We start from the raw sequence: 83,299 nt of genomic DNA, 5'->3' as shown, positions 1-83,299 counted from the left end.
TAACCTTAACTCCTTCTATAACCCTTAATCTTCTATACTCCTGCGCTCCCGTATTGGGACTGCAAAGATACAAATCTTTTTTACTTCCGCAACTTTTATTTCTAAAAATTTCTGAAGCCTTTTTTAGACTTATTTTCTTTTCGAGTATACGTTTTATGCTTATCTAAAAGCTCTTCTGCGCTTACTGATCTTCTTTCGTTTTTCAGTGCGGCAAAGGTAAGCCAACTTACCTATACCAAACAAGTTTATGTAACAATAAATTCATATTCCGTTCATTTTTTATCTTAACACGCTGGGAGGTAAGGGTAAAAGTTTTAAACAAATGTTTGAGGAGTTATGAGTGAGGAGTTATGAGTTATGAGTTATGAGTTGTGAGTGATAGGTGATAGGTGATAGGTGATAGGTGATGGAAGTTATTCCATATATATGGTATTGTTCTTTTACTATATATTACTTTTATATGATCGGGTTGTCTTATCTGAAGGTACTGGATTTGGTTTTGGCTAAAGCCAATGGATGGGGTTTGTTTTATGTGGGCGGGCTAAAATATGTTTCCTATTGAACAGGTGTTCCGGAAAGAATGGGTTTATTATTGGCGGATGGCTACTGGCGGATGGCTATTGATCATTGATCATTCACTATTGGCTATTGACCATTGACCGTTCACTTACTACTTTTTTATCAGGCTTCTTTTGTAATGTATCACTCCTACCCTAGCCCCGATAGTAACGGGTACCCCGCAGCATAGCTTGGAAAATGGAGGGATACAGCGCAGGGAGCCATGCGCGAGGAGTATGAGTGGATAGCGGGAAAAAGCTCCTCATGAGTTGGAGAGTTCGAGGGTTTGAGAGTTCGAGAGTTGGAGGGTTGGAGAGTCTGAGAGTTTGGGAGTGAACAAAAAAAAACATTCCGTGAAAATCTTAGCTGTTAAAGATTCTCACGGAATGATTATAAAGTAAAGTTATATGGTTTAATTCAGGACATAAGATGTTCCGTCTCGCCCGTCTTTTAATTCGATACCTTCAGCCAGTAGCTTGTCTCTGATCTGATCTGAAAGGTCAAAGTTCTTGGATTTTCTTGCCTGATTTCTAAGTTCAATTAAAACTTTCAATGTCTGATCAAGTTTTTCATTGTTATTTTCCTCTACAGCCTGTAATCCCAATACATCAAAGATAAAAGCATTCAAAGTTGCCTTTAAATCTTTAAGGTCTTGTGTAGAGATGGTTTCTTTGGCATCATTTAAAGCAAAGATGTATTTTACAGCTTCAAATAAATGAGCAATCAGAATTGGAGAATTGAAATCATCGGTTAATGCTTCATAACATTTGTTTTTCCATTCTTTAAGGCTGAAAGCAGAATGTTTATTATCGTCAGGAGTGATTGAGTTTAATACTTTCACAGCCTCCATCAATCTGATAAATCCTTTTTCGCTGGCTATCATCGCATCATTGGAAATATCCAAAACACTTCTGTAATGTGCCTGCAGGAAGCAGAAACGAACAATTGACGGATGGAAAGGCTTTTCAAAGAAGTCGTTATCTCCTGTAACCAGTTGCATAGGAAGAATATAGTTTCCTGTAGATTTACTCATACGCTGGGAATTCATCGTCAACATATTGGCATGCATCCAGTAATTTACCGGAGCAGCGTCGTTGCATGCTTTCCCTTGGGCGATTTCACATTCGTGGTGTGGGAATTTCAAGTCCATGCCTCCTCCGTGAATATCGAAAGTTTCTCCAAGATATTTTGTGCTCATCGCTGTACATTCAAGGTGCCATCCCGGGAATCCTTCTCCCCAGGGAGAGTTCCATCTCATAATATGAGCGGGAGAGGCTTTTTTCCAAAGGGCAAAATCCTGTGGGTTCTTTTTCTCACCTTGTCCGTCAAGATCACGGGTATTGGCAAAAAGCTCTTCTATATTACGTTTTGAAAGTTCACCATAATTAAGTCCTCTTTTATTGTATTCCAATACATCGAAGTATACTGAACCGTTGCTTTCGTAGGCGAAACCTCTTTCAATCAGTTTTTGTGTCAGTTCGATCTGTTCCACAATATGACCGGTAGCTGTGGGTTCGATATTGGGAGGAAGCAGGTTGAACATCTCTAACACTTTATGAAAATCTACGGTATATTTCTGTACGATTTCCATAGGCTCCAGCTTTTCAAGTCTGGTCTGTTTTACAAATCTGTCATTATCTACGTTTCCGTCATCGGTAAGGTGTCCGGCATCGGTAATGTTTCTTACATATCTCACTTTATACCCTAAATGCATTAGGGTACGGTAGATAAAATCGAAAGAAAGGAAAGTTCTTACATTTCCCAGGTGTACATTACTATAAACGGTAGGCCCACAGACATACATTCCGATATTACCTTCTAAAATAGGTTTGAATATTTCTTTTTCTGCTGTAAGCGAGTTATATATTTTTAGTTGCATTTATTTTTTATTAAAGATTCAATAGTTTAAGATTTAAAAATTAGTTAAAATAATATTCTGTCACAACAAATAATTGTTGTGATATAAATTTTATCTGAAACTTTTTTAAATTTTATCATAATCAAATCGCTTTTAAATGATGTTGCAAATGTTCTACATAATCATTGATAATAAATTCCAATGTAAAAACCTGGAGTTCTGTTTTGGTGGTATCACAAGTTCTCTGTAGTGCTTCATCAGGAATATTTTCAACAACACGAACAATCTGGTAGTTCAACGTCTTCCAAAGGCTGATAACCTCATCAGTAGGAACATTCTGATAGTTCTGGATTTTCACCCATTCATTCTGATCGTATACAATATTCTCATTCTCCTTATATTGAGTGACTACAAATCTACGGATATTTGTAAAAGCACTGTCACAAAGATGTCCTATAATTTCTTTTTTAGACCATTTTTCTGGTGTAGCTTTATAATTCCATTCTTCTTCGGAAATTGTTTGAAAGCTCTGAAGTCCGGCATCTACCATATGCTTAAGAACCTGATAATTCATTACTAATAATCTAGTTTTGCATGGCTTCCTACATAATGTAAGAATTCCTGTCTTGTAATAGGGTTTGTTCTGAAAATACCACTTAATTCAGCTGTTATGGTGGAGCTTGATGTATCTTTAATTCCTCTGCAGTTTACACAAAGGTGTTTGGCATCAATGATGCAGGCTACGTTTTTTGTTCCTAAAGCTTCTTTCAGGGCGTCTACAATCTGCATAGTCAATCTTTCCTGAACCTGTGGTCTTTTTGCATAATAATCAACAATTCTGTTAATTTTTGAAAGACCTATTACTTCTCCGTTTGAGATATAGGCTACGTGTGCTCTTCCAATAATCGGAAGGAAATGATGTTCGCAGAAAGAATATACGGTAATATCTTTTTCCACTAACATCTGACGGTACTTATATTTATTGGAAAAGGTAGAAATACCCGGCTTATTTTCCGGCAGTAATCCGCCGAAAATCTCATTCACATACATTTTGGCTACACGCTTCGGAGAATCTTTTAAAGAGTCGTCTGTCATGTCTAACCCAAGGGTTTCCATAATTTCACCAAACAGCTCAGTAATTTTTTCAATTTTTTCCTGTGGCGATTTATCAAAAGCATTTTCCCTTATAGGCGTATGTTCTTTTCCTGTGAAAATATCATCGTCGTTATCAGTAAAATCAACCATTTTTATTTAATTTGCAGCAAAAATACGGATAATATTAATTCATTTATTTTAAAATAGACCGAAAAATATTATCTTTTATAACCAGTCTTATTAAAAAACCTATGATTATTGTCGAAGAAGTACAAAATGAAAAACATAAAAAGGAATTTCTGGAATTCCCTGCACAACTTTATCTCCACGACAACCATTATATACGCCCTTTAGATAAACATATTGAAGAAATTTTTGATCCCCGAAAGAGTAAGTTTTTCAAATATGGAGAATGTAAAAGGTTTTTGTTTAAAAAGAATGACAAAACAGTGGGTAAAGTCGCTGTTTTTATCAACACCTGTTATGAACAAAAGCAGCCAACAGGAGGTTTTGGTTTTTTCGACTGTATTCATGATCAGCAAACGGCTAATTTTATTTTTGACCATTGTAAAAGCTGGCTTCAGGAAAAAGGTATGGAAGCAATGGATGGGCCTATCAATTTTGGAGAAAGGGATAAATTCTGGGGTCTTTTGATTGAAGGATTTACTGAACCTTTGTTTGGTATGAATTACAATCCACCTTACTATAAGGAGCTTTTTGAAAATTATGGTTTTCAGATTTATTTTGAACAATTTTGTTTTACAAGACCCATTTTCGCAGAGGTTTCAAGGGTTTTCACTATTGCTTATGAGAGAAACAGGAGAAATCCTGCTATTTCTGCCCAGCCTATGAAAAAGAATAACCTGAAAAAATTTGCCAAAGATTTTACGGAGGTGTACAATAAAGCCTGGGCTTCTCACGGTGAAGGGAAACATATAGAGGAAGCTAAGGTCCTGAAAATGTTTAATACGATGAAGCCTATTATCAATGAACATATCTCATGGTTTGTGTATGAAAATGAAAAACCGATTGCGATGTGGATTAATCTCCCGGATCTTAATCAATGGTTTAAATATCTCAATGGAAAATTCGGAATTTTTGAAAAGCTTAAATTTTTATGGCTAAAGGAGTTTAAAAGGAATGAAAAAATGGTTGGTCTGGTTTTCGGGGTAGTTCCAGAATGGCAGAAAAAAGGTATTGATGGGTATATGATCTGGAAAGGGACCCAGCATTTGAGAGAACATACAGATTTTACAACTACTGAACTGCAGTGGATTGGTGATTTTAATCCAAAGATGATCAAAATTGCAGAAGCTCTTGATACTACAGTGACCAGGAAGCTCGCAACTTACCGATATTTATTCGATAGAAATAAAGAATTTGAAAGACATCCTATCCTTTAAAATGAGGAAGTCTGGGTCTGAAAGATGGAAGTTATTGAAGACCAAAGATTCAGTTTTGCTTCAGATTAAAAATAAAAATCCCTGTCATATAGACAGAGATTCCTTTCATTTTTGGTACTTTTATTAGAATAGCTCACCGGCTACTTTTTTAATATTATCACTTTTCCCCATGGAGTAAAAGTGTAAAACAGGAACTCCAAAATCCAGCAGTTCTTTACATTGGGCAATGGCCCATTCTATTCCGATTTGTTTTACGGCTTCATTATTTTTAGCATTTTCAACTTCATTGATTAATTCTTCCGGCAGATCTATTTTAAATACTTGTGGCAACAGTTTCAAGTGCCTTTTGGTAGCAATAGGTTTAATTCCCGGAATAATAGGAACGGTAATTCCCATTTCTCTTGCTTTCTGAACGAATTCAATATACTTTTTATTGTCAAAGAACATCTGAGTCACAATATAATCTGCTCCGGCATCTACTTTCTGCTTCAGCCATTTCAGGTCATAATTCATGGAGGGTGCCTCCATATGTTTTTCGGGATATCCAGCCACTCCTATGCAGAATTTATTAAGCTCATCACAAATCTGATCTTCGTCATGAAGGTACTTTCCTCTTCCCAGGTTATTAATCTGGTTGACAAGGTCCATAGCACTGGCATGCCCTCCCTGGGTAGGTTCAAAATACTGATGTCCTTTCATTGCATCTCCTCTCAATGCCATAACGTTATCTATTCCAAGGTACATACAGTCTACCAAAAGATATTCTGTTTCTTCTTTTGTAAATCCTCCACACAGCAAATGTGGAACTGTATCTACATTATATTTATGTTGAATAGCGGCACAGATTCCCAACGTTCCCGGCCGCATTCTTGTAATACGACGTTCCACCAGCCCATTTCCTTTATCGAGATAGATATATTCCTCTCTTGAAGTGGTAACATCAATGAACGGGGGCTTGAATTCCATCAGCGGATCTATGTTCGTATACAGATCTTCAATACCGATTCCTTTCTGTGGCGGAACAACTTCTAAGGAGAATAAAGTTTTTCCATTTGCGTTTTTAATGTGTTCTGTTATCTTCATGTTATATTTTAGTTGTTGGTTGATAGTTGATAGCTAAGAGTCTTGATTTGTAAACAAACTATCAGCTCTCACCCATGAACTATAAACTTTTTTTAATCTGCTAAGTTGGGTGACAACCATTTTCTTGCTTCCTGAATGGTACACCCTCTTCTTGCAGCATAGTCTTTAAGCTGGTCTTCTGTAATTTTTCCTAAACCGAAGTATTTTGCATGCGGGCTTCCGAAATAGTATCCGGAAACCGCTGCTGTAGGAAACATGGCTAAACTTTCGGTAAGGTAAACGCCTATATTTTCTTCTACTTTTAAAAGATCCCAGATTGTTTTCTTTTCCAAATGGTCAGGGCAGGCCGGATATCCGGGTGCAGGACGAACTCCTTTGTATTTTTCAGCAATCAGATCTTCGTTGCTTAAGTTTTCCTGATTGGCATAGCCCCAGTACTCGGTTCTTACTTTTTTATGTAAAAACTCGGCATAAGCTTCTGCAAAACGGTCTGCCAATGCTTTTACCATGATGGCATTATAATCATCATTGGCTTTTTCATATTCAGCGGACAATTCATCTGTTCCAAAACCTGTGGTCACACAGAAAGCTCCTACATAATCTGTTTTTCCTGAACTCTGAGGAGCAATAAAATCACTTAAAGCCAAATATTCTTTTCCTTTTGATCTTTGAGCCTGCTGTCTTAAAGTTAAAAACTTAGCCTGCTCATTATTATTCTCATCAAAGATTAAGATATCGTCAGATTCATTGGAGTTGGCTTTAAAAATTCCGAAGATGGCTTTTGCTGTTAATAATTTTTCGTCTAAAATTCTTTTTAAAATAACCTGGGCATCCTTAAATAACTCTTTAGCCTGAACGCCTACTACCTTATCTTCTAGAATATTAGGGTATTTCCCATGCAGGTCCCAGCTTCTGAAAAACGGCGACCAGTCTATAAAAGGAAGAAGCTCATGCAAATCCTGGTTTTCAAAAACTTTTATACCTAAGTTATTCGGTGTAAAAATCTCTTCATTTTCCCAATCAATTGTAAAATGATTTTTTCTTGCTTCTTCAATTGATACATAGTCTTTATCAACCTGTCTGTTCAGGAATTTTTCCCTGAAATCTGAGTAATCATTCTTTAGATCTGAAACATATTCTTTATTTCGGTCACCCAATAATGAACTTACTACATTTACTGCTCTTGAAGCATCATTCACGTGAACAACTGCATTTTTATATTTTAAATCGATTTTCACAGCAGTATGTGCTTTTGATGTAGTAGCACCTCCGATCAATAAAGGAAAATCTAAGTTTTGTCTTTCTAATTCTGAAGCGATATATACCATCTCATCCAGACTTGGAGTAATTAACCCGCTTAATCCAATGACATCTACTTTTTCTGCAATGGCTGTCTGAATAATCTTTTCGGCAGGCACCATCACTCCAAGATCAACGATTTCATAATTGTTACAGCCTAAAACTACACTCACAATATTTTTACCAATATCGTGAACATCTCCTTTTACTGTTGCCATTAGAATTTTCCCATTCGCAGGTCTTGATCCGTCTTTTTCAGCTTCAATATAAGGCTGTAAATAGGCAACTGCTTTTTTCATTACTCTTGCCGACTTTACGACCTGTGGCAGGAACATTTTTCCGCTTCCAAATAAATCTCCTACCACTCCCATTCCGGTCATCAGATTAATTTCTATGACATGAAGCGGTTTTTCGGCAACTTGTCTGGCTTCTTCTACATCTTCTTCAATAAAACGGTCGATACCTTTTACCAGTGCATACGTAATTCTTTCCTGCAAAGGATTGTTTCTCCATTCTAAATCTTCGGTTTTTTCTTTCTTTACCGACTTATGTTTTTCGGAATAATCCAAAAGTCTTTCTGTAGCATCTTCTCTCTTATCAAGAATGACATCTTCTACAAGCTCCAGAAGTTCTTTATTAATTTCATCATAAACCTCCAGCATTGCAGGGTTTACAATTCCGATGTTCATTCCGGCCTGGATGGCATGATAAAGAAATACGGAATGCATGGCTTCCCTTACGGTATCATTTCCACGGAATGAGAAAGAAACATTACTCACCCCTCCGCTTACAGATGCATAGGGAAGATTATTTCTTACCCAACGTGTTGCTTCAATAAAATCGATGGCATTTCTTCTATGTTCATCCATTCCTGTGGCCACCGGAAAAATATTTAAATCGAAAATGATATCTTCGGCAGGAAAACCAATCTGGTTCACCAAAATATCATAAGACCTTTTTGAGATTTCAATTCTCCGTTCAAGACTATCTGCCTGCCCTACCTCATCAAATGCCATTACAATCACAGCAGCACCATATCTTTTGATGGCTTTTGCATGTTTGATAAATTCTTCTTCTCCTTCTTTTAAGCTGATGGAATTTACCACACATTTCCCCTGTGCCACCTGAAGACCAGCTTCTAAGATTTCCCATTTGGAAGAATCCACCATGATTGGTATTCTTGCGATATCCGGTTCGGAAGCAATTAAGTTCAGGAACTTGATCATGGACGCTTTTCCGTCAATCAATCCATCATCAAAATTGACATCAAGAATTTGCGCCCCACCTTCCACCTGATGGCGGGCAATATCTAATGCTTCAGAGAATTTCTCCTCTTTAATAAGTCTTAAAAATTTTTTGGAGCCGGCAACATTGGTTCTTTCACCAACATTGATGAAATTACTCTCCGGTGTTATGATAAGAGGCTCAAGGCCCGATAATCTTAAATACTTCATTTAATTTTATTCTTCTAAAATATAATAGGCATTATTTGCATTCTGCCTTAATAAATCTCTATGCTTGGCTAAAGCAGTGATCAGTGGAAATCTTTTGTATGCTAAACCATGCTCTCTAGCAAATTTTTCTATCTCCTCAGTGATTTCGTTATAATACATATAGCTATAATTTGGAAATAAATGATGGGCAACATGGAAATTAAAATTCCCCAACACATTTCTCACCAGCCAATTGTTTTCTTTTAAATCATTAGTGACTTCAAATTGGTGACGAAGCCAGCTGAATGGAAGTCCATTACTCCTGTCTAATCTCGGAAAAGCATTATCAGGCAGCGGATGCAGGGGCAATAAAACAAACAAGGCAAAAATACTTGCTGAAATCACCTGTAAAAACCATGCTCCCAATGCCAAGCCTACTGATACTTTAAAGAACATAACAGGAATTACAATCTGATAAAAAAAGTAGAACAACTTATAGCCTATCATTTTTATTTTTTCTATCGCAGGTATTTTTCCCTGGGTTTTCAAAATCACCCTTTCCTTATCAAAGAAGTCTCTAAAATCTCTTATAAACATCCAGTTGAATAAATACAACGGATATACTAAAAAGAAAAACTTATCCTGATACTTCTGTACTCCTTTTGCTTTGATCCAGGGAATGATTAACAGCAAACCACTCTGCTCGATATCGGTATCCCAGCCGTCCACATTCGGATAGGCATGATGACTTGCTATATGCCTTTTTTTCCAGATGTAGGAATTAGCTCCCACAAAATCAAAAATGTGCAAAACCAGAAAATTCAGTCTTCTACTTTTATAAATATTATTATGAGCTGCTTCATGAATTAGATTTAAGTAAATCAAAACCAAAAAAATGCCCATTGCAATAAAACTCAATATATACATCCAAGGTTTTTCTGCGTTGAGAACTGCAAAAAAGTATAAGCTTATATAGATCAACGGCAGGATAACAGCCTTCACCTGAATATAAATATCCCTGTTTTCAGGAATTGCTTCTACCCTTTGGTTCACTTTCTTTCTCAGTTCATTAAACAGTTTCGCATCGTCTGAATTTTTTAAGTAACTCGGCTTTTCCATTACATTAAACTTTATGGTTTATTTAAAGTTAATATTTACAATCCAGCCAACATTCTTGATTTTGATTAAAAAAATCTATCAAATCACACAAATTCCTTCAATTTTCTTGGCGGATATTTTTCTACCAGATCAGCAATTGCCTTGATATGTTCCGGAGTAGTACCGCAGCATCCTCCGATAATATTGATCAATCCTTTTTCTACATATTCTTTAATCTGTCTGGCCATATCTTCCGGTGTCTCATCATATTTCCCAAAAGCATTCGGTAAGCCTGCATTCGGATAAGCCGAAACATAGAATTCTGAATTATGGGCCAGCGTTTCCAGGTAAGGTGTCAGCTGATCTGCTCCTAAAGCACAGTTGAAGCCCACGCTTAACAGGTTCAAATGAGAAACTGAGATCAGAAAGGCTTCTGCTGTCTGCCCGCTCAAAGTTCTTCCTGAGGCATCGGTAATGGTTCCTGAAACCATGATTGGAATTGTAATTCCTCTTTCTTCCTGAAGTTCATCAATGGCAAATAAGGCGGCCTTGGCATTCAGTGTATCAAAGATGGTTTCTACCAACAAAATATCTGATCCTCCATCCAATAGTGCTTCACATTGCTGCCTGTAAGCTACTCTCAATTCTTCGAAAGTAATCGCTCTATACCCAGGATCATTAACATCGGGGCTTAAACTTGCTGTCCTGTTTGTAGGCCCTATAGATCCTGCCACAAATCTCGGCTTATCAGGATTTTTTGCGGTGTATTCATCGCAGGCTTTTCTGGCAATTCTTGCAGACTCATAGTTCAGCTCATAGACCAGTTCTTCCATGTGATAATCTGCCATCGCAATCGTAGTTCCTGAGAACGTATTTGTTTCAATAATATCAGCACCTGCTTCCAGATATTTTTTGTGAACTTCTTCAATCGCATGGGGCTGTGTCAAAGAAAGCAGGTCATTATTTCCTTTTACCGGATGTTCCCAGTCTTTGAATCGCTCTCCGCGATAATCTTCTTCTTCAAACTTGTAACGCTGAAGCATTGTTCCCATGGCACCGTCGAGGATGAGAATACGCTTTTGGAGTTGAGAGTTGAGAGCTGAGAGTTGAAAGTCTTGTATGCTATTTTTCATTTTCTATTTTTTTGTAATAATTTATAAATCCGCTGATAAGCTTTTTACATAAAAGGATTTTTCTATTTACAATTTCAAAATCATCTTTAGAAATATATACTTGGTCTAAAGCCAGATAAAATTGGGTTTCCAGTTCGTAAAGAGATCCCCTGGCAATATGCAAAAAGTGTAATGTATCTTTAGATGTTCTTCTTCCACATCCTTCTGCTATATTTGATGGGATTGAAATAGCAACTCTTCTTATTTGACTGGTTAAAGCAAATAATTCTTCTTTAGGAAAATTTGTGGTCAAAATATAAGTTAGGTTAACCAATTTTCTTCCTTCAATCCAAACCTCTAATTCTGTATAATCTCTACTCATTTTTTATCTATAAACTGTCAACCCTAAACCCTCAACTAATCTAAGCCTTGCTTCAGGTCTACAATGATATCTTCTACATTTTCCAGCCCTACTGAACAACGGACTAAACCTGCCGTAATCCCTACTTCGTTTCTCTCTTCATCAGACAATTTGGAATGCGTTGTAGAAGCCGGATGAGTAACGATCGTTCTTGTATCACCTAAGTTAGCGGAAAGTGAACACATTTGTATCTTATCTAAGAAATTTCTTCCGCCCTCTATTCCTCCTTTTATTTCAAAAGCAACGATATTTCCTCCGAGCTTCATCTGTTTTTTGGCAACTTCATAGTTCGGATGGGATTTCAGGAATGGATATTTTACCAGTTCTACATTAGGGTGACTTTCTAAAAACTCGGCTACTTTCAATGCATTTTCACAATGTTTTTCAACACGGATTGCCAATGTCTCCAGGCTTTTTGATAATACCCATGCATTAAAAGGAGATAGTGCAGGTCCTGTATTTCTTGCAAAAAGATAAATTTCTCTGATCAGATCTTCCTTTCCTACTGCAATTCCTCCTAAAACTCTTCCCTGTCCGTCAATCAGCTTCGTTGCTGAATGTACAACAACATCTGCACCATATTTTATCGGCTGCTGGAGATAAGGCGTTGCAAAACAGTTATCTACAATGAAAATAAGATTGTATTTTTTAGCAATCTGCCCGAAAAACTCCAGATCCAAAATCTCAATAGCAGGATTGGTGGGTGTTTCAAGATATAGAATCTTTGTATTAGGCTTGATATATTTTTCTACATTTTCAGCATCGCCTGCCTTGAAGTAAGTGGTTTCAATATTCCATTTTGGAAAATACTTGGTAAACAAGGTATGGGTAGATCCAAAAACCGACTGGCAGCTTACAATATGATCGCCGGCATTCAATAATGCTGCAAATGTGGAATAAATTGCCGCCATTCCCGTCGCAAATGCATATCCTGCTTCTGCACCTTCCATTTTAGCAATTTTATCTGTGAATTCCGTTACGTTCGGGTTAGAGAAACGGCTGTATAGGTTTTTAGGCTTTTCTTCGGCAAAACTTGCCCTCATATCTTCGGCATCCTGGAAAATAAAGCTGGATGTAAGATATAATGGCGTGGAATGCTCGTCAAACTGGGTTCTTTCAGTTTGGGTTCTTATTGCTGATGTTTCAAAATTCTCCATATAGTTTTAATTAATTTACCAATATAGCAGTCTAACAATATAGCAATGAGATTCTTCGCTACGCTCAGAACGTCCATTTATAAATATTGGTAAACTTTATATTGTCAGATTGTTATATTAATTTTATTTTATTTCACTTACTCTTAAAATATCTCCGAAAACGCCTCTGGCAGTTACCTGCGCTCCGGCTCCGGCTCCCATAATAACAATTGGATTTTCACCGTAGCTTTCTGTATAAATCTCAAATATGGAGTCTGAACCTTTTAACTGCCCTAATGCTGAACTTCCAGGTACAGAAACTAGCTTGACATCAAGCTGTCCTTTTTCTTCCTGCAGATTTCCGTGCAGATCTCCTACATAACGCAGTACATGCCCAGGCTCCTGGTTTTCTTTAATCTTCTGATATTCTTCATCGAGTTCTTCCAATCTTGAGATAAATTCACTTTTCTCTACAGCCAGAAGATTTTCAGGAATCAGGTTTTGAATATTAATATCCTGGAATTCGTTGATCAGATCCAGCTCTCTTGCCAAAATCAGAAGTTTTCTTGCTACGTCATTTCCAGAAAGATCTTCACGCGGATCCGGTTCTGTGTACCCTTTCTCCATTGCTTCTCCGATAACTTTGGAAAACTTATCGTTTCTTACAGAGAAGTTATTGAAGATATAGCTTAGAGACCCCGAGAATACGCCTTTTATTCTTGTAATATTTTCTCCTGAAAGGTGTAATAATTTAATGGTATCAATTAACGGAAGACCTGCTCCTACATTTGTTTCATACAAATACCGTCTGTTGTTTTTACTCAACGTATATCTTAGTTTACGATATTCTTCAATAGGAAGTGTGTTGAAGATCTTATTGGAAGAAACCAGGTCAAATCCGTTTTCGGCTAAGGCATGATAGTTTTTTACAAAATCCTTACTCGCCGTATTATCCACGACAATCAGATTTTCTAATTGATTTTCATTGGAGAATCTGATCAGTTCCTGAACATCTGATGAATGTTCTGCTGTTAGAACCTCATCATTCCAATTTGCATCAAATCCTTTTTTATTGAAAGCTATTTTCTTTGAATTCGCTACTGCAACTACTTTTAAGTCTATTTTCTTGCGTCTTTTAATTTCTTCTGAAGATTCAAGAACCTGTTCAATTAATGTTTTTCCAACATTTCCATGGCCTATAATTGCCAGGTGAACCGTTTTTGGTTTTTTGAATATTTCAGATTCTAAGATATTTCTGGTTTTTTCATCCTGTGACGATGTTACTACGATGTTTACTCTGTTTTCTCCTGAAACCTGGTTTAAAAGTAATGGAAAAACATTATTTCTGGCCAGCTCAGCAAGGACTTTATTAAAATCTTCTGCTACAAATCCGAGTACAGAAACATTATTGATGCTGTAGATTTGGGAAACTTTTCCCGATTTTCTTTCTGCTTCAAATTCATCGATAAGACAAGCCACTGCTTTTTCTGCATCATTTTCCTGAACCAAAATAGAGATTCCGTTTTCTATAGCTTGCTGGGAAATTACCCCTACACTGATACGCGCTAAAGTGAGCGCTTTAAAAATTCGTCCGTCAATTCCGATTTCTCCAAGGAAATCTTCTCCTTCAAATTTAATGATTGATCTGTTCTTCAAAAATTTTATTTCGTTAGCATTTTTCATGAGTATATAAAATATTTTTTATGATAGTATTTAATTGTTGGTATTCCATTAGGAAGGCGTCATGCCCATGTACTGACTGGATCTCGTGATAAGAAACATTCTTATTTTTCTCTGCCATTCTTTCAAAACACATCCTGATCTCAGAAGCAGGAAAGAATAAATCTGTATCAACGGAGATCATGTGCATTCGTGCCTGGACTTTATCCAGCATTGATTCATCTGCATTGATATTCATTAACAGATGGTTCATGAGCTTATATGCTTTTAAACTAAATCTATCGTTTAATGCATTACCGTGATAAACCAGCCAATCTTCCGATTCTAAGCTTTTTTTCTCCTTATTGTATTTGTTTTGAAATCTGTTATTGAGTGATTGTGGAGTCCGGTAACACAACATAGCATGAATTCTGGCTTTTTGCAGAGGTTCATCTTTATCATTCAATAAAAACTTCTGAACCAGACATTGTGCATGCAGCCAATCGTGAGTTCTGTAATCACAGGCTATAGGAATAAATATTTCCGTCAGTTTAGGCTGCTTTGTAAGCATTTCCCAAGCAATGCTTCCTCCCAGAGAGCCTCCAATAATGGCATATAGTTTTTTGATCTGTAAAGTTTCCAGCCCTTTCAAAAAGATATTGGCAATATCTGCCGGGGTGAAATCTTCATAATCTTCAATTAAAAAATTATCATATCCGTTTCCGGGAATATTAAAACACAGAACTGTATATTTTTTTGTATCAACTACCTGATTTTCACCAATTAATTGTTTCCACCATCCTTTTTCTCCGGATACATTTGAGTTTCCGGTTAGCGCATGATTGATTAAAATAATGGGTGCAGTAAACAGGTCTTTCCCGAAAAGCTCATAGCTCAACGGGATATAATATTCCTTTTGGGAATTGGTTTGATACGAAAGATTAATATAGTTTAGTTCTGTTTTCAATTCTATTATTTTTAATACAATTGAAAATGCCACAGGAAATGGCTGAAAAGAACTTCAGTAGTTATCTGTCCAAAATTATTTTGGTAGAACGTAGCACCTTCTTTGCTTGCACAAAGGGTTGCTAAGGTTTCATAGGGTCTAATCCCTCAACCTTTCTTGATAACATTTTCAATATTTGAATGAACGAATGATGCAAAGGTAGTTTTTTTCTTTTAATTTCAAAAAAAAAATATTTTAATATTTTAATATCCCCTATAAATACAAGTATTTCAAGGGTATATTAAGAATTATTCAGATGATAGGAATTGGAATTACTTTTCAAAAAAACTAACTTCGTATAGAAAAATGATGTGATATGACCTCCGAAAAAGAAAGATTACAAGATTCCAAATGGAAAAACTGGGGACCTTATGTAAGCAACCGGCAATGGGGAAATGTACGTGAAGATTACAGCCCAAACGGAAATGCGTGGAACTTTACCAATCATAACAATGCAGAAAGCTATGCCTACCGTTGGGGAGAAGAAGGTATTGCAGGTATTTCCGATGTCAAGCAGCTGTTCTGTTTTGCATTTTCATTTTGGAACAAGAAAGATAAAATTGTAAAAGAGCGGTTCTTTGGGTTGAGCAATCCTCAGGGAAACCATGGTGAAGATATCAAAGAAATTTTCTATTACCTGGATAATACTCCTACTCATAGCTATATGAAAATGGTTTATAAGTATCCGATCAATGCATTTCCTTATGATGAGCTTCTTACAGAAAACGGAAAACGCAGCAAAAAGGAACCGGAATATGAAATTTTTGATACCGGAATCTTCAACGACGATGAATATTTTGATATTTTCATTGAATATTGTAAGGCTGACCATAACGATATTTTAGTAAGGGTTACGGTATGTAACCGAAGCCAGCACGCCGCACCAATTGTGGTAGCACCAACGGCATGGTTCAGAAACAACTGGAAATGGGGCTATAATACCTATAAGGGCGAAATGACTTCTTCTCATGATGGGAGTATCAGCATTGGTCATGACAGTATTTCGATTAAAAAGCTATATTCCAGAAATGGGAATGCAAAACGGGTATTTTGTGATAATGAAACCAATACTTCCAAGCTTTACGGAGCTCCCAAGATTGAAAATACTTACTTCAAAGACGGTATTAATGACTTTATTATTCACAAGGGAGACACTGTAAATCCTGAGAAAAGAGGAACAAAAGCATCTTTTCTGATTGACGAACTTATTGAAGGCGGACAATGTAAGATTTTTGAACTCAGACTGTGTCCTGATGGAACTGATGAACCTTTTCAAAACTTTGATGAGATCTTCAATACCAGGAAAGCTGAAGCTGAAGAATTTTACCGCGAAATTCAACATGACACCCCTGATGAAGATGAAAGAAATGTTCAAAGGCAGGCCTTTGCCGGACTTCTCTGGAATAAACAGTTTTATCATTACAATATTGGAAAGTGGCTGAAAGGTGATCCTAATTTTGAAGCACCCAGAAACTTTAATGAATATGTAAGAAATACAGAATGGAATCATCTCCACAATAAGGATATTATTTCCATGCCTGATAAATGGGAATATCCCTGGTATGCTACCTGGGATCTGGCTTTTCACTGTGTTCCTTTATCCATGATAGATGCAGAATTTGCCAAGGGACAGCTTTTGCTATTGACCAAGGAATGGTATATGCATCCTAATGGGCAGCTTCCTGCCTATGAATGGAATATGAGCGACGTAAACCCACCTGTACATGCATGGTCCTGCTTCAGGGTTTTTAAAATTGATGAAAAAAATAATGGAAAACCTGATCTTTTATTTCTGGAAAAAGTATTCCAGAAGCTTCTCCTGAACTTTACCTGGTGGGTAAACAGAAAGGATAAAAATGGAAAGAATATCTTCGGGGGCGGTTTCCTGGGTCTTGATAACATTGGTGCTTTTGACCGGAATATGGTTTTAAAAGATGGGCAGCATCTTGAACAGGCTGACGGAACAAGCTGGATGGCCATGTACGCTTTAAATATGATGCGCATTGCAATGGAACTGGCCCAATATTACCAGGTGTATGAAGATATGGCTATTAAATTTTTTGAGCATTATCTTTATATCGCAGAAGCAATGGAAAATCTGGGTGAAGGAACCAAAGGACTCTGGAATGAGGAAGACGGTTTTTTCTATGATGTTCTTCAACTTGGAAACGGAGACAGTGTATCTTTAAGGCTGAGAAGTATTGTGGGATTAATTCCTCTTTTTGCTGTTGAAATCGTAGACCACAGATTACTGGAAAAGATGCCGAACTTCAGAAGCAGAATGGAATGGATCTTAAAAAACAAACCTGAACTTACTAAGCTTGTTTCTCATTGGGATGAGGAAGGACATGGAAGGAAACACTTAATGAGTATCCTTCGTAAAAACAGACTGACAAAAGTTTTAACAAGAATGCTTGATGAAAAGGAGTTTTTAAGTTCTTACGGAATTCGTGCCATGTCTAAAGTATATGAAGAAAATCCTTTTATATTTTCTGTTCACGGAACGGAAAATATAGTTTATTATACTCCTGCAGAAAGTGACAGCAGAATGTTTGGCGGTAACAGCAACTGGCGTGGCCCTATATGGTTTCCTATTAATTTTCTGATTGTGGAAAGCTTACAGCGTTTTCATTATTATTATGGGAACAGTCTGAAAGTAGAGTTTCCAACAGGAAGTGGGGATAAAAAAAATCTTGATGAAGTAGCCCAAAATATCAGTAAAAGACTTTGCTCTATTTTCTTAAAGGATGAACATGGCCAACGTGCTTTTAACGGCGGAAATCCGAAATTTAATCATGATGAACACTTTAGAGATTATATCACTTTCTTTGAATATTTCCATGGAGACAATGGACGTGGCGTAGGGGCTTCCCATCAGACAGGATGGACTGCTACCGTAGCTAAACTTATTAAACCAAGGCTGACATTTTAATAGGCTGTGAATCATAAAAAAACCGGATGAGACATCCGGTTTTTTTTATTTTTTAAGACAATAGAATTAAATTTTATCTCCATTCACAAAAACTTCGTATCCGATTTCTACATTCGGCTCTAACGTTTTTGATACGGAACAGTATTTTTCAAAAGATAATTCTGCTGCTTTTAATGCTTTCTTAGGATCAATTTCTCCTTCCAAAAGGAATTTTACTTTAATAGATTTAAAAGGCTTTGCATCATCTACCTGAATTCTCTCTCCTTCCACTTCTGCCTGAAAGCTTTTAATATCCTGACGCTGCTTTTTTAAAATAGAAACCACATCAATTCCGCTGCAGCCTGCTACAGCCATCAGGACACTTTCCATTGGAGAAACACCTTTAGCTCCCGGCTGGGAAGTATTGTCCAAAAGAATAGAGTTTCCTTGGGAGTTGGTACATTCAAATAAAAAGTCGTCGTTTATTCTGTTGAGTGTTATTTTCATTATTGCTTGTTGCTTGTTGCAAAGTTATAAAATTCCTCTCGCTTTTATCTCCAAGTATTTATTGATAACATCAATATTCAGGTTTTCAGGAAGGGTATATACGGTGTAAATTCCATATTTACGCAGCTCCTGGATAATTAATTTCTTTTCAAATTCAAATTTTTCAGCGACGATTTCATCATATATCTCCTGCATATTTTCAGGATTTTTATTGATCAGCGCTTGGAGTTCAGCATTTTTGAAAAACACCACTACCAACAAGTGATTTTTAGCAATTCCACGAAGATATTTCAACTGGCGGTTTAATCCGTCCAGCGTTTCAAAATTGGTAAAAAGCAAAATTAAGCTTCTCTGGTTGAGCGAATATTTTACATCCTGGTACAACCGGTTGAAGTCACTTTCAAAAAAATCTGTTTTAATATTGTACAGGGCTTCTGAGATTTTTTTCAACTGCCCGGATTTATTATCGGCAGCAATTTTATTTTCTGCTTTTTTTGAAAAAGTCATCATTCCGGCCCTGTCTCCTTTTCTCAAAATAATATGGGACAATGCCATGGCAGCATTAATGGAATAATCCAGCAGGCTTAATCCATTGAAAGGCATTTTCATCGTTCTGCCTTTATCAATCAGTATAAAAATACGCTGTGATTTCTCATCCTGAAACTGATTAACCATTAAACGATTGGCTTTGGATGTTGCCTTCCAGTTAATGGTTCTGATATCATCTCCAGGAACATAATCCTTGATCTGTTCAAACTCCATGGTATGCCCTAACTTTCTGACTTTCTTAATTCCTCCCAGCATAAACTCGCTCTGCAAAGCCATCAGTTCATATTTTCTGAGATGAACAAAGGATGGATAGGAAGGTAAGACTGCATCTTTCTGGAAATTAAATCTTTTGGAAACTAATCCCAAGGGTGAGGAAGCATATACATTCAGACTTCCAAAATGGTATTCTCCTCTTTCTTTGGGTTCCAATGCATATTGGAAAAAAGTATTGGTCCCGGAATGAATATGTTTTTCAATTAAAAAATCTCTTTTCTGAAACTGGAAAGGTATTTCATCAATAATTTTGGTCGTAATCTTAAAGCTGTAATTGTTTTTGATATCAATTTTTACAAAGTTTTCGTCGCCATTGGACAATTTCTCTGGTACTATTCTTTGAGCCTGTAATGCATTTTTCTGATTAAAGAGAAGTAGGTAATCAACCATTACTGCAAGAAAACAAAGCAGTAATACCATGTGAGCAACCCACATCAAAGCCGGGAAGAAAAATGCCAAAACATACAGAACACCCACTCCAATGAGCGTAAAGAAGAAACGTGTATTGATGTATAAGTTTTTCATTGTTTAGGTTGCAGGTTGCAGATGACAGGTTTTGGGTGAGTGTTTATTAGCTTTATCACAATCATTTATTACTACCTATCTCGGAATTTCTATTCCCTCTAAGATTTGACGGATAATTTCATCTGCGGTAAGACCCTCCATTTCTCTTTCCGGAGAAACGATTACTCTGTGTCGTAAAACAGCATAACTTGCTTCTTTAATATCTTCCGGAGTTACAAAATCTCTTCCTCTCAATGCTGCAAATGCTTTTGAGGCTGTAAGAAGCGCCAGCGAAGCTCTGGGAGAAGCACCCAGATATAAAAACTGGTTTTCTCTGGTATTGATAATAATTTTAGCAATATATTCCATCAACTGTGCTTCCACAATGATTTCTTTTACCAAATGCTGATAGCTTTTCAGCTGTTCTGCGGTAATTACGTGATTTACGCCTTCGGTTTTGTCTTCTTTTTTACTTTCATGCTGATTTCTGATAATAGCTATTTCCTGTTCAAGATTAGGGTAGCCCACATTGATTTTGAAAAGAAAACGGTCCAGCTGAGCCTCAGGAAGTCTATAGGTTCCTTCATGCTCTATTGGGTTTTGGGTAGCTACTACAAGGAAAGGTTCATCCATTATATAACGGGTACCATCCATTGTAATCTGTCTTTCTTCCATTACCTCAAAAAGAGCTGCCTGTGTTTTTGCAGGCGATCTGTTGATCTCATCAATTAATATGAAATTGGAAAAAACAGGTCCTTTTTTAAATTCAAACTCCGAATTTTTCACATTGAAAACTGATGTTCCTAAAATATCGGAAGGCATAAGGTCCGGGGTAAACTGAATTCTGCTGAAGCCTACATCAATCGTTTTTGCCAGTAGTTTTGCAGTAATTGTTTTGGCAACTCCCGGAACACCTTCAATTAAAACATGTCCGTTTGAGAGCAATGCAGCCAACAGATGTTCTATCATATTCTCCTGCCCTACAATTACTTTTCCAATTTCAGATTTTACTTTATCAATGCTTGCACGGAGTTCAATCATATCTATTCTGGATTGAAACTGGTCTTCGCTTTTATTAAGGTTTATCGCGTTTTGATTTTCTATGTTTTCGTTATCAAGGTTTTCCATAATTTTTATCTTTGGTTTTTTGACAGGCTTCGTTCTATCTCTACATTGTCCAATCAGGACTTTACTTTATTTAAGGATCTCATCAAGGAGTCTGTTTATCCTTGTTAAGTCCTCTTTCATAACACTGGCATATGGGTCCTGGGCTTTTTTAATAAGCTCTATTGCCTCATCTATCATCTCTATTGTTTTTCCGGTTTTCAATTGCAGTTTTTTTGCAAATTCCGAATCTAATTGCTGGGTATCAATCAGCAGGTCCATTCTCACTTTATTTAGGAAATATTGGGCTTTTTTGGCCATCATATCGTGAAAATCACCTTCCTGAAGATAAAGATTTCCTATGCTTTTAACAAAATCTAAAGAGGTATTTCTCAATGGTTCTATAACGGCTACTACCCTTTGCTTTCTTTTAGCATTAAAGAAAATAAACAGGGTAAGTCCGCCTAAAAGAACCCACCAGGCATATTTCAAAGCGGGATTTGACAATACAAACCTCATAAAGAAGCGTGATGCTTTACTGCTGCTTGGTACAAACCAAACCGTTTCCCTATCCTGAAGATAAGAAAAAACATCCTGTGTATATTTTACATTTCCGGGTTTCAGAAGATAGTAATTGGTAAGGAAAAGTGGCTCACAGTGAGCATAGATATTACCTTTCCCAAATTTTACTTTAATAAAATTGGCCTGGTCCGTATTCTTTCTTTCTACAGTCTTACCGAGTATTTCAATCTGGGGCTTAATAAATGAAAAACCTCTTCCGGACGGAAATTTATCCAGTTTTATAAAATCGCTCTGATATTTTTTATCGGTAAGCTTCAGCACATTCTCTTCTTCAAAAGAAATATCTGAGTCATAATAACCAATACTGTCGGATATTTCTTTGGGCATGCTGCGTTCCATAATCAACATCGCATCGGAACCATTGGATACCTGATCCAGGATTTTCTTCCATGATTCTTTGTCAATATTGCTTTCGATAACAACAATATTATGGATTCCTCTTTTATGTTGATTATAATATTCGTAAGGCGTCTGCTCAGTTTTTTTGAGCTTATTTTTAAAGAGATCTTTTGCTTCATTATTAAAAACAAACAGCCCAAAAGGAGACTTCTCATTAATATCGAAGTTTTTGCGCCAGTTTGTAGTCTCTTTTTTGTTAACTTCAAGCAACGCCAGAATAACCATCACAACGATGAAAATTACAGCATATATTTTGAAATTTTTATTCATGGTTAATCTTTAATTATGGTTTAAATACCTGATACTGATTTTTAAATTTCCTGTAACTCTGTTCTTCAATATTGAATTCCCCATACCACACATAATCGAAGATATAGGCAAGGTTTGAAAATTCGTTTTTCAGATGGGGTGCTTTTAGCTCCATCGTATAATCTTTGTTCGTTTTTTCGGGATTCCAGTCGATCAGTTTTTTATCACTTAGCTTTTTAAGAATAAACAGGAACTGATAACGTACTGCCGAACGGTAATCTCCTTCATGTTCAAACTTTGCAATACTTTCAGGAAAATTAATCTCATGGATATTTTCATGAAGCTCTTCTACCTTAATATTTATTTTTTTATTCTTTCTACCAAAAATAAAGCTTCCGTCTTTCCCCAGCATATATCTGATGATAAAATAGAGAAGGAATCCTACCAGGATAATGGCAAATAACCGGATGAGAACTGTAGTGAGCTCTGCAGATTTGGAAAGAGCTGTTTCTCCAAAAATACTCTGCAAAAGCTGTCCGATCTTTCTCATTAGCTTCTGCCAGAAAGATTCTCTTGGCTTGGTTACAGAATAGTCGTATTCTTTACCTTTATATCTTGAAGGAATGTTTTCTTTAAATTCCTTTGAATATACCCTATTTTCTGACACAGGATTTTTCATCAATACAGAATCTGCACGCAGCATATTGTGGTAATGATTTCTACTCAAAGAATCTCCCAGATAGTCATCCACAGGAATACTTTCCTGAGCATTAATCAATTCCAGGGACAAAAAAAACAGTATAAAAAACAGAAACTTATTCATTATTACCAATGGTGTCTATTTCTTCAAGTTCTACTTTCTGGTGAAGATCTGTTCTGCTGTCATAATACATCAGCCCTCCGTTAATATACATCAGATTGGAAAGAAAGAATGAGAGAAGCATTGAAATACCATAAAAAACAAAAAAGGCAATACCTATTACACCTGTAAATGGATTTTGTTCAAAGTTTGCATCCGGAGCAGTGGTAAGGATTGATCCGTATAGGAATATCATCGGAATGTAGGTAAAAAACGAAGCTACAATGGAGATAATAATTACCATCACAAATGCCGCTCCCCAATACTTCCAGTATGGAGATTTTTCACTTCCGTTCGGATAGGAAAACTGTGCTCTCATCGAATAGCTCAAACTTTCAAAAAAACTCCTGTTTGAATTAAAATAATCATACATCAGAAATGTAGTGACATTAAATATCGTGGGATACACAAGAAATATCAGGAAAAAACCAATTACAATAAATATCAGGAGATAGGAAAATCCAATCACAAACAGGGCCAGCGGTGCTACAATAAAAATAATTCCAAGGCAGAGCTTCACTATTTTTCCGGCATTATTTTTAAAATCATTCAGGATTTCATCGGTTTTTATATTTTTTGCCCCCTGTGCAATTCTTTTCACATAGAAAACAGGAAACAGATAATTGACGATGGCCAGGACCATAAAAAGTAAAAATGTAAGCAGCCCTACTACAATCAGCATTCCTCCGTTTTCTGAAAAATATTGTTCAAAATAATACGTATCACCACCCAGATTGGATCCGAAAAGCTGGGAAAAAAGCTCTTTATATCCGAAAACCACAACAGTTACCATAAGGATTAACAATAAGCCATTAATCAAAAGATAGCTTTTGAAATAGTTTTTCCCGTATAATTTGAAAAAATTGAAACTGTCACTTATAAAAGTTCCAAAATCCCTTTTTTTATAAAACTGTATCATTGATTTGGTTATTAATTTTTTTATTGACGATTGACGGATATACAAAATAATAGAACCCAATAATCGCAAGTGAACTGAAAATAATTGCTATGTTCAAAACCAAAGGCATTTTCAGCGCATGCCTCGTCACATATCCTTCAATAATTCCTGCACAAATAGTGAATGGAATGGTACTCAAAAATATTTTAAATGAATCTTTGAATCCCCTCTTAAAAGAATTAAACCTTGAAAAAGTTCCGGGAAACAAAATAGAAGCTCCCAAAATTAATCCACACATAGCTTCTACTACCATAGCAAAAATCTCAAAGACCCCATGGAGCCATATTCCTCTTGCACTGTCCTTCAAAGCTCCATATTCATAGAAAAAATACTGAAAAGAACCTAACATGACACTGTTGGAAAGAAGAGCAAACAGCGTTCCTACTCCTCCCGCAATACCATACATGTATAATTTGGCCCCTACCTGGATGTTATTAAAAATAATTCCTATGGTACTTCCCCATGTAGATCCGCTTTGATAAATTCCTACAGCATTGTTATTCTTTATATTTTCAATAGTTTCATTTACATAGCTTTCCCCAAGGATAATATTTGCAAAATCTTTATCATAGACGGCAGAGAGCACACCTATTGAAGTAAACAGAATAAAAAAAAGAAAAGCATACATCAGATATCTTCTATACTGATAAACCAATAATGGAACTTCTGTCCGGAAAAAATAAATCAGCCGGTTCTCTTCTACTCTTTTTGTTTTATAAATTTTCTGAAAAATCTGAGACGACAAGTGGTTTAAGTAAACAGTTGTATTGCTTTTGGGATAGTATGTTTGTGCAAATGACAGATCATTGATCAAATTAATATACAGTGAAGACAGGTCATCAGGATTTTTTTTAATTTTTCCTTGAATAACCTGTTCTATTCCCAACCATTTTTCTTTATTTTGTTTAATGAAATAAACTTCTCTCATAATTGTAAGGCTAAAATAATAAAAATTATGTCTCAAATTGCGATAAATACTTCACAAAATGTAAATATTAACTTCAATACGGCCAGTGTAGGAGAAAGAATGCTTGCTTTTATTATTGACCTTTTGATAAGGGTTGCTTTTGTTGTTATCGTATTTTATACTTTTTTTAATATTTTAGATTTGGGATACTTATTAAGTGGCCTTGACCAATGGTCTATGATGGCTGTTTATATTGTCCTTACCTTCCCAACTTACATTTATCCTGTAGTGTTTGAGAGTTTGACAGAAGGACAGACTCCCGGTAAAAAACTGATGAAAATAAGAGTGGTAAAGATTGATGGTTACCAGGCCAGCTTTGGAGATTATATGATCCGCTGGGTTTTCAGGCTCGTTGATGTTTCTTTTGCAGGAATAGTAGGTTTAGTTTCAATGATTATCACCAAAAACAATCAGCGACTGGGAGATATCGCTTCCGGAACAGCTGTAATTTCTTTAAAAAACAATATTAATATCTCTCATACTATTCTGGAAAATATCCACGAGGATTACATACCCTCTTTTCCTCAGGTTATTGCATTAAGTGATAACGATATGAGAATTATTAAAGACAACTACACCAAAGCATTGAAAATAGATGACCGTCAGATTATCACTAAGCTTTCCAATAAGATCAAAAGTATTTTAAAACTGGAAATAGATGCCACCCAAATGACGGAAAGACAGTTTATTAATGTAATTATCAAAGATTACAACTACTATACAGGAAAGGATAACTAATGACAATTAGCAGTAATTAGCAATTTTGCGTTGCAGTTGAATCGTCAATTTGAAAATACCCTGTAGAGACTCAAGATAAAGCTTTTTGTAATTACTCATTACTGATCATTCATACTTATAGTAGCCAGTGGTGCAATTTTTGTATCTTTAGTCTTAAAGCCTTACATCATGAATTTTGAAAACAATAAATCCGGAAACGGCGGAGTTCTGACTTTAAATAATGAAATAAAGGAAGTAGGAAGACTTACTTATACCATTTTCCCTGAAGACCATAAGCTGATTATTTCTTTCGTATTGGTTCACCCTGAATTTGAAGGAAGAGGAATGGGGAAATATTTGGTAGAAGAAGCCATAAAGTTTGCCAGAGAAAATAACTGGCAGGTATATCCTCACTGTTCCTATGCAAGATCAGTAATGATGAGAATGAGCGATGTAGATGATATCCTTTTAAAGAATTAGAACCTCATTCAGCAGAATTTCCTCAATATTGTTGGGGTAGTCTACTTTTAAGTGATGGTCAGAAGCTACCCATTCCATAATTTCCTGCAGGTTTAAAACTTTAGAATTTGGAATTCCCATTTTATCTAAAGCACAGGCGTTACATTCCTGCTCATATTGATTATGAATAGGGATTACGAATAATTTTTTATCCATAAAAAGAGCCTCGGCCGGAGTTTCAAAACCTGCGTTGCATAAAATCCCGTTGCAGCCTTCAAAGTATTTCAGATACTGGCTTTCATCTATAGGAAATACTTCAACATTTTTTACTTTCACCTGTACCTTGCTGTATTTCGAGAACACCTTCCACTCTACCGGAATCTTCCTGAGAACTTTAATAATATTTTCATCCGCAAAACTGGGAAGATAAACTACATAATACCCCTGTTTATAAGGACTAAGGTTTCTGATTTTTTTTCTTATAACCGGCTTCTTGATCTGAGGATGATAATTTTCAAAATGAAAACCTATTTTCCTTTCGCTGGGAACATAATATTTTAAGATCATTTCTCCGAGGAAATCTTTCTTTTCAGGTTTGGGGGTCTCCGGAAAACTCATTGATGCCTGATGGCTCAGTTCTATCATTGGTAATTTCTTCAATTTGGAAGCCCATCCCGTTAGCGGCTCGTAGTCATTGATGATTAAATCATATTGAGAAAGCTCCAGTTCCTTTATTGTTTTGACAGCTTCCAGAAATTTATTCTCAGTAAATGTTTTGAGATAGGATAAACCGCCTGTTTTGTTATAAAGCAGAGATATGCCCTTATATTGGAAGTTGATGTCGAAATCAGCCTTTAATTGGGATTGATGACCACTGATGAGTGTATCTACCGAAGCATATTTTTTAAGAATAGGAATTATTTCCTGTGCCCTGGCCATATGGCCATTTCCGGTTCCTTGAAATGCATACAAAATTTTCATTTAAGTGAAATTGGTTACGATTTTTAAAAGGTCAGAGCTGTCCATCTCCTGAATTTCTTCAGTTTCGTCATCTTTCAGCAGATGTTTATGTTCGTCGTAGTAAAAGATACTCCATTTTTTCTCATTATATTCCAATGCTGATAAATTTTCTATCCAATCACCGGAATTTAAATAAGTACAGGATCCTTTTTTAGTAACGACCTCCCGAATCTGGGGCTGATGAATATGGCCACAGACAACATAATCGTAATGATTATCTATAGCCAGCTCAGAAGCAGTAAGCTCGAAATCCCCGATATACTTAATCGCTTTTTTCACATTATTTTTGATTTTTTTTGAAAATGAATATTTTTCTTTACCCATTTTTTCTAAAAACCAATTGACAACGTTATTGATGATAATTAAAAGATCATATCCTTTTCCGCCAAGCTTGGCAATCCATTTGGAATGTTGAACTGATGCATCGAAAACATCACCATGAAAGATCCAGGTTTTCTTTTCGTCAATTTCGAGGCAGATTTTATTGCAGACCTTAAGTTTTCCCAATTCAAAATCAGTAAACTTGCGGAACATTTCATCATGATTGCCTGTAATATAATAGACATCTGTGTCTTTGGTAGCAAATGAAAGGATTTTTCTGATTACTTTCAAATGAGGTTTAGGGAAGTAAGACTTTTTGAATTGCCAGATATCAATGATATCACCATTCAAAACTAACGTTTCGGGCTGGATAGAATTGAGATATCTCAACAATTCCTTAGCCTTACATCCATAAGTTCCCAAATGAACATCCGATATAACAACTAATTCAACATTTCTTTTCATAGTTTTATACAAAGAAACTAATTGAAAATTAACTGTATATGAATGCTATATTATTTTTTATAAAGAGTTCATCAGCTCTTCGGTAATTTCCATGTTGTGGTAAACGTTCTGCACATCATCATCCTCTTCAAAACGGTCAAGCATTTTCATGTTAGCTTTGAATTGTTCTTCGTTTACTTCTTTTGTATTGTTTGGAATTCTTTGAAGTTCTGCACTTTTAGCTTCAATTCCAAGCTCATCTAATTTATGAGATAAAGAACCGAAATCTTCAAAAGCAGTTGTTATCATTACTTCATCTTCATCTTTTTCCACATCTTCTGCTCCCCCATCAATCATTTCCATTTCAAAATCATCCCAGTCCATCTTTACCTGAGCCAGGTCAAGGGTAAAAATTCCTTTTCTATCGAAGATAAATGCTAATTCACCATTCTTCCCGAGGTTTCCGTCAAACTTATTGAAAATAGCTCTTACATTAGCTACCGTTCTGGTTGTATTATTAGTAGTACATTCTACAAAAAAAGCAACTCCTCCTTGTCCGTAACCTTCGTAAGTGATCTCCTCATAATTTTCAGCATCAGCACCACTTGCTTTTTTAATGGCTCTTTCTACATTATCTTTAGGCATATTAGCCCCTTTAGCATTCTGGATGCATCTTCTTAAGGCCGGATTAGATTCCGGATCTGCTCCACCCGCTTTTACAGCCAGCGCAATATCTTTACCTATTTTGGAAAATGTTTTGGCCATCTTATCCCATCTGGCCATTTTAGAAGCTTTTCTATATTCAAATGCTCTTCCCATTTTAATTTTAAATTTTCAACAAAATTAACTAAAAGTCAACAAAAAAAAAATACCTCCAATCAAATTGGAGGTATTCATTATTTAGAAAAATTAATTATTTTCTTTTTTTAGCCGTAGCTTTTCTTTTAACTGGAGCTTTTTTAGCTTTTTTCACTACAGTCTTCTTCTCTACTACTTCTAGATCAGATTTCTTAAGTGAATCCCATGCAGCACCATTTACAGCTTCTACAACTACTTTTCTGTCAACCATTCTGTCAGCATCTGAAGCTTTAGCAGAAACTTGAGCATCTCTAGAACCAACACCAGTAGATTTTAACTGGTTAGCGTTAACTCCTCTAGACTCAAGAGCACCTACTACAGCAGCAGCTCTTTCTCTTGAAAGTTTCAAGTTGTAAGCAGCAGCACCTTTAGCATCTGTGTGACCAGTTACTAAGAATGTACCGTTAGAAGATTGCTTAATGATCTTAGCAGCTTCATCTAATTTACCATTAGATTCTGGTCTGATTGTAGCCTTGTTGAAGTTGAACAAGATTCCTTTAAGAGCACCAGTAGCTTCTTCACTGATTACTTTTTCTGGCTTAGGACATCCGTTGTATTCTGGAAGACCTGGAACAGTAGGACAAGCATCATCTTTATCTAAGATACCGTCACCGTCTGTATCTGGCCAAGGACAACCGTTATTTTCAGCAGGACCTGCTACAGTAGGACAAGCGTCATCTTTGTCGATTACACCATCACCGTCTGTATCTGGCCAAGGACAACCATTGTTTTCAACTGGACCAGCAACATCTGGACATTGATCGTCTTTATCTGGAACTCCGTCACCGTCAGTATCAGGACATCCCTGGAATTCTGGTAAACCTGGAGTATCTGGACAAAGATCGTCTTTATCTAGGATACCATCCTTATCTCTATCTCTGTTTCCGAATCTGAATAAGATAGATGCAGAAGCTTGCCAGAAGTTAGCAACAGTAGATTTATCACCTGGAGTTGATACATAGTCACCTTGAATACCAAGACCGAAGTTCTTAGTTACCCAGAAGTTAGCACCAGCACCTGTAGCTACAGTAAAGTGGTTAGCTTTACCATTCTCGTTTCCATCTGATCCGTTTGTAACAGTTTCGATTGGGTTACCATTAGCATCTACACTCATTCTTGGGAAAGAAAGTGCAGTATAGTCATGTCTAAGGTAGTTAGCACCAACTCTTAAGTATGGATCAAACCAAGATTCTTCGTTCCATAAAAGACCTGCAGCGTGAGCCTGGAAACCAAGACCTGTCATCAAGAAAAATTCTTTCCCCATGTTGAATCTTTTGTTTTCAACATTTCCAACAGAAGTTTGCCAGTCAATTACTAAACCTTTTCCAACGTTTCTAGCAACTGTCAACTTAGATAATGGAGGTGTAATGGAGAAATTGTTCATATTGAACATACTCTTCGTTAAATTATTAGCAGAGAACGTATTACTGAATTTAGACCTTGCTGCTACATGGTTTTCTGCATGAGCACCAACTCCGATTAACCACGGATTGTTGGTAGTCTGCGCGAAAACAGTAGAGGCTACAGTAAGCGCCAATGCTGAAATTCCTAATTTTAGATTTTTCATAGAATTAAATGATTAAATAATTGATAATGCAAAATAAATATAATTTTTCTTTATATACAAAGTTTTTCAAATGATTTTTAACTTTTCTTTAATATTCTGTCCAGGTTACGTTTATTTTCTCTATCTTTTATGGACTCTCTTTTATCAAAGAGTTTTTTCCCTCTACCTAACGCAATCAGCACCTTTGCTTTCCCCTTATCAGTGATATATAATTTTAATGGAATAATTGTATTCCCTGCATCTTTTAACTTTTTTTCAAGTTTTTGCAATTCTTTTTTGTGCAAGAGCAATTTCCGTTCCCTTTTTGTTTTGTGGTTATAAAAAGTTCCCAATTTATACTCATCAATCATCATGTTAATGATGTATAACTCCCCATCAATAAACTGACAGAAGGATTCTGTGATGGATGCTTTTGAAGAACGCAAAGATTTTATTTCCGTACCCGTCAAAACCATTCCCGCTTCATATTCTTCGAGAATTTCATATTCAAAACGGGCTCTTCTATTTAATATGCTAACTGTTTTTTCAATCTTCATCATTTTAAAATTTCGTTAATGAAATATAGAAAAAATACGATACATTTAAAAACTTGACTATTATATTATTACAAAATACCCAAATTCTTTTCGTAATTTTGCGCCAAATTTACAAAACTATATGTTAACAGTATCTAACTTATCTTTACAATTCGGGAAAAGAGTTCTTTTTGACGAGGTAAATATTATGTTTACCAAAGGAAACTGCTACGGGATCATCGGAGCAAACGGTGCAGGAAAGTCTACATTCCTTAAAATATTAACGGGAAAGCAAGATCCAACAACAGGACATGTATCTCTGGAGCCGGGAAAAAGAATGTCAGTTTTAGAGCAGGATCACTTTGCTTATGATCAATATACTGTTCTGGAAGCTGTTTTGAGAGGAAACAAAAAATTATTTGAGATAAAGGAGGAAATGGATGCGTTATACGCAAAAGAAGATTTCTCTGATGAAGACGGAATTAAGGCCGGTGAACTGGGTGTAATTTATGACGAAATGGGTGGATGGACTGCTGAATCTGATGCACAGACCATGCTTTCCAATGTAGGTGTTAAAGATGATATGCACTGGCAAATGATGAGTGAACTTGAGAACAAAGACAAAGTAAAGGTTCTTTTGGCTCAGGCTCTTTTTGGTAACCCTGATGTATTGATTCTGGATGAACCTACGAATGACCTTGATATTGATACCATTTCATGGTTAGAAGATTTCCTTGCTGATTACGAAAATACAGTAATTGTGGTTTCTCACGACCGTCACTTCCTGGATACCGTTTGTACGCACATCGGAGATTTAGATTATGCTAAACTTAACCTTTATACAGGAAACTACTCTTTCTGGTATCAGGCATCTCAGCTAGCTACAAGACAAAGAGCTCAGGCCAACAAAAAAGCTGAAGAGAAGAAAAAGGAACTTCAGGATTTCATTGCCCGATTCAGTTCAAACGTTGCTAAAGCTAAACAGGCTACTGCAAGGAAGAAAATGATCGATAAATTAAATATTGATGATATTAAGCCATCTTCAAGAAGATACCCTGCCATCATTTTTGAAATGGAAAGAGAAGCCGGAGATCAGATTTTAGATGTAAAAGGTCTTGAAAAAACAAAAGACGGCGAATTATTATTCTCCAATATTGACTTAAACCTTAAGAAAGGTGATAAAGTAGCGGTACTTTCTAAAAACTCTTTAGCAATAACAGAATTTTTTGAAATCTTAGCGGGTAATACTGAAGCTGATAAAGGTGCTGTGGCTTGGGGAGTTACTACTACTCAGTCTCACATGCCTTTAGACAATACTAATTTCTTCCAGGAAGATCTTAGTTTGGTTGACTGGTTAAGACAATTCACCAAAAACGATGAAGAGCGTCATGAAGAATTCGTAAGAGGGTTCTTAGGAAGAATGCTTTTCTCCGGTGATGAAGCGTTGAAATCCTGTAAGGTACTTTCAGGGGGAGAAAAAATGAGATGTATGTTCAGCAGAATGATGCTTCAGAAAGCCAATATCCTTTTATTGGACGAGCCTACTAACCACTTGGACCTTGAAAGTATTACGACATTAAACAACTCCTTATCCAACTTTAAAGGGAATATCATGTTGTCATCTCATGACCACGAGATGCTTTCAACAGTCTGTAACAGAATCATTGAACTGACTCCTAAAGGAATTATCGACAGAGAAATGACTTATGATGAGTATCTTAGTGATAAGAAAGTAAAAGAATTAAGAGAACAAATGTATTCTTAATCTGAAACAACATTCGTGTTGATATAAAAATACCTCGAAGAAATTCTTTGAGGTATTTTTTTTAACAATAAATAAAATAATTATTTCGTCAGTTTTGTCGTTGGAATAGAAACCGTTCCCGGGTCTTTCCATAAACCGTCTTTTTCCGCTTTTTTCTTAATAGCCTGTGCTCTTTTTTCACTGTCAGGATGAGAGTTAAACATTTTTTCAAAACCGGTTTGTGTACTTCCCTGTGAAAGTAATGCTAACTTCTTAAAAGCTGTATATGCTCCTACAACATCATACTTGTTAGTCTTCATAAAGTCATAGGAATAGGTATCAGCCTCGGATTCTTGTTTTTTACTGTGAGAAGCATCTAAAAATGCATTAGCCATTTTCCCAACCTGGCTATCATTAAGAGTAGCCACTTGTGAAGATGCTGAAGATGCAGCATCCAGTGCAGCTGCTTTCAGGTAGGCAGATTTCATAGCATCTTTTGTATCCTGATTTTTCACGTGACCAATTTCATGGCCGATAACCGCTAATAATTCATTATCTGACATGATATCCATTAATGAGGAAAACACACGAACACTTCCGTCTGCACAAGCAAAAGCATTGATATCTTTCACTTTATACACCTTATAGTTCAGACTTAGCCCGTCTTGAGATTTGTGCTTTCCAAACAATTTATTCAATCTCACAGTATAGGGGTCTTTTGGCCCTGCTACCTGATTATTTTTATCCATCCAATCTACAGATTCTTTGGATAATTTGATGGCATCTTCGTTAGTAAAAGATAAAGCTTTGGCACCATTAGAAACGATACCGGCTGCTTTTCCCAGGTTAATTTTTTGGGCATTGACAGAATACGCTGTTCCTAAAAACAATAAACATAGAGTAATTTTTTTCATAACTATTCAAAATTTGGAAGGCAAATGTAGCCAATTTTTAACAACTATAATGTAAAAACTTCACTTCCCATCATTTCAGAATGCTATTTTTTTTCCTTATTTTTGTGAAATGAGTCAAAAATGGATTTATAAACCCGAACCCGATGAGGAAGTTGTGGACGGACTAAGTTCGTCACTTGGTTTTGGTACTTTTGAATCTAAGCTTCTTGTTCTAAGAGGAATTGACAATTATCAAAAGGCCAGAGAATTTTTTAAACCGAACCTTAATGATATACACAACCCTTTTTTAATGGCAGATATGCAAAAAGCTGTAGAGCGTATTGCTACCGCTATTGAAAATGGAGAAAAGATACTGGTATACGGGGATTACGATGTAGATGGAACTACGGCAGTAGCTCTGATGTATCTTTACCTCAGCAAAATTGTAGAGAAAAAATATCTGGACTATTATATTCCGGACAGGAATTCTGAAGGATATGGAATTTCTACGGAAGGAATAGACTTTGCCAAAGAGAATGGATTTTCTTTGATCATTGCATTAGACTGTGGTATCAAAGCTATTGATATGATACAATATGCCAAAGATCTTGGTGTTGATTTTATCATTTGCGACCATCACCTTCCCGGAGAAGAAATTCCCAATGCTGTGGCTGTTCTGGACCCTAAGAGAAATGACTGCAGGTATCCATTCAAAGAACTTTCAGGATGTGGTGTAGGATTTAAGCTTTGCCAGGGACTTAATACCATTTATAAACTTCCGGAAGCGGAATTATTTGAGCTTACTGACCTTCTTGCTATTTCCATTGCTGCAGATATCGTTTCTATGACGGGAGAAAACAGAGTACTGGCTAAAATGGGGCTGAAAATTCTCAGAAAGACCAGAAATCTAGGCTTAAGGTTACTTATTCCTGAAGATAAACTTTCTCATTTTGAAATTTCAAATATTGTTTTTGAAATTGCTCCGAAGATCAATGCTGCAGGGAGAATATCTCATGGTAAAGCCGCAGTGGAGCTTATGGTTTCTGATAATCTGAAGCATGCTAACCAAATTGTGAGTGACATTATGGATCTTAACGATGAAAGGCGTGAACTGGATATGAATTCTACACTTTCTGCTTTGAATCAAATCATTGAATCTCAGCAGGAAACAAAACATACAACCATTGTTTATCATCCTGAATGGAATAAGGGAGTGATCGGTATTGTGGCTTCAAGGCTTATTGAAACTTACTACAAGCCCACTTTGGTATTTACAAATGGTAACAATGGAGAAATGGTAGCTTCAGCAAGATCTGTTTCGGATTTTGATGTACATGAAGCCCTTGATCTATGCTCTGAATATTTTCTGAAATTCGGTGGCCATCATGCAGCAGCCGGACTTTCTATGGAAAAAGATAAATTTGATGCTTTCAAGGAAAAATTTGAAAGAATTGTTTCTGAAAAGATACAGGAGCATCAAAAGGAACCTTCCATTAGTATAGACTGTGAGATTAATATTAATGAAATCAACAGAGAGTTTATCAATTTCCACCGGAAATTAGCTCCTTTTGGGCCTCATAATATGAAACCTATTTTCACCCTGACCAACCAGAAACTTGCCGGCTATGTGAAGACTATGGGAAAGGATAACAATCACCTTAAGTTTTATATTAAACAGGAAACCACAGGCCGGAATATTGAATGTGTAGGCTTTAAACTGGGACCTTTTGCGGAAGATTTTAAACATAAGAATTTCGATCTTGCCTTCACCCTGGAAGAAAACCATTGGAAAGGTAATGTGACCCACTATCTCAATATAAAGGATGTGAAGTTTAGAGATTAATAGGCTGCAGGATTAGATTATTAAGTAACAAAACCAACATTTAATAATTCCCTGCAAAACCTCAAATAGTCTGCCTATTATATTGATAACTTTTTTACTATAACCTATTATCTGCTACCTGTTACTTTACAAAAAATGAAAAAAATCGGTTTATTTTTCGGATCTTTTAATCCAATACATATCGGACATCTTATTCTGGCCAATTACATTTTGGAAAATTCTGATATGGATGAATTATGGTTTGTGGTAAGCCCTCAAAATCCTTTTAAAGACAAGAAATCGCTGCTTAACGATCATAACAGACTGGATATGGTACAGCTAGCGGTAAAAAATTACCCTAATATGAGAGTCTCTAATGTTGAGTTTTCTCTTCCAAAGCCAAGCTATACCATTGATACACTAACCTATCTTCATGAAAAGTATCCGGAATATTCTTTCAGTCTCATTATGGGAGAAGATAATCTGGATAATCTTCATAAATGGAAAAACTCTGATATCCTTATTAAAAATCATCATATTATTGTTTATCCGAGAGTATTTGAAGGTGAAAAGAAAGATTCTGAATACCTGCAGCATGAAAACATTTCACTGATAAAGGCTCCCGTAGTAGAACTTTCGGCTACGGAAATCCGCAGTATGCTCAAAGACGGTAAAAATGTGAGGCCTATGCTGCCTCCTGAAGTATTTGAATATTTGGACGGAAGCAGTTTTTATAAGTAATTTTGCAAATAAGAAGCTAGAATTTAGAAGTTAATAGAGTTGCATTCTCTATTTGTAACTCTTACCTTATACTTTACAACATGGAATTTCTCGAAAAAATTTTCTCAAAATATCCTCAGGAAAAAGTAATCAGATGGTTTAAGCAGATCTGCCTGGCCGAAGCTGTTTCATGGTTTTTTTTATTCACAGCAATGACCTGGATACGTATTGATCCGGAAGGTATATTTCCAATTGTGTACATCAGTACTATCGGCAGTATCCATGGTTTTTTCTTTACATTGTACCTGATATTTTTACCTGCCATAAGAAAAATATATGAATGGGATGATGAAGATAGCGTTTTCGCATTAATTGCCGCATTTTTTCCATTTGCCACAATTTGGATAGACAAAAAACTAGCCCGTTTCGACAGAGAATAACTTTATTTTTCATAAAATTTCAAATTTTCCTGTAACAAAATCATTGTTATGGTTGTCTTATTACGTAGAAAGGCAAAGCAATAAAAAAATAATTTAAATTTTATCAACTGACAATCAAATACTTATATTTATTTAATATTATTTTTAAGTACTTTGTATTGCATAATACTGTTTTTATTATATATCTTTGCTATGTTAAATAATAACACATACAAGCTATTACCAATTAAAAAATAATGATCATGAAAACTCAAATTCTAATTGCAGCCTTATTTTTCAGCGGATTTGTTAATGCCCAGCAATCTAAGGATAGCCTGAAAGTAAAGAATATTGAAGCGGTCAATATCAAGAAACAAGTTTTCAAAAAACAGGGAGATCGCCTCGTTTACGATGTAGCCTCTTCTCCTATTGCCAAAGGGACCAATACGTTCAATCTTTTGAAGCAAACTCCAATGATTTCCAGTATAGACGGAAAAACGCTGAAGATCTTAGGAAAGTCTGATGCGATTATTTATATCAACAACAAAAAATCAAATATGGATTCTGAGGCATTAATTGAAATGCTGAAGTCTACTCCATCTGAGGATATTCAGAAAATTGAGGTGATTACTGTTCCGGGAAGTGAATTTCAGGTGGAATCTAAGGAAGGTGTGATCAATATTGTTATGAAAAAGAATAAAAATAATGGCTACAATGGAACGATAAAGATGAATAATGAACAGGGGTATTACAACAACCCATCGGCCGGTGCTTCTTTTAATTTCAGACAGGGTAAATGGTCCGGAAACTCAAATTTCAGAATGGGAAGCTGGACGGAGAGACAAAAATATACCTTGTCTAACGGCGATCCCAGTTTTAGAAATGAATCTTCCGGATCTAATGACGATCCCAACAAAAATTTTGGTGGAGGCTTCAATGTGGATTATGAGATCAATAAGAAACAAAGTATCGGATTCTCTTACAATATGAGATATAACAAAAGTTTCAACTCTATTCTTGATATAACTAATTGGCAAAATGGCCTTTTAACCAACAGAACTGTAAATAATGAGGATGCACAGACAAGGAATCATACATTTAATTTAAATTATGAAATAAAGACAGATTCTCTGGGCAGTAAGCTTACTTCTAATGTATCTTATCTTTGGTTCAACAGAGATAAAGCCAGCTTTAATGAAAGCTTCCCATTAGACAACGATCCTGATAACAACTATTCGGCCCTGTACCAGTCAGTACCACAAATCATCAATAATTATGCTGCCAACATAGATTATCTGAAAAAAACATCTAAAGGCGCAACCTGGCTGATGGGAATCAGCTACAATCACACAAATACTGATAATGATACCAGACAGGAAAGACTTAAAAACGGTGATTTTGTAATAGACCCCAAGCAGACTAATCATTTCATTTATAAAGAAAATATCTTAGGAATTTATCTAAACTATGAAAGAAAGCTGACTGAAAAGCTATCCGGAAAAATAGGAGCCCGTTATGAAATGACCAGAAGTACCGGGGATATCCTTGACAAAACAGGATTCGAAAGAAATTATAATAACCTGTTACCTTATTTGAATTTAAATTATGCAATCAGTTCGGACCATAACCTAAGCTATACTTTTTCCAGCAGAATCAGAAGGCCAAGATTCTGGGAGCTAAACCCTTCCAGAACCTATTTCACTCCTACGAATTATACCCAGAACAATCCATTTATACTGGCTTCAAAGTTCTATAACCAGGAACTGAATTATATGTATAAGAATGCCTACTATGCTAATTTAAGTTTTAATATGGTAGAAGATGCTTCTGCTTCTGATCTGCTTCCGTTGCAGGGAACCGTAACGGCTCCTAAAAGGGATGAAAATGGCAATATCATTTATGACAATAATGGCAATAAGATCATGGAAACAACAAAGTTTCTGAGATACATAAGAACCAATTATGGGAGCAACAGGGAACTTAGCTTAATGCTTGGAATGAACAAATCATGGTTCAAAGATATATGGACTACTAATTATTCTGTCAACTTAGGTTATGTTACTTATAAAGGTGCAGTATTGGAAGATCCTACGTCCGCACCGACTCCTGAAGAAACGGAAGTCCTTGAACCTTACATCATTGATGTTAAAAATTACAATATGTCTGCTACCATCAATAATACGGTTCGGCTTTCTTCCAAAAAAGACTGGTTTTTAGGAGTCAATTACTTTTTTGCCAGTAAAGTGGCAATGGAAGGTGGTGTGATTGGCGCAAGACAAAGTTTCGATATCAGTGTGAAAAAAATTATAGGTGACTGGACTGTTATAGCGGAAGTAAATGACTTGTTTAATCAAAGTTTTTATAGGGTTAACGGAATACAGCCTAACGGGCAATACAATAATATAACCAACTTCAACTATCCAAGGCTACTGAGTATCGGAGTTACCTACAATTTCGGAAATCAGAAACTGAAAAAAGCAAGAGAAATGAAATCAGCCAACGATGCTGTAAAATCGAGAACATAAGCTTTTAAAACTACTACACATCATTCACATTTAAAGAAAACAGACATGAAACGCACTCTCTTATCCATCGCTATTATATTCGGAACTTTTGTTTTTGCTCAGGAAAAGAAAACCGACACTACAAAGACAAAAAGCATTGAAGGAATTACCATAACAAAACAGGTTTTTAAAAAGCAAAGCGACCGTTTCGTATATGATGTTGCAGCTTCTCCTGTTGCTAAAGGAAATACTACTTTTGATCTTTTGAAACAAACTCCGCTTTTATCTTCTACAGATGATAAAACCCTGAAGATAGCCGGTAAAAACAATGCACTCATCTACATCAACGGCAGAAAAACCAATATGGATGCTGAATCACTGGTGCAGTTCCTTAAAAACACACCTGCTGAGAATATTCAGAAAATAGAGGTTATTACAGTTCCGGGAAGTGAGTATCAGGTAGAATCTTCAGATGGGATCATTAATATTGTTTTGAAGAAAAAGATGAGTGATGGTCTCAGCGGGAACATGAGATTTTCCAATACACAAAGTAAATATAATGCAAGCCAGACCAGCTTCTCCGCCAATTACAGAAAGAATAAACTGGGCATCAGTGCCAACCTCAACGGTGGTGAAAATATTCAGGCTCAGACTTATACTTTAAGAAACGGAACGGTTGACACATCCAATGAATCTACCGGAAATATCGATGACCCGAACAAAAATATAGGTGGCTATCTCAATGTTGATTACCAGCTGACGGACAACAGTAATCTTGCTCTTTCCTGGAATACCTGGGCTAACAAGAGTTATAATTCCACAGTAAGTTTGTTTAATACTATAACCAATGGAGGGAAGACAAAATATACATGGTCAAAAAACAAAGAGGATTCAAGGTCATATAACAACTCTTTAAATTTAAATTATGAGTTAAAAACTGATTCTCTGGGCAGTAAATTAAATGTAAATGCTGCTTACCTGAATTATAAAAGATTCCAGTTTACCGACAACAGAACCTATGCTTCAAATATAAACAGAGAAATAGGAAATAAGACCACACAGGTGTTTCAAGATCTCCCTCAGATCATTAATAATTTCTCCGGAATGGTGGATTATATCCAGAAGTTTAAGAACGACCTGACTATTTCAGTAGGAGGAAATTATAATAAAACGAAAACAGACAACGATTCTAAAAGCGATACTTACTTTTTTGATCCTGTAGCCTCAAAATCAGCGCCTAATCACTTTATTTATGATGAAAATATATATGGTGTTTATATTACCGCAGAAAAAAAATTTTCGGATAAATTCTCAGGGAAAATAGGTACCCGATATGAAATCACCAACAGCCTGGGAACTTCAGACAATGCACCTACAGAAGAGCTGAAAAGGATAAAAAGGAATTATAACAATATCCTTCCCTATTTAAGCTTTAATTATGCTATTAATGATAAAAACAATCTATCCTATTCCTTTTCGAGCAGAATGAGAAGACCTAGCTTCTGGGAAATAAATCCGGTAAGAAACATCCTGACTGACGATAATTACACCCAAAACAACCCTTTTGTAAAGGCATCTTCAACATATAATCAGGAGCTGACCTATATGTACAAAAACTCTTATTTCCTGATTCTTAGCCATTCGTTTTTTAAGGATGCCATCACTCAGGTTCCTTTACAGGGATATCCTGAGTCACCTAATGGAAATATTGGAGAAAACCCTGTATTAAGATATATCAGAACCAATTTCGGAGATAAACAGGAAATGTCTGCTATGGTAGGAATTCAAAAGTCATTTTTCAAACAATATCTGACTACAAACTTCAATATTGGAGTACAGCATAACATTAACAACGGAAGCCTCGATATTGATCCTACAACCGGAGACCGATTCAGAAATAAAGAGGGAGACTATATCGTATATACCAATAAAACGAGCTCTACAAGTCTTTTAATCCAAACCAACAATACCATCCGTCTGGATAAAAAGAAAACCTGGTTTTTGGGTGTTAATTATTTCTTTGTAGACAAACAACAGATTGAGCTTGGTACATTGAAAAGCTTAATGAGTTTAGATCTCAGTATCAAGAAAACATGGAATGAATGGACCTTTGCAGTGAATGTAAATGATATTTTAAGAACTAACATTATTAAGATTGAAGACTTTCAGGCAAACGGTAACTACAACTACATTCACCAAAATCAGTACCCTAGAAGCTTAACGGTAAGTCTTACCTATAACTTCGGAAATCAAAAAGTGAAAAAGGTAAGAGATATTGAAGGCGCTTCCGATTCTATTAAAAGCAGGACAAGATAAAAAATTATCTTTCTTCATATTCAACTCAATTATTTTGTATTATAACCCGTTGATTGATCAGCGGGTTTTTTATCTTTAGAGGTATGAGAAAAAAGTTAATTTTCATTGTGGTAAGTCTCCATATATTATGTCTGCTCCTGAACTGCAAAGAAAAAAAGGTAAGTCTCGGTAGCCGTATTCATTTTGACAAAGAGGAAAATATTCATTATGGAAATGATCCCGACCAGATAATGGATCTCTATCTTCCGCATGAAAACCCTTCAAAGAAAAAAACAGCTTTTATCATTATACATGGTGGAGGCTGGCGCAGCGGGAACAAATCTCAGCTGACATTCTTTACCCTTTCTATGATGCAGAAATTTCCCGATTATATTTTTGCCAATATCAATTACAGACTGGCTTCGGTCAATCGGTATGGTATTCCTAACCAAATGGAAGATATTAGAAAAGTTACCGTATTTTTAAAAAATAAATTAAAGTATAATCCTAAAATCATTCTTCTGGGAAACAGTGCCGGTGGGCATTTATCCATGATGTATGCCTATCATTTTGATCCTTTAAAAAATGTAAAATCTGTTATTAATATCGTAGGACCCGCTGATCTTTCTGATGAAGGTTTTAAAACCTATGAAGACTATTCGTTTGTGGAAAAACATCTTATAGATCCTAAAATTCTTTCTGGGAGCATGACTGCCAACAGTTTTTCCAGTCCTGTACAATGGATTACATCCAATACTCCTCCTACTCTTTCTTACTATGGAAAAACAGACCGTGTTATTCCTTTAAGCCAGAAAAGAATTTTAGATTCTGTTTTAAATAAAAATAACGTGATCAATGAATCTTATGAGTTTAATGGTGGACATCTGGATTGGGATAAAAAGCCAAATGATAGTCTTCTCATTAAAAAAATTGAAACGTTCCTTAAGAGGACCGATACATAATAAAACGCTCTGAAAATTTCAAAGCGTTTTATTCTTAGTATCCCAATGCTTTTTTAGCTTCAGTAGCCGCAGTATTCAGGGCATTCATACATTTCGGAAAGTTTTCCATATTGTTTCTGAGATCCCAGAACGGTAACAGTACAATCACTGAAAAATCGGTCTCAGGATCATAAAGCATCATAGAAAGGTAGCCTTCAGTAGCTCCGTTATGACCGTAGCCAACTCCCGGAAGATGAAAACATCCTAATGCATAATTACGATCTTTGACAGCCGTTGCAGGCCCCTTACTGGTTTTCATTTGTTCAATACTTGAAGCAGTAAGTACATTCTCTGCTTTCATTGTGCTCCTGATATAATCGGAAAGTAATTTCATGGTCCCGATTCCGTTTCCTTCCCCTATATGAGCGCTGGCATTTTTAAGATTGGTAACCTCATCATGGTCATCATATTTAATGAAGCCTGTCACATATGGCATAGGCAGCTGCTTATCCGAAGCAAGCTCTGGAAACCTGATTTCCAGCGGAACCTTTGTTCCGGGCCCTACAATATGGTCGTACATATAATTACCATAGGTTTTGTTCGCTCCTGTTTTTTGAGAATAAATTCTGGCTATAATTTCACTCAGAATAGAATATCCGGTATTTGAATAATGATACACCGTATTTGGTGCTCCATAGGTAAGATTTTTTTCTGCTAAAATTTTCACATAATCCGAAGTGGAAAACTGGTGATCCGGGAAATGCTCAAGCATATAATCGGTATAGCTCTCCCCATCTATATTATATTTGCTGGCGTCATTGGTAATATCATAGACTCCCGCATTATGCTGTAGAAGCTGGCGAATAGTTATCTGCGATTTGTGGGGAAAGTCCCATGCTGCTCCATCGGGAGTATAAGGGACATTTGTTCCGGGAATCATGGCTGTAATTTTATCATCCAGGTTGAGCCAGCCTTCCTGCATCATTTTTAAGATTGCCGTAGAAGTAAAATTTTTGGTATTGCTGGCAAAACGGAAGTAAGTGTTTTTGGTTACCGGAATACCATTTACTCCGGTAGCCGTACTGAAAAGAGTTCCTTTTGGTGAAACTACATAAACGCTCAGTGAAGGAACATCAGTCTTTAATTCTTTCTGAAGGTTAGCGTGAATATCCTTTACGGCTGTATCCAGATTTGACCGGTAATCCTCGTTATCATTTTTTCCACAGCCTAAGGAAGCAAGCAGAAAAAGGGAACACCCAATAGTTTTTAGTTTTTTCATGGTATATCGTTGGTTTATTGTTTTAATTATTCAGATTTTACAATCTCTGTTTTTTCAGAAACCCCGTTGGCATTAAAAGCTTCAATCTGAAAAAAATAGGCATCCGTTCTATCAGCTCCTGTAAAGAAATATTCATTTTTCCCATACACCATAATATTTCCATAGAGCTTGTCAGGAGATTTTCCCCAATAGATCACATAGCCGTCTGCTTCCGGGTTTTGCTGCCATTTCATCCAGATGCTCCTTCTTTCACCATATTTCTTCGGATCGGCTCTTAAAGGCACGAAACCTTCTACTTTTTTAGGCTTTTCTCCTGCTCCTTTTCCAAATACCCTGAAGCCACTTAATGCAAATTTTCCGGTAGGCATTTTAAGATTCTCCATTTTAAGGAATCGTGCCTGTGCCGGTTTTTCCAATTCAATATAATCGTGGGGAACATCTTTCGTATTTTTACTTTTATCAACAATTACTTTCCACTTTCTCCCATCATTAGAGCCATAGATTTTATACTGGTGCATTTTTCCTGAAGTTTTCCCCAAAAATTCAGCATCCTGATCTGCATAGTTAACCTGGATTGCATTAATTGTAGAAACTTCACCAAGATCGGTTTGAAACCATTCGCCGGAATTTCCTGTTTTCGCACTCCAGTAGGTCTTAATATCTTCGTCTACTGCGTAATTGGGCTGATAACCGCCTAAAGTGGATGAAACCTGAACAGGTTTATTATAATTCAACAGCATCCATCCTGCAAAAAGGCCCTTGGTGAAATCTTTACCCTGGGCATATTGGGGAAGGTAAGTAGGATAATCTCCATAGGCCGTATTACAATACATTACATCATCTTTATCAAAACCGGCCGGCCAGATTCCGAGTCTTCTTTCAAAATTATTTTTAGTGGAAATAAAAATGGTCGAAATATGCCACCAGTTTTTGTAATTATCTTCAAAAGTAGCGCCATGGCCTGCTCCTCTTGCAAAACCTCCCGGCTTATAGGAAAACGGATTATGCTGCTGGTATTCGAACCCTTCCAAAGGATTTTTACTGACATATACCCCATCTGAATATCCGCTGAATTCTGTAGCCGGAGCACCATACTGCATATAATATTTCCCATTATGCTTTGTCATCCATGCTCCTTCTACAAAAGGCTGAAGAAAAACATTGTCATTGTATTCCCCGAAACGTTCCCATCCATGGTCTTCAGGTTTTAATTTAATAATCGGCTTTACAAAACCTTCAGACTGAAGATTTTTAACTTTTACTTCTGTTCCCAACAGCGGCCATTCATTACTTGATCCCCAATACAGATAAAGCTTATTTTTATCTTCATCATAATGAAACGCAGGATCCCATGCGCCCACTTTTAAAGTATCTACTGCAATTTTCCAGTCATCCTGGGTAGGGTTTGTACTTTTCCAGATGGGAAAGTCCTGCTCCCATGTAGAACCATAGACGTAGAGTGTGTCTTTCATAGCCCAGACTGCCGGAGCATTCAGATCATGAATATATTTGTTGTCTCTGAGGAATTTTCTTTTTACAAACTTCCAATCCAGCATATCATCACTGTACCAGTATCCTTCCTGATTGGTAGAAAAAAGAAATAACTTATTCTTAAAATTGACAATTACCGGATCAGCGGTAGCCCGGTGTTTTCCCTGTTTTGAAAAAGCTTCAAAAGGGGTATAACCATAATCAATATTAATAGGGTTACAGAATGTTTTCTGCTGACCTCCAGCCCATATTCCCAGGAAAATAGCCAATGATAATAAGTAGTGCCGCATCTTTATATTTTTTGCCTTACAAGCAAATTTAGTTAACTTTTTTTGGTTTTCTCCAAATAAACCCATCCAAAAGATAGTGGGTAAGCTGTGGTACTGCCAGCAGTGGGATCAAAAATGGAAGGATATTCTCTGATATTGTAAAGTTCAGGGAGAAGTGTTCATTCCAGACCAACGTTTCCCACAAAAGCTCTTCAAAGAAAGCGAAAGCCAAAAGTACTCCTGCAAATAAAAAAATTCCTGTTACAGATTTAAAGATCAGCAATCTATTCAACTGCTCATCATCTTTCTGTTTGATTTCACGGATATAGATCAATGCGATATAAGGGATTCCATGGGAAATAACATTTAGAAAAGTAAAAATAAGGTCATCATTAAAATAGACGATTCCAAAATACCATGAAAGATAGGTTCCGGTAATAAGCGATATTTTGGGAATGTTCAGTTTTCTATTTTTCACCGCAACAAAAACAGTCTTTGAAATCCATATTGTAAGGATACCAACATATAAAACGGTTATAAGACCAGTATAATCCGGGAGCCTTTTGAACCAATCGAATTCATTGCTGACAAACCAAGTGAAGGCACGTGGTGTTTTAAACCAATACAGCATTGGATAAATGGTGGCAGCATATACTGCAACCTCATCTATTCTTTTACTCCAATTACCGGGTTCAAAGCGGGCATAAATCCTCATAAAACCATACTGCTGACGGATAAAGTGAAAAACAGCCACCAATGCTAACACCGACCAAAACGTCAGATTGCCAAACTGAAATAAGGTAATCCCCAGCAACCAGCTTAGCATCGGAATTCCCAAATACAGCAGCTTTCTTTTTTGAACCCGGCCTTTTACCAGGTAAGTTTTGAATAAGGTGGAATAAACATGGGCAACATCCACAAAAACAATAAGGAAGAGCCAGGTATAGAAAGAATAACTGCTTTCGAGTTCCTGAATCTGCTTTTGAAAAAGGAAGATGATCAGCAGAATAAGGAATGGTGGGGACAAAATAAGCCACCAGTCTGTTTTTGCATTATGTATCCAGGGCTGTTTCATGTGGATATTAATTTGTTTTTAAATAGTCATTTATAGTCTCAGCATTGTCATTTGTCCTGAGGTTTTATCAGTCAAAAGCGATTTCATATCATTTGCCCGGCAGCTCTTCGTCCCTGATAAAACGCTTCTTCAAAAATAGATATTCCGGAAAGATCAGAGTGTGCAAAGAAAACTTTGCCGTCTATAGGTTCTTTTGCTGCCTGGGCAGCCTCCCCAAAGATCTGGCTGGGAACAGGGGCAATCATGGCATGTCCTATTTTATGAAACTCCATATCCAGAATAAAGTCTTCTATCAGCGGATGGGCTTTCTTTAAATCTTCCAGTACAGAAGATTTAAGCTCGTCTTCTTTCATTGCATACAGTTTCCTCCTGGCTTTTCTGCAGTCATTGGTAGAGAAGCTTTTGTAATAGGTAATCACCTTTTCACCCATAATCTGATTAACATTCTGATGCTGATCATAAATATAACCCAAGCCGGCTGACCTGTAGATCACATTATCCCACGCCAGTTCTTCATCACCTCCAAATTCATTTTTCAATGTAATGGTAGTGAGTAACCAGGGAACATAGTTAAATGATGATGCTTTTTTATGATTGAAAATTCTCTCGTTTACAAATTGAGGCACTGCACATAAAACCTTTTCAGCAATGATCTTTTTGGTTTTCTTCTCTGTATTATCAAAGCTCAATACTTCAACGGAATTACCAATTTTAATATCAAAAACTAAATTTTTAGGTAATAATTTCCCTTTGGTATATTTGGAAAAATGCTGTACCAGTCTGGCATTTCCTTCCGGCCAGGTGAAAACCTGATCTTTGTATTTTTGGCTCCAGTTATTTTTTCTGCCTGCAAAATAATGAATCCCGGCCCATGCAGAAACAAACTCAATCCCTAAACCATAATCATCTTTGCATGAATAGTCCAGTAACCATACAAGTTCTTCCGACTGAAAATGATGTTCCTTCAACCAATCTTTAAACAACATTTTTTCCAGCCTTAACACCTCATCTTCCCTGCTGGAATCCTGAACAGGAATGGCAAACCAATACTTTCCAAGAGCATCTTTCTTCAAACGGAATGCATCCATCATTTTGAAAAAACGGTCAAGTTCTTTCTGGGTATCCACTGAGATTCCTTTTTGCGGGACAATATCATTCTGCCATGAGTTTTTGAAAAACAATCTCTCCTGCTGTGGAAAAGTCATCTGGTACTCATCAAGAACAGGCTCACCGTGCTCGTCTGTACCCAGATATATTTTACATTCCTCCAGGAAATCAATGATTTCAATATTTTCTTTATTGGGTAAAGGTAGATAATGGGCTCCCAAAGGGAATTTGGAAAATTTATTCTTTCCGTTGGAGGAATTACCCCCTAAATGATTCTCCATTTCCAAAATAAGATAATCGTTCTCGTTATTCTGGCTGAAAAATCGGCAGGCTGAAAGTCCGGAGATCCCACTACCCACAATAAGGTATTTTGTGTGGATAACTTCGGAAAATTGTGGAAAATCTTTTGCCCACAACTTATGTCCCAAAATATGATTGGTCCCGGTAATATGAAGAAGCACAGCCTTCACTTTCTTTCCACAATACTGTAGAAAAGGAAGCATCAAACTGCCCAGCAATACTGTTGTAAGAAAATCCTTCCTACTGAACTTTCCCCCACTCTTCATCGAAATAACGAACTAAAATCTGGTTATCCAGACGGTTAACTTCTACCTCTTTCACCTTCATATCCTTATTAAAGTAGGATAACTGTGAAAAATTGTAATCATAATATTTTAAATTGGGAAGCTTTCTGAAAATCCTGTTGTTTACCGGTTCATAGGAAGCCATTGAAAATCCCCACTCTCCAAATGAGGGAACATAGGTATGGTAAGCAGCAGTAAAAGGGAATATCTGATTCATTGTTTTCTCTATACACCAGAAAGATTTGGGAGCAAAATAGGGTGATGTTGTCTGCACTACAATTTTAGTCTCCGGCTTTGTCAATCTTTCAAGTTCTTTATAAAACTGTAAGGAATACAGCTTTCCCAGGCTGTAATTGGATGGATCAGGAAAATCGATAATCACAACATCAAACTTCTTTTTGTTCTCTTTTACCCATATATAAGCGTCTTTATTAATCACTTCCACCTTAGGATTGGATAGGGAACTTTGATTCAGCCCGCGCATGGTTTCATTGGTTTTGAAGAAATGGGTCATCTCTCCATCAAGATCTACAAGACTAATTTTTTTTACTTCTTTATATTTCAGTATTTCACGGACTGCAAAACCATCGCCTCCTCCCAGCACCAGAATATTCTCAATATTTTTCGCCATAGACATCGCGGGATGCACAAGCGCTTCATGATAACGGTACTCATCTGTGGAAGAAAACTGTAAGTTATTATTTAAGTATAACCGAAATTCATGATTATTTCTTGTTAAAACAATTCTCTGGTAAGGTGAACTTTTGGTGTAGACCACATTTTCACCATATAACTTCTCTTCAGAATAGGATAAAATAGTATCTGAAAAAATGAAAAGGCCTACCAACAAAGCAAATGCTGCTATTGATTTTATCCTTAAAGAAATCGGTTTTGATAATTCTTTTTTAAGATAAAAGCATAAAAATATGGCGATAGAAATATTAATCATTCCAAAAAACAAAGGCGTTTTTACAATTCCCAACTTCGGAATTAAGACTAAAGGAAAAAGGATCGAGGCCAATAAGGCACCAATATAGTCGAAAGCAAAAACGTTTGAAACTAAATCTTTAAATTTAACCCTGTCTTTTAAAATATTCATGAGCAATGGAATTTCCACCCCCACTAAGCATCCTGTAAAAAAGACAAAAAGATATAAAACACTTTCAAAATGAGCTAATGTATTAAAGAGAACAAACAATACAACAGAGCTTATTCCGCCAATGATTCCCACCAAAATTTCAATCTCAATGAATTTATCGATGAGATTTCCTTTCACAAATTTCGCAAGATAGGAACCTACTCCCATTGAAAAAAGGTAGACTCCAATAATGAAAGAAAACTGTTTAACAGAATCTCCCAAAAGATAACTTGCCAAAGCTCCGGCAACCAATTCGTAAATCAGTCCGCAGGTAGCGATGACAAATACAGAAAACAGCAAGAGTAATTCAAGAGAGATTCTCTTTTTATCCATGAATTGCGGCGCTTATAATCATTGAAATTCCTATGATAAATGCTCCGAATACAATGGCCAAAGCGATATTTTTATTCTGAGAGATCTCATGCCATGTTTTTTCAGGGGTCAGTTTTTCTATAATGAAATAGCACACCAGTAAAATAGCGATTCCTAAAAATGAATAGAGAACCGAATTGATTATGGGTAATACATTGAAGTTGTCCATAGTTTATAATTTATTTGTGATAATATCTGTAAAATCCTCTTCCGGTAGAATGGGTTCTGGTAGTTCCGTCACGGTAAGTTTCTGTTTTCTGGCAGTCACAAACCTGATTTCCCTGATAAGTAAGGTATACAAACCAACTCAGGAAAAGCCCTCCTACCAGCGAAAGGAGCCAATTTTCTCTTATATAGTTAAAAATATTTGTAATCATGCTTGGTAAGGTGAGTTTGAACTATTTTTCCACTTATTAAAATTAAAATAATACCTTCCAACACGCATGAGCACGTAAAGAATAATCATGATGACTAATATAAATGTAAAATTCCAGAATGAAACGGGAAGCCATGTCGCTTTGATCTGAACAGAAGAATTATCTGAAGATAGGCCGGCGGAAGACCTGATGGCTTCAGCAGTAATTAAAGAATCCAGTTTCTGTGTTCCAAAAGATTCTCTCATCAGCTTTGCTGTTTCCGATGAATCTTTATCCAGCGTTTTTCCATCTGTAAAAGTTGTAGAAAGTCCTTTAAAATTGTCTGTAACCCCTATATTTCCCATTTTATCGCGAGAGATTGTCACCTTTGAATCCGGTGATTGGAAATTGGTTAATACAGGGTAAGATCCTTCATTTTCTGCTGAAATTACAAAATGATATTTCCCTGCTCCTACTCCACAAAGGTTGAATTCTTCAGACTGGCTTCCTTCAGACCAGCTTTCACCATCTTCATAGCCATGATACTGTTCTATATCCTTCGAGGTATACACCGCTTCATTGGTATTTTCATTGACAAGGCTCAACTGAACATTTGCCCACGAGTTATCAACATTCGAGAAAACATTTACCTTTAGGGGTGCTGAGCCTCCTGAAAGGGTAAAGCTTTTACTGATAAGCTCTTTATCCCGTACATCTGAAAAATTAACCGTCTGCTCTATAACCGTCTCATTGGTTCTGGAAGTATACACATACAACTGGAACAGGCATATTAAAAGCCCCGCTACGCAAAAGATATTAACAGCTTCCTTCATATTCACATAATAGGGCTGAACGATTCCAATGCCTGAAGAGTTCGGCATATGGGAAAGCGTAAAGGCCCGTTTAATAGTATGCTTTGAAATATGAGTTCCGTAAAAATAGTTTGTTTCCCTTCCTGAATTCTCCTGAGAAATCATATGAGTCCCATTTACATATTCTTTGTAAGTAGCCAGGGTGAAATCAAGTTTATCTTCAAAAAAACCTGTTGCTGCATGAATACTGCATTGAGAAGTTTCGTACCAACGATAGTTTTTACCGGCGTATGTGGCCAGTTTAGAATTTTTACTCTTAAAATCATTAGGATGCATGGGGGTAAGAAATACCCAATGGCCATCACTTTCACTCAGGAAAGCACCTTCTCCTTTATTGTTTTTCAGATAATATTCACGCCAAAAAATATTGGCTCCATATTTTCTGACTATAATAGCCACGACTGTGTACTCTACATTTTCAATTTTCCCTTTTTTCCCAACGTCCAACACTACATTTTCTGTAGGAACATTCAGGTGTTTTGAAGATTTATTAGTAGTTAGGTCAATGAGATGAGAACAGGTTTGACAAACGTATTCTTTGACAGGAAACGTAAGATCTAATTTATTTTCTGAATCACATGCAGGGCAGACATAATGCATTTTTATCTGTTAATTTTGTGTTTTTGAATGGTATTAGCTTTAAAATACTGAATTACCTCATCTGCAATCTGCTCTACCTTTGAAGTATTGTCCTGAGTATAGTTACAAAGAAAAACGTCAAAAGTAAGCTGTTTAAATTCCGGCCAGGTATGAATACAAAGATGGGACTCCTTGAGACATACTGCAGCCGTGAAGCTCTGATTGTCAAAAATATGGTTGGTAATTCCTACAATTTCCACATCTTTAGTGGCCAGGATACTTTCCGTAAATTCCAGAAAACCCTTGCTGTCTATTAACAAATCTTCTGACTCTGTTTCCAAAGTCAGAAGAATATGTAAACCTTTACTTGATAATGGTTTCAATTAATTTTTTTCGTAAATATATTATTTTTTTGGCAGAAAAACTTCAGCAAGCATACATCTCGCACTTCCACCACCATTTACTTCAATGGTATTAAGATCGGAATAGATAATTTCACAATACTTTTCAATGGCTGCTACCTGCTCAGGATGTAAAGACTGATATGCTGTCTGGCTCATTACCAGGAACTTTTCTCCATTTTTATTTTGAACCTGAAGCATATTTCCTGCAAACTGCTGCATTTGTTCTTCAGAAATTTCAACAATCTCTTTTCCGGAGTTTTTGATGGTTTCAATTACTTTTTCTCTTTCCAGCTCATCATCAATACAATCGAGACAGATTACCACAAACTTATCTGCCACACACATCATTACATTGGTGTGATAAATGGGAAGCCTTTCTGTACCTACTGTTTGATAAGAATGAAAAACAATCGGTGTGAAACCATATTTTGCACAGAAATCTCTGAATAGCTGCTCATCCAGCCTTAGAGAGACAGATCCATAAGCAATCTTGTTATCATGATCGAAAATCATACTTCCTGTTCCCTCCAGAAAATGTCCCTGAGTTTCAGAAAATGACCAGTCATCAATTTCAGCAACATCGAATCCCTGATCCTTGATGCTTTCAATAATATCTTCTCTTCTTTCCACTCTTCTGTTGGATGCGAACATCGGATATAAAACCACTTTTCCATCCTTATGGAAGCTCACCCAGTTATTAGGGAATATAGAATCCGGGGTATGAGGATCCAATGTATCTTTTATGGAAATCACATTGATTCCTTTATTTCTCAGTTTTCCGACAAAAGTATTGAACTCAGCCAAAGCCTTTGACTGGATATCAACCCCTGTCTGTTCAATTTGAAAATAGTTGTTTTTCGCAGTTTCTGCGTTATAACCGAATGCTATCGGCTCTATCATTAATACGGTATCTGTTGTCTGCATATTTTTTAATTTAAAAATTAAAAGATTGAAAGATTAAAAATTCTCTCACACTTTTAAACTCTACTACCCTACAACTCAATTATTCTCTCACAAGGGGCATTGTAGAGCATCTCAATAAACCACCCATTTTAGAGATTTCTCGGTAAGGTATTTCTTCTACTATCATTCCCCATTCGTTTCTCAAATGGTTATTCATTCTGGTAAAAGCTTTATCGGAAACTACAATTTCGGGCGAAATAGAGAAAATATTCGGGAACATTTCAAACATCTCTTCGTCATTGATATGGAAACAGTTCTCTTCTCCAAAAATATCAATAATTAAGCGATAATCGCTTTCGTCTACGAATCCGTTTTTATAGATGATACATTTGTCTTCTCCAATCGGGTTAAAGGTACAGTCCAAATGCAGAATTCCTTCAAATGGAATTTTATCATTTTTCTTCAATTCAAGATCAATGATTCTTTTCTTGGGAAAATATTCTTTTAAAATTTCTATGGCATATTCATTCGTTCTTGCCGTTTTATAATTTCTGTAATCTTCGCTGAAGCAAGTTCCTATAAAAAGAAAATCATTCCATACAATTACATCTCCGCCTTCAATATGTGCTGTTTCCGGAAGGTTGATAATTTTTCTCCAGGCTACTTTTTCAAAAACGCTTTTGTATGCTTCCTGCTCATCTGCTCTGTCAGCAATCACATTGGAAATAATCATTTTATCATCAATAACAAAGGCTACATCCCGTGAAAAAACCTGATTATAGTCTTCGATAATGCTAGGGCGAAGTACTTCAACATCATACTTCTTCAATACCGCTTCAAAAGCGTTCATTTCATTGATAATATCCACCTCTTTAGGATAGATATTGTGTTCGATTGAGTAATATGACTTGGCGTCATAACTTTCTTCTAATGTGGGAACGGGTCCCAAAGAATTAGGCTGGCCTAGAACTACTGACTTCAGCCTTCCCGTTTCGTTTTTAATGTTTAGTCTCATAAAGATTTATGCAATACTACAAATATAAGTAAAGGACTCTACCTGCAAAACTTTTGCATTATTTTATCCGGCAATTTTGAATTTATTAATACAATAACTCCATCAGGAATTTTCACTTCCTTCTTACTATTTTACCCGATATCCGGGAATAAAATCAAAATCTCTCATCACATATGATCTACAACCTGCTATATTTCATCTACATAAGAATGAAAAAAAATAGTATAATCATAGAATATCTTCATACCTTAGTGATATAATTTTCGCGAAATTATAATTAAAACTTAACTACTTAACATCAAAACAACAAAATCATGAACAAGAACAATCCAGTGCTGAAAAATGCACAAAAATTAGGAAGAGAGCAACAAAAATCCCTTATGGGAGGAGCTCCTATCTCAACTGGCAGAAGATGCTGCGAATGGGACGAAAATGGAGTATGCTTTATATGGACGTGCGACAGATGCCAATGTCCATAATAAATTAAGAACCTGCTTTTTCAAGCAGGTTTTCTTTTATCTTGCCCTATTCTCTTCTTCTGTCTTCTGAATTTCATTATTCTGGTATTTTGAGCTTCCAAAATTATAACTCAATGAGAGAAAGAAGCGGCTGCTATCCCACCAATGGGTAAAACGATTATCCATAATCTGTTTATGCCGGAATTCCAGGCGTTGATCATAAGAATCAAGAATATTATTATAACCAATTTTGGTGTTCAGTTTGTTATCCAGCCAAAATTTTTGGACTGAAAGATCTACTGTGTAACGTGGTTTTATGATGTAAAGGCTGTTACCGGTTTTGGATTCATAATTCGCAAAAAGAGTAATGGTATATCCTTTAGGCAGAGTAAAAACCTGGTTCAGTCTGATTTCATAATTATAGATCTTCAATGCAAAAACCTCGTCAAGATAGGGCCTGAATTCATAGTTATAGTATCCTGCAAACTGGCTTGTTACACTCCACCACTTATTAATTTTAACGGGAAAACTGGTTTCCAGAGCGGCAAATTTCCGGTAAGGAAGATTGGTTCCCAAGTATTCCAGTACATTGGTTTCCGGATTATACAGCGGATATCTTGTCATTACATCTTTTTCTTTTCCAATGGTAAAACTTGTGATCCAGTTTTTGTGTCGGTAAGTAGCCTTGATCTGGCTGGTAAAAGAAGGTAACAGATAAGGATTTCCTATCCAGTAATTCAACGGGCTGAAATAAAACCGGAAGGGATTAAGCTGTGAAAAAACAGGTCTGGTTATTTTCCTGCTGTAAGAAAAAGACAGCTCATTAGAGGCATCAATGGTATAGCTTGCACTGAAAGAAGGCAGCCATTCCAAATAATTTCTTGAGACGATAGAATCTACCGTAACAGCATTAGAAATACTGTTTGTGTTTTCAAACCTTATTCCTGCATTGATCTGAAGCTTTCCAAATTTTTGTCTGTAAGCCAAATAACCAGCCCATATTTTCTCTTTATACGAAAATATATTGCTTCTTGCCGGGTCAAATGTAAACTGTCCGGCTACTGATAAGGTATCATACCTGATATTGTTATTGGTATCGGACTGACTGTATTTAATTCCTGCTTCTATATCTGCGTTTCCAATCTTTTGGGAAGCATCAATTTGGCCCGTGTAAATACCAATTTTATTAAAAAGATCAGATTTCCAATAGGATAATAATTCTGATGAGCCTTTATTTCTATTGATAAAATCGTCCTGCTGTTTGTTCTTAACGGAGAGATAATTACCCAAAAGGTCAATTTTAAAGCCTTTATTTTGAAAAGAATAACTGGCTGTTATCCCGTAATTATCCTGGGAATAAGCGATTGGATTTTCACTTTCGGTATGAGAAACAAGTTTCGTTTCACTTTTGTCAGTGGTATATAAAGATCCTGAACGGATACGGTCATTTTCCCGGAAATTCCCTCTTAGATTTACACTTGCCCGGTTCTTATCATTCAGCCTGAAATCTGCGCCGGCTTGAATGCTATAGACTGTTCCTGTATCTTCCTGATCGGTATTGGTTCGCATAATGTTCGTATTGGCCAGCCGCTGCAATGCCTGATAACGATATCTTGAGATTCCGTCAGTGTATCCTGCTTGCAAATTATAAGCAATCTTTTCTGTATTATAAGTTAAATTCAGAGAATTCTCCCGGAAACTGAATTTATTGACATAAAGATTTCCATTATAGCTTCCATTCCAGCCAAGATTGGTATTCTTTTTTAATTTAATATCAATGATACCCTTGAATTCAGCATCATATTTTGAAGAAGGATTGGAATTGACTTCTATTGATTCTACCATTTCTGGTGACAGTGACCGTAGGTACGCCTGTAATTCCTGGTTACTCATCACTACAGGCTTTCCGTCAATAAATATTGCGGGGGTTAGTCTTCCCCCAATAAAAATTCCGTTTTCCTGATCTACCGAAACTCCCGGAGTTTTCCTAAGGACTTCAAGAAGGTTTGTTGATGTTTTAAAATCTTTATTACCGGAAACAGCCATCACTATATTTCCATTATTTAACTTTAGATTTCGTGAAGCAGATTGGATAATCACTTCTGAAATATTTGTCGTTGCAGATTTTATCTGAATAAGAGAATCTGAAGCCTTTCCTTTTAAAACATCCTGAGCTTTTCCAGAAGTTGACAGAAACAAAAGCAACAGAAGCACCCATAATTTGATATTCATAAATTTTAAATTTTATGAATCAAAAGTATTGGCTTACAGTAAGAATAGGGTTTTGAAGTTTAAATTCCGCAGTACGAAATTATAAATTTGAACTCTGAAACTTAGAATCAGAAGGAGTTTGCAATTGCTTATACAAAAGAGGCGTAGTATTTTTAAATCTCTTAAATGTAGAGAAAAATGTAGACTTGGAATTGAATCCCACTTCATATCCTATCTCTTCAATCTTTAAACAGGACCCATTTTCAATTTTTTCACAGGCTTCACCAATTCTGTATTCATTGATATATGTGGAAAAGCTTTTTCCCAGATTGTCATTCAGCAACTGGGAGAGCTGATGAGCAGACATATTCATTCTGGAAGCGAGATCACTTAATTTCAGATTTGGATTTTTATACAGTTCTTCTGAATTCATCAATCGTTCCAGCTTTGAAACAAAACTGTCTGCCCGTTCTTCAGAGATTTTCTTATTAGAATACTTATTAAGTTCTTTGGTAGAAACCTGTTGATGGTTTTTGTTAAATAAGATGAGAAAATTAGCATACAATACAAATGAAAACACCAGGCTTCCTCCTGCACAATAGATCGCCACCCAACCTGTAGAGATCAGCTGATATGTCAAAAAGATAATCACATTACTGATCAGTACCGGAAGAACAAATTTGTTGGCAGTTTTACTATTCTGCTTTGACAATATATAATACTGGTATATGGCCAGAAATACAAATACTGACCAGGCTGTATAAATAAAAGTTCCAAAATAATGATCCCATGTAACCGGAAAAAATAAATACAGTAATCCGACAGCTCCTAAAATAAGGGTTAATATTCCAAAAAACCGCCGGCAGCTTCTCAAATCAAAGTCTTCCTGCTGAAAGGAAGATTTAATGTAATACAATAAGGCAGGACCTGTAAAGAACAATGCTGACAGTCCCAAATGTGGAATAATCCTCGGTAAGTCCGGATAGAAATAGATACCTACTGAAATTCCAACTCTTAGACTTAGCATCAACAGCAGAAGCCCCAGGAAAAAATCCGGAAGATATTTCAGCTTTTTGACAAACAACAGGTAAATTCCAAGCAAAAGCCCATTGAAGGCTCCTACTGCACTGAAGAAAAATAACATCTGTTGTCCAAAGGTCATGATTTACTAATTTTTATTTTTTTACAGAAATAGGTTACAAAGCCACCCATAGAAATAAACTTTAAGTTCGTTTTAATTCATTTAGCTTTAGTCAAAAACCTATATTCTGCACAAGTAAATTTAATAAATTATTGAATTGAAATTCAAATAGATAAATATTTTTTAGGTTTTGGCTAAAGCCAGTGGATTTTTTTCTATTTATTAACAGGCTAAAGCCCGTTTCTATTGAATGATAAACGTTATGGATAAAACATTATTTATATCCTTGGGCCGGAAAAGATATAATATAGACAAAGACTAAGGGTCATAATGAGAATAGTTGTATTGATTATTTATCACTTATTATTCATTACCTATTACTCACCTCTATACTCTTAGCCCCGATAGTAACGGTTACCCCGCAACATAAGCTGGAAAGCCGGAGGATATGGGGGTGATAAGGTATTGGAGTGAGGAGTATGAGTGGATAGCGGGAAATAGCTTCTGATCCTGAAAAAATAAAAATCCCAAAGCACGCTTTGGGATTTTAATATGATAAAATGAAAGATTATCTGCTTGCAATATCGATGTAGTTTCTTTCCTGAGCTCCTTGGTAAACCTGTCTTGGTCTTCCGATTGGGTCTCCTTTCAGTCTCATCTCTTTCCATTGGGAAATCCATCCCGGAAGTCTTCCTAATGCAAACATTACTGTAAACATTTCTGTAGGAATTCCTAATGCTCTGTAGATAATACCTGAGTAGAAGTCTACGTTTGGATATAGTTTTCTTTCGATGAAGTACTCATCCTCAAGAGCTACTCTTTCTAACTGCATGGCAATGTCCAGAGCTTTATCCTGAATTCCCAGTGCAGTAAGGATATCGTCAGCTGCTTTTTTAATGATTTTCGCTCTTGGGTCGAAGTTTTTGTAAACTCTGTGTCCGAATCCCATTAGACGGAAGTTATCATTTTTATCTTTAGCTTTAGCCACATATTTGGATACATCACCACCGTCTTTCTCGATAAGCTCAAGCATTTCGATTACTGCCTGGTTAGCACCACCGTGAAGAGGTCCCCAAAGTGCAGATACTCCAGCAGAGATAGAAGCGAAAAGACCAGTGTGTGCAGAACCTACCATTCTTACTGTAGAAGTAGAACAGTTTTGCTCGTGGTCAGCGTGAAGGATTAATAATTTATCTAATGCATTGACTACTACCGGATCGATTTCGAAATCAGCGTTTGGTAATCTGAATGCCATTTTGTAGAAGTTTTCTACATAGCTTAGATTGTTATCACCGTGGTTTAATGGTAAACCTTGAGTTTTTCTGTATGTCCAAGCACAAAGGTGAGAGAATTTAGCGATCATCAGCTCAGCAGCGTGATCCATTTCTTCTTTAGAGTTTACGTTAACGGCTTTAGGGTTAAAAGCTGTCAATGCAGAAGTCATAGAAGATAAAACTCCCATAGGGTGAGCAGAACGAGGAAAAACATCAATGATCTTTTTCATCTCATCTGCGATGAAGTTATATTTTTTAATATTGGTGTCGAAAGAAGTAAATTGATCCTGAGTAGGTAATTCTCCATGTAATAAAAGGTACATTACTTCTGTGAAGTTAGATTTCTCAGCAATCTGCTCGATTGGATAACCTCTGTAGAATAGCTCCCCTTTATCTCCGTCTAAGTAAGTGATGTCGCTAATAGTAGCTCCTGTATTTTTGTAACCTAAATCCAGAGTGATTAAACCTGTCTGGTCTCTTAATTTTGAAATATCAATCCCTCTGTCTCCGATAGTACTATCCACGATAGGATATTCATATGAATTACCGTCGTAATTCAATATTACTTTGTTGTCTGACATTATTTATTATTTTTTTTAAATATACCACTTTCCATAAAATACGGCAAACAAAAATTATCGCTTGCCGTTATTTATAAATTCAATTATCTTTTAATTTTAAAAGCCTCTAATCCCGGGAAAATTGCTGTTTCACCTAAAGCCTCTTCTATTCTCAACAGCTGGTTATATTTTGCCATTCTGTCTGATCTTGAAGCAGACCCCGTTTTGATCTGTCCACAGTTCATAGCTACCGCTAGATCAGCGATAGTAGCATCTTCTGTTTCTCCTGATCTGTGAGACATTACTGAAGTGAATTTGTTATTCTGAGCCATTTGTACTGCAGCCATTGTTTCGGAAAGAGATCCAATCTGGTTTACTTTTACAAGAATTGAGTTTGCAATTCCTTCTTTTACTCCTCTTGAGAGTCTTTCTACGTTTGTTACGAATAGATCATCACCTACCAATTGTACTCTGTCACCGATTTTATCTGTTAACATTTTCCATCCTTCCCAGTCATTTTCCTGCATACCATCTTCGATAGAAATAATAGGATATTTAGCGGCCAATTCTGCTAAGTAAGAAACCTGCTCACTGCTTGAGAACTGAGCAGCATCCGGAGTTTGGAATTTTCTGTAATCGTATACTCCATCTTTGTAAAATTCTGAAGCAGCACAGTCTAATGCTAACATTACATCATCACCAGGCTTATATCCAGCCTTTTCAATAGCCTGAAGTAAAGTATCCAAAGCATCTTCAGTTCCTTTGAAAGTAGGTGCGAAACCACCTTCATCACCTACTGCCGTAGATAAACCTCTTGAATGAAGAATAGATTTAAGGTTGTGGAAAATTTCAGTTCCTTTTCTCAATGCATGAGAGAAAGAATCAGCTTTTACCGGCATCACCATAAATTCCTGGAATGCAATAGGAGCATCTGAGTGAGATCCACCATTGATTACGTTCATCATAGGAACAGGAAGTGTGTTTGCATTTACTCCTCCTACATATTTGTATAAAGGCATTCCCAATTCTGCAGCAGCAGCTTTTGCTACGGCTAAGGAAACTCCTAAAATGGCGTTAGCTCCTAGGTTTCCTTTGTTTGGAGTTCCATCAAGATCAATCATGATCTGATCGATATAGTTCTGTTCAAAAACCGGCTGTCCAACTAAATTTTCTGCAATTACTTCTTTTACATTTTCAACAGCTTTCAGAACTCCTTTTCCTAAATACTCTGAACCGCCGTCACGCAGCTCTACTGCTTCATGTTCTCCTGTAGATGCTCCCGAAGGTACAGCTGCTCGTCCCATTGCTCCGCTTTCTGTAAATACATCTACTTCAATGGTAGGATTACCTCTGGAATCTAAAATTTGTCTTGCTTCTATGTAAGAAATTGCACTCATTTTTTATTTTTTTTAGTTTATACAAATTTAATCAAAATTTAACTTTTAGGGGTATTTCGAGGTGTTATTTTAAAATTATTCTGAGTTAAATTTTAGTTAATTTCAATATTATGATAAGTAAGAATTCAAAAACGGAACAACCATTTCCTAATTTTATTCCCCGTCCCATTTAATACAAGACAAAAACCTTCTTTGATTTGTTTCAAAAAAGGTTTTATCATACTTACACTTTTTCTAATTTTCCATTTTTTCAGAATAGACTTAAAAGACACTAACAACTATCAGTCAGACAGGTTCGCTGCTATGGAAAAAAAGCCAAAAAGATTTCCGTTATCCGGATCATATTTCACTGTTATCGGTAGCCAAACAGCTTTGAACAGGTTTATTCTTAAAGTAGAATTGAGACTGAAAATACTTTTTGGAGAATTGTAAGCTTTTCCAAACTGGTGTTCTAACTGAGTGAAGAACTTAAATTCCATCTTGGGTTCGTTATCTTTATTCTCAAGTAACACTTTATTCACCCCAAAATTGATTAAACCTACCTGATTATCATAATTTGTGGCTTGGTTCAGTGTATCTTTAGAAACTTTAAATGTGGCATTGGCTTCTATTTCCCAAGGTTTTCTTTGAAGTTTATTAGAAATCCCTACCGTCATTTTTGTTGCCATATTATAAATTCCCTGTTTATTTTCTCTGTCGTACTCCATAGCCGGAGAAACGGTCCAGAGCATTCTTCTTGAATAGGTTTCAGCAACTTCTTTATGCAGCATTTTAAGAGGGTCTTTTCCTTCCCGGTAGCTTTTTATAATTCTCTTATAATCTTCATCTTTTGTGACTTCTCTAAAAACATCACCATCAAAATTAATTTGGTTAATATCATTTGTAAGCGCCATAAAATCGCTTTTTTCTTTAGCATCGTCCCATTTTTTGTTTAAAGATTCCAGTTCTTTAGTATTGATATAGTCTTTTAGTGCTTCCAGTTCCCCATCTATATCTGTCTGTACTTTGCTTATTTCCTTATCTTCTAACCCTTCCAATACATCATCAAATTCTACTTGTTTCGATTGGCTTTCTTCATGGCTTAAATTCACCTTTGAAAATAAAGCCCGTAATCCTTTGCTGATTTTTGTCTGGGCAAAGCATGTATCCTCATATTTTGAGCTCTTATGTAATGATTGCAATATCGTATTGATCTGTGCTTTTACCGAATCAATTTTCTGATTACTTATTTCTTCTTTTTTTAGGAGTAAAGCATACAGTGATTTTTTAATATCAGCCTGTATAAACACATTCTTTTCAAGGGCTGCAAAATCTTTGGAATCCAATTTTTTTGTTTTTAAATCTTTATTATTAACAATTGCAGTTGTAAATCCAAAATAAATACTCGATACTGAATTTTGTTCGTTGGCTTTGAGCTTAAAATCAAATGAGGTTTGCTTAATAAAATCACTGGGTTCATCTTTTGAAAGATGGAATAAGGAATCAATGGCATACAATGTTGTATTAATACTGAATGATTTCTCTTCACTTGTAATGTTGTTCAATGCCGTTCTAAGAAATGTTGTCAGGATTTCTTTTGTATTATCTGTTTTGTAAAGATTAATAGCTTTATTGATTTCAGCTTTATCTTTTGATAATATTTCTATCTCTTTCTTTTGTGCTTTTATACAACAGCTGAAACATAAAAACACAAATACTATGATGTTACCTATTGTTTTCATTTCTTTGTTTTTATGATATATCCTGGTGAAAAATCTGTATTTGGGAATGAAGCCTGAACAGGTTTTGTAATTTCGCCTGTGATGCTTACTTCAAATGTTCCAAACGTAAATCCTGTAATATCCACAATGTATGAAGTCCCTGGCTCCAGGTCATCAAGCTCAAAAATGAAATTTTTGTAGAATACTTTTCTTACATCATAGGGTTTATTGGTGGCATTAGAACTGAATACATCAATTATTGCCATATTATTTACACCTGTGCATGTTCCTTGAATGGTTAATTTTTTCATGATCTTAGTTTTTAAATTATTGTTTATTGGGAGAATGGGTTAACGGTCTTGTAAAAGAAATTTTCATGGCTATTTGTTTTATATCTCAAATTTCCGCCTAAAAAACACGCCTGTCAATTACCCAAAAGGGTGATTATAAAAAGAAAACAGCACCATTTAAAATGATGCTGTTCACAAAAGCTTATAATTATTTACAATGTTACCTTAAAGAGTAAGAAGGTTCCCAAACTTCCGGAGGAGCTTTCAAATTCTCCGTCCTGTTCATTCATCCTTCTTCTCATATTCCGAAAGCCATTTCCTTCCCGCTGCCCTTCGGAGATTCCAATCCCGTTATCTGATATTTTCATAGTAAAGACATTTTTTTCCTGGGAAAATGAAAGTTTCAGTTCATCTGCGCGGCTATGCTTATACCCATTATTAACCGCTTCTTTCAAACATAAAAAAAGATTCCGTCTCAGTTCTGTAGAGATGGGAATTTCTGATACAATATCTATGCTTTCTGACCATAGTTTTATTTGGGTCTTTTTCAGAAAATGATCAGCATATTGAATTGCATAGTCTATAAAGCTACCCAACGTATCATTTTCTGAATTCAGGCTCCAAAGCATTTCCCGCATGGAGATATTCATTTCTTCAGACGTTTTCAACAATTCATTGATATCATCCTGCACGTCATCTTTTTCTACTTTCTGTTTTAGGAATTCAGCCTGAAGCTTAAGGGCTGAAATACCAGCTCCAAGATCATCATGCATATCATGGGAAATACGTTCCCGTTCCTGCTCTATTGATTTTTGTTTTTCAAGTTCTTTTTGGAGAAGCTGGTTTTGATGCTCGACCTCTTTGAGTTGTTTCTCCTTGAGGTATAAAAGCTGTTTTCTGTTATACATTAACACAACAAAAATAATGAAGCCTACAAAGAACATCATAATGAAAACAGCAAGGATATAAGTTGCTTTAATTTCTGCGGGAAGTTCTTTCATTTTGTGTGAGTATTAATCCTATTAAAAATAAAAGATATACCATGATATTAACAATCGAAAAAGCTGTTATCAAAAAACTTAAAAGTTGGGAATCATTTTCCTGCAAAAAATACATAGGTATTGCCCTGAAAATAAAAAATACAGACCAGATCAGTAGGCCAGAACTTATCCAAAATAGGAAATGCTTCGTAATACTTTTTTCATCAACATTCTTAAGCTTATACATAAGCCAGGCTATTGAAAGAAAAATAAACAGAACTGGAAGGCTTATAATTGAAATAAAATTTAATTTCCCTACATCCGATATCTGGAATGTGTAAACATTAAAAAGAATAAGTATACTACAAAAACAAGCCGTTGTAATTTTGAAAATATTATTGGGAATACTTTTATAATAAATTGTTCCAAAATAGGAGACCGAAAGGAGAATGTATCCCCAAAACAATATATTCCTGTTGCATATTACCAGAAAAGGTAAGTTAACAGGAATGATGTCTACCATCATTATAAGAAGCAGATATAGGAAAAAATAAAATTGCTGTTTTGATTTATGCTTACCTATCCACAGATAAACTGAATATAGGAAACAGATCAAAACAACAATTTCATAAATTTTATTTAAGGACATTGCTGAGGACAAAGAGAGTTCATATCATAATCATTTAATCCCTGAATTGGCTTTCCTGCCATGTCTTCCGCATCAGTAAGAGTAGTTAGCTGGCCAATATCATTTCTATATTTCGTTATATAATAGGCCTTATTCTTTACTATTTCAATATTACCTGGATCTACTACTTCAGCCAATTTAAATTTCAATTGTTTAAATTTTACAGAAATATATCTATCATGAGCTTCAATACCTCCTTGCTGCTTTGCAAAGTCTATAGCATCAATTTTTAAATACTCTGTATTATTTTTTGTGACACAGAATTGATTAATATAAGGTTTGATATTCTTTTTATAATCCTCATGCATTACTTGAAAATCTTCAGGACTAACTTCAACCGCACCTGAGCTTAGAGACATCATTCCATAGTACTTATCTCCTATCAATTCATTATTACCATTAAAATAACCTAGCAGAATATAAAGTTTTCCATCATAGTTTTGTAGAGCGGTATATTTTGTTCCAAACTTACCCTGATTGAACTGGATGAAATAAAAACGAATTACTGATATTTTGTTGTTCCCTTGAAGGAAATGATTTATTTCCTCCCATTCTTTTTTACCTAAAATAAATTCATCACTCTTTAACAAATTCATTTTCACAAGCTCATTATATGTTTTACTTTTGAATTCACTCTGCATACGATTTGCAACATCCCTTGGTACTGGATCATATTGGGGTTTATTTTTGGTTAATTGCTGTAACTCTTCTAGAAATTTTTTATTTCCGTCACAGCTTATCAGTAGCAAAAAGAATAGTGCACTGAAAAAAAATTTAATAGTTTTCATGGTTTCTTAGTTTTTAGTTTGGTTGAGTTTATTGATGGCCTCCACTTTATTATTGACGTGAAGTTTTCTGTAGATATTTCCAACATGTTTTTTTACCGTATCCATGCTGATGAATTTTTTATCGGCAATTTCTTTGTACAGAAGCCCTTGTGAGAGGAGTTCCAGGATTTCTTTTTCGCGCTCGGTAAGCTCATCAAAGCCTTTAACCTCAGGAGATTCTTTTTCAAAATGATGCAGAACTTTGCGGGCAATAGAAAAACTCATAGGGGCACCTCCGTTATGTACATCCCGGATAGAAGAAAGAATTTTATCCATGCTTTCTCCTTTTACAAGATATCCCATAGCCCCTACTTTTAAAGAATTGAATATTTTTTCGTCATCATCAAAGCTTGTACACATGATAAATTGAGTATTGGGCATGTCTTTACGTAACTTGAGTATGATTTCAATTCCCAGCATATCCTGTAACTGAATATCCATCATCACAACATCCGGAGAAATACTGGCGAGATTATTCAGGGCATCATTGCCATCAAAGAACTGAGCAATTACTTTCATGTCCTGTTGATAATTGATTACCTTCTTCAACGCATTGTTGTAGTTCTTCTCGTCTTCTACTATGGCTATAGAAATACTCATGTCCTTTTTGTTTGAAACAAATTTCAATAGAAAACAAAGCCGAATCAATTACCCCTTTGGGTAATTTTAAAATCAGAGTTTACATTTATGGTTCAGTCTTTAGTTTTATTAAATTTAACTAATTTTTCGCTTTAAAAAATAAATTATTTAATAATAATTTCAATTAAATAAACTTAACGTTGAATTAATAATAATTTTATAGCCGAAAAATCATCAGTTATTTCACAAGCTGTTCCAGAATCGGATGATCAATACTGCTTATCGAATTGTTATTTTCAAAAATTTGTTCGAATATCTGAATCTTATTGCTGCCTTTTTTCAACCAGACTCCGGGAATGTATAATGTTTGCTGAGGGCCCAATTTACTCCAATAGCGTCCTATATTTTTTCCGTTGATGAAAACGATTCCTTTACCCAGTTTCCGCATATCAAGAAAAGTATCTCCCGTTTCGTTAAGCATAAACTCAGCTTCCTGAATCACGGGGGAATGAGAAGCTATATTTTTTACTTTGTCAGAAAGATTTGGAAATGTATCAAAAGGTAAAGGAAGCATTTCCCAATTTCCGGAAACTTCAATGCCTCCCATTTTTACCGGGCTGATAATGCCTTTTGTATTGTGAACAATATCAGCTCCATAATTAATCCGACCCATATTTTCCACCAAAATCTCCAGCCTGCTTCCGGCTTTTATTTCAAGATCAAGATCGTATTTTTTGTTAACCCTGTTAAGCTCTCCTTTCCAAATGCCATTTATGTAGACATTGGCATAATCCCTCAATCCTTTTATCTCCAATATGCCTTTCTGATCTTTGTCGAATTTCCTTCTGTACAAAACGTACCCATGTCCGGTATTTAAGTCTTCAAAAGTGAGTGGCTGATTATTAACAACAGGCTTCTGCTGGTCAGTTATATCAAACAGGCTATTGAGCTTTGAAAACTTAATTTCAGGAATTGTAATTACTTTCATGGGTTTGGGAACTTCCGGAAGATGATCAGGATTGATTTTCTGAAAAGCTTCTCTCAACGCATTATATTTCGGAGTAGCCCAGCCTGCTTCATTGATAGGTGCATCATAATCATAACTTGTAAGATCAGGCTGAATATCGTGGTCTTTATCATAATTAGCTCCACTTGTAAAACCAAAATTTGTCCCTCCATGAATCATATAGTAATTAAAGGAAATTCCATTTTTTATATACAGCTCTGTCTGTTTCAGCACCTCTTCCGTGGAAACTTTTACAAATGGTTCTGCCCAATGATCCAACCATCCCGGATAATATTCCGCAACCATATAAGGCCCTTTCCCGTTATTGTACTCATTGATACTTTTCTTTAAAACATCAATATCACTTTCACCATTTGCAGTAGGTAAAGCTCCGATAATAGATCCTCCTTTGAAAACGGAACTTCCATCTGAAGTAAATAAGGGTGTGGAAATCCCAGCCTTCAAAAGCATATCTTTTATTTTGTGGCTGTATTTACGATGTTGGTCTAAAGGAATATCTTTTCTTTGCGCAACATAGGATCCAAATTCATTTTCTGCCTGAACCATAATTACGGGGCCTCCGTTATTAATCTGCAGGGGAACAATTTGTTTAGCCAGCTGATTGATGTATTTTTCACATTCACCTAAAAAGGCTTTATTATCTGTTCTTATTTCAAGATCTTTATTCTTTTGCAGCCACCAGGGATACCCACCAAACTCCCATTCTGCACAAACATAAGGGCCGGGACGAATAATAACATACAATCCTACTTCTTTTGCTGTTTTAATGAACTTCTGTAAATCTTTCTCACCGAAAAAATTCCATTTGCCGGGAGCTTCTTCATGGTAATTCCAAAAGACATATGTGGTAACCGTATTCAACCCCATTGCTTTCATCATTTGGAGGCGATGTTTCCAATATTGTGATGGAACTCTCGGGTAATGCATTTCTCCGGAATAGATGGTGAATGGCTTTCCATTCAATAAAAAATGACCCTCTTTAATTTCGAAATTTCCTTTCTGAGAAAATGCTAAATTTGTGGAGAGAATGAACAGAATAATACATATATATTTGTTGAAATTCTTCATAGTATAGGGCATGATTTTTGTAAAATTAAATTACAAAAAAATCAATTTGAATATCAAAAAAATAATCATGAAAAAAAGCATTTTGGTACTGGGTGCAGTACTTACATTAACAGCAATAGGCTGCAAGAAAAGTGAAAGCGGAAACAAAAGCGTTATCAAGGCAGACAGTTCAGAAACCTTAGTAACGGATACCAACGGAAAAGTGGATTCAGTAACACAAAGTTCATCAACAATAGAGGTGAACGGTCAAAAAACTGAAAAAACCGATTTTGTTTATAAGGCAACAGACGGGACATTGGTAAAAGTAGTTTTCAAAAACGACCCTAAGGAAAATACGGTGGCTATCACCAGCAACAAGAAAACTTTCACTTTGCCTAAAACGGAAACCAAAGACGGTGAAACCATCTATAAAAAAGATGATATGACAGCCAGGGTAAAAGGAGACAGCATCCACCTTGAACAGGGCAATAATATTATTGAACTGAAAAGAACGAAGATCTAAATTGTAATACAGGTTTCGGGTTTCAGCATATATAAATTTGATATAACAAAAAAACCATCCGGAGTCCGGATGGTTTTCTATTTATATCTGAATGAATATTATTCTTCAGTTTTTTCTTCAGTAGTATCAGCTTTTGCTTCTTCTACTTTTTCTTCTACTACTGGAGCATCAGCAACTACTGCTTCAACTTTTTTAGATGTAGTAGCTCTTCTGCTTCTTCTCGTAGCTTTTTTCTCTTCAGCATTAGGGTTGTAAAGCTCGTTGAAATCTACCAATTCGATAAGAGCCATATCAGCAGCATCACCTGGTCTGAAACCTGTCTTAATGATTCTTGTATAACCACCGTTTCTTTCAGCGATTTTAGGAGCTACAGTTCTGAATAATTCAGCAACCGCAAATTTATTTTGAAGGTAAGAGAATACTACTCTTCTGTTATGTGTAGTATCTTCTTTTGCTTTTGTTAATAGAGGCTCAACATATACTCTTAAAGCCTTAGCTTTAGCTACAGTAGTGTTGATTCTTTTATGCTCAATTAGAGAACAAGCCATATTAGAAAGTAAAGCACTTCTGTGAGAAGCTGTTCTTCCTAAGTGATTGAATTTTTTACCGTGTCTCATTATTAATTATTTATCAGCGTCTAACTTATATTTTGCAACGTCGAAACCGAAGTTAAGACCTTTTGAATGCACTAATTCTTCTAGTTCTGTCAAAGATTTTTTACCAAAATTTCTGAATTTCATCAAATCAGACTTACTGTAAGAAACAAGTTCTCCAAGAGTTTCTACTTCAGCTGCTTTCAGACAGTTAAGGGCTCTTACAGAAAGATCCATATCTGCTAATTTAGACTTAAGTAGCTGCCTTGTATGAAGAGTTTCTTCATCGTACTGGATAGATGCTTTTACAGCTTCAGTTTCAAGAGTGATTCTCTCATCAGAGAATAACATGAAGTGATAAATTAATATCTTAGAAGCTTCTGTTAAAGCATTTTGAGGACTGATGGAACCATCAGTTTCTATATCTAGTACAAGTTTTTCGTAGTCTGTTTTTTGCTCTACACGATAATTTTCAATGCTGTATTGAACTTTCTTGATTGGCGTGAAAATAGAGTCAATAGCAATAGTACCAATAGGTGCATTGTTTGACTTATTTTGTTCTGAAGGAACATACCCTCTACCTTTTTCAATGTTGAAAGTAATTTCGAAAGTTACATCACTATTTAGGTTGCAGATCATTAGATCCGGGTTCAGCACCTCAAATCCGTTGATAGACTTTCCTAAATCACCAGCAGTAATAACCGTTTGACCTGAAACTTTAGCAACAACCTGCTCATTAGCCTGGCCTTCTGCTGTAGCTTTTAATCTTACCTGCTTAAGGTTAAGAATAATTTCGGTAACATCTTCGATTACTCCTGGAATAGTTGAAAATTCGTGCTCTACACCTTCTATTTTGATAGATGAAATAGCGTATCCTTCCAGAGAAGAAAGTAACACTCTTCTCAAAGCATTACCTATTGTAAGCCCGAAACCTGGTTCTAAAGGTCTGAATTCAAATTGACCTTTAAATTCATCAGAGTTAAGTAAAATTACTTTATCGGGTTTTATGAATTGTAAAATTGCCATATTATTGGGTTGAGCAAAAATTTGATTAAAAAATTATTTAGAGTAAAGTTCGACGATAAGGTTCTCCTTGATGTCTTCCGGAATCTGGATTCTTTCAGGAGCAGAAATGAAGGTACCTTCTTTCTTCTCATCGTTGAATTGTAACCACTCATAATTTGCTTTAGAAGCTAATGCATTTGTTACCACATCAAGAGATTTAGATTTCTCTCTTACAGCGATTACATCACCAGCTTTTACCAAATACGAAGGGATGTTAAGAATTTCTCCATTCACAGTGATGTGTCTGTGAGAAACTAGTTGTCTAGCACCAGATCTAGTTTTAGCAAAACCTAATCTGTATACTACGTTATCCAATCTTGATTCGCAAAGTTGTAAAAGAACTTCACCTGTTACTCCTTTGTTTCTGTGTGCTTTTTCAAATAGGTTAGCAAACTGTCTTTCTAAAATACCGTAAGTATATTTAGCTTTTTGTTTTTCAGCTAACTGAATTGCATATTCTGATTTTTTAGCACCTCTTCTTTTGTTAGGACCATGCTGTCCTGGTGGTTGGTTTTTTCTCTTTTCGAAGTTTTTATCATCTCCGTAGATTGCAGCTCCAAACTTTCTAGCAATCTTAGTTTTAGGTCCAATATATCTTGCCATAATGGGTAAATTCTAAAAATTAAACTCTTCTTCTTTTAGGTGGTCTACATCCATTGTGTGGCATTGGCGTCACATCAACGATTTCGCTAACTTCAATACCTGAATTGTGGATTGTTCTGATAGCAGATTCTCTACCTGCACCAGGACCTTTCACATACACCTTTACTCTTCTTAATCCAGCTTCGTGAGCAACATTAGAGCAATTTTCAGCTGCCATTTGAGCAGCAAAAGGAGTGTTCTTTTTAGAACCTCTGAATCCCATTTTACCGGCAGACGCCCAAGAGATAACCTCTCCACTTTTATTTGTTAAAGAAATGATGATGTTATTGAAAGAAGCTTGAATATGTGCTTCACCAATAGCTTCAACTTTTACTTTTCTTTTTTTAACTACTTTACTTTGTTTTGCCATAATTCCTAACGATTATTTACTTGCCTTTTTCTTGTTAGCAACTGTTTTTCTCTTTCCTTTACGGGTTCTAGAGTTGTTTTTCGTTCTCTGGCCTCTTAAAGGTAATCCTAGTCTGTGACGTATTCCTCGTTGGCATCCTATGTCCATCAATCTCTTGATGTTCAATTGCACTTCAGATCTTAATTCTCCTTCTACTTTTACGTTGTCAGAGATATATGTTCTGATTGCAGCCAATTCATCGTCATTCCATTCGTTGACTTTCTTGTCTTCGCTGATACCGGCAGCTTTAAGGATTTCAGAAGAAGTACTTCTTCCTACTCCATAGATGTAAGTTAAACCGATAACACCTCTTTTGTTTTTTGGTAAATCAATACCTGCAATTCTCGCCATAATTTAATGTTAGCCTTGTCTTTGTTTAAATTTTGGGTTCTTCTTGTTGATTACAAATAGGACACCTTTTCTGCGTACAATTTTGCAATCAGCGCTTCTTTTTTTAATTGATGCTCTTACTTTCATTTTGATAGTATTTATTTTTTAACAAATGCCAAATGGAATGTTTCTTCCATTTGGCTATTTTGTTTAATATCTAAATGTAATTCTCCCTTTCGTTAAATCATAGGGAGACATTTCTAGTTTTACCTTATCACCAGGTAAAAGTTTAATATAATGCATTCGCATTTTACCGGAAATATGAGCAATAAGTATATGCCCATTCTCAAGTTCTACACGGAACTGAGCGTTCGAAAGTGCTTCCGTTATAACGCCGTCTTGTTCAATATGTTTTTGTTTTGCCATAAATTAATATCCAGTCGTTCTAGACAGTTTAGACTGCATTAAACCATCATAGTGATGGTTCAGCAGATATGTATTAATCTGTTGAACAGTATCTAAAATTACTCCCACCATAATCAATAATGACGTTCCCCCGAAAAATAAGGCAAACGCATCTGTCTGAACAAAGCTTCCATGCACAATTGCTGGAAGGACTGCAAAGATAGATAAAAAAATTGCACCTGGCAAGGTAATTTTTGATAAAATATCATCTAAATAATCAGCTGTCTCTTTACCGGGTCTTACTTTCGGTACTAAACCTCCATTTCTCTTCAAATCATCAGCCATCTGGTTCACCGGAATTGTAATTGCAGTGTAGAAAAACGAGAAGATAATAATTAATAGCGCAAACAATACATTGTACTGCCAGCTAAAAACATTCTTGAAACCTGCAAGAAAAGTGTTAGACTCATCGAATTTTGTTAATAGTCCTGGTACGAACATCAATGCTTGGGCAAAGATAATCGGCATTACACCAGCAGCATTTACCTTCAATGGAATCCATTGTCTTGCTCCCTGCATAAGATTTCTGTTTACACCTCCTCTTGCTTGAGCTCTGCTTACATACTGAATTGGTATTTTTCTAACAGCTACAGATAGTATAACTGCTAAAAGAACCACCACCATCCAGAATAATACTTCAATAAGGATCATGATAGATCCCATTCCTCCTTTTCCGTTCTGCACGGCCATCTCCTGTACGAATGCTTCAGGTAATCTTGAAAGAATCCCTACCATAATAAGGATGGAAATACCATTTCCGATTCCTTTGTCGGTAATTTTTTCACCTAACCACATTGCGAATACTGAACCACCCACCAAGATTACAATACTTGGCAGCCAGAACATGATAGAATTTGGCTCTACAAAATATGCAGACTGGAATTGAGCATAGGGTAAGAATAATTGAGTAATAGAAGTTAAGTAAGAAGGTGCCTGTACCAGACAAACTCCGATTGTTAACCATCTTGTAATTTGGTTCAATGTATTTCTACCTGACTCTCCATCTTTCTGAAGCTTCTGAAGATAAGGAATAGCCATCCCCATCAACTGAACAATAATAGAAGCAGAAATATAAGGCATGATTCCCAACGCCATTACGGAAGCGTGGCTGAAAGCTCCCCCCGTAAACGACGAAAGCAAGCCAAGGAGACCTGCTCCTTGCTTGTTACCGCCTTGATTTTTATAATGCTCTAAGAGATCTCCCACCTCTGCAAGGTTAATTGCAGGAAGTGAAATATAAGATGCGAATCTATACACAAGGATAATACCTAAAGTGAAGATAATCTTATCTCTTAATTCCTTTAGGCTCCAAATATTTTTAAGTGTTTGTATAAATTCTTTCATTAGTAAGTATTATAAGGTAATTGCTTTTCCACCTGCTTTAGCAATAAGCTCTTCAGCAGATTTAGTGAACTTGTCAGCAGAGATTGAAACCGCAGATTTCAATTCTCCTCTACCCATAATTTTCACTAATTCGTTTTTAGAAACTACACCATTTTCTACTAAAACTTCTTTCGTGATATCTCCAGTGATGGATTTGTTCTCGATTAAAGTCTGGATAGTATCAAGGTTAACTCCTCTAAACTCTTTTCTATTTACGTTTTTGAATCCGAATTTAGGTAATCTTCTTTGTAAAGGCATCTGACCTCCTTCAAAACCGATCTTCTGAGAATAACCAGCTCTTGCTTTCTGTCCTTTATGTCCTTTTGTAGCAGTACCTCCTTTTCCACTACCTTGACCTCTACCAATTCTTTTTGAATTGAAAGTAGATCCTGCAGCAGGTTTTATGTTATTTAAATTCATTTTAATTTCTTTTTTAAAAATTATTTTTGAACTTCAAGTAAATGACTAACTGCAGCTATCATTCCTAAGATAGAAGGAGTAGCTTCATGTTCTACAACTTGGTGAAGTTTCTTTAATCCTAATGCTTCAAGCGTTCTCTTTTGGGTTTTTGTTCTACCAATAGCGCTTCTTACTTGCTTTACTTTAATTGTTGCCATTGTTCTAATATTAACCGTTAAACACTTTACTTAGAGAAACTCCTCTCATTCTAGCGATCTCTTCAGGTCTTCTGATATCTAATAACGCTTTAAAAGTAGCTTTCACTACGTTGTGAGGGTTAGAAGATCCTTTAGACTTTGAAAGGATATCGTGAATACCTGCAGATTCCAATACCGCTCTTACCGCACCACCGGCGATAAGTCCTGTACCGTGAGAAGCAGGTCTTAAGAAGATATCTGCTCCACCGTATCTAGCAGTAGTTTGGTGAGGAATAGTGTGGTTCATTACAGGAACTTTCACAAGGTTTTTCTTAGCATCTTCCACTGCCTTAGCAATTGCAGAAGCAACCTCTTTAGATTTTCCTAAACCAAAACCGATAACACCTTCTTCGTTCCCTACTACAACAATAGCAGAAAATCCGAAAGCTCTACCTCCTTTAGTTACTTTTGTTACTCTGTTAACAGCTACGAGACGATCTTTTAATTCTAATCCTCCCGGTTTTACTCTTTCTATATTATCTAGTCCTAACATATTTTCCGAAATTTAATGATTAGAATTTAAGTCCTCCTTCTCTCGCACCATCAGCTAGAGCTTTCACTCTTCCATGGTATACGAAACCGTTTCTGTCAAATACAATACTTTCGATTCCTGCAGCAACCGCTTTAGCAGCGATAGCTTTACCTACAGCAGCAGAAATTTCAGTCTTAGTACCTTTAGCGTCTACACCTTTTTCTCTAGAAGAAGCTGATGCTAAAGTTTTACCATTTTTATCGTCGATTAACTGAGCGTAAATTTCCTTATTACTTTTGTATACAGATAATCTTGGCAATTCAGAAGATCCAGAGATTTTCCCTCTTACTCTTCTTTTGATTCTTATTCTTTTTTCTAATTTACTTAATGCCATAATACTTATAATTTATTAAGCAGATTTACCAGCTTTACGTCTAACAATTTCTCCTACGAATCTTACACCTTTTCCTTTGTATGGCTCAGGCTTTCTGAAAGAACGGATCTTTGCAGTAACCATTCCTAGAAGTTGCTTGTCGTGAGACGCTAAAGTAATAATTGGGTTTTTACCTTTTTCAGTCAATGTATCAACTTTTACTTCACCTGGAAGTTCTAATACGATACCGTGAGAGAATCCTAAAGCTAACTCAAGTTTTTGACCTGAGTGAGAAGCTCTGTATCCTACCCCTACTAGTTCTAGTTTCTTTTCGAAACCTTCTGATACCCCAACGATCATGTTGGCGATCAACGCTCTGTATAAACCGTGAAGCGCTTTGTGTTGCTTAGAATCAGATGGTCTGTTTACGTTAAGCTCACCATCTTTTTGTTCTAAAGTAATTCCTGCTGTAAGCTCTTGAGAAAGTTCTCCTTTTGCTCCTTTTACAGTTACTACACCGTTATTTTCAGTGACTGTAACTCCAGCTGGAATTGTTATAATTGCTTTACCAATTCTTGACATTTTCCTCTGATTAAAAATTAATAAACATAGCAGATTACTTCACCGCCTACTTTCTCTTCTCTAGCTTTCTTGTCAGTCATTACTCCTTTAGAAGTAGAGATGATAGAAATACCCAAACCGTTTAGTACTCTTGGAAGTTCAGTAGAACCTTTGTACTGTCTCAAACCTGGTCTAGAAGCTCTTTGAATAGACTTAATAGCAGGTTTGCTAGTTTGCTTATCATACTTTAAAGCGATTTTGATCACTCCTTGAACAGCGTTATCTTCAAACTTGTAGTTTAAGATATACCCTTGATCAAATAGGATCTTAGTAATCTCCTTTTTGATTTTCGATGCAGGAATTTCCACCACTTTGTGGCCTGCGCTTTGTGCGTTCCTTACTCTTGTTAGGAAATCTGAAATTGGATCTGTTACCATTTTTCTTTTATAAATTATTGGTTAAAGACAATCAGTATTGAAAAGACTTGAAGAGGAAAATATCAGACTTCAGAAAACTTCAGTCTGATATTTATATTCTTTAGTATCTAGACAACTTAATTGTCCCGATTTTAATTAGTAATTATTACCAACTGGCTTTTCTTACACCTGGGATAAGACCGTTGTTTGCCATTTCTCTGAAAGTTACTCTGGAAATACCAAACGTTCTCATGTATCCTCTTGGTCTACCTGTTAGTTTACATCTGTTGTGTAATCTTACAGGAGAAGCATTTTTAGGCAACTTTTGAAGTCCTTCGTAATCACCTGCTTCTTTTAAAGCTTTTCTTTTGTCAGCGTATTTAGCAACAAGTGCTTCTCTTTTGCGCTCACGCGCTTTCATTGATTCTTTAGCCATTTCTTAGTTCTTTTTAAATGGTAAACCGAAGTGAGTTAATAATGCTTTAGCTTCTTTATCTGTCTTCGCAGTAGTAACGAAAGTGATGTCCATCCCTTGGATTTTTTTCACTTTGTCAATTACGATTTCAGGGAAGATAATTTGCTCAGTAATACCTAAGTTGTAGTTACCTCTACCATCGAAACCATCTGCCTTGATACCAGAGAAATCTCTGATACGTGGTAAAGCAGAAGAAGTAAGTCTGTCTAAGAACTCATACATTCTGTGAGCTCTCAAAGTTACTCTAGCACCTACAGGCATTCCTTTTCTTAGTTTGAATGCAGCTTCGTCTTTCTTAGAGATCGTACCTACTGCTTTCTGACCTGTGATGTTTGTCAATTCTTCTACAGCATAATCAATGATTTTCTTATCTGCAGTAGCATCTCCTAAACCTTGTGATACAACGATTTTCTCTAATCTAGGTACTTGCATGATTGACTTGTACCCAAATTCTTCCATCATTGCAGGAACAATTTGCTCTTTGTATGCTTTTTTGGGTCTTGCTATAAATTCCATGTGTTAATTCAAATTATAAAGTTTCCCCCGTTTTTTTGTTAATTCTTACTTTCTTATCTCCTTCGATTTTGTAACCGATTTTGATAGCTTTTCCGTCTTTACCAACTAAAGCTACGTTAGAGATATGAATAGAAGCTTCCTTCTCAGTAATTCCTCCTTGAGGATTAGAAGCTGAAGGCTTAACGTGTTTTTTAACGATATTAAGTCCTGCAACGATTACTCTAGGGTCTCTTCCTTCTTTCTTGATCACTTCAATAACTTCACCAGTTTTACCTTTGATATCTTTCTTACCAGTAGTAATGATTACGTTATCTCCTCTTTTTATTTTTAACTTTGACATTTTCTTTTAAAAATTTTAAAAATTAAAGTACTTCAGGAGCTAATGAAATGATTTTCATATATTCTTTATCTCTCAACTCACGAGCAACTGGTCCGAAAACACGTGTTCCTCTCATTTCTCCTGCTGCATTTAGCAATACACAAGCATTGTCGTCGAATTTGATGTATGAACCATCTTTTCTTCTAACTGCTTTTTTAGTTCTTACTACTACAGCTTTAGATACCTGACCTTTCTTAGCGTTTCCTGATGGTGTAGAATCCTTGATAGTAACAACGATTTTATCACCAACTGAAGCATATCTTCTTCTGGTTCCTCCCAGAACTCTGATAACCAATACTTCTTTAGCACCTGTGTTATCAGCAACTTTTAATCTTGATTCTGTTTGTAACATTATTACTTAGCTTTTTCAATGATTCTTACTAATCTCCATCTCTTGCTCTTGCTCAAAGGTCTAGTTTCCTGGATCAGAACTGTATCACCTTCTGTGCATTCGTTGTTCTCGTCGTGTGCAGTATATTTTTTCGTTTTCAAAACGAATTTACCGTACATCGGGTGCTTTACTCTTGTAGTTTCACTAACAACAATAGTTTTTTCCATTTTATTACTGGAAACCACTCCGATTCTTTCTTTTCTTAAATTTCTATCCATTGTAAAATGAAATTATTGTTTGTTAGTTAACTCAGTGTTTAGTCTTGCGATTGTTCTTCTCAAATCTTTGATTTGAATCGGGTTTTCAATTGGGCTGATTGCATGAGCCAATTTCAATTTAGAATATTGAGCTTTTGCTTCAGTTAATTGAGCTTGAATATCACCCGCGCTTAAATTTTTAATATCAGCATTTTTCATTGTATTCAAAGATTATAGAGGTTTAACAAAATCGTTAGCAACGATGAATTTAGTAACTACTGGTAATTTCTGTGCCGCAAGTCTAAGAGCTTCTTTCGCTACTTCGTAAGGAACACCTCCTACTTCGAACATGATTTTACCTGGTTTTACTACAGCCACCCAATATTCAACAGCACCCTTACCTTTACCCATCCTTACTTCGGCTGGTTTCTTAGTAATTGGCTTATCTGGGAAGATTTTGATCCATAGCTGACCTTCTCTCTTCATATATCTAGTTGCAGCAATACGTGCAGCCTCAATTTGTCTAGCTGTGATCCAAGCTCCTTCCGTAGCTTTAATCCCGAAAGTTCCGTAAGCAAGTTGATTACCTCTTTGAGCAATCCCCTTCATCTTCATTTTATGAACTCTACGGAATTTGGTTCTTTTTGGTTGTAACATAATTTCTAAATTTTAGATTTTAGATTTTAGATTTTAGATTTTTTTTATTTTAAAAAAGTAACGGTAATTTAAAATTCAAAATGTCTAATCTAAAATTTTTAATTATTATTGTTATTATTGTTATTATTTTTTCTAGGTCTTCTGTTGTCTCTGTCTCCTCCTCTGTTTCTATCTCCTGACTGACCTCCTTTTTTCTGTTGTCCTACTAATGGGGAAAGTTCTCTTTTACCATAAACTTCACCTTTCATAATCCAAACTTTTACACCTAGTCTACCATAAGTAGTGTGAGCTTCAGCCCAGTGATAATCGATATCAGCTCTGAAAGTAGACAAAGGAATTCTTCCGTCTTTGAAAGATTCGCTTCTTGCCATTTCAGCACCGTTCAATCTTCCAGAGATTTGAACTTTGATACCTTCAGCACCCATTCTCATAGTACTAGCCATTGCCATTTTAACAGCTCTTCTGTAAGAGATTCTGTTTTCAATTTGCTTAGAAATACTATCAGCAACTAAAACTGCATCTAGTTCAGGTCTTTTGATTTCAAAGATGTTGATTTGAATATCCTTACCTGTAAGTTTCTTCAATTCTTCTTTCAATTTATCAACTTCCTGACCTCCTTTACCGATGATAAGTCCCGGTCTAGCAGTAGTAATTGTAACTGTTACTAATTTTAATGTTCTTTCAATATAAATTTTTGAAATACCACCTTTAGATAATCTAGCCTCAAGGTATCTTCTGATTTTGTAGTCTTCAGCGATTCTGTCTCCATAATCTTTACCACCAAACCAGTTAGAATCCCATCCTCTGATGATACCTAATCTATTACCAATTGGATTTGTCTTCTGTCCCATACCTTGATTAATTTTCTTTATTACCTAAGATTAATGTAACGTGGTTAGATCTTTTTCTGATTCTATACCCTCTACCTTGTGGAGCTGGTCTTAGTCTCTTTAATTGTCTTGCACTATCCACGAAGATTTCTTTAACGATAAGGTTTGCTTCTTCAATATCAGCACCTTCGTTTTTTGTCTGCCAGTTTGCCATAGCAGAAAGAAGTAATTTCTCTAATTTGTTAGAGGCTTCTTTTTTAGAATATTTTAGGATATAAAGAGCTTTATCTACCTGCTCTCCTCTAATGATATCAGCAACTAATCTCATTTTTCTTGGAGATGATGGGCAGTCATTTAATGAAGCTTTTACAACGTCTTTGTTAGCTTCTTTTCTTGCGATTGCGCTATCTTGTTTTCTTGATCCCATGATTATCTGCTTCCTTTGTTTTTGTTACCACCATGACCTCTGAAAGATCTTGTTGGAGAAAATTCGCCTAACTTGTGACCTACCATGTTTTCTGTAACATATACAGGGATAAAAGATTTCCCGTTGTGTACAGCGATAGTTTGTCCTACGAAGTCCGGAGAGATCATCGATGCTCTAGACCAAGTTTTGATAACTGTCTTCTTACCAGACTCTATATTTGCCTGAACCTTCTTATCTAAAGTATGATGAATGAACGGTCCTTTCTTAAGTGATCTTGCCATAATTATTTTCTTTTAGATACGATGTAACGGTTAGACACTTTGTTTTTCTTTCTAGTTTTGTAACCTTTAGCCGGCATACCGTTTCTAGATCTTGGGTGACCTCCAGAAGAACGTCCTTCACCACCTCCCATTGGGTGATCTACAGGGTTCATTACTACCGGTCTAGTTCTTGGTCTTCTACCTAACCATCTGCTTCTACCAGCCTTACCTGATACAGTTAATTGGTGATCAGAGTTGGAAACTGAACCAATCATTGCCATACATTCAGTAAGGATCATTCTAGATTCTCCTGAAGGCAATTTAATGATGGCATATTTTCCGTCTCTTGAAGTTAATTGAGCTGAAGAACCAGCACTTCTTGCTAAAATAGCACCTTGACCAGGCTTCATTTCAACACAAGAAATTACAGTACCCAATGGAATATTTCTCAATTTCATTGCGTTACCTACGTTTGGTTCAACGCTTTCTCCTGACACTACTTTCTGATCTACTTTGATACCGTTTGGAGCGATGATATATCTCTTCTCTCCGTCAGCATACTCTAATAAAGCGATAAATGCAGTTCTGTTTGGATCGTATTCTACAGATTTTACAGTTGCTTCAACGTTTGCTTTGTTTCTTTTGAAGTCAATAATTCTGTATTTCTTTTTGTGTCCACCTCCGGTGTAACGCATGGTCATTTTACCTGTTTGGTTACGTCCACCTGACTTTTTAATACCAACGGTTAGAGACTTCTCTGGTTTGTTGGTAGTAATTTCCTCAAAATTGTTTACAACTCTGAATCTCTGTCCCGGGGTGATAGGTTTTAATTTTCTAACAGACATTACTATTATTTATAATTAATAATTAATTTACAGCAAAAATATCGATAACCTCACCTTCAACAAGCTTGATTACCGCTTTTTTCAATTTGTTTGTCTTTCCTACTTGAAGACCTTTTTTAGTGTATTTCGAAGAAACCTTCGGAGCATAAATCATTGTGTTAACGTCTGCTACTTTTACACCGTAAGCCGCTTCTACAGCTTTTTTAATCTGGATTTTATTCGCCTTAGGATTAACTAAGAAAGAATAAGAACCTCTTAAATCTGTAAGGTAATTAGCCTTTTCTGAGATAACTGGTTTAATAATAATAGACATGACTTATTTCTTTAGATTTTCCTGGAATTTTTCAACTGCACCTTCGAAGAATACAACTTCACCTGCATTTACTAAATCGTAAGAACTTACTTCATTGAAGTTCATTACTTTAGCTTTAGGTAAGTTTCTTGAAGATAAATACACATTCTTGTTAGCTTCAGGAAGGATGAATAAAGCTTTCTTATCGTTTAATGCCAAAGCATTCAATACAGTAATGAAATCTTTAGTTCTAGGAGCGCTTAAGCTCATATCTTCCAAAACTCTGATGCTGTTGTCTCTCATTTTCTGAGATAAAACAGATTTCTTAGCTAATCTCTTAAGAGCTTTGTTCAATTTGAATCTATAGTCTCTTGGTTTTGGTCCGAATACTCTACCTCCACCTCTGAAAGTTGGAGATTTGATATCCCCGTATCTAGCAGATCCTGATCCTTTTTGCTTCTTAAGCTTTTTAGTAGAAGCCGTAATTTCGCTTCTTTCTTTCGATTTATGAGTCCCTTGTCTTTGTGCAGCAAGGTACTGTTTAACTTCTAAGTAAACCGCGTGCTGATTTGGCTCAATTCCGAATACTGTTTCGTCTAGAGTTACTTTTCTTCCGGTCTCTTTTCCTGATGTATTTAATACTACTAGTTCCATTTTCTGATAATTACATAAGAATTTTTAGCTCCCGGAACAGCACCTTTTACTACTAAAAGATTTTGTTCTTGATCAACTTTTAACACCTGAAGGTTTTGAACAGTTACCTGCTCACCTCCCATTCTTCCAGCCATTCTCATCCCTTTGAATACTCTTGAAGGGTCTGAACCAGCACCGATAGAACCTGGAGCTCTAAGTCTGTTGTGCTGACCATGAGTTGCCTGCATTACACCTCCAAATCCGTGTCTTTTAACAACACCCTGGAAGCCTTTACCTTTTGAAGTACCTGTTACGTCAACATACTCACCTTCAGTGAATAGATCAACTTTTACTTCTTCTCCTACTTTTACTTCATCAACGAATTCTCTGTAGAATTCAACTAATTTAGCTTTAGGAGCAGAACCAGCCTTTTTAAAATGACCAGCTAACGCTTTACCAACGTTCTTCTCACTCTTGTCATCGAAACCTAATTGAACAGCTTTATAACCGTCTTTTTCTAAGGTTCTGACCTGTAAAACCGAGCATGGACCAGCTTGGATAACTGTACAAGGAATATTTTTTCCTTCTTCGTTAAACAAAGATGTCATACCGATTTTCTTACCAATAATACCTGACATTGTTTATATTATAATAAAATTTATCTTTCTCTTATCACCATTTTTAGGAGACTAAAGTAATTTCTACTTCTGATATAGGCATACTACGCCCCTAAAATGAGTGTGCAAATGTATGAATAAATTTATTACTGACAAATTTTTCAAGTAAAATATTTTGATTTTTAATCAATTAGATCATTTTGAGAAAAGCCGGAACAAATTTTCCAATGGTTTATTTTGATTTTTAAAAAGAATTTAAAAAGAGGATCTGTTTATACGATCACATTTACGCCTGCTTCTTCCAATCCTGCCTCATCTTCAGCAGAGATACCTGCATCTGTAATCAGGTAGTCTATTTTATCTAATGAAGCGATTTTACCAAAGCCTTTTTTATTCAGCTTTGAAGAATCCGCAAGAATTACCGTTTGATCGGCACAGTCAATCATCATCTGATTAAGATGGGCTTCTGCGGCATTAGAAGTACTGATTCCAAATTCAAGGTCAATACCATCTACTCCCAGAAAAAGCTTATTACAGGAAAACTGTCTGAGAATTCCTTCGGAAATAGATCCTACTATAGAAGTAGAGCTCTTACGAACTTCTCCCCCTAACTGAATAATGTTAATATTAGGATTATTGCAAAGCTCAATAGCCACCCTCAAAGAAGAGGTCAGTACCGTAAGCGGACCAAAGTTCACCAGCATCCGGGCAAGATAATGCATGGTAGTTCCGGAAGCTAATATAATACAGTCATTCTCCTGAATCAGCGCTAATGCCGCTTTTGCTATCGCCTGTTTTGCTTCCACATTAATATTCTCCTTCTCCCCTACATTTTTTTCATATGCATATCTTACCTGCTTACTTGCTCCCCCATGATTACGAAAAAGAAGCCCTAAACTTTCAAGATAGTTCAAATCCTTTCGGATCGTAACCGAAGAAACATTCAGTTTTTCACATAAATCCTGTACAAGAACATGGCCTTTTTCATCCAGCTCTTTTAATATTTC

The 83,299-nt window shown here is 36.0% G+C and carries 87 protein-coding genes and 1 riboswitch (1 of these 88 only partly in view); of the genes, 13 read left to right on the top strand and 74 right to left on the bottom strand.

Annotated features, from left to right (window positions below; genetic code table 11):
* Positions 1–970 precede the first annotated feature (970 nt).
* The 3 genes from cysS to folE all read right to left on the bottom strand — a co-directional run bounded on the left by cysS (position 971) and on the right by folE (position 3,661).
* A complete protein-coding gene (gene cysS / locus MP477_RS16790) occupies positions 971–2,437 on the bottom strand; it encodes a cysteine--tRNA ligase (RefSeq protein WP_257191272.1) in 1,467 nt (488 codons plus the stop codon).
* A 121-nt stretch (positions 2,438–2,558) separates the two neighbouring features.
* Positions 2,559–2,990 carry a DinB family protein gene (locus tag MP477_RS16785; RefSeq protein WP_257191271.1) on the bottom strand — a complete coding sequence of 144 codons (432 nt, stop codon included), beginning with the start codon at positions 2,988–2,990 and terminating at the stop codon, positions 2,559–2,561.
* 2 nt (positions 2,991–2,992) lie between these two features.
* Positions 2,993–3,661: a GTP cyclohydrolase I FolE gene (gene folE / locus MP477_RS16780; protein WP_230034210.1), complete on the bottom strand. Its 669-nt coding sequence runs from the start codon at positions 3,659–3,661 to the stop codon at positions 2,993–2,995.
* Between the two features lie 101 nt (positions 3,662–3,762).
* Between folE and MP477_RS16775 the strand changes: the two genes are divergently transcribed.
* On the top strand, positions 3,763–4,914 hold the full coding sequence (locus tag MP477_RS16775; RefSeq protein WP_257191270.1) for a hypothetical protein: 1,152 nt from the start codon (positions 3,763–3,765) through the stop codon (positions 4,912–4,914).
* Between the two features lie 123 nt (positions 4,915–5,037).
* Here the strand turns inward: MP477_RS16775 and metF are convergent, their stop codons facing one another.
* From metF to MP477_RS22855, 8 genes are all read right to left on the bottom strand, one after another.
* Complete coding sequence (gene metF, locus MP477_RS16770; protein WP_230034206.1) at positions 5,038–5,997, bottom strand: methylenetetrahydrofolate reductase [NAD(P)H]; 960 nt, start codon at positions 5,995–5,997, stop codon at positions 5,038–5,040.
* A 92-nt stretch (positions 5,998–6,089) separates the two neighbouring features.
* Positions 6,090–8,750 carry a methionine synthase gene (metH, locus tag MP477_RS16765; RefSeq protein ID WP_257191269.1) on the bottom strand — a complete coding sequence of 887 codons (2,661 nt, stop codon included), beginning with the start codon at positions 8,748–8,750 and terminating at the stop codon, positions 6,090–6,092.
* Between the two features lie 6 nt (positions 8,751–8,756).
* Positions 8,757–9,848, bottom strand: a complete 1,092-nt coding sequence (locus MP477_RS16760) for a fatty acid desaturase (protein WP_257191268.1) — start codon at positions 9,846–9,848, stop codon at positions 8,757–8,759.
* An 83-nt stretch (positions 9,849–9,931) separates the two neighbouring features.
* A complete protein-coding gene (locus tag MP477_RS16755; protein WP_257191267.1) occupies positions 9,932–10,960 on the bottom strand; it encodes a homocysteine S-methyltransferase family protein in 1,029 nt (342 codons plus the stop codon).
* A complete protein-coding gene (locus tag MP477_RS16750) occupies positions 10,950–11,321 on the bottom strand; it encodes a four helix bundle protein (protein ID WP_257191266.1) in 372 nt (123 codons plus the stop codon). Before MP477_RS16750 ends, MP477_RS16755 begins: the two co-directional genes overlap by 11 nt.
* Before the next feature lie 35 nt (positions 11,322–11,356).
* The gene (locus MP477_RS16745) at positions 11,357–12,517 is read right to left on the bottom strand and encodes an O-succinylhomoserine sulfhydrylase (protein ID WP_257191265.1); all 1,161 of its coding nucleotides are present in this window, start codon (positions 12,515–12,517) and stop codon (positions 11,357–11,359) included.
* Between the two features lie 123 nt (positions 12,518–12,640).
* On the bottom strand, positions 12,641–14,179 hold the full coding sequence (locus tag MP477_RS22860) for an ACT domain-containing protein (protein ID WP_257191264.1): 1,539 nt from the start codon (positions 14,177–14,179) through the stop codon (positions 12,641–12,643).
* Positions 14,166–15,122, bottom strand: a complete 957-nt coding sequence (locus MP477_RS22855; protein ID WP_257191263.1) for an alpha/beta fold hydrolase — start codon at positions 15,120–15,122, stop codon at positions 14,166–14,168. Before MP477_RS22855 ends, MP477_RS22860 begins: the two co-directional genes overlap by 14 nt.
* Before the next feature lie 58 nt (positions 15,123–15,180).
* A riboswitch (SAM riboswitch) is annotated at positions 15,181–15,288 on the bottom strand.
* Between the two features lie 189 nt (positions 15,289–15,477).
* Here MP477_RS22855 and MP477_RS16730 point away from each other — a divergent pair.
* Positions 15,478–18,093: a glucosidase gene (locus MP477_RS16730; RefSeq protein WP_257191262.1), complete on the top strand. Its 2,616-nt coding sequence runs from the start codon at positions 15,478–15,480 to the stop codon at positions 18,091–18,093.
* A 66-nt stretch (positions 18,094–18,159) separates the two neighbouring features.
* Here the strand turns inward: MP477_RS16730 and MP477_RS16725 are convergent, their stop codons facing one another.
* The 7 genes from MP477_RS16725 to MP477_RS16695 all read right to left on the bottom strand — a co-directional run bounded on the left by MP477_RS16725 (position 18,160) and on the right by MP477_RS16695 (position 24,984).
* Positions 18,160–18,579, bottom strand: coding sequence for an OsmC family protein (locus MP477_RS16725; protein WP_230034189.1), 420 nt, complete (start codon positions 18,577–18,579; stop codon positions 18,160–18,162).
* Between the two features lie 24 nt (positions 18,580–18,603).
* Positions 18,604–19,926 carry a DUF58 domain-containing protein gene (locus MP477_RS16720; RefSeq protein ID WP_257191261.1) on the bottom strand — a complete coding sequence of 441 codons (1,323 nt, stop codon included), beginning with the start codon at positions 19,924–19,926 and terminating at the stop codon, positions 18,604–18,606.
* Positions 19,927–20,001: 75 nt separating this feature from the next.
* Positions 20,002–21,033, bottom strand: coding sequence for a MoxR family ATPase (locus MP477_RS16715; protein ID WP_257191260.1), 1,032 nt, complete (start codon positions 21,031–21,033; stop codon positions 20,002–20,004).
* 66 nt (positions 21,034–21,099) lie between these two features.
* The gene (locus MP477_RS16710) at positions 21,100–22,260 is read right to left on the bottom strand and encodes a hypothetical protein (protein ID WP_257191259.1); all 1,161 of its coding nucleotides are present in this window, start codon (positions 22,258–22,260) and stop codon (positions 21,100–21,102) included.
* A 13-nt stretch (positions 22,261–22,273) separates the two neighbouring features.
* A complete protein-coding gene (locus MP477_RS16705) occupies positions 22,274–23,062 on the bottom strand; it encodes a DUF4129 domain-containing protein (protein WP_257191258.1) in 789 nt (262 codons plus the stop codon).
* Positions 23,055–24,017: a DUF4013 domain-containing protein gene (locus MP477_RS16700; protein WP_257191257.1), complete on the bottom strand. Its 963-nt coding sequence runs from the start codon at positions 24,015–24,017 to the stop codon at positions 23,055–23,057. Before MP477_RS16700 ends, MP477_RS16705 begins: the two co-directional genes overlap by 8 nt.
* Positions 24,001–24,984 carry a stage II sporulation protein M gene (locus MP477_RS16695; protein WP_257191256.1) on the bottom strand — a complete coding sequence of 328 codons (984 nt, stop codon included), beginning with the start codon at positions 24,982–24,984 and terminating at the stop codon, positions 24,001–24,003. Before MP477_RS16695 ends, MP477_RS16700 begins: the two co-directional genes overlap by 17 nt.
* Before the next feature lie 27 nt (positions 24,985–25,011).
* Here MP477_RS16695 and MP477_RS16690 point away from each other — a divergent pair, with 27 nt between their 5' ends.
* Positions 25,012–25,761, top strand: coding sequence for an RDD family protein (locus tag MP477_RS16690; protein ID WP_257191255.1), 750 nt, complete (start codon positions 25,012–25,014; stop codon positions 25,759–25,761).
* 168 nt (positions 25,762–25,929) lie between these two features.
* A complete protein-coding gene (locus tag MP477_RS16685; protein ID WP_257191254.1) occupies positions 25,930–26,220 on the top strand; it encodes a GNAT family N-acetyltransferase in 291 nt (96 codons plus the stop codon).
* Here the strand turns inward: MP477_RS16685 and MP477_RS16680 are convergent.
* From MP477_RS16680 to smpB, 5 genes are all read right to left on the bottom strand, one after another.
* Entirely contained in the window at positions 26,209–27,180 is a 972-nt protein-coding gene (locus MP477_RS16680; protein WP_257191253.1) for a glycosyltransferase family protein, read from the bottom strand. The two genes, MP477_RS16685 and MP477_RS16680, sit on opposite strands and share 12 nt — an antisense overlap.
* On the bottom strand, positions 27,181–28,005 hold the full coding sequence (locus tag MP477_RS16675; protein ID WP_257191252.1) for a UDP-2,3-diacylglucosamine diphosphatase: 825 nt from the start codon (positions 28,003–28,005) through the stop codon (positions 27,181–27,183).
* Between the two features lie 57 nt (positions 28,006–28,062).
* Positions 28,063–28,803, bottom strand: coding sequence for a YebC/PmpR family DNA-binding transcriptional regulator (locus MP477_RS16670; RefSeq protein WP_257191251.1), 741 nt, complete (start codon positions 28,801–28,803; stop codon positions 28,063–28,065).
* A gap of 94 nt (positions 28,804–28,897) precedes the next feature.
* Positions 28,898–30,409 (bottom strand): OmpA family protein, encoded by a 1,512-nt coding sequence (locus tag MP477_RS16665; RefSeq protein WP_257191250.1) that lies wholly within the window; start codon positions 30,407–30,409, stop codon positions 28,898–28,900.
* 77 nt (positions 30,410–30,486) lie between these two features.
* Positions 30,487–30,945, bottom strand: coding sequence for an SsrA-binding protein SmpB (smpB, locus tag MP477_RS16660; protein ID WP_230034240.1), 459 nt, complete (start codon positions 30,943–30,945; stop codon positions 30,487–30,489).
* 121 nt (positions 30,946–31,066) lie between these two features.
* Between smpB and MP477_RS16655 the strand changes: the two genes are divergently transcribed.
* Positions 31,067–32,689 carry an ABC-F family ATP-binding cassette domain-containing protein gene (locus MP477_RS16655; protein ID WP_230034163.1) on the top strand — a complete coding sequence of 541 codons (1,623 nt, stop codon included), beginning with the start codon at positions 31,067–31,069 and terminating at the stop codon, positions 32,687–32,689.
* Between the two features lie 80 nt (positions 32,690–32,769).
* Here the strand turns inward: MP477_RS16655 and MP477_RS16650 are convergent, their stop codons facing one another.
* Positions 32,770–33,582, bottom strand: a complete 813-nt coding sequence (locus MP477_RS16650) for a M48 family metalloprotease (RefSeq protein WP_257191249.1) — start codon at positions 33,580–33,582, stop codon at positions 32,770–32,772.
* A 109-nt stretch (positions 33,583–33,691) separates the two neighbouring features.
* Here MP477_RS16650 and recJ point away from each other — a divergent pair, with 109 nt between their 5' ends.
* The 6 genes from recJ (at position 33,692) to MP477_RS16620 (ending at position 42,283) form a co-directional block, all read left to right on the top strand.
* Entirely contained in the window at positions 33,692–35,404 is a 1,713-nt protein-coding gene (recJ, locus tag MP477_RS16645) for a single-stranded-DNA-specific exonuclease RecJ (protein ID WP_230034153.1), read from the top strand.
* Between the two features lie 135 nt (positions 35,405–35,539).
* Positions 35,540–36,124, top strand: a complete 585-nt coding sequence (gene nadD, locus MP477_RS16640; RefSeq protein WP_257191248.1) for a nicotinate (nicotinamide) nucleotide adenylyltransferase — start codon at positions 35,540–35,542, stop codon at positions 36,122–36,124.
* An 80-nt stretch (positions 36,125–36,204) separates the two neighbouring features.
* Positions 36,205–36,543 carry a DUF3817 domain-containing protein gene (locus MP477_RS16635; protein ID WP_257191247.1) on the top strand — a complete coding sequence of 113 codons (339 nt, stop codon included), beginning with the start codon at positions 36,205–36,207 and terminating at the stop codon, positions 36,541–36,543.
* A 242-nt stretch (positions 36,544–36,785) separates the two neighbouring features.
* Positions 36,786–39,047, top strand: a complete 2,262-nt coding sequence (locus MP477_RS16630; protein ID WP_257191246.1) for an outer membrane beta-barrel family protein — start codon at positions 36,786–36,788, stop codon at positions 39,045–39,047.
* Positions 39,048–39,092: 45 nt separating this feature from the next.
* Complete coding sequence (locus MP477_RS16625; protein WP_257191245.1) at positions 39,093–41,342, top strand: outer membrane beta-barrel family protein; 2,250 nt, start codon at positions 39,093–39,095, stop codon at positions 41,340–41,342.
* An 83-nt stretch (positions 41,343–41,425) separates the two neighbouring features.
* A complete protein-coding gene (locus MP477_RS16620) occupies positions 41,426–42,283 on the top strand; it encodes an alpha/beta hydrolase (RefSeq protein ID WP_257191244.1) in 858 nt (285 codons plus the stop codon).
* 34 nt (positions 42,284–42,317) lie between these two features.
* Here MP477_RS16620 and MP477_RS16615 read toward each other — a convergent pair whose 3' ends face one another.
* From MP477_RS16615 to MP477_RS16530, 18 genes are all read right to left on the bottom strand, one after another.
* Entirely contained in the window at positions 42,318–43,541 is a 1,224-nt protein-coding gene (locus MP477_RS16615; protein WP_257191243.1) for a serine hydrolase, read from the bottom strand.
* A gap of 26 nt (positions 43,542–43,567) precedes the next feature.
* On the bottom strand, positions 43,568–45,322 hold the full coding sequence (locus MP477_RS16610) for a discoidin domain-containing protein (protein WP_257191242.1): 1,755 nt from the start codon (positions 45,320–45,322) through the stop codon (positions 43,568–43,570).
* A gap of 28 nt (positions 45,323–45,350) precedes the next feature.
* A complete protein-coding gene (locus MP477_RS16605) occupies positions 45,351–46,376 on the bottom strand; it encodes a hypothetical protein (RefSeq protein WP_257191241.1) in 1,026 nt (341 codons plus the stop codon).
* An 83-nt stretch (positions 46,377–46,459) separates the two neighbouring features.
* Positions 46,460–48,049 carry an NAD(P)/FAD-dependent oxidoreductase gene (locus tag MP477_RS16600; RefSeq protein WP_257191240.1) on the bottom strand — a complete coding sequence of 530 codons (1,590 nt, stop codon included), beginning with the start codon at positions 48,047–48,049 and terminating at the stop codon, positions 46,460–46,462.
* Positions 48,024–49,538 carry a polyamine aminopropyltransferase gene (locus tag MP477_RS16595; RefSeq protein ID WP_257191239.1) on the bottom strand — a complete coding sequence of 505 codons (1,515 nt, stop codon included), beginning with the start codon at positions 49,536–49,538 and terminating at the stop codon, positions 48,024–48,026. Before MP477_RS16595 ends, MP477_RS16600 begins: the two co-directional genes overlap by 26 nt.
* On the bottom strand, positions 49,531–49,746 hold the full coding sequence (locus MP477_RS16590) for a DUF350 domain-containing protein (protein WP_230034139.1): 216 nt from the start codon (positions 49,744–49,746) through the stop codon (positions 49,531–49,533). The genes MP477_RS16595 and MP477_RS16590 overlap by 8 nt, the downstream gene beginning before the upstream one ends.
* Before the next feature lie 10 nt (positions 49,747–49,756).
* Complete coding sequence (locus tag MP477_RS16585) at positions 49,757–49,954, bottom strand: hypothetical protein (protein WP_047491515.1); 198 nt, start codon at positions 49,952–49,954, stop codon at positions 49,757–49,759.
* Positions 49,951–51,405, bottom strand: a complete 1,455-nt coding sequence (locus MP477_RS16580; RefSeq protein WP_257191238.1) for a DUF4178 domain-containing protein — start codon at positions 51,403–51,405, stop codon at positions 49,951–49,953. Before MP477_RS16580 ends, MP477_RS16585 begins: the two co-directional genes overlap by 4 nt.
* Positions 51,406–51,407: 2 nt before the next feature.
* The gene (locus tag MP477_RS16575; protein WP_230034133.1) at positions 51,408–51,767 is read right to left on the bottom strand and encodes an S-adenosylmethionine decarboxylase family protein; all 360 of its coding nucleotides are present in this window, start codon (positions 51,765–51,767) and stop codon (positions 51,408–51,410) included.
* A 21-nt stretch (positions 51,768–51,788) separates the two neighbouring features.
* A complete protein-coding gene (gene ctlX / locus MP477_RS16570; RefSeq protein ID WP_257191237.1) occupies positions 51,789–52,712 on the bottom strand; it encodes a citrulline utilization hydrolase CtlX in 924 nt (307 codons plus the stop codon).
* 79 nt (positions 52,713–52,791) lie between these two features.
* On the bottom strand, positions 52,792–53,706 hold the full coding sequence (locus tag MP477_RS16565; RefSeq protein WP_257191236.1) for a dimethylarginine dimethylaminohydrolase family protein: 915 nt from the start codon (positions 53,704–53,706) through the stop codon (positions 52,792–52,794).
* 515 nt (positions 53,707–54,221) lie between these two features.
* Entirely contained in the window at positions 54,222–56,396 is a 2,175-nt protein-coding gene (locus MP477_RS16560; protein WP_257191235.1) for an outer membrane beta-barrel protein, read from the bottom strand.
* 79 nt (positions 56,397–56,475) lie between these two features.
* Positions 56,476–57,537: an AraC family transcriptional regulator gene (locus MP477_RS16555; RefSeq protein ID WP_257191234.1), complete on the bottom strand. Its 1,062-nt coding sequence runs from the start codon at positions 57,535–57,537 to the stop codon at positions 56,476–56,478.
* Between the two features lie 547 nt (positions 57,538–58,084).
* Complete coding sequence (locus tag MP477_RS16550) at positions 58,085–59,371, bottom strand: citrate synthase (RefSeq protein WP_230034123.1); 1,287 nt, start codon at positions 59,369–59,371, stop codon at positions 58,085–58,087.
* An 83-nt stretch (positions 59,372–59,454) separates the two neighbouring features.
* A complete protein-coding gene (eno, locus tag MP477_RS16545) occupies positions 59,455–60,747 on the bottom strand; it encodes a phosphopyruvate hydratase (protein WP_047491487.1) in 1,293 nt (430 codons plus the stop codon).
* Positions 60,748–61,028: 281 nt separating this feature from the next.
* Positions 61,029–62,468 (bottom strand): hypothetical protein, encoded by a 1,440-nt coding sequence (locus MP477_RS16540; protein ID WP_257191233.1) that lies wholly within the window; start codon positions 62,466–62,468, stop codon positions 61,029–61,031.
* A complete protein-coding gene (locus MP477_RS16535) occupies positions 62,465–62,758 on the bottom strand; it encodes a hypothetical protein (RefSeq protein WP_257191232.1) in 294 nt (97 codons plus the stop codon). Before MP477_RS16535 ends, MP477_RS16540 begins: the two co-directional genes overlap by 4 nt.
* A gap of 191 nt (positions 62,759–62,949) precedes the next feature.
* Complete coding sequence (locus tag MP477_RS16530) at positions 62,950–63,738, bottom strand: sensor histidine kinase (protein WP_257191231.1); 789 nt, start codon at positions 63,736–63,738, stop codon at positions 62,950–62,952.
* Between the two features lie 41 nt (positions 63,739–63,779).
* Between MP477_RS16530 and MP477_RS16525 the strand changes: the two genes are divergently transcribed.
* Positions 63,780–64,058 carry a hypothetical protein gene (locus MP477_RS16525; protein WP_143330523.1) on the top strand — a complete coding sequence of 93 codons (279 nt, stop codon included), beginning with the start codon at positions 63,780–63,782 and terminating at the stop codon, positions 64,056–64,058.
* A gap of 298 nt (positions 64,059–64,356) precedes the next feature.
* On the opposite strand, the gene MP477_RS16520 is transcribed toward MP477_RS16525, so the two are convergent.
* The 3 genes from MP477_RS16520 to MP477_RS16510 all read right to left on the bottom strand — a co-directional run bounded on the left by MP477_RS16520 (position 64,357) and on the right by MP477_RS16510 (position 67,906).
* Entirely contained in the window at positions 64,357–65,193 is an 837-nt protein-coding gene (locus MP477_RS16520) for a hypothetical protein (protein ID WP_084086579.1), read from the bottom strand.
* A gap of 6 nt (positions 65,194–65,199) precedes the next feature.
* Positions 65,200–65,832 (bottom strand): response regulator transcription factor, encoded by a 633-nt coding sequence (locus MP477_RS16515; protein ID WP_257191230.1) that lies wholly within the window; start codon positions 65,830–65,832, stop codon positions 65,200–65,202.
* A gap of 217 nt (positions 65,833–66,049) precedes the next feature.
* Positions 66,050–67,906, bottom strand: a complete 1,857-nt coding sequence (locus MP477_RS16510; protein ID WP_257191229.1) for a beta-galactosidase — start codon at positions 67,904–67,906, stop codon at positions 66,050–66,052.
* 67 nt (positions 67,907–67,973) lie between these two features.
* Between MP477_RS16510 and MP477_RS16505 the strand changes: the two genes are divergently transcribed.
* A complete protein-coding gene (locus MP477_RS16505) occupies positions 67,974–68,408 on the top strand; it encodes a hypothetical protein (protein ID WP_257191228.1) in 435 nt (144 codons plus the stop codon).
* A gap of 98 nt (positions 68,409–68,506) precedes the next feature.
* Here MP477_RS16505 and rplQ read toward each other — a convergent pair whose 3' ends face one another.
* The 29 genes from rplQ to MP477_RS16360 all read right to left on the bottom strand — a co-directional run.
* Positions 68,507–69,025, bottom strand: a complete 519-nt coding sequence (gene rplQ, locus MP477_RS16500; RefSeq protein ID WP_047491461.1) for a 50S ribosomal protein L17 — start codon at positions 69,023–69,025, stop codon at positions 68,507–68,509.
* 6 nt (positions 69,026–69,031) lie between these two features.
* Positions 69,032–70,027 carry a DNA-directed RNA polymerase subunit alpha gene (locus MP477_RS16495; RefSeq protein WP_047491458.1) on the bottom strand — a complete coding sequence of 332 codons (996 nt, stop codon included), beginning with the start codon at positions 70,025–70,027 and terminating at the stop codon, positions 69,032–69,034.
* 33 nt (positions 70,028–70,060) lie between these two features.
* Positions 70,061–70,669, bottom strand: coding sequence for a 30S ribosomal protein S4 (gene rpsD / locus MP477_RS16490; RefSeq protein WP_230034101.1), 609 nt, complete (start codon positions 70,667–70,669; stop codon positions 70,061–70,063).
* Between the two features lie 19 nt (positions 70,670–70,688).
* Positions 70,689–71,078 (bottom strand): 30S ribosomal protein S11, encoded by a 390-nt coding sequence (gene rpsK, locus MP477_RS16485; protein ID WP_047491454.1) that lies wholly within the window; start codon positions 71,076–71,078, stop codon positions 70,689–70,691.
* A 12-nt stretch (positions 71,079–71,090) separates the two neighbouring features.
* The gene (gene rpsM, locus MP477_RS16480) at positions 71,091–71,468 is read right to left on the bottom strand and encodes a 30S ribosomal protein S13 (RefSeq protein WP_047491452.1); all 378 of its coding nucleotides are present in this window, start codon (positions 71,466–71,468) and stop codon (positions 71,091–71,093) included.
* A 9-nt stretch (positions 71,469–71,477) separates the two neighbouring features.
* Positions 71,478–71,594: a 50S ribosomal protein L36 gene (gene rpmJ / locus MP477_RS16475; RefSeq protein ID WP_007839480.1), complete on the bottom strand. Its 117-nt coding sequence runs from the start codon at positions 71,592–71,594 to the stop codon at positions 71,478–71,480.
* 63 nt (positions 71,595–71,657) lie between these two features.
* On the bottom strand, positions 71,658–71,873 hold the full coding sequence (gene infA / locus MP477_RS16470; RefSeq protein ID WP_034684855.1) for a translation initiation factor IF-1: 216 nt from the start codon (positions 71,871–71,873) through the stop codon (positions 71,658–71,660).
* 3 nt (positions 71,874–71,876) lie between these two features.
* On the bottom strand, positions 71,877–73,256 hold the full coding sequence (gene secY, locus MP477_RS16465) for a preprotein translocase subunit SecY (protein ID WP_230034093.1): 1,380 nt from the start codon (positions 73,254–73,256) through the stop codon (positions 71,877–71,879).
* 9 nt (positions 73,257–73,265) lie between these two features.
* Positions 73,266–73,715 (bottom strand): 50S ribosomal protein L15, encoded by a 450-nt coding sequence (gene rplO, locus MP477_RS16460; protein WP_230034091.1) that lies wholly within the window; start codon positions 73,713–73,715, stop codon positions 73,266–73,268.
* Positions 73,716–73,735: 20 nt separating this feature from the next.
* Complete coding sequence (rpmD, locus tag MP477_RS16455; protein ID WP_029297759.1) at positions 73,736–73,912, bottom strand: 50S ribosomal protein L30; 177 nt, start codon at positions 73,910–73,912, stop codon at positions 73,736–73,738.
* Between the two features lie 10 nt (positions 73,913–73,922).
* Complete coding sequence (gene rpsE / locus MP477_RS16450; RefSeq protein WP_042721505.1) at positions 73,923–74,444, bottom strand: 30S ribosomal protein S5; 522 nt, start codon at positions 74,442–74,444, stop codon at positions 73,923–73,925.
* Between the two features lie 19 nt (positions 74,445–74,463).
* Positions 74,464–74,817, bottom strand: coding sequence for a 50S ribosomal protein L18 (gene rplR / locus MP477_RS16445; protein WP_047491441.1), 354 nt, complete (start codon positions 74,815–74,817; stop codon positions 74,464–74,466).
* 15 nt (positions 74,818–74,832) lie between these two features.
* Entirely contained in the window at positions 74,833–75,378 is a 546-nt protein-coding gene (gene rplF, locus MP477_RS16440; protein WP_230034089.1) for a 50S ribosomal protein L6, read from the bottom strand.
* A 17-nt stretch (positions 75,379–75,395) separates the two neighbouring features.
* Positions 75,396–75,794, bottom strand: coding sequence for a 30S ribosomal protein S8 (gene rpsH, locus MP477_RS16435; protein WP_076353268.1), 399 nt, complete (start codon positions 75,792–75,794; stop codon positions 75,396–75,398).
* A gap of 145 nt (positions 75,795–75,939) precedes the next feature.
* Positions 75,940–76,209 (bottom strand): 30S ribosomal protein S14, encoded by a 270-nt coding sequence (gene rpsN, locus MP477_RS16430; protein ID WP_047376574.1) that lies wholly within the window; start codon positions 76,207–76,209, stop codon positions 75,940–75,942.
* Positions 76,210–76,212: 3 nt separating this feature from the next.
* A complete protein-coding gene (rplE, locus tag MP477_RS16425; RefSeq protein ID WP_047491435.1) occupies positions 76,213–76,764 on the bottom strand; it encodes a 50S ribosomal protein L5 in 552 nt (183 codons plus the stop codon).
* Between the two features lie 13 nt (positions 76,765–76,777).
* Positions 76,778–77,104 carry a 50S ribosomal protein L24 gene (rplX, locus tag MP477_RS16420; protein ID WP_047427597.1) on the bottom strand — a complete coding sequence of 109 codons (327 nt, stop codon included), beginning with the start codon at positions 77,102–77,104 and terminating at the stop codon, positions 76,778–76,780.
* Positions 77,105–77,126: 22 nt separating this feature from the next.
* On the bottom strand, positions 77,127–77,495 hold the full coding sequence (gene rplN, locus MP477_RS16415) for a 50S ribosomal protein L14 (RefSeq protein ID WP_002983226.1): 369 nt from the start codon (positions 77,493–77,495) through the stop codon (positions 77,127–77,129).
* A gap of 2 nt (positions 77,496–77,497) precedes the next feature.
* Entirely contained in the window at positions 77,498–77,752 is a 255-nt protein-coding gene (rpsQ, locus tag MP477_RS16410) for a 30S ribosomal protein S17 (RefSeq protein WP_027371715.1), read from the bottom strand.
* Between the two features lie 12 nt (positions 77,753–77,764).
* Positions 77,765–77,950, bottom strand: coding sequence for a 50S ribosomal protein L29 (gene rpmC, locus MP477_RS16405; protein ID WP_027371716.1), 186 nt, complete (start codon positions 77,948–77,950; stop codon positions 77,765–77,767).
* 12 nt (positions 77,951–77,962) lie between these two features.
* Complete coding sequence (rplP, locus tag MP477_RS16400; RefSeq protein ID WP_047491432.1) at positions 77,963–78,388, bottom strand: 50S ribosomal protein L16; 426 nt, start codon at positions 78,386–78,388, stop codon at positions 77,963–77,965.
* A 98-nt stretch (positions 78,389–78,486) separates the two neighbouring features.
* Positions 78,487–79,239: a 30S ribosomal protein S3 gene (gene rpsC, locus MP477_RS16395; protein WP_230034087.1), complete on the bottom strand. Its 753-nt coding sequence runs from the start codon at positions 79,237–79,239 to the stop codon at positions 78,487–78,489.
* A 7-nt stretch (positions 79,240–79,246) separates the two neighbouring features.
* Complete coding sequence (gene rplV / locus MP477_RS16390) at positions 79,247–79,645, bottom strand: 50S ribosomal protein L22 (RefSeq protein ID WP_047491422.1); 399 nt, start codon at positions 79,643–79,645, stop codon at positions 79,247–79,249.
* Positions 79,646–79,647: 2 nt separating this feature from the next.
* On the bottom strand, positions 79,648–79,926 hold the full coding sequence (rpsS, locus tag MP477_RS16385; protein ID WP_002983209.1) for a 30S ribosomal protein S19: 279 nt from the start codon (positions 79,924–79,926) through the stop codon (positions 79,648–79,650).
* A 2-nt stretch (positions 79,927–79,928) separates the two neighbouring features.
* On the bottom strand, positions 79,929–80,750 hold the full coding sequence (gene rplB / locus MP477_RS16380) for a 50S ribosomal protein L2 (RefSeq protein ID WP_230034085.1): 822 nt from the start codon (positions 80,748–80,750) through the stop codon (positions 79,929–79,931).
* A gap of 22 nt (positions 80,751–80,772) precedes the next feature.
* Positions 80,773–81,063 carry a 50S ribosomal protein L23 gene (gene rplW / locus MP477_RS16375; protein ID WP_047491415.1) on the bottom strand — a complete coding sequence of 97 codons (291 nt, stop codon included), beginning with the start codon at positions 81,061–81,063 and terminating at the stop codon, positions 80,773–80,775.
* Between the two features lie 3 nt (positions 81,064–81,066).
* Complete coding sequence (rplD, locus tag MP477_RS16370; protein ID WP_047491412.1) at positions 81,067–81,696, bottom strand: 50S ribosomal protein L4; 630 nt, start codon at positions 81,694–81,696, stop codon at positions 81,067–81,069.
* The gene (rplC, locus tag MP477_RS16365; protein ID WP_027371722.1) at positions 81,687–82,313 is read right to left on the bottom strand and encodes a 50S ribosomal protein L3; all 627 of its coding nucleotides are present in this window, start codon (positions 82,311–82,313) and stop codon (positions 81,687–81,689) included. The genes rplD and rplC overlap by 10 nt, the downstream gene beginning before the upstream one ends.
* A gap of 251 nt (positions 82,314–82,564) precedes the next feature.
* A protein-coding gene (locus MP477_RS16360; RefSeq protein WP_257191227.1) for a DeoR/GlpR family DNA-binding transcription regulator crosses the window boundary here: on the bottom strand, positions 82,565–83,299 show its 3' portion. 27 nt of this gene lie beyond the right edge of the window; only the last 735 of its 762 coding nucleotides appear in the window; the start codon falls outside the window, past its right edge; its stop codon occupies positions 82,565–82,567.

It is taken from the genome of Chryseobacterium sp. WG23 (genome assembly GCF_024586575.1).
Classification (GTDB): Bacteria; Bacteroidota; Bacteroidia; order Flavobacteriales; family Weeksellaceae; genus Chryseobacterium.
The sequence above is the reverse complement of the archived record's forward strand: the minus strand, read 5'-3'. Positions and strand labels throughout refer to the sequence as shown.

Bases quoted from the DNA above. Each gene is read 5' to 3' on its own strand.
- cysS (WP_257191272.1), bottom strand. From the start codon at position 2,437: ATGCAACTAAAAATATATAACTCGCTTACAGCAGAAAAAGAAATATTC.
- MP477_RS16785 (WP_257191271.1), bottom strand. From the start codon at position 2,990: ATGAATTATCAGGTTCTTAAGCATATGGTAGATGCCGGACTTCAGAGC.
- folE (WP_230034210.1), bottom strand. From the start codon at position 3,661: ATGGTTGATTTTACTGATAACGACGATGATATTTTCACAGGAAAAGAA.
- MP477_RS16775 (WP_257191270.1), top strand. From the start codon at position 3,763: ATGATTATTGTCGAAGAAGTACAAAATGAAAAACATAAAAAGGAATTT.
- metF (WP_230034206.1), bottom strand. From the start codon at position 5,997: ATGAAGATAACAGAACACATTAAAAACGCAAATGGAAAAACTTTATTC.
- metH (WP_257191269.1), bottom strand. From the start codon at position 8,750: ATGAAGTATTTAAGATTATCGGGCCTTGAGCCTCTTATCATAACACCG.
- MP477_RS16760 (WP_257191268.1), bottom strand. From the start codon at position 9,848: ATGGAAAAGCCGAGTTACTTAAAAAATTCAGACGATGCGAAACTGTTT.
- MP477_RS16755 (WP_257191267.1), bottom strand. From the start codon at position 10,960: ATGAAAAATAGCATACAAGACTTTCAACTCTCAGCTCTCAACTCTCAA.
- MP477_RS16750 (WP_257191266.1), bottom strand. From the start codon at position 11,321: ATGAGTAGAGATTATACAGAATTAGAGGTTTGGATTGAAGGAAGAAAA.
- MP477_RS16745 (WP_257191265.1), bottom strand. From the start codon at position 12,517: ATGGAGAATTTTGAAACATCAGCAATAAGAACCCAAACTGAAAGAACC.
- MP477_RS22860 (WP_257191264.1), bottom strand. From the start codon at position 14,179: ATGAAAAATGCTAACGAAATAAAATTTTTGAAGAACAGATCAATCATT.
- MP477_RS16730 (WP_257191262.1), top strand. From the start codon at position 15,478: ATGACCTCCGAAAAAGAAAGATTACAAGATTCCAAATGGAAAAACTGG.
- MP477_RS16725 (WP_230034189.1), bottom strand. From the start codon at position 18,579: ATGAAAATAACACTCAACAGAATAAACGACGACTTTTTATTTGAATGT.
- MP477_RS16720 (WP_257191261.1), bottom strand. From the start codon at position 19,926: ATGAAAAACTTATACATCAATACACGTTTCTTCTTTACGCTCATTGGA.
- MP477_RS16715 (WP_257191260.1), bottom strand. From the start codon at position 21,033: ATGGAAAACCTTGATAACGAAAACATAGAAAATCAAAACGCGATAAAC.
- MP477_RS16710 (WP_257191259.1), bottom strand. From the start codon at position 22,260: ATGAATAAAAATTTCAAAATATATGCTGTAATTTTCATCGTTGTGATG.
- MP477_RS16705 (WP_257191258.1), bottom strand. From the start codon at position 23,062: ATGAATAAGTTTCTGTTTTTTATACTGTTTTTTTTGTCCCTGGAATTG.
- MP477_RS16700 (WP_257191257.1), bottom strand. From the start codon at position 24,017: ATGATACAGTTTTATAAAAAAAGGGATTTTGGAACTTTTATAAGTGAC.
- MP477_RS16695 (WP_257191256.1), bottom strand. From the start codon at position 24,984: ATGAGAGAAGTTTATTTCATTAAACAAAATAAAGAAAAATGGTTGGGA.
- MP477_RS16690 (WP_257191255.1), top strand. From the start codon at position 25,012: ATGTCTCAAATTGCGATAAATACTTCACAAAATGTAAATATTAACTTC.
- MP477_RS16685 (WP_257191254.1), top strand. From the start codon at position 25,930: ATGAATTTTGAAAACAATAAATCCGGAAACGGCGGAGTTCTGACTTTA.
- MP477_RS16680 (WP_257191253.1), bottom strand. From the start codon at position 27,180: ATGAAAATTTTGTATGCATTTCAAGGAACCGGAAATGGCCATATGGCC.
- MP477_RS16675 (WP_257191252.1), bottom strand. From the start codon at position 28,005: ATGAAAAGAAATGTTGAATTAGTTGTTATATCGGATGTTCATTTGGGA.
- MP477_RS16670 (WP_257191251.1), bottom strand. From the start codon at position 28,803: ATGGGAAGAGCATTTGAATATAGAAAAGCTTCTAAAATGGCCAGATGG.
- MP477_RS16665 (WP_257191250.1), bottom strand. From the start codon at position 30,409: ATGAAAAATCTAAAATTAGGAATTTCAGCATTGGCGCTTACTGTAGCC.
- smpB (WP_230034240.1), bottom strand. From the start codon at position 30,945: ATGAAGATTGAAAAAACAGTTAGCATATTAAATAGAAGAGCCCGTTTT.
- MP477_RS16655 (WP_230034163.1), top strand. From the start codon at position 31,067: ATGTTAACAGTATCTAACTTATCTTTACAATTCGGGAAAAGAGTTCTT.
- MP477_RS16650 (WP_257191249.1), bottom strand. From the start codon at position 33,582: ATGAAAAAAATTACTCTATGTTTATTGTTTTTAGGAACAGCGTATTCT.
- recJ (WP_230034153.1), top strand. From the start codon at position 33,692: ATGAGTCAAAAATGGATTTATAAACCCGAACCCGATGAGGAAGTTGTG.
- nadD (WP_257191248.1), top strand. From the start codon at position 35,540: ATGAAAAAAATCGGTTTATTTTTCGGATCTTTTAATCCAATACATATC.
- MP477_RS16635 (WP_257191247.1), top strand. From the start codon at position 36,205: ATGGAATTTCTCGAAAAAATTTTCTCAAAATATCCTCAGGAAAAAGTA.
- MP477_RS16630 (WP_257191246.1), top strand. From the start codon at position 36,786: ATGAAAACTCAAATTCTAATTGCAGCCTTATTTTTCAGCGGATTTGTT.
- MP477_RS16625 (WP_257191245.1), top strand. From the start codon at position 39,093: ATGAAACGCACTCTCTTATCCATCGCTATTATATTCGGAACTTTTGTT.
- MP477_RS16620 (WP_257191244.1), top strand. From the start codon at position 41,426: ATGAGAAAAAAGTTAATTTTCATTGTGGTAAGTCTCCATATATTATGT.
- MP477_RS16615 (WP_257191243.1), bottom strand. From the start codon at position 43,541: ATGAAAAAACTAAAAACTATTGGGTGTTCCCTTTTTCTGCTTGCTTCC.
- MP477_RS16610 (WP_257191242.1), bottom strand. From the start codon at position 45,322: ATGCGGCACTACTTATTATCATTGGCTATTTTCCTGGGAATATGGGCT.
- MP477_RS16605 (WP_257191241.1), bottom strand. From the start codon at position 46,376: ATGAAACAGCCCTGGATACATAATGCAAAAACAGACTGGTGGCTTATT.
- MP477_RS16600 (WP_257191240.1), bottom strand. From the start codon at position 48,049: ATGAAGAGTGGGGGAAAGTTCAGTAGGAAGGATTTTCTTACAACAGTA.
- MP477_RS16595 (WP_257191239.1), bottom strand. From the start codon at position 49,538: ATGGATAAAAAGAGAATCTCTCTTGAATTACTCTTGCTGTTTTCTGTA.
- MP477_RS16590 (WP_230034139.1), bottom strand. From the start codon at position 49,746: ATGGACAACTTCAATGTATTACCCATAATCAATTCGGTTCTCTATTCA.
- MP477_RS16585 (WP_047491515.1), bottom strand. From the start codon at position 49,954: ATGATTACAAATATTTTTAACTATATAAGAGAAAATTGGCTCCTTTCG.
- MP477_RS16580 (WP_257191238.1), bottom strand. From the start codon at position 51,405: ATGCATTATGTCTGCCCTGCATGTGATTCAGAAAATAAATTAGATCTT.
- ctlX (WP_257191237.1), bottom strand. From the start codon at position 52,712: ATGCAGACAACAGATACCGTATTAATGATAGAGCCGATAGCATTCGGT.
- MP477_RS16565 (WP_257191236.1), bottom strand. From the start codon at position 53,706: ATGAGACTAAACATTAAAAACGAAACGGGAAGGCTGAAGTCAGTAGTT.
- MP477_RS16560 (WP_257191235.1), bottom strand. From the start codon at position 56,396: ATGAATATCAAATTATGGGTGCTTCTGTTGCTTTTGTTTCTGTCAACT.
- MP477_RS16555 (WP_257191234.1), bottom strand. From the start codon at position 57,537: ATGACCTTTGGACAACAGATGTTATTTTTCTTCAGTGCAGTAGGAGCC.
- MP477_RS16550 (WP_230034123.1), bottom strand. From the start codon at position 59,371: ATGTCAGACAACAAAGTAATATTGAATTACGACGGTAATTCATATGAA.
- eno (WP_047491487.1), bottom strand. From the start codon at position 60,747: ATGAGTGCAATTTCTTACATAGAAGCAAGACAAATTTTAGATTCCAGA.
- MP477_RS16540 (WP_257191233.1), bottom strand. From the start codon at position 62,468: ATGAAAACAATAGGTAACATCATAGTATTTGTGTTTTTATGTTTCAGC.
- MP477_RS16535 (WP_257191232.1), bottom strand. From the start codon at position 62,758: ATGAAAAAATTAACCATTCAAGGAACATGCACAGGTGTAAATAATATG.
- MP477_RS16530 (WP_257191231.1), bottom strand. From the start codon at position 63,738: ATGAAAGAACTTCCCGCAGAAATTAAAGCAACTTATATCCTTGCTGTT.
- MP477_RS16525 (WP_143330523.1), top strand. From the start codon at position 63,780: ATGATATTAACAATCGAAAAAGCTGTTATCAAAAAACTTAAAAGTTGG.
- MP477_RS16520 (WP_084086579.1), bottom strand. From the start codon at position 65,193: ATGAAAACTATTAAATTTTTTTTCAGTGCACTATTCTTTTTGCTACTG.
- MP477_RS16515 (WP_257191230.1), bottom strand. From the start codon at position 65,832: ATGAGTATTTCTATAGCCATAGTAGAAGACGAGAAGAACTACAACAAT.
- MP477_RS16510 (WP_257191229.1), bottom strand. From the start codon at position 67,906: ATGAAGAATTTCAACAAATATATATGTATTATTCTGTTCATTCTCTCC.
- MP477_RS16505 (WP_257191228.1), top strand. From the start codon at position 67,974: ATGAAAAAAAGCATTTTGGTACTGGGTGCAGTACTTACATTAACAGCA.
- rplQ (WP_047491461.1), bottom strand. From the start codon at position 69,025: ATGAGACACGGTAAAAAATTCAATCACTTAGGAAGAACAGCTTCTCAC.
- MP477_RS16495 (WP_047491458.1), bottom strand. From the start codon at position 70,027: ATGGCAATTTTACAATTCATAAAACCCGATAAAGTAATTTTACTTAAC.
- rpsD (WP_230034101.1), bottom strand. From the start codon at position 70,669: ATGGCAAGATATATTGGACCTAAAACTAAGATTGCTAGAAAGTTTGGA.
- rpsK (WP_047491454.1), bottom strand. From the start codon at position 71,078: ATGGCAAAACAAAGTAAAGTAGTTAAAAAAAGAAAAGTAAAAGTTGAA.
- rpsM (WP_047491452.1), bottom strand. From the start codon at position 71,468: ATGGCGAGAATTGCAGGTATTGATTTACCAAAAAACAAAAGAGGTGTT.
- rpmJ (WP_007839480.1), bottom strand. From the start codon at position 71,594: ATGAAAGTAAGAGCATCAATTAAAAAAAGAAGCGCTGATTGCAAAATT.
- infA (WP_034684855.1), bottom strand. From the start codon at position 71,873: ATGGCAAAACAAAAACATATTGAACAAGACGGCGTTATAACGGAAGCA.
- secY (WP_230034093.1), bottom strand. From the start codon at position 73,256: ATGAAAGAATTTATACAAACACTTAAAAATATTTGGAGCCTAAAGGAA.
- rplO (WP_230034091.1), bottom strand. From the start codon at position 73,715: ATGAATTTAAATAACATAAAACCTGCTGCAGGATCTACTTTCAATTCA.
- rpmD (WP_029297759.1), bottom strand. From the start codon at position 73,912: ATGGCAACAATTAAAGTAAAGCAAGTAAGAAGCGCTATTGGTAGAACA.
- rpsE (WP_042721505.1), bottom strand. From the start codon at position 74,444: ATGTTAGGACTAGATAATATAGAAAGAGTAAAACCGGGAGGATTAGAA.
- rplR (WP_047491441.1), bottom strand. From the start codon at position 74,817: ATGGCATTAAGTAAATTAGAAAAAAGAATAAGAATCAAAAGAAGAGTA.
- rplF (WP_230034089.1), bottom strand. From the start codon at position 75,378: ATGTCAAGAATTGGTAAAGCAATTATAACAATTCCAGCTGGAGTTACA.
- rpsH (WP_076353268.1), bottom strand. From the start codon at position 75,794: ATGGTAACAGATCCAATTTCAGATTTCCTAACAAGAGTAAGGAACGCA.
- rpsN (WP_047376574.1), bottom strand. From the start codon at position 76,209: ATGGCTAAAGAATCAATGAAAGCGCGTGAGCGCAAAAGAGAAGCACTT.
- rplE (WP_047491435.1), bottom strand. From the start codon at position 76,764: ATGGAATTTATAGCAAGACCCAAAAAAGCATACAAAGAGCAAATTGTT.
- rplX (WP_047427597.1), bottom strand. From the start codon at position 77,104: ATGTCAAAGTTAAAAATAAAAAGAGGAGATAACGTAATCATTACTACT.
- rplN (WP_002983226.1), bottom strand. From the start codon at position 77,495: ATGTTACAAACAGAATCAAGATTAAAAGTTGCTGATAACACAGGTGCT.
- rpsQ (WP_027371715.1), bottom strand. From the start codon at position 77,752: ATGGATAGAAATTTAAGAAAAGAAAGAATCGGAGTGGTTTCCAGTAAT.
- rpmC (WP_027371716.1), bottom strand. From the start codon at position 77,950: ATGAAAAATGCTGATATTAAAAATTTAAGCGCGGGTGATATTCAAGCT.
- rplP (WP_047491432.1), bottom strand. From the start codon at position 78,388: ATGTTACAACCAAAAAGAACCAAATTCCGTAGAGTTCATAAAATGAAG.
- rpsC (WP_230034087.1), bottom strand. From the start codon at position 79,239: ATGGGACAGAAGACAAATCCAATTGGTAATAGATTAGGTATCATCAGA.
- rplV (WP_047491422.1), bottom strand. From the start codon at position 79,645: ATGGGATCAAGAAAACAAGATAGCGCAATCGCAAGAAAAGAAGCTAAC.
- rpsS (WP_002983209.1), bottom strand. From the start codon at position 79,926: ATGGCAAGATCACTTAAGAAAGGACCGTTCATTCATCATACTTTAGAT.
- rplB (WP_230034085.1), bottom strand. From the start codon at position 80,750: ATGTCTGTTAGAAAATTAAAACCTATCACCCCGGGACAGAGATTCAGA.
- rplW (WP_047491415.1), bottom strand. From the start codon at position 81,063: ATGTCTATTATTATTAAACCAGTTATCTCAGAAAAGGCTAATTACCTT.
- rplD (WP_047491412.1), bottom strand. From the start codon at position 81,696: ATGGAACTAGTAGTATTAAATACATCAGGAAAAGAGACCGGAAGAAAA.
- rplC (WP_027371722.1), bottom strand. From the start codon at position 82,313: ATGTCAGGTATTATTGGTAAGAAAATCGGTATGACATCTTTGTTTAAC.